Source organism: Solwaraspora sp. WMMA2065 (genome assembly GCF_030345075.1).
Lineage (GTDB): Bacteria > Actinomycetota > Actinomycetes > Mycobacteriales > Micromonosporaceae > Micromonospora_E.
In genome coordinates, this window is sequence record NZ_CP128361.1 from 746,890 (window position 1) to 862,232 (window position 115,343).

Consider the following 115,343-nt stretch of genomic DNA (forward strand, 5'->3'; position numbering starts at 1 on the left):
GTCGCGTACCGACAGCACCGGGTCTCCGGTGGCCGGGGCGTCGCCCGTCGGGTCGCCGCTCATCCGCCCTGCCCTCTCGACTCGATGACGGAGCGCTGCCGTGGGTCGAGCGCGTCGCGCAGCCCGTCGCCGACCACGTTGAACGCCAACACGGTCAGCAGGATCGCCAGGCCGGGGAAGATGCCCATCCACGGGGCCAGGCTGACGAAGTCGCGGCCCTCGGCGAGCATCCGGCCCCAGGCCGGGTCGGGGCGCTGCACCCCGAGGCCGAGGAACGACAGTGCCGCCTCGGCCAGGATGGCGAAGGCCAGGCTCAGCGAGGTCTGCACGATCACCGGCGCGGCGATGTTCGGCAGCACGTGCCGGACGAGGATTCGCAGATCACCGGCACCGACGGCGCGGGCCGCCAGAACGTACAGCTGGGTGGTGGCGACCATGGTCGCGGCCCGCACGATCCGGGCGAAGATCGGGGTGTAGACGATGCCGATCGCGATCATCGCGTTGGTGATGCCGGGCCCGAGGATCGCCAGAACGGCGATGGCGAGCAGGATCGCCGGGAACGCGAACAGGACGTCCATGGTGCGCATCAGCACCGCGTCGGCCGCGCCCGCGTAGTAGCCGGCGACCAGGCCGATCGCCAACCCGGCGGCGAGCGAGATGCCGACCGCGACCATCCCCACCTGCAGCGACACCCGGGCACCGACCAGCACCCGGCTGAGCACGTCGCGGCCCAGGTTGTCGGTGCCGAACGGATGGGCGGGCGACGGTGCGGCCAACCGGCCGGGCACGTCGATGGCGTTCGGGTCGTACGGGGCCAGCCACGGACCGAACGCGGCGACCACGGCCAGCCCGGTGAGCACCAGCAGCCCGGCCAGTGCCAGCCGGTTGCCCAGCAGCAGGGTGAACAGTCGGCGGGTCACCGGTGGCGCACCCGGGGGTCGAGGTAGCTGTAGAGCAGGTCCACCAGGAAGTTGACGACGAGGAACATCAGCGCGACGGCCAGCACCGCGCCCTGCAACAGGCTGTAGTCGCGGCGCACCACCGCGTCGTACGCCAGCCGGCCCAGCCCCGGCCACTCGAAGATCACCTCGACGATGACGACGCCGCCGAGCAGGAAGCCGAGCTGCAGGCCGACTGCGGTGACGATCGGGATCCAGGCGTTGGGCAGCACGTGCCGGCGGACCGTCTGCCAGCGGGACAGCCCCTTGGCCCGGGCGGTACGCGCGTAGTCCTGGTGCAGCGCCTCCAGCACCGCCGAGCGGACGAACCGGGTCAGCACCGAGCCGGAGATCAGCCCGACGGTCAGCGCCGGCAGCACCAGGTGCCGCAGCGCCCGCACCGGATCGTCCAACGGCGACACGTAGCCCGACGCCGGCAGCCAGCCCAGCACCAGGGCGAAGAGCAGGATGTACATGATCCCGCTCCAGAAATCCGGCACCGAGACCCAGAGCTGGCTGAACGCGGTGGCGAGCCGGTCGATCAGCGATCCGGAGCGCATCGCCGAGACGATCCCCAGCGGCAGGGCGATCGCCAGCGCGACGGTCAGCGCGGCACCGGCGAGCAGGCTGGTCGGGCCGAGCCGGGCCAGCAGCAGCAGGGTCACCGGCTCACCGCTGCGGAAGCTGACCCCCAGGTCACCGGTGAGCGCCCGGCCCAGCCACCGGAAGTACTGGACGACGATCGGCTGGTCCAGCCCGGCCCGGGCCCGCATCGCCTGGTACAGGCTTTCGTCGAAGCGGGTGCCCAGGGCCAGCCGGATCGGGTCGCCGGGCACCAGATGCACGATGAGGAACACCGCGACGCTCACCCCGAGCATCGCGATCACCGCCTGCAGTGCCCGCCACAGCAGGAAGCGCGCCATCGCGCCGGCTCAGCCGCCGAGCCGTACGGTGCGCAGCCGGGTCTTGCCGTCGGGGTGCATCTCGACCCCGGACACCTGCGGCACCCAGGCCAGCGAGGCCTGTGGACTGTAGAGGTAGCCGTAGCTGACGTCGTCGATGATGAACCGGGCGGCCTGGTCGTACAGCGGCTTGCGGTCCGCGTCGGCGACGGTGGCCCGTGCCTGGTCGAGCAGCTGGTCCACCTGCGGGTTGGCGTACCCGTGGAAGTTGAACGAGCCGGTCGAGTGGTGCTGGCCGTAGTAGGCGTACTCGCCGTCGAGGTTGTTCAACCAGCCCAGGACGTAGCAGTCGTAGCTGCCGGCGCCCTGCTCGTCGAGCCAGCTGGCGAAGTCCAGGGTGCGGATCTCGACGTCGACGCCGACGTCGCCCCACTGGCTGGCGAGCACCTCGGCGGCCGCAAGAGTGTGTGGGAACTCGTTGGTGAGCATCAGGTCCATGCTCAGGTCGGTCACGCCGGCCTCGGCGAGCAGCTCGCGGGCCTGGTCCGGGTCGTAGCTGAACGGGGCGTAGTCGGTGGCCCAGAAGTTGCCCGGCGGCATCGCCGACTGCACCGGTGTGGCGGCGTCGAAGTACGCGGCCTGGGCGACCTGCTCCCGGTCGATGGCGAAGGACAGCGCCCGCCGCACGTCGATGTCGTCGAACGGCGCCCGGTCGAAGTTGCAGGTGAAGTACCAGTAGTCGTTGCTGGCCAGTTGGCCCAGCTCGACCGCCGGGTCGTCGCGCAGGGTGGCGACCTCCTGCGGCGGCACGTTGTTTGTCAGGTGCACCGCGCCGGTGCGCAGGTTGGTCAGCGCGGTCGTCGGCTCGGAGATGAACCGGAACTCGACCCGGTCGACGTGCGGTCCGTCGCCCCAGTAGTCCTGGTTGGCCTCCAGGATGATCCGGTCGCCGGGGGTGTAGCTGACGAACCGGAACGGCCCGGTGCCGATCGCGTTGGTGGTCAGCCCGTCACCGTCGATCAGCTCGGGTGCGACGATCGCCATCCCCTTGAACCCGCCGACGTTGGCCAGCAGGTTCGGCGTCGGCTGGGTGAGGACGAATTCGACGGTACGGTCGTCGACCGCGCGTACCTCGTCGACGGTTTCGAAGCGCCACGCGTTCGCGGCGGTCTCCGCGTCGGTGATCCGGTCGAAGCTGGCCACCACGTCGTCGGCGACGAACTCGCGTCCGTTGTGCCAGGTGACGCCCTCACGCAGGTGGAAGGTCCAGGTCAGCAGGTCGTCGCTGACCTCCCACTCGGTGGCCAGGGCGGGTTGGAAGCTGAGGTCGGGGGCCGGCTCGACGAGGGTGTCGTAGACGTTTTCCAGCACCAGGAACGTCGGTGAGGCGGTGGAGACGTGCACGTCCAGACTGTCGGGTTCACTGGAGATCGCCACGACCAGGGTGCCGGCTCCGTCGTCGGTCTCCAGGGATTCGCCGGTCGTGCAGGCGGCCAGCGTGAGCGCCGTGACGGCGGCGAGGCTCGTCGCGCGCACGGCAGACCGGGCGGTACGCGCGGATCGCCGCCGGTACGGGAACGCTGGGGAGGGATTCACCGTCTGTCTCCTACCTCGTTGTCGCCGTTACGGGCTTGACGGGCCGGGTTGCGTCGACGGGATGGTGCACGTCGGGGCTGGTGCACATCGCCAACTGCGTGGTGCCGCCTGATGATGCCGCGACTGGCTGCGGATCGGTGCACCGACCCTAGTCGATCGCTGCAGGGGTCACAACTCGATGACCGCAGGTGACTGCGTCCGCAGGTGACCGTGTCCGCAGGTGACCGTGGCCACGCCGGGCGGGCCGGTGGTAACAGGTAACGATAGGGTCGTCGGTCGTGGGAAGACTGTGGCAGGGCGTCACCGCGACCGTGGGCCGGCTGGCCGGTCAACGCGTACCGGCGCAACGGAGCCCGACACCGGCAAAGCTGGCCCGGCGCCGGCAGGTGGCCGCGTTGCAGCGCCGACAGCTGTCGTACGCACCCGAGCTGGACGGGCACGCCGATCCCGGCGAGATCGTCTGGACCTGGGTGTCGTACGAGGAGGACCCCCGGCAGGGCAAGGACCGCCCGGTCCTGGTGGTGGGCCGGCGCAGCCGTACCCTGTTCGGGCTGATGCTGTCCAGCCAGTCCGACCGCGACGGGCAGCGGCACTGGCTGTCGCTGGGCACCTGGGGTGACGACGGCCGGCCGAGTTGGATCCGGCTCGACCGGGTGCTCACCATGCGGGAGGACAGCATCCGGCGTGAGGGTGCCATCCTCGACCGGGGCCGGTTCGACCGGGTGTGCCAGGCGTTGCGGGCCGGTTACGGCTGGTCCTGACCGGGTCACCGCCCGCCGGTGGCCGGCGACGACGAAGATTGCCGTCGGGGACAGTTCGCCGACACGTCACGACAGCGTGCCCTGCCCGCCACCGGGCGGTTGCCATGCTGGCCGGATGGTGATGGTGACGGCATCATGAGGATCGTTCGGCTGGCGAATTTCATCACCGGCAGCTCCGGTGGGTTACGGACCGCGCTGCGGGAACTCGGCACCGGCTACCTGGCCGCCGGCCACGAGCCGGTGCTGGTGGTGCCGGGTGCGGCCGATGCGGACGAGGACACGGCACAGGGCCGGGTGATCACCGTCGCTGGTCCTGTGGTGCCCGGCACCGGCGGCTACCGGGTGCTGCTGGGCCGCTCCCGGGTACGCCGGTTGCTCGCCGAGCTCGCCCCGGATCGCCTGGAGGTCTCCGACCGCACCACGCTGCGGTGGACCGGGCAGTGGGCGCGGCGGCACGGCGTACCCGCGTTGATGGTCTCCCACGAGACGCTCGACGGCCTGTTGCGGTTGCCGTTCGGTGCCCGATCCGCCGGCCCGGCGAAGCAGACCGAGCGGATCGCCGATCGGCTCAACGCGGCGACCGCCGCCGCGTACGACCGGGTGGTGTGCACCACCGACTGGGCCGCGCGCGAGTTCGCCCGCATCGGGGCGGACAACCTGGTCCGGGTGCCGCTCGGTGTGGATCTCGACCAGTTCCATCCCCGTCGCTACGACGAGACGGTACGCGAGCAGTACACGCCCGACGGGGAACTGCTGGTGCTGCACTGCGCCCGGCTGTCCGCCGAGAAGTGCCCCGAGCGGGTCCTCGCGGCGCTGGCCGCGCTGCGCGACCGGGGCGTACCCGCCGTCGGGGTGATAGTCGGCACCGGCCCTCGTCAGGCGGGTCTGCGCGCACACGCCGTCGAGGCCGGGCTGACCGTGCACTTCGCCAACTACGTCGGCGACCGCGACGAGGTCGCCCGGCTGCTGGCCAGCGCCGACGTGGTGATCGCACCCGGGCCGGTGGAGACCTTCGGCCTGGCGGCCCTGGAGTCACTGGCCAGTGGCACCCCGGTGGTGGTCGCCGCGGAGAGCGCGCTACCGGAGGTGATCGGTGACGCCGGGCTGGCGGTGGCCGGCGGCGGGCAGGAGTACGCGGACGCGATCTGCGAACTGGCCGGCCGACCGGCGGCGGCGCGACGCCCGGCGGCCCGTCGCCGGGCGGAGGGCTTTCCCTGGTCGGCGGCGGTTGACGGCTTTCTCCGCGCGCACCGAGGCGGCGCTGGCGCTGACCAGTTCGCCGGCGCTGCTCGCTCCCGGTCCGAGTCCGGCACCGCGTGCGACAGCGCCGGGCGTGGGCATCGATCTGCCCGCGCCCGGCGCTGATCTGCCGGCGGATCAGGTGGTCAGCACCTGACCCAGTCCAGGTTGAACAGGGTGTCGACGTTGCCCTCGGTCGTGATCATCGACATGCTGGCCTGGCCGCTGGAGGTGCCTGCGTCCACTCGCAGCTCGGTGTTGATGTTCAGCACCCGCTGTTGCCCACAGGGGACGTACACCAGCACCGGTGCGTGATCCGCGGTGGCCCAGAAGCCGTTGTATGGTCCGCCGAACGTGGCGTCGGTACGGCTGTTGTCGGACGAGCCCTGCCAGTAGTAGTTCGTCCGCTGTCGGCCGGTCGCCCCACTGGGGATCCGGGCCCGACCTCGGTAGTCCGCGGTGGCGACCGCGAAGGTCCAGCCCGCCGGCACCTTGACGAGCACGCCGAGCTGGCAGTTCTTCCGGCTGTCCGTCGGGTCGGCCCCGTCACCGACGGTAGCGAGGAAATCGTAGTAGCGGATCCGGAAGCCGGTGTTGTCGGAGTTGGCGACGACCCTGGCCGTGCCGGGCGCGCAGCCTGAACCACTGGCGGCCACCACCTCCACGGTGATGTCGCTGTCCGGCACGGCACTCGGCGTCGCCGGGGAGGCATGGGCCGGAGCGGTCAGGGTCAGCGCGAGAACCATGCCGAGTGCGGCGAACATTCCGTGTCTCGCGCCGGTGAGGCTTCTTTTCATTCCGTTCCCCTCGGGGCTCAGGTTATGACGGCTGGGGCACACACGACTTTGCAGAACAACCGGGCCGTGGATCTTTGTCTGCTGGACCCGTGGATCATGGTGGATTGGGTCCAGAGTGTTTCGGCCAGGCGTCCTGCGAAAGGATGATAGCGATGAGCGTCGATTCATGCAAGCATCTTCCAACGTCGATATGTTGATATTGATTCCGCCCAGGTCGCACGTGGTGGGCCCGTTTGGGTGGGATCAACTAGTCAGTCATTGGAGGCAAATTGATCGACCTCTAGGCATGTTATGGGTGGTTTGCCTGCCTTGCGTGGTCGCTGCCTACTCCGTCTGTTCGGTTGGCGGGTTGGCGGCGAGATGGCGTACGATCAATTTCTGGAACCACTCCGAGCAATTGAATTTACGTTGACAACGATCAATGCTGTACGTAGATTGTTGCGCACGCATCGTCGCATCACCCTACGGAGGAGGTTTCATGCGCAAACTGCTGACGCGTGGCGGCGTGGTGCTTGCATTGCTCGCCTCATCTTTGATCTCGGGTGCACCCGCGTCCGCCAAGGGGATCCTGGATGACCCACCGGACGACCACGTCGTGATCGATCTCGTCGCGATGGCGGGTTCCGGTTGTCGACCAGGTACCGCCGACGTCGCCGTCTCGCCGGACAACACCGCCTTCACCACCATCTACAGCGACTACCTGGTACAGGCGGGTCCGGGTATCTCGGTCACCGACGGTCGCCGGAACTGCCAGCTCAACGTGCTGGTGCACGCGCCGGCGGGCTACACCTTCGCGATCGTGAAGGTGGACTACCGTGGCTACGGGCTGCTCAGCCCAGGTGCCATCGCCACGCAGCGGGCCAACTACTACTTCCAGGGAATGACTCAGGGCACCTTCAGCAGCCATCCGATTCCGGCTCCGCTGGACGACAACTGGATGGTGAGCGACGAGGTGCCGATCGCCTCCGTGGTCTGGCATCCGTGTGGCGAGATCCGCAACCTCAACATCAACACCGAGTTGCGCCTGAGCAAGGGATCGTCGACGGACGTCAGCTTCCTGACCATGGACTCGACGGACGGCAGCATCGAGACGATGTACCACCTGGCCTGGCAGCCCTGCCCGTGAACTGACTGACCCCTACCGGAGGACAGAGGGTGGCCGGCACGACCGGCCACCCTCGGCCGGGCGTGTCGGCGCCGGCCTACCCGGCGACGACCGTTGGTGTCCGGCGCGGCACATGGACGCCGGATCCCAGCCGGGCGGCTACCCGGGTCAGGGCCCGGTCACCGGGTCGGGCCGTGATGTGAAAGTGCGAGGAGGTCACCGGCGACAGGTCACCACCCCAGGCCACGGTGCCCTCGCAGTCGGCGAGAATGTCCCGCACGACCGCCTCCTGATGCGGCCACAGTGGCTCGCTACCGCCCAGTGGATAGGCGGTCGGGTGCAGGGCGATCGCGGTGCCGGAGAGATAGTTGGACTCGAAGGCGATGTGTTCCGCGCGGTCGGCAACGTAACCGGCGACGCCGCCGCCTTCGCCGGTGTCGACCGGGCCGATCTCGTAGTGCCAGCGGCGGGCGACGTGCAGCAGCACCACGGCGGTGGGGCCGTGACGCAACGCCACCGAGGCGGTGGAACCCTCGATCCGGTGGACACCGATGGTGGCCGGATCGATCCGCCAGCCGGTTGCGGATACCTCGTGGATTCCGTTCCGCGCCTCGGCCGCACCGGTCGCGCGGGCGGCGCCAGTGGGCGTCAGGGCGAGCACACCGGTGCCGACAGCGCCGCCGAGCAGGATACGTCTGGTGATCATCTCGGGCTCCTCACTCACTGGCCAGCTACGAGCGCGGCGACACCCGGATCGGCTCCGTCCCGCCAGACGTCGTGGTCCAGCCCCCAGCCGGGCGCGAACTCGTACTCCCGGATCTGGTTGAACGACCAGTTCGCCGGCAGCGGGAAGCCGAGATTGCCGGAGTAGCCCCAGGACATCCCGGAAACCAGCGACCACCGGGCGCCGACCTCCTGCGAGACGCGGCTGCAGACGTTGCGCGAGCCGTAGACTCCGAACTGGTAGTGGCCGCCCAACTCGGCGAGCGCCGCCTTCACCCCTTGGAAGTACGGCTTGACTCCGCTGTCGATGTCGACGTCCAGAGCGTCGAAGTCGACGGCGAAGTAGATGCAGGTACCGGCGGGAATCCGGTGCGCTACGGCCTTTTGATGGGCGATCCGCCCCTGGTCGTACCCCTTCGGGTAGGTGAAGTTGACCAGCTGGGTGCCGTTGTACTGGAAGATCGGGAAGAACCGTAGCCCGGCGTCCAGGATGGTCTGCGGCTCGCCGGGCTTGAGTGCCTTGTCCAGAAAGTACGGGTCCGACGGTGGCAGATGCTCGTCGAGGTACCGCCCGACGATCCGGTAGCCGGCCGCGACGAGCTGTGCGCCACGGGCCGCGGTGATCTCGGTGATGCAGTCGCAGCCGGTGGCGGGCCGGCCGGTGTCGCCGCAGGAGACGAGCAGCTGGGCCCAGGTGGTGTAGTCGTTGGTGCCGCTCTCGGGGATCTGCGAGAAACGCTGGAAGGCGCGCAGCCACGCCAGGTGGGTGGCGGTCTCCACGTCGGTGTCGATGTCCTGCGGCTGGTACGCCAGCGGCAGCTGCGGGTCGCCCGGCAGCATGGTCGGTGAGTTGGCGTAGCAGGCCGACCGGAACAGGTGCCGCAGGTCGCCGGTGAGTGGGCCGGAGCCGACGCCACGCAGCCCGGCCTGGGTGCCCGGCCCGAAGTTGCCGTTGATCGAGCCCAGCGGGATGCCGACCTCGTACTGGATGGCCATCATCAGCCCTTGCTGCACGTCCCGGGAGTAGAACCCGTCGCAGGGCACCAGGCTCATCGCCGGGATGCCGACGCCGGCCACGTAGCGTGAGTTCAACCGCTGCTGGATGCCCCGGATGACGCTGTCACCCTGCGGCACCAGACGGAACTGGTCCATCCGCAGCATCGCCCGCGCGACGTGCGGCCACATCGCCCGACGGGCCGACAGACTGGCGTACGCGAGCCCGGCGTCGGTGTAGAGCTGACTGAACGAGCCCTCCGAATCGGTGGTCCAGACTCCTTGATCGGTGGCGGCCCAGTAGCCCTTGCACCACAGCGCGGCGTTGTAGATGCGGACCAGGTTGGTGTTGGTCTCCTCGGCCGGCAGCCGGTTGCGGGTGCGGACCGCGGCGAAAGTGCCGGGCCCGAAGTTCTGCACCGTCGGCGAGATACCGAGCTCGTACTGCAGCCCCTGGGTCAGCGACAGCACGGTCGGCCAGCCGGTGCGACCGTCCTCCGGGCAACTGAGGTATCCCGGCGCGCCGGCATAGGTGGCGTTGACCCACTGCTGGGCCGCGAGTACGTGGCTGTCCGCCAAGCTGGTCCGTGGCGTGCCGGAATCGACCATTTCAGACATCCCCCGTGTTGTCGTCCGATGGAGAGGACGATACGGCGCACCGACCGGGTTGTAAATTGTCTGTCGTCGATCAACATGTCGGCCGGACGTGAGCTGAGGGGAAGGTCCCCGGGTCCTGCTGCGGGTACCGTCCCAGCGTGCCCAGGACACGCCTCGACCTCGACCGGATTCACGCCGCACGCCGGGTGATCGACCCCGTGTTCCTCGATACGCCGATGTACCGGTGCGACGCGTTGGGACGCCGGCTCGGCTGGCGAGCCGTCAGCCGCACTCGGCGTCGCCGCCGTGCTCGAGGACCGCGACCGCTTTGCTGGGCGGCGCGTCGTGGCGGTCGTCTGCGGCGGCAACGTCGATCTGGGCGCCTATCACCGCTGGGTCTACCGGTGACCGACCCAGACCGGTCCGGGCATGGCGAGGCCCGGAGAGCTGTCCTGTCTCCGGGCCTCTGGGCTGCCGCCCATTTGCTGCCGTCAGCACATTTAAAAGGGACAGATCACTCTTCATGACGCCGGGTTTTGCCCTTAAACTACCGCGCCGCGTTGGAGGCGCGAGCTGGATTCGAACCAGCATCCAGCTGTCCCTGTCCGTCCCTTCTCGACCTGACGACCGGCGGCGAATGCTGAGCGTGGAGCGAGAGCCTGAATGTGTGGCGGCTGCCTCTGCCAGTTGGGCCACCCCGGTGTGGATGGTGCCGGGGGCGGGACTCGAACCCGCACTGGGACCGCTTCGTCAGATTCGTCGTCAGCTTCAGCTTGGTGCTCCTCCGCCGTCAGCCGGCGCTAACCCGGCTGACGGCCACCCCCGGGGCTTCAGCCCGGGGGAGACTGTGATGCTACCCGGCAGCAGGTGTTCTGCGACTACCCGAACAGGTAGCCGAAGACCGCGTCGCCGATGCGCTGGTCGGTGACCTCGGCGCCGTTGGCCTCCTCGCGGGCGAACTTGACCGCGGTCTGCAGCGCAGCGATCCGGTCCAGCAACTCGTTGACCCGCCGGGCCGGCAGCGCACCGGAGAACTTCACCGTCGTCCAGTAGCCGACCGGTACGTCCTCGTAGTAGACCTCGACCTGCGCCGGGTGTTTGTCGGTCGCCTCGGCCTTGACATGGTTGCGGGGCACTTTCTTCGTCTTGACCGTACGCACCGGTTCGGTACGCCAGGAGTCGGTTGATTCGTCGCGGTTCCACGACTCGGCTGCGTCCAGCACGGGCAGTTTCTTGACGAAGGTGTGCAGGTCGACCAACTGTTTCTCCAAGAACAGCAGGTACGACACCGGCGCGGCGGTGACCAGGGTCCGGCCGTCAACCACCACGTCGGCGGTGGCCCGGGTGTTCGCCCAGTCCTTGGTGGCGGTCACGTCGAACAGCCGGGTCAGCGTCTTTGCCACGTCCCGCAGCACCTGCTCGGCGTGCACCTGCACCCGGGTCGACTCGGGCGGGAACTGTTCACCCTCCTCGTCCTTCGGCTGGTAGGTGCGGGAGATGCCGGACAACAGCGGCTGCTTCTGCACCACGTGGTGCGCCTCGGTCAACTCCGCGAAGGACTTGCTCTTGACGCCCTTCTCCACCGCGATGATCTGGTTCAGCTTGGTCACGGCGATCATGCTCGCAGACCATGTCAACCCGATCGACCGGATTTCACCCCGTCCGTCCAGGCCGGCTGAACCGATGATTGTATCGATCATCTTCACGTGCCAGAATTCGCCTCAGCCGCACCGGGAGCCAACGCGAGCGGCTCGTTCAGACCGAGGGGACAGCCGGGTGACCACCGTCCGGCGCCGGGCACTCCTCTCCAGCCCACCACGTCCACCGGCCTCGACCGTGCGGCCGCACCGTCCGCGGCGGATTCGGCCGGCAACCGGTCCAGGTCGACACTCCGGCCCGTGGTGGTAGCCCTGCGGATCTGTAGGAGAATGCGATGTCATCCGTCCCGAAACGCACCGTACACCGTAAATTGCTGGCCGTCGGTGGCGCTACCGCGCTGGTCGCCGCAGCCTTGATCATCCCGACCACCGCTGCCCACGCCGCAGTTGTCTGCAACGTCACCTACCAGGCCAACACCTGGAACGAAGGCTCCGGCGCCGGCGGATTCACCGCCAACATCACCATCAGCAATCGGCAGGATCCGGTCAACGGCTGGAGCCTGCGCTTCACCCTGCCGTCCGGTCAGACCCTGACTCAGGGCTGGTCGGCGAACTGGAGCGGCAGCTCTGGCGCGATTACCGCGACGAACGCCTCGTGGAACGGCAACCTGGGCACGGGGTCGTCCACCTCGATCGGCTTCAACGGGCGGTGGACCGGCAGCTACTCCAGCCCTACCGCGTTCACCCTGAACGGGGTGGCGTGCAACGGTGGCACCACGCCGACGACCGCCCCGCCCACCACGGCGCCGCCGACGACCGCCCCGCCTACCACCGCGCCGCCGCCGACGACGGCGCCCCCGACGTCTCCGCCGCCGGGTGGGCCGCGGGTGGACAACCCGTACGTGGGCGCGGATGTGTACGTGAACCCGATCTGGAGTGCGAACGCGGCGGCTGAGGCGGGTGGTAGCCGGATCGCGGACGAGCCGACGGGTGTGTGGCTGGACCGCACGAGCGCGATCTACGGCAACAACAGCCCGACGACGGGTGACATGGGTCTGGCCGACCATCTGGACGAGGCGGTGCGGCAGGACGCGGCGAACGGTAGCCGTCCGCTGGTCTTCCAGGTGGTGATCTACAACCTGCCGGGTCGCGACTGTGCGGCGTTGGCGTCCAACGGTGAGTTGGGTCCGACGGAGATTGGCGCGTACCGGACGGAGTACATCGATCCGATCGCGGAGATCGTGGGTCGGGCGGCGTACCGGAATCTGCGGATCGTGGCGGTGATCGAGATCGATTCGCTGCCGAACCTGATCACGAACGTGGGCAGCCGGCCGACGGCGACGCCTGAGTGTGACGTGATGCTGGCGAACGGCAACTACGTGACGGGTGTCGGTTACGCGATCTCGCAGCTGGGTGACGTGCCGAACGTGTACAACTACATCGACGCCGGGCACCACGGCTGGATCGGCTGGGAGGACAACTTCGGTCCGACGGCGCAGATCATCGCGCAGGCGGCGAACGCGTCGGGTGCGTCGCCGTCGGATGTGCACGGGTTCATCACGAACACGGCGAACTACTCGGCGTTGCGGGAGCCGTACATCACGGTGGACAGCAACACTCGCCAGTCGTCGTGGATCGACTGGAACAACTACAACGACGAGCTGTCGTTCGCGCAGGCGTTCCGGCAGCGGTTGGTGCAGGCTGGGTTCCCGTCGGGTGTCGGCATGCTGATCGACACGTCGCGTAACGGTTGGGGTGGTTCGGCGCGGCCGACCGGTCCGAGCAACGCCACCGATGTGGACACCCGCGTCGACGAGTCGCGGATCGACCGGCGGTTCCAGAAGGGCAACTGGTGCAACCAGTCGGGTGCCGGTCTGGGCGAGCGTCCGACCGCGGCGCCCGCTTCGGGTATCGACGCGTACGTGTGGATCAAGCCGCCGGGTGAGTCGGACGGGTCGAGCCGGGAGATCCCGAACGACGAGGGTAAGGGTTTCGACCGGATGTGTGACCCGACGTACACGGGTAACCCGCGGAACAACAACAACATGAGTGGTGCCCTGCCGAACGCGCCGGTTTCCGGGCACTGGTTCTCGGCTCAGTTCCAGGAGCTGATGGCGAACGCGTACCCGCCGCTGTGACCTGACCTGACCTGACGACCCGGGCGCCGGCCGCCGTCAGCACGACGGCGGCCGCGTCCGACCAAAGCCGAGCCCCGGCCCGCGACCGTTCCCGCCCTGACGGCGACCCCGACCTGCCCCGCCCGCACTGCCGCTGACGGGTCCGGTCGCTGGCGTGGCCCAGGCCAGCGAACTCGTCCTAGGACGCTTTACAGGTAGTGCGCCGGCTCACCCGGCCCGATCCCGCCCCACCGGTCGGACGGGCACGGGCACCGGCGCGGCGGCCGTTCGCGGGTACGCAGGAGCCGGGCGGCCTGGGCCGCCCGGCTCCTGGTCTCCCGCTACCTGCTGGTCAGGGCTGGCTACGCGGGCTGTCCGGGCCCAAAGTGTCGATGAACTCGTGCGGTCCGGTCACCTCGGACGCGGCGCGGGCCTGCTGCGCCCGGGCGGACATCTGCTCGGCCACGGTCCCGGCCGGCACTCCGGCCCGCCCGGCGGCGTCGACGACCTTGCCGTACGCCTGCTCGGCGAGGACCAGCGCACGCCGGTAGTCGTGCCGGGCGAGCGCGTGCTCCGCCGCACCGATCAACCGGTCGGCGGCACGCAGGTCACGGTGGGCCCGGCCGGGGTGCGGACCGTCCAACACCGACTCGGCGAGCCGGTTCGCCGCCTCGTTGTACGCGGCGGTCAGGAACCGGTCGCTGTTGTCCCGGTCGAACTGGCTGAAGTCCCAGTTCAGGTCGATGTAGCTCATCATCGAGTTGACCTGGTCGCCGGACCAGGCGAAGAAGAAGTCGTCCTCCGGGCCGTAGTCGACGCCGGTCTCGCTGTCGTAGCCGTCATGCGGATGACTCATTCCCAGGTGGTGTCCCACCTCGTGGATCAGCGTGGTGGTGAGCCCGTACCCGGCGTCGACGATCTCCGGGGAGACGAATGCGAAGACGTACGACTGCGTACCGTCGGTGTAGTCGTCGTCGGCGAAGCCCAGCGCCGGCACCGGGGTGCCGGCCGGCAACGCGTAGCTGAACACCGGCAGCTCGTAGTCGACCCGGTCCTGATCGTCGAGCACCCGGTCGAGTTCGAAACTGTTCTGCAGGTAGAAGTTGGCGAACGGCGGGTAGCCAAGCTCCGGGTAGCAGGACTCGTCGTCGATCATCACCGCGTAGTAGCAGCGCTCGGCGTCACCTTCGAACGGGAGGTTCTGTCCGTCGTAGTCCAGCACGTTGCGCCACCGCAGTTCCCGCAACTCCAGCTGCAGTAGCTCCTCGTCGATATAGCGGACGGACGCGTCGACGCCCTCCCAGCCCTCGTAGACGTTGCTGTCGATGTTGATCGACTTCGGCGGTTCGGCGCTCGGCAGCTCCGCCGGATAGAGCGGCGACGTGGTGAACAGCAGGTTGATCGCCACGTAGCGGGTAGTCAGGGCGAGGTCGCCGGTGAGCGCGTCGGGGGAGCGGTAGCCGTCGGCGGCGTACTCCCAGACCGGCGGCATCCGGTAGTCCTCGACGCCGTTGCCGTCGAGGTCGGGATCATCGACGTTCCAGTTCTCGGTCCACGATTCCGGCCCGGCCGACAGGTCGTGGAACCACACCCGCCGGGTGGAACCGAGGCCGTTCTCCTCGTCGTCGGCGGTGGTACCGCCCCACGCGGAGATCTTCCGGCTGTCCCGTTCGGCGCCGAAGTTGTGCCCGGTGTCCGGGTCAGGTTCATCGGTCTTGGTGTAGACGTGGAACTTGAAGTCCGACCGGCCGAACCAGTTGATGAAGAAGATGGTGTTGCGTCGGGTGTCGACGCCGGCCGGTGGGTTGAGGGCCAACCACCGCTCCACGCTCGGCGCGTCGATGTGGTGGTTGTCGGTGATGGTGGCGACGTTGCCCTGCTGCTCGTTGTAGAGCTCCTGGTAGACGGTGAGCGGCGCGGGCGTGGCCAGCCGCTCCAGCTCGGCGAAGAACCGGTCCTCGTACCGCTTGTTCGCGTACCGGACGCGGTAGTCGTAGGTGTAGGTCAGACCGAGCTTCTCGACCTGGTCGTACCACAGCCGGGAGCGGACCACCGGCTCGTAGCGCTGCGGCAGTTCATCGAGGTACGCCGACCGGTCCACCTGCGTCCGGCTGTAGCCGAGGAAGACCACATTGACCGGGACCTTCTCGGTGAGCGCCGGCGCTCCGCCCGGATTGAGGTGCGCGAAGTGCGGCGGTGCCGCCTGACTGGCGGGTGCCGCCGCGACGATCATCAGCAGTGCCGCTGCCGCCGCTATCAGGGTTGCCGCTGCGGACCTCGTCGTTGTCCTTGTCGACATCCAGTTTCCCTCCGTTGACGACAGGTGGCCGCCGGTCCGGCCGTCCACCCGTGGCAGGGGCGGTCGCCCTCCGCTGTGGACACGGTGCCATTGATCATCGGCGCTGTAAATCCGCCGCCGGTAAAACCTGGCGGACCCGCCGGGGGTGTGTGCCCAGTCGGTTGAACCGGGTATCTGTCCGAGCCGTATCCCGGGTTGACGGCGGGTGGTCCGCCGAGCACGGCGATTCGGGAGGCCACGTGGGGGAGCGGGAGCTGGGGCTGCGGCGGGTCACGATGATCACCGGCGGGCTGGCCGTGGCGAGCATCGCCGGCACGCTCGGCGTCGCCGTGGTGGCGCACGCCGATCACACGGCGGACCAGGAGGGGAACGCTCCGGCGGGTAGCGTGCAGGGCGAAACTGCGCCGCAGCCGGCCGGTGCCGACGGGCAACCCGATCCGGGTGAGGCGGGTACCGATCCGGCGGCGACGGCCGGCGACGGACAACCTGCCCCGGACGGCGCGACCGAACCGGACCAGCCGGTCGACCGGGCCCCGCCGACGGCCGAGTTTCCGCCGGTGACCGGCGGTGGTGGCCAACCCGGCCAGGCCACCTCCGGCGGGTCGTGAGGCGATGCCGCTGCTAGAAACCCTCCCGGTCGGGCCAGACTGTGCACAGTGGCAGGTGTGGGGAACCCTCGCCAGGGTGGTGGTGAGCGACCCTGCGGCGGTGCCGGCGGCCCGAACGATCGTCGAGGACGTGCTGGCCGCCGTCGACGCCGCCTGCAGCCGGTTCCGCGCCGACTCCGAACTGGTCCGGGCATGCCGCAGCGGAGGAACGCCGGTGCGGATCAGCCCGCTGCTCGCCGGCCTGGTGTCGGTGGCGCTGCGGGCGGCCCGCGAGACCGACGGCGACGTCGACCCGACCGTCGGGTCGGCGCTGTGCCGGCTGGGCTACGACGAAGATCTGCGCTGGGTGACCCTGCACGGACGGCCCGCCGTGCCGCAGACCGTCCCGCCGGCCGCGGACTGGCGTCAGATCCGGCTTGACGGGACCGATCTGGCCGTACCGGACGGGGTGCAACTGGACCTGGGCGCGACCGCGAAGGCCTGGGCGGCCGACCGCTGTGCCCGGGACGTCGCGCGCCGGTGCCGGGTCGGTGTGCTGGTCGCCCTCGGCGGCGACATCGCCACCGCAGGGTCGGCCCCGGAGGGACGCTGGCGGATCCGGGTGCAGGACCGTCCATCGGATCCGGTGTGCGTGATCGGTCTGCCGGCCGGCGGCGCGGTGGCCACCTCGAGCACGGTGAGCCGGCAGTGGACCGCCGGAGACGCAACGATGCACCACATCGTCGACCCCCGCACCGGTACGCCGGCGGGCCGGGTGTGGCGCAGCGTCTCCGTGGCGGCGTACAGCTGCCTGCGGGCGAACACGTTGAGCACCGCAGCGCTGGTGCGGGGTGCGACCGCCGATCGGTGGCTGGCAGGTCTCGGCGCGCCGGCCCGGCTGGTGGCTGTGGACGGCACGGTGCGGACCGTCGGAGGCTGGTCCGCGGAGGAGGAGACACAGTGACGGAGGCAGGGTGGTTCGTCGCGCGCGGCACCGGGGTGACGGCGCTCGTCCTGTTGTCGGCGGTCGTGGTGCTGGGGGTGGGCAGCAGGTCGGGCCGACCGGTGTTCGGCCTGCCCCGGTTCGCAGTGAGCCTGGTCCACCGCAATGCGGCGCTGCTGGCGGTCGGGCTGCTGACGGTCCACGTGGTCACGTTGCTTTTCGATCCGTACGCCAAGCTCCGGGTGTACGACCTGTTCGTGCCGTTCGGCGCCGAGTACCGGCCGCTGTACATGGGGCTGGGCACGCTCGCCGGTGACGTGATGCTGGTGCTGGTGGTGACCAGTCTGCTGCGTCGGCGGATCGGCGTGCGGTTGTGGCGGGCGCTGCACTGGCTGGCGTACGCCGCCTGGCCGGCGGCGCTCGGCCACTCGGTCGGAACCGGCACGGACAGCGGCCAGACCTGGATGGTGGCGGTCAACGCCGGGTGTCTGGCGGCCGTGCTGGGCGCGCTCGGTTGGCGTCTGCTGCTGTGGGTGCGGCCCCGGTCGCGGCGGCGGGCCACCGACGACGCTCCCCGACCCGGGGGGCAGGCCCCCGGGGGATCGCACCGGCGGTCGGGACTGACGACCGACGAGGCAGCCGTCCGTCCGCCGACCGACTGGCTGCACGCCGACCCGCCGGGCGACCGCGCGTCTGCCGGCTACCGACCTGCCGTTCCCGTCGGCTACCGACCTGCCGGTCCTGCCGGCTACCAACCTGCCGAGTATCAGCCGACCGGGCCGATGTGGGACCGTCCGCCTGCGGTAGTAGGTCAGGCAGAGCACCCGGTCGATTCCTACGTCGGCGGCCGGGCCGCCGCCTCCGTACCGTCCAGCCTGCTGGACATGTACCGCAAGCCGGGATCGGTCTTCCAGCCGGCGGACCCGCCGGGCTGGCTGCCCGACGCTGGCGCCGACGGCGACCTCGTCGCCCGGCGACCGCCCGAAGCCGGTGCCATCCCGCCGTACGGTGACTCCGAGGGCTATCGGATTGCGGGCCAGCGTTCCGGCACTCAGGGCGGGGTGAGAGCCCGCGCTGGGAGGGCCGTCAGGCCCGAGTAGTGCGCGAGGAGACGCCCTTCTCGAAGTCGCGGCACCTGGCCCATGATCGCCTCCATGCGGGCCAGGTGCCGATCGCCGAACACCTCGTGCCGAAACTTCGTCACGAAGACCAGAACGGACATGCATCGCGAGAACTCAATGTCTGCCGGTACGGACGCCTTCGTGTTCAGCCATAGACCAACACGGTACGGTGTATCTCGTGCAGCTCCGTCCTTCAGCTTCAGGGCGGACAGGATGCCAGCGTGAAGCTGCTCCACACACGGCCTTCACCGGGTGGCGCCGTTAGGAGTGACGACAGGTGAACGATCCGCACGGTGCACGGTTGCAGATCGACTGGGCTCGCTGTGACGGTCGGGGTCTCTGCATCGAGCTGCTGCCCGAGCTGCTGACCCGTGACGACTGGGGCTTTCCGATTTCCCGGGACGGCAGCCGGGAGCCGGCGGTGCCTGCGGAGCTGCGCCGGCACGCCGACCGTGCCGTGGCGAACTGTCCGGAGCTCGCGTTGCGGTTGACCTCCGCCCAGCCGGCGCGTCGGCGACGCTGACCGCGTGCCGCTGTCGCCGAGCTGACCCACACGTACCGCCGCCGTCCACCCCTGGCTGACGGGCGTCTAGCATGGGCAGGTCCCGCCGGTCGCGGCGTGGCGAGGAAGCCAAGGACACGATCCATGACCAACGACGACGACGTCCGGGAGCCCTGGCTGCGCCCGGTTCTCAGCCTCGCGGAACACGCTGCGGGCGTTCGGCGCGGCGAGCTGTTCGACCGTGCCGGCTGTGTCATCGTGCCGGGCCGGCGGCTCGGGCAGCTGGTGGGTGGACGTCCACCGGGTGTCACCACCCGGCAGTGGAGTGTGGCCACTCGGGCGCGGTTCGATCTCGTGGTCTGTGGTGCCGACGACTACCGTCCGGTCTTCGTGGCCGACTTCGTCGACCCCGCCGACCGGACCGCCGAGCAGCGTCGCGACGAACGAATGACCGACGCCGTGTGCGAAGCGGTGGGCCTGGCGGTGCTGCGGGTCGAGTCGGCGGCGCTGAGGGCGACCGGTCCGGGCCGGCGGGTGGTGGAGTACGTGCTCGACGCACGGACGTTCCAGCAGAGCACGGCCGGGTTGCGGCCCGGTGAGATCGTTGGGGACATCAGCTACCGGGACATCGTCGGCCGGCTGCCGGACGGTCGGACCGGCCAGGTCAACGATCTGGGTGCGGTGGCACGCGTCCGGGCAGTGGAGGCCTTCGTCAGCCGGCAGCTGTCCGATCCGCTCCTGCGTAGCCTGCATGTCGAGTGGAAGGACGGGGGCGCGGAGGGCTGGGCCTGGCTGACTGCCGGCGAGGGTGGGTTGCTGTTCGAAAGGGTACGGATCTGGCCGCACCGGCTGCACTGCGGGATAGCGCCCGGACGATTCGCTGAAGACCTGGCGGCGGCGGCCGTGGGGGAGCGGTTGACGACACTGGAGATCGGCGAGCCGCAGTTGCGTAAGCGCCACGAGCTGGCCGGCGAGTTGCATGCCTTGCTGTCACGCCGTGCCGAGATGAGTGGTGAGTTCGCGTTCGATCATGTGTCGTTCGACTGATCGCGTGCCTCCCAGCCATCCGACCAGGAGGGCGGTGGCGCCGGCGGATGTCCGCCCTGCCGCCGGACGAAATCGTCCGGCGCCGCCGCCGGCGCCGATAACCTAGCTGCCCGAGTGACGCGTGGGCACCTCTGCCGGGAATGTACCCGACGGGTGGTCAGCCCTTGTGGTAGGCGGCGATCACGTTTGCCGGGATGCGACCGCGTTCGGAGACCGGGTAGCCGTTCCTGGCCGCCCATTCGCGGATGGCGCGGTTCTGCTCGCGGTCGGAGCGGGCCGGCGCGGCCGAGAAGCTCCCGCGACCCCCTCGACCGCCAGCGCTGCTGCGGCTCACCCGGGTGCCGGCGGCGATGTACGTGTCTAGGGCTTTGCGCAGCTTGCCGGCGTTCTTCTCGGACAGATCTATGGTGTAAGTGACACCGTCCAGCGAGAACTCGACCGTCCGGTCGGCCTCGCTGCCGTCGAGGTCGTCGGTCAGCAGAGTAATGACTTTCTTGGCCACAGATGCTCACTCCTCGGGATACGGCCGTGTTCGGAATTGAGTCTGACGCATTGGCCATCGATTCCGCAACACTTCGGCCATTGTCAGTGGTCAGGCGGCCGGCGTTCGCTGGTCCGGATCTCGTTCCGGACACCATTTGGCGCTGGCCAGGGGGCGGTCGGTCGAGGAAAACCGGCATCCGGGTGCGGCGGTCAATGCTTGTCCCGGGCGGGGGTCACTGATCATCCGGTCTGCGGGCACTGGCCGGCCACAGCCACGTGGGATGGCCCACAATCCATTACCGAACCGGCGGCGGCTCTCTAGGATTGAGGAGCAGTGACGATCGCCTGGTTCAGGCGACGACCGCAGGAGCGGTGAGCGTCCGGTTCGGACGCTCGGTAGCTGCCGTTTGATGGACGTGGGTGCCGGCTGCGGTGATCACCGCAGCCGGCGCTCATGTGCATTCCCTGCCGTCGAAGTGCGCGGGCAGCGGTCGGCCCCGCCGAGTGAATTCAGCGGGGCCGTGACGGTCGACCGACTCGGGGTGGGTCAGCGGAGCCAGGCGTTGCGCCGTACCAGCGGCAGGTTCCGCCACCAGTTGGCCAGGCCGTACCGGAGGCCAGCGCCGGTCGTGGCCAGGCCGAGCAGCACCAGGGCGTAGACCAGGTGGTCGTCCAGGAACGGGTTGGTGGCGATCGGCAGCGACGCCAGCCACATAAGGGCCAGCAACAACGAGCCGGATGCTGCGGCGACCCACATTCCGACGCCCAGGATCAGCGCCACGCCGATGCCGAGCAGGCCGACCATGAACAACCAGTCGGCCCAGGCCTGACCGGCCATGCCGCTGAAGAACTCGCTGAACGGGCCCTCCACGTTGCTGAGGTACCCGGTGGTCGGGGATCCGCCGTTGATCCAGGCGCGCTCGCTGGGGGTCGCCTTGCCGAGGCCGGCGAGCTTGTCGAGGAAAGCCCAGAGAAAGACGAATCCGAGGGCCAGTCTGGTCACTGCCCAGACCACCTCGCCGAACCGGGCCTCGGCGGGCGTGGTGGCGAATCCTCTGTCGGTCGTGGCTGGTGCCGGGTGTGTGGTGCGTGCCATCTCGATCCCCTCCCTGTCGTTGATCGGTGTCGGTGTCCGGCGCTCTCTCCGACACATCGATTGTCAGGGGATTTCCCGGCAGGGCGGCAGGGCCGGAAGTCCCGCCGGCCGGTGCCGGAGGTCGGCCTGTCCGGCGGCTGTCCGGCGGGGCTATCCGACAGCGGCCGACCGGCGTGAGTGATCCCGGGCGTGTTCGAGTAGCTTCACCAGGACTTCCTTGCCGGACTGCCGGTGCCGGGCGTCGCAGAGCACCACCGGCACCTCCGGATCGAGGTTCAGCGCCAACTGGACCTCGCCGAGCGCGTACTGCCGGGCACCGTCGAAGCAGTTGACCGCGACGATGAACGGGGTGCCCCGCTGCTCGAAGTAGTCGATGGACGGGAAACAGTCGGCCAGCCGCCGGGTGTCAGCGAGAACCACCGCACCGAGCGCGCCCATCGCGAGTTCGTCCCAGACGAAGAGGAATCGCTCCTGGCCGGGGGTGCCGAACAGGTAGAGCACCAGATCTTCGCTGATGGTGATTCGGCCGAAGTCCATCGCCACCGTGGTGGTGGACTTCTCCTCCACGCCGGAGACGTCGTCCACCGCGACCCCGACCTCGGTGAGCAGTTCCTCGGTGCGCAGTGGCCGGGTTTCGCTGACTGAGCCGACCAGGGTCGTCTTGCCCACCCCGAAACCGCCGGCGATGAGCACCTTCACCGCGGTCGGTGCGATCGGCCTGGTGCCGGCCGGATCAGAGCGCTCGTAGTCCATTGATAACCGCCTCGAATACGCTGTCGTCAGTCGGGTTCGACGCCGAACGGGGTTCCTGTACCTCGACCAGTGCGTGTTCGAGCAGGTCGCCGAGGAGGACCCGGACGGTGCCGAGGGGCAGATCCAGGTAGGCCGCGACTTCGGCCACCGACAGCGGCTCGCGGCAGCGGTCCAGGATCGACAGGTGCTCCGGGCCGAGACCGGCTTCCGTGGGTGGGGTCCGTGGCCTGGCCAGCACCAACGAGATGAGGTCGAACCGGCCGCGGCGTGGCCGGGTGCGTCCGCCGGTCATGGCGTACGGACGGACCACCGGCCCGGCGTGGTCGTCGATCCACCGGTCCTCACCGGATTCGTCGGACTGGCTCATCGTCGCCGGGTCACTTCTCTGTGTGGTTCTCGGCCGGGCGGCTGCGGGAGGCCAGGTACTTGCCGGCCCTGGTCACCAGCATCGCCATCTCGTAGGCAATCAGCCCCACGTCGGTCTCCTCGCTGGCCAGTACGGCGAGGCAGGCACCGTGCCCGGCCGCCGTGACGAACAGGAACGAGGACTCCATCTCAATGATGGTCTGTCGTACCGGCCCACCGCGGAACCGTTTGCCGGCCCCGCGGGCGAGGCTCTGAATTCCGGCGGCCAGCGCCGCGAGGTGCTCGCCGTCGTCGCGTCCCAGGCCGGCCGAGGAGGCCATCAACAGGCCGTCCACGGAAAGCACGATCGCATGCTCGGCCTGCTTGACCCGACCGACCAGATCGTCGAGCAACCAGGTGAGGTCCGCGATCGAAGCGGTCTGCTGCATCAGTGGTTCTCCTGTTCGTGCCAGCCCTAGCGCTGAGGCTCACGCCGATGGTGGTTTCCGGTCGTCGCCGACCGGGGCGGTGGCCGGTGACTGTCGTTGCGGCGCTGCCGCGGAATCCTCGGGTGGCGGCGCGTCAGGCAGTTGCGCCGCGTCCGATCGACCCTGCCTCGTCCCGCTCTGGTATGCGCTCATCATCCGCAGTACCTGCTCGGCCGGGCGGGCCGGGGGATCGGCCGGTTCGCTCTCCGGGTGCCCGTCCAGCTGCGACCTGTCGGGCGGGTTCGCGCCCGGCCCACCGGCGGATCCGGCGGCTGCGGAGCGTACCCGGACGGGTAGCCCGGACGGGGTGTAGGTCGATGTGTGTGACCCGGCTGGCGGGGCGGCCCGGACCTGGTCAGGATCGGACTGCACCGACCCGGCCGGACCACCCGCCGCTGTCGGTGCGGTCGGCGCGTCGCCGCCCGGTTGCGGTACGGGCTCGGATCGGGCGGTGGCGGCCACCTGGGCGACCGCCCGTACCGTGGAACGCCGCTCGGCGGCCCGACCCGGGCCGGCTGCGGCCGCCAGGGGCAGCGTCTCGACGGCGTCGGTCGCAGCAGAAACAGCCGGGACAGCCGCTGGGAGCCGGTCGCTGGAGCACAGATCCGGGTCGGTGGCTTCGTCGCCCGGCACCACCAGCTCCCGTGGAATCAGCACGACAGCGGTCGATCCGCCGTACGGCGACTCCTTCAGATGCACCCGGATGCCGGTGCGCTCGGTCAGCCGGCTGACCACGTACAGGCCGAGCCGGACGGTGCTGGACAACCGGAATTCCGGATGCTCGGTGATCCGTTCGTTCGCGGCGGCCCGCTCGTCGTCGCTCATGCCCAGCCCGCGGTCCTCGATCTCCACCACGTAGCCGTTGGCGACGAACTGCCCCTTGACCTGGACGGTGGTGTGCGGCGGGGAGAACGACAACGCGTTCTCGATGAGTTCGGCGAGCAGATGGATCACGTCGGCGACGGCCCGGCCGGCCAACGAGACCTGCCCGATCGGAGCGACGGTCACCCGGGTGTAGTCCTCGACCTCGGCGATGGCACCCCGGACCACGTCCACCATCGGCACGTCGCGGCGCCAGGTCCGGCCGGGTGTCGAGCCGGATAGCACGATCAGATTCTCCGCGTTGCGCCGCATCCGGGTGGCCAGGTGGTCGACCCGGAAGAGCTCCTCGAGCTTGTCCGCGTCCTCCTCCCGGCGTTCCATCGAGTCGAGCAGGGTGAGCTGCCGGTGGACCAGCGCCTGGGTCCGGCGGGCCAGGCTGAGGAACACGTCGCGGACGCTGCGCCGCAGCTCGGCCTGTTCCACGGCGGTGCGCACCGCGGTTTCCTGCACCTGGTTGAAGGCGCGGCCCACCTGCCCGATCTCGTCGTTGCCGAACTCCAGCGGCGGTGCCTCGGCCGCCACGTCGACCTCCTCGCCCCGGCCGAGCCGGTCGACCACGCCCGGCAGCCGCTCCTCGGCCAGCCGGTGCGCCGCGTCCCGGAGCCGTTCGAGCTGGGCGACGATCGCCCGTGCGGTGGTGATCGACATGATGATCGACGCGACGACCGCGAGCATGCCGAGACCGGCCGCGAGCAGCAGCCGGAGCAGCACCAGCAGTGCCACCGGCACGGCCCGGTCGACGAGGTCGTCGCCGCCGGCCAGCACGATCGCGTGCAGATCGGACATGGTCGTGTCGGCCGCGGGCCGCCACTGCGCCTCGGTCAACGGTGCCGACGAGGAGGACGGCCCGCTCGCGATGATCCGCTGCTGAGCGTTGCGGAAACGTTCGTAGCTGGCGCTGTCGACCAGTTCCGCGTACCGGGCCCGGTCCGGTTCCGGCAGTTCCACCACAGTGGCGTCGACGAGGAATTCCTGTGCGCCGACCAACTGTACGAACCAGGTGTGCTCGGCTGTGGTGAACCGTTCGGCGACGATCACACCGGCGATCAGCGCATCCTGCTGGGCGACCAGTTCCTGGCTCCGGTTGAGATCGGTCAGGGTCGCCGTGTCGTCGGCGATGTCGCGTTCGTCGAGGTTGCCCAGTGCACCGAACAGTTGGAAGAACGCGGCGATCGTGTTGGTGTAGGCCCCGTGTGCGCTGCCCCGGTCGACTTCCCGTGCCTCGACGGCGTCGCGGGTGGCGCGTAGCTCGGTCAGCCACCGTACCGTGTCGGCGACTTGTTGTTCCAGTCCGGCGCCGGCCGCGAGGTCCGCCCACCAGTGCTGGGCGGATGCCTGAAATTCGTTCGCGAGCAGTTCGTTTGCCTCGCGGAGCTCGACCAGTTCGCTACGGCGTTCGTCGGTTGGCCCGGCCAGGTATTCCATCGCCAGCCGTCGCTCGGACTGCAGTCCGAGCAGCAACGGCTCGCTCGGCTGGTAGATCTGGCTGTCATAGGTCTGCACCCACAACAAATTCAGGCCGTCGCGCAGGGTCACCCACGCGGCGAATGCCCACAGCGCGCTGAGTGACAGCAGCAGCGCGACAATCTTGGTACGCAGGTGAAATCCGCGTGACACCATTACACCGTCCCCGGCCTGACCTGCGAATATCTCGTCATCTGCCTGCTACTCCTGGCCGTACATACGCGGACTGTGCCGCGCCTGTTCATGAGCGCATCGGCACGGCGCACGCTAGCAGCGTCGCGGTCCGTGGCTCAAGCGTGCCTGTTGACGCCGGTGACGCGTGCCCGGTGCGCGAGTTTGCCGGCGGCCACGATCTCCGCCGCGACCACTGTGACCGGTTGGTAGAGGTCTTTGTCGTGCCAGAGCGCCGGCCCCTGGTCGGCGGTGGACGGTACGAGATGGGCGGCGCCCCGGCGGGCGGCCCGCAGCATCCGGTCACTGGGTGGGTCGGTGGTGTCGAGCAGGATCCGTACCGCGTACGCGGTCTCCTCGGCGGTGCCGTGCCAACGCCCCCAGGAGCCGTCTGGCCGTTGGGTGCGCAGCACCCAGTCCACCGCCCGCAGCACGGCGGCAGCCGGCCGGGCTCCGGTGCCGGCGGCGGACAACGCCAACGCGCAGGCGGCGGTCGCGTAGTACGGCGAGGCGTGCCAGCGGTCCTGCCAGGAGCCGTCGGGTTGCTGCTGGTCGCAGAGCCAGGCGCTGATAGACCGGTGGAGTACGTCCAGGTCGGCGGCGCGACGTCCACCCCCGACCGCCTGAAGGCTGTCGAGGGCGTGTGCGTTGGTGGTCACCGAAGTTCCGTCCTCCCCCGGCCAGGTGGCGATGTGGTCGCCGGCCCAGAAGCCGAGCAGCACCGCCGGATCGGCCGGCTGTCCGAGCAGCGCGAGACAGTGCAGGACCACGGCGGTGGTGTCGGCGTCCGGCGGCAGGCCCGCACCGGTCGCTGCTCCGGCCGGGGTGAGCGCCGCACGCAGCGATCCCGGCAGTTCGGGCGGAACCAGCACGGCGACGTCGGCGCGCAGCAGGGTGGTCAGAACCCAGGCCCGTTCGAAGACGGCGACCGGCGTGGCACACGGCACCGGACCGTGGTGTTGGTGTACCACCGCTTCCAGATAGCGGCGCGCGGGCATCGGGTCGACCTCGGTGTGGACCGGATCGATGGTGGCGAGCCAGGCCGCGGTGGCGGCCGGCGAACCGCCGACCGTGCCGGCCTGTCCGCCTGTCCCGGACCCCGCGAGCGGGTGGGCCGGCACGGGGGCCACCGCTGGACGGCCCAGCGGCGCCACCTGGTTGGCGAAGGTCTCGTACGCGTGCAGCAGCTTCGTCGGCACCGGCCGGCCACCGGCGGACAGCCGGCGCACCGCGTCCAGCCGGTCGGAGTCGAGTTCACCTCGCAGCCGTAGTGGGGGGTCGCTCGCGGGCAGGCCGGGGCGGTGCCGTAACCGTTGGTTGATCCGGCCGACCAGCGCTGCCACGATCAGATCAGCGGCGGGGGTGTCGGGCAGTGTCCCGCCGGCCGCCGCTGCGAGGATCCGGTGCGCGGCGGTCAGCCCCCGCGTCGTCGCGTCGGTCAGTGGCGTCGCGTCGGTCAGTGGCGTGGCGCTGGACCGGACCGGCGGTACGGCCCTGACGCCGAGCAGCGCCTCGACGGCGCTCAACGTCGGGACCAGCGCGTAGCCGCCCGGACCGCCCCAGCTGCCGTCCGGCTGCTGGCTGGCCAGCAGATAGCGCACCCGGGCCCGGTGCCCGGTTAGCCAGGGGGCGAGACTGACCAGTCGGGCGGTCTCGTAGACGGAGACATCGGTGCGGCCCCAGGGCTGACCGGGCAGCCGGTCCACGATCTCCTGCGCGGCCCGGTCCCAGTTGTCCGTGACCGGTCCGACGTACCGTCGGGCACGGACCGGGACCGGGTCGGCCGTGGCGCGTCCGCCACCGGGCGCGGCCCGGCTTCCGGTGACCATCACAGCTCTCCCCAGAAGTCGGTGACCCGGTAGAAGCCGCTGGTGTACCCCAGCTGCCGGGACAGGTAGGCGGCCTGGTTGGGGCAGCGGATCTCCAACGGCCGCAGCAGGTCGCGGCACCGGTCCACCAGATGTCCGATCTGGTCCTCCACGACACCCCGGTCGGCGGTCAGCAGCAGCGCGTTGAGGTCACCCCAGGTGGTGTCCCGCTTGATCGAGGCGAGGTCGTTGACCAGCCGGAGCACCCGCTGCACCTCCCGGCTGACGGTGATCAGCTCGGTCAGGTGCGCCAGCGTCGGCCCGTCGCCCAGACGCAGCCAGTGCGTCACGTTGACGAAGGTCGACCCGAAGTTGTCTGCGTTGTCGAGGTAGTCGGCGAAGGTCGGGCCGGCTTGCGCCGGGGTGGCGCGGCGGGCCGCCTTCCACCGCCATTCCCGGTGCATGGCGGTGAGCGTCCGGTCCAGCTCGGCCCTCCAGCGGTCCCGTCGGTCGGCGAAGGCGGGTGCCTGGTCGAGTTCGGCGACGATGTCGGCGAGGAATCGGCCGAGTTCGTCGTCGGGCCCGGCTGCGGCGCCGTACGCCACGGCGCGGCACCGGTCGACGAGGGCGACGATCTCGTCGTCGGTCGTGGCCTGGTAGTCGATCAACCAGTCGGCGGCGAACACCCACAGCGCGGCCCGGTTGGCCAGCCGTAGCTGCTCCGGGGTGCACCAGGGCGCGGCGAACGCGGTGGCCAGCGAGATCGCGGCGCTGACCGCCGGGTCGAACGGGCGGGCCGGGAACAGACCGGGGTAGGCCCGGGTGTGTTCGGCCAGGTCACGCTGACCGTGGATCGCGATCGCGCAGATCCGGCCGTTCTCGGCCGCGCTCTGCAGGTTCGCTGCGGCCGATGAGGACACCGTGTGCATCAGACCGTCCGGGAGAGGGCGGCCGGTTCGATCCGGACCCGTACCGGTGCGTCGGTCCGTACCGACGCACCGGCCTGCGGCGTGGGCAGCCGGCCGTCCGTCACCCGCACCCGGAACCGGCTGAGGATCGTGGCGACGATCAGCGACGCCTCCAGGTAGAACAGGTGCTGGCCGAGGCACTGGTGTGGTCCGCCGCCGAACGGGAAGTGGGCGTACCGCTGCCGACGCCGGGCCGACGCCGGGGCCGACGGACCGGCGTCGGTGTCTTGCGTACCGTCGGGGTCGAACCGGTCGGGGTCGAACCGGTCCGGGTCCGGCCAGACCGTGGGCAGTCGGTGGGTCAGGTACGGGCTCACCATCAGCTGCGCGCCGGCCTTGATGCGGACGCCGTCGATGACGTCGTCGGCGAGCGCGGTACGCGGGATCAGCCAGGCGACCGGGTACAGCCGCAGCAGTTCGTCCAGCACCATGCGGGTGTAGCGCAGCCGCGGCAGGTGCTCGCGGCGGACCGGTCCGGCGCCGACCACCTCGTCGATCTCCCGCTGCAGCCGGTCGGCGACCGCCGGGTGCCGGTGCAGCAGCGGCCAGAGCCAGGTCAGTACGCCGTACGTGGTCTCGGTGCTGGTGGCGAACATGGCCACCGTGTCGTTGCGGATCTGCGCCTCGTCGAAGCCCCGGCCGTCGCGGTCGCGACCGCGGACCAGGGTCCCGACGACATCGTCTGTGTCGTCGCCGTCGGCCCGGGCCTGCCGAACCACCGGCAGCACGATGTCGTCGATGGTCCGGACGGCCTGACGGAACGCGCGGTCGCGGGGCAGTGGGACCGCGTTGGGCACGAACGGCAGGAGCAGCCTCGGCAGTACGGCGGTGGCGATGGTGTCCTGGGCCGCGGTGATCCGCAGCGCCTGGTCGGTGGTGAACCGGTCGGCGAACATCACCCGGACGATGGCGCGGCAGACCAGCCGGGCCAGTTCGTCGCCGATGTCGACGGTGTGTCCGTGGCGGGCCGCGTCGGCCAGTGGCCCGGTCGCGTCCGCGATCGCCGTGGCCAGGTCGTCGGTGAGGGCGTCCAGCCGGCGGGCGGTGAACAGCGGCTGCAGCGTACGGCGGCTGTCCGACCAGACCGGACCTTCGCTCAGGATGCCGTCGCCGAACAACCGCAGGATGGGCCGCCAGAGCAGGCCACGGCCGTCGCGCAGGTAGTTGGCCGCGTTGTCCCGCAGCACGTGCGCCACCTGGGCGGGATCACTGACCAGATAGAGCCGGGCCGGTCCGGCGGACAGCCGGACGATGCTGCCGTCGGCGTCGGCGGCGAGCCCGACGAGGGTCTGCAGCGGGTCGCGGACCAGCCCGGGCAGGACGCGTAGCGCCGCGACCGGACGCATCGGGGCGGGAGAGGCACCCGGTCGGGGTGTCGGACCCGTCATGCGATCACCTGCACACGATCTCCGTTCCGTCACCTGACCGCAGGGTCCACCGGGTCGACTGGTGACTGATTGGAAGCAAAGGACGACGTTCGGCTGATCATGCCATGGTGATCACAGGCAATCTAGATTCATAGATGTTAAGTTCTCCTTTGGTTCGCGCGCCTTTGCGCACAACCAGGCGTACGGTCGTCTGCGCCGGCAGTCGGCGTGGCCCGGTGTGGTATGAGTGCACGGTGACCCAGACCCAGCACGGTGCCGGTGCCGGTGCCGACGACCCGAAGCCGGACCCCCGACGGGTGTCCGGCTGGTCCACCCTGGTGGAGTTGATCGCGCTCTGCGGGCTCGTGGTGACCCAGCCGCTGCTCGACGTGATCGGTCGCAGCCCGGATTTCTTCTTTTTCCACGGTGCCGGACCGGCCGCCGTACTCGCTCTGGTCGCGGTGATCGTGCTGGTTCCACCGGTACTGTTGTGGGGTCTCGGCTGGTTGATCGGGCTGGCCGGGCCGGCGGTGCGGCGATGGACTCATCTGATCGTGCTCGGCGGTCTGACCGTGTTGCTCATGGTGCAGATTGCAAAGGCGTTGATCGATGTGCGTGGCCCGCTGCTGGTGTTGCTCGCCGCTGTCGCCGCCACGGTGCTGCTGGCCGGGTACGTCCGGTCGACGGTCGCCCGGCAGGTGCTGCGGGTCGCCGCGGTCGGTCCGCTGGCGTTCGTGTCGCTGTTCGTCTTCGCCTCGCCGTCGTCGGCGGTGCTGCTCGGCCGAGAGACATCCGGCGCGCCGGTGCGCAGCATCGGTCCGCATCCGCCGGTCGTCGTGATCATTCTCGACGAGTTCCCGCTGGTGTCACTGCTCGACGAGCGGGGTGAGATCGACGCTGGGCTGGTGCCGAACTTCGCCCAGCTGGCCGCCGGCTCGACCTGGTACCGCAACGCGACAACGGTGAGCGGCAAGACCGTCAACGCGGTGCCGGCGATGCTGACCGGACGGTACCCGACCGGGGAATTGACCCCGCACTACTCGCAGCACCCGGACAACCTGTTCACCCTGCTCGGACCGGCCTACCAGGTCGAGGCCTGGGAGAACGTCACCCAGCTGTGCCCGCCGCAGCACTGTCGGGGACGTCCCGGGCAGGACCGGGGCAGTCTGCCGGTGATGCTGCGGGAAACCGCGGCACTGTACGGCCAGTTGATCTCCCCGGACGATTCGCTGGACGACCCGGCGGCGAGTTTCCGCGAACCGACGGTGGCCGACGACATCCGGGCCAACGACAAGTCCCCGGACGCCGGCCCCGGGTTCCGGATGAGCAGGTTGAAGGAGAACCAGCCGGCCAGGTTCACCGAGTTCCTCGGTTCGCTGCGACCCCGGGACACCCCGACGCTGCACTTCCTGCACCTGCTGATGCCCCACTCGCCGTGGACCTATCTGCCGAGCGGGATGCGGTACGACGGTCCGGGCGGGCTGCCGTACGACGGACCCTGGTGGGCCCGGCTCACCCATCAGCGGCACCTGCAGCAGGTCGGCTACACGGATCTGCTGGTCGGTGAGGCGTTGCGCACGCTGCGGGCGAACGGACTCTACGACGACGCGCTGATCGTGGTGACCTCCGACCACGGCGGCAGCTTCAGCGAGGGGGTCGCCGGCCGGGAGATGGACGACCAGTTCGCCGCCGCCGCCGAGCTCGCCTGGGTGCCGCTGTTCGTCAAGGAGCCCGGCCAACAGGCCGGGCGAATCGATGATCGCAACTGGGAGCAGGTCGATCTGCTGCCGACCGTCGCCGACCACGCCGGGGTGCAGGTGCCGTGGCGTACCGATGGCATCTCCGCACTGCGCGGCGAGCGGGAGACCACCGACAAGCGGTTCGACCCGCGACCGGGCGAGCCGGTGACGATCGACGGCCCGGTCCACTTCGCCGCCGTACGGGCGGGTTCCAGCGCCCGGCCGGTGTTCCCGCCGCTGCCAGCGGCGGACCTGATCGGCGTGGCGGTCGACGATCTGACTGTGGTCGACACGGGCCCGCCAGCGACCGTGACGAATCTGTCCGAGTACCAGGACGTCCGGGCGGAGCGTGGCAAGATCCCGGCGTTGGTGCACGGCACCCTGCCGGAGTCGGTGCCGGTCGGCGCATCGGTCGCGGTCGCGTTGAACGGGCAGGTCGGCACCGTGGTCCAGGCGGCCCGCGACGGTGCCGGTCAGCTCCGGTTCGTCGGGCTGATCCCGGACGAGCGACTGTTCGTCGCCGGTGCCAACCGGTTGGAGCTGTTCCTGGTGGTTGACGCCGAGCACGCCGGCGACGGCCCGACCGCAACCGCGCCGACTCTACGGCGCCTGCCCACCACCGGCTGATCCGAGACGCCCACCCACCTGCGGCCGGTCCACTCCGCCGATCGTGTCCGATCAGGCTTAGCGGAGCGGGCCGCCGGGTATGTGTCTGCCGGGTGTCGATACCCGACCGAAGGAGGCGACCATGGTCGGCAGAATGATCAAGCGCTGGGCGGTCGTCGCGGTCGCCGTGCCGCTGGCGGCAGCCGGGGCGCGCAAGCTCAGCTCGGTGGTGGAGTCCCGCAGGGGCCCGTCGTCGCGTGCCTCGAAGCTGCTACGGCAGGCGGGGGACGCGCTGCACCGGAACAAGCGGCGTCGCTGAAGGCGGTACGCCGCGACAGGTTGCCCGGTCCGGAGCACAACGGTCGGGGTCCGTTGCCACCGGACCGGGCAACCGCCTCTCAGGTCAGGACGGGCAGTTGCCGGCCGCCCGGCGCTTCTCGATCGCGTCGGCGGCGCCCGAGGCGTACTCGACGAGCACGCCGCCGCCCGGGTCGAACCGCCAGGTGTCCTGCACCAGCCGCAGTGAGCTGTTGCCCACGGTGTCGTCGCGGCGCCAGGTCAGGTCGACGCTCGTCTCGTCGACCGGTGTCACCTCCTGCAGCTGGAACTCGACGCCGTCCTGCACCGGGCACGCCTCGTTGGTCTCGACGAACACGTCCTCCGGCACCGACTGCTGGGCCTCGGCGGTCCACAGCTGCCAGGCACCCGACCAGTCGCCGCCGGCGATCAGGTCGAACTCCTGCTGAGCGACGTCGAGCGCTTCGGCGACGTTGACCTGGATCGGCTCGCGGGTCTCGGTCGGCGAGTCGACGCCCGGGACCGACGGGGTGCCTGGGGACCCCGTCGGGGGTGGGGTGCAGCCGGCGACGAGTGTCAGGGCGGCCACCCCGACGAGTACGCTCGCGGTAGAGCGGCGCATGACCGTTCCTCCTCTCGGTGCGCCTCCGGCAGGGGACGGCTTTGGGAGCGCTACCAGAGGTCAATCTGGCAGCTTAGGCCCAGCATCAACTTTTGTCGATCACCTGCGGGCGGTCGGATCGGTGCCGTGTATCAGGTGTGTGAAACCTTGTGAACAAAGTTGCGCCGGTGGCCTCGGCCTTTTGGCTGCTCTGCCTCGCCACACGCCGAGATAGTCTCGGTGAACGGGTTTCACCTCTTGTTCACTAACGTTCAGCCTGATAGAACACGGGGGGTGGCGCGCCGTACTTCGCGGCCCGCTTCGCCGCTTGACCCGCTACCTGAACGCACAGCTACCTGATTGCAAGGTCACCCTCGCCGTTCACGACGGAGGACTTCTCCCATGGCTGGTACCTCTCCGCAGGGCGGATCCGCCCCGCCCGCCCTCTCCCGCCGGTCGGTGCTCCAGCTCGGGGGCATCGGCGCGTTCCTGTTCGCCACCGGCGCCTGTGCCTCCGGCTCGGGCACCGACGGCTCCGACGACGCCTCCCCGGGCACCTCCGCCGACACCCTGCGTATCGCCGTCTCCAGCTACCTGAGCAGCTGGGACCAGGACTTCGTCGGCTTCGACCCGGTCGCGCTCATGCTGTACAAGAACGTCTTCCCGTACATGATCGACTACGGGGTCACCGAGGTCGACGGCTCCCGGATCCTCGACACCGAGAACGTCATGGCGACCTTCGCCGAGTCGTTCGAGCCGAACGAGGACCAGACCGTCTGGACCCTCAAGCTGCGTCAGGGCGTCACCTTCGCCAGCGGCAACGAGATGACCGCCGCCGACGTCAAGTGGTCCAAGGACCGGGCGTTCGCCGCCCAGGCCAACGTCGCCGGCATCTACCGGACCATCGGCCTGACCGAGCCGGACCAGGTCACCGTGGTCGACGACTACACGGTGCAGTTCACCCAGGCGTTCCCCAGCGCGTTGACCCGGCAGATCCAGGCGATCTCGCTGTACGTCTTCGACTCCGAGGAAGCGAAGAAGCACGCCACCGACGCCGACCCGTGGGCCACCGAGTGGTTCGCCAACAACGCCCCGACCGGCGGCTACTTCAACGTCGAGCGGGCCGTGCAGGGCCAGGAGATCGTGCTCGCCGCCAACGAGGGCTACCCGGGCCCCGACCCGGCGCAGACCAAGACCGTCCGGATCTCGGTGGTCCCGGCCGCCGCCAACCAGCGACTCCAGCTGGAGGCCGGCGACATCGACGTGGCGCTGGGCATCGGCCAGCGTGACATCGCCGACCTGAAGAACACCGACGGCGTCAAGGTCATCTCCGCGGCCAGCAACGAGCAGGTCGCCATCCAGATGTCGGTGACCACCGCGCCGTTCGACAACGTCGACGTCCGCAAGGCCCTCGCCCACGCGGTGCCGTACGACCAGATCATCAACAATGTGTACGGCGGCGACGCCCGCCCGACGAAGAGCCTGGTGCCGCTGGACATGCCCGGCTACGACGAGCGCGGCTACCCGTACGGCTACGACCCGGACGCCGCCCGCGCCGCGCTCGCCGCCGCCGGGGTCGACCAGATCAGCTCCGAGCTGGTCTACGCCACCGACAACGACACCCAGCAGCAGATCGCGGTTTTGGTGCAGAGCGAGGCCCGCAAGGTCGGCATCGAACTGGAACTGGTCCCGCTGGACCCGGCCACCCTCGCCGAGCGGCGGCAGCAGAAGAACATCCCGCTGCAGATCACCGCCGGTCAGCTGTGGGTCAACGACGTCGAGTACATGCTGGCCACCAGCTTCGTCGAGGGCGCCAACCTGAACTACTCCAACTACGTCAACCAGGAGCTGGAGGAGATCTACGAGCGGTCGCACACCGTCGTGGACCCGGCCGAGCGCAACGAACTCTGGCTGCGGGTGCAGGAGATCCTGGCCGCCGACGTGCCCTGGGTGATCTTCTGCCAGCCCAACTTCAACCTGCCGGTACGCGAGGACGTCGCCGGCTGGGTCCAGCCCATGGACGGACTGGCCCGGCTGCGCTACCTCCACGCCTCGGCCTGACCCACTCCGGCACCCACCCCTCATGCGCATCGCCCGCTTCGTCGCCCGCCGGCTGCTGCAGCTCGTACCGGTGCTGCTCGGCGTGATCGTCGCGACCTTCGTCCTGGTACGGGTGCTCCCCGGGGATCCGATCCGGACCATCCTCGGCCCGAACTCCACCGAGGTCGAGGCCGCCGCCGCCCGGGCCCGCTACGGACTGGACCAGCCACTGTGGAAACAGTTCCTGGACTACCTGGGCGGACTGCTCACCGGTGACCTCGGCACGTCGATCCAGAGCGGCAACGCGGTCGCCGGCGAGCTGGCCCTACGGGTCGGCCCCACCCTGCAACTGGTGGTGCTGGCGGTCGCCGTGGCGGTGCTCATCGCCGTGGTCGGCGGCATCTGGTCGGCGCGCCGCGCCGACCGGGCCGCCGACCACGGCATCCGGGTACTGGCCCTGATCGGCAACTCGGTGCCGGAGTTCTGGCTCGGCCTGGTGCTGGTCCTGGTCGGCTACAGCATGCTCGGCTGGTTCCCGGCCCCCAGCGGCCGGGTCGACCCGGACACCAACCTCACTCCGATCACCGGCGCAGAGCTGATCGACGCCGCGCTGACCGCAAACGGACCGGCGTTCACCTCCGCGCTGGCCCACCTGGCGCTGCCGGTGGCCACCCTGGCGATCGTGGTGGTCGCCCCGCTGCTGCGCAGCGTGCGCGCCTCCGCGCTGGAGGTGCTGCACTCCGAGGCGTACACCGCCGCCGCCGCGCACGGGCTGCGCGACCGGCTGCTGCGCCGCGGCTACCTGGTGCGCTCCGCGCTGGTCCGGCTGCCGTCGCTGGCCGCCCTGGTCTTCGGCACCGCGGTCGGGTCGACCGTGCTGATCGAGTACGTCTACTCCTGGCAGGGCTTCGGCCAGTGGGCGCTGCGCGGGCTGCTCTACCGCGACTTCCCGGTCGTGCAGGCCTCCGTGCTGCTCATCGCCGTCTGCTACGTCCTCGTCTTCCTGATCGCCGACGTGGTGCACGCGATCCTCGACCCGAGAGTGAAGATCTGATGGTTGACCTGCGCGCGGCCGGCGGACCGGCGGACAGCGCCGACGACGCCACCCCGGTGGTGGCTGCCGGCACCGCCCGGGGCGGCCGGTTCGCCACCGTACTGATCTCCGTCGGCGCGACGATCCTCGCGGTGGTGGCGCTGGCCGCGATCGCCGCGCCGCTGCTGTCGTCCTGGGGCCCGCAGGAGATCGACCCGGCCGGCACCCTGCTGCCGCCCGGCGGCAGCCACCCGCTCGGCACCGACATCAACGGAATGGACGTGTGGAGCCGGCTGCTGCACGCCGGCCGGCTCGACCTGGGCATCGCGGTCGCCGCGGTCGCCCTCGCCGTGCTCGCCGGCACCACCCTCGGCCTGGTCGCCGGCTACTTCGGCGGCTGGATCGACGACGTGCTGATGCGACTGCTCGACATCTTCCAGGCGTTCCCCACCTTCATCCTGGCCCTCGCGGTGGCCGCCCTGCTCGGCGGCGGCACGGTCAACCTGATCCTGACCATCGCCCTGGTCAACGCGCCCGGTTACGCCCGGCTGGTGCGGGCCGAAGTCCGCTCGGTACGGGAGCTGCCGTTCATCGACGCCGCGGTCACCTCCGGGGCGTCGCACCTCGGGGTGCTGTGGCGGCACGTGCTGCCGAACAGTCTCACCCCGGTGCGGGTGATCGCCCCGCTCGGCTGCGGCTGGGCGATGCTCACCCTGGCCGGGCTGTCCTTCCTCGGGCTGGGCATCTCGGTGCCGACCGCCGAATGGGGGTCGATGATCAGTCTCGGTTCGCCGGACGTGGTCGCCGGCCGCTGGTGGACCTCGGTGCCGCCCGGCCTGTTCCTGCTGATCAGCGTGTTCGGCTTCAGTCTGCTCGGCGAAGGGCTGCAGGAACGCGCGGAAGCGAAACGGCGGTGACCGCGATGGACCCGACGACGACGATCACCCGCGACCTGCTCGCCATCGAGAACCTGTCGGTGCTGATCCGCCGGCCCGGTCGGCAGGTCGCCGCGCTCAGCGGGGTCAGCCTGCACGTCGACCGGGGTGAGGTGGTCGGCCTGGTCGGCGAGAGCGGCGGCGGCAAGTCCATGGTGGCCCGCTCGATCGTCGGCCTGCTGCCCGGCGGCGCGCAGGCCACCGGCCGGGTCCGCTTCCACGGCGGCGACGTCACCGGCGACCTCACCAGTGACCTCACCAGTGACGCCACCGGTGACGCCACCGGTGACCCCGCTGGCGGGCCGAGTGACGGTGCCGGCAACACCGGCGGACCGGTCGACGTACTGCGGCTCGACCCGGAGCAGCTGCGCCGCCACCGTGGCCACGGCGCGGCGATCTGCTTCCAGAACCCGCGCGGCGCGCTCAGCCCCACCCGTACCGTCGGTCGGCAGTTGACCGACCGGCTCACCACCCATCAGGGGATGACCGGGCAGCAGGCCCGTCAGGTGGCCAGGGAACTGTTCGCGGCGGTCGGTATCCGCAGCCCGCAGCGGCGGCTCGACGCGTACCCGCACGAACTGTCCGGCGGGATGGCGCAGCGGGTGATGATCTCGCTGGCCACCGGCTGCGCGCCCGGCCTGCTGATCGCCGACGAACCCACCACCGGCCTGGACGTCACCCTGGCCCGGGAGATCCTCCGCCAGTTCCGCCAGGCCGCCGACGCCGACCGGCGTGGGGTGCTGCTCATCTCGCACGACCTGGCCTCGATCGCCGAGGTCTGCGACCGGGTGGTGGTGCTCTACGCCGGCACCGTCGTGGAGAGCGGGCCGGCGGCGCAGGTGCTGCGGGCCCCGGCCCACCCGTACACCCGGGCGTTGCTCGCCTCGGTGCCCGACGTGGACGGCCGCCCGGTGCGGGCCACCGCCGGCGGGATGCCGCTGCTGACCGCCCCGCCCGACGACTGCCCGTTCGTCTCCCGGTGCGCGCACGCCACTGACCGCTGCGCCGCGCAGCGTCCGCCGACCGGCGCCGTGCCGGCCGCCACGTCGGTCACGGCCGCGTCGGACCGCGCTGCCGGCGGGACGGCCGGCTGGACGCTGGCTTGCTTCCACCCGCAGACCGGGCCGTTGGTCACCGACCCGGCCGTCGTCGACACGTCGGTGGGCACCGCGTCGCCTGGCACCGCACCGCGGGTCGACGCCGAGCGGGCCGGCGCAGCCGAGCGGACCGTGCTGCGTATCGACGACGCGCACGTGGTCTACCGCAGCCGGTTCGGCCGCGGCGGGCACCACGCGCTGCGCGGCGTCGACCTGACCGTGGCCGCCGGCGAAACCCTCGGCGTCGTCGGAGAGAGCGGCTGCGGTAAATCGACCCTGGCCAAGCTGATCCTCGGGCTGGTCGAGCCGGCAACCGGCACCGTCGAGATCGGCGGCGCCCGGATGGCCGAGCTGCGCGGCCGGGCGCTGCGCACCCTGCGGACCCGCGCCCAGATGGTGTTCCAGGATCCGTTCGGCGCGCTCAGCCCACGCCGCACCGTCGCGGACGCCATCGCCGAACCGCTGCGCGCCCTCGGCGTACCGGCGCCGCAGCGGGCCGAACGGGTCGGTGCCGCACTGGACCGGATGGAGCTGGACCGGTCGATCCTCGCCCGCCGCCCGCATGAACTCTCCGGCGGGCAGGCACAGCGGGTCGGCATCGCCCGCGCCCTGGTCGGCGACCCCGACCTGATCGTCTTCGACGAGCCGACGTCGGCGCTGGACGTCACCGTGCAGGCGCAGATCCTCGAAGTGATCCGCGACGTCGCCGCCGACCGGGACCGGGGCAGCGTGTTCATCTCCCACGACCTGGCCACGGTACGCGGCTTCGCCGACCGGGTGATCGTGCTCTACCTGGGCCGGATCGTCGAGGAGGGGCCGGTCGACGAGGTCTTCACCAGCCCGGCGCACCCGTACACCCGGGCGTTGCTGTCCAGCGCGCCGAGCCTCGGCGCCGGGTTCGGCGGCGGCCGCGTCGACCTGCTCAAGGACCTCGACGAGACCGACGCCGCCGCCGGCTGCCCGCTCGCCGCCCGCTGCCCGTTCGTCACCGGCCGGTGCCGTACCGAGGAACAGCAACTGCAGCCGTACGGGCGCAGCCGGGCAGCCTGCTGGCGGGCCCCGGAGATCCCCGACCTGCTGACCGAATCCGAAAGGTGACCTGAGACGATGCCCGCACCGCACATCCGGCTCGCCGTCGACATCGGCGGCACCTTCGTCGACGCGATGGAGCTGGACACCCGCACCAACCAGGTCCGGTTCCGCAAGGCGTCGACCACGCCGGCCCGCCCCTGGGAAGGGGTGCTGGACGCGGTGACCGCGCTCGGCACCGACCTGTCCGAGGTGGAGCTGTTCATCCACGGCACCACGCTCGGGCTCAACGCGGTGCTGGAGCGCCGGGGCGGGGCCACCGGCATCATCACCAACGAGGGCTTCCGGGACGTCTTCCTGCTCGGCCGGGGCAACGTGCCCGCCGACCACATGTACGACTTCCAGTACGAACGGCCGGAGAGCCTGGTCAAACGGCGGTACACCGCCGGGGTGACCGGCCGGCTCGACTACCGGGGTCGGGTGGTGACCGAACTCGACCCGGACAGTGTCCGGGCCGCCGCCCGCACCCTGGTCGAGGAGCACGGCGTCGGGTCGATCGCGGTCTGCTTCCTGCACTCGTTTGTCGACCCGAGCCACGAACGCGCCGCCGCCGCACTCATCCGCGAGGCGTACCCGCAGGTCAGCGTCTCGGTGTCGACGGACATCGTGCGCGAGCACCGCGAGTACGAGCGGACCAGCACCACCGTGCTGGAGGCGTACATCCGGCCGATCTTCGAACGCTACGTCGACGAGCTGGAGTCCGGGCTGGCCGCCCGGGGCTTCGCCGGCCGGTTCCTGATCATGCGGTCCGGCGGCGGGTCGATGACCTCGACGACGGCCAAGACGTCGCCGACGCACACCGTGCTGTCCGGCCCGGCCGGCGGCATCGTCGGCGCCGCCTACCTGGCCGGGGCGCTGGGCCGGGACAACCTGCTCACCTTCGACATCGGCGGGACGTCGCTGGACGCCTGCGTGATCGAGGCGGGCAGCCCGGTCGCCGCGTACGAGGCGCAGCTGGAGCACTTCCCGCTGCTGATCCCGACGTACGACATCCGCACCATCGGTGCCGGCGGTGGCTCCATCGCCTGGCTGGACCGGGGCCTGCTGAAGGTGGGCCCGCAGAGTGCCGGTGCCGACCCGGGGCCGGTCTGCTACGGCCGGGGCGGGCAGCGGCCGACCGTCACCGACGCCTCGGTGGTGCTCGGCTACGTCGACCCGGACCGGTTCCTGGCCGGCACGATGGGGTTGCAGGCCAAGGCGGCGCAGGCGGCGCTCGACGAGCAGATCGCCACCCCGCTGGGGCTGAGCCCGACCGCCGCTGCGGCCGGCGTCTACGACGTGCTGCTGGCCCGCACCGTCGGCGCGGTCCGGCAGATCACCGTGGAACGCGGCCACGACCCCCGGGTCTTCTCGCTGCTCGCCTTCGGCGGTGCCGGCCCGTTGCTGGCCCCGCTGCTGGCCCGCGAGATGGGCATCCGGGAGGTGGTGGTGCCGTTCGCCCCGTCCGGCTTCTCCGCCTGGGGGATGCTGTCGGCCGACATCGTCGACGACTTCTCCCGGACGGTGCTGGCCACCCTGGACGCCGACGCGCCGGAGGGCAGCGTCGACCTGGCCGCGCTGGAGGCGATGTTCGTCGAGGTCGAGGCCGAGGCGGTCGGCTCCCTGGTGGAGCAGGGCGTCGACGCCGGCTCGGCGGTGCTGGAACGCCAGTTGGAGCTGCGCTACCTCGGTCAGGAACACACCCTGATCGTCACCGTCGGCGCCGAGCTGGACCGCGACGCGATCCGGGATGCGTTCGAGCAGCTGCATCGCACCCGGTACGGCCACGCGATGAGCAACCGGCTGCAGATCCTCAACCTGCGGGTGCGCGGTATCGGCCGGACCACCCGCCCGGAGCTGGTCCGCCCGCCGGCCGGCGACGGCGACCCGACGCGGGCGCTGCTCGGCCGCCGCGACGCCTTCGACTTCGGCACCCGCGAGGTGGCGTCGTTCGCCGTCTACGACCGGGCGAAGCTGGCGCCGGGGGACCGGTTCGCCGGGCCGGCCCTGGTCGACGAGGGCACCTCCACCACGGTGGTGCCCAGCGGGCAGCGCGTCGAGGTCGACCCGCACGGCTACCTGCTGGTGACCCTGGAGGAGGCGAAGTGAGCACGCTGGACGGAGCCACCGCCGAGGTGGTGCGCAGCTACCTGATCTCCGCCGCCGAGGAGATGCGGGCCACGTTGATCCGCACCTCGTTCAACCCGGTGATCTACGAGGTGCACGACTTCGGCATGTCGATGTACGACGGCGACCTGCGGCTGATCGCCGAGGCGACCGGGTTGACGTTTTTCCTCGGCGCCAACGACTTCTCCCTCGCCAAGGGGGTCGAGTACGTCGGCCGGGAGAACCTGCACCGTGGCGACATCGTGCTGCTGAACTACCCGTACTGGAACGCGGCGCATGCCTCGGACGCCACCCTGTTCGCCCCGGTGTTCATGCCGGACCCGGCCGACGCCGATCCGGACGCCGACGGCGACCTGGTCGGGTTCCTGTGCGTGCGGGCGCACTGGATGGACCTGGGTGCCAAGGACCCGGGTTATGTGCTCGACTCCACCGACATACACCAGGAAGGGCTGATCTTCCCCGGCACGAAGGTGGTGTCCCGGGGCGAGCCGGTGCACGAGATCCACGAGCTGATCCGCTTCAACTCGCGGATGCCGGCCGAGGTGCTCGGCGACCTGCACGCGCAGATCGCCGCGCTGCGCACCGGCGAGCGGCGGTTGCTGGAGATCCTGGCGAAGTTCGGCCGGCCCACGGTGGCCGCCGCCGTCGATGCGATCATCGCCGACGGCGAGGCCCGCAGCCGGGCCGCCCTGGCCGCCCTGCCGCAGGGCTCGTGGACCGCCACCGACTGGGTCGACGACGACGGCATCACCGAGGAACCGGTGAAGATGCAGGTCACCGTCACCATCGCCGACGGCACCTTCACCGTCGACTTCGCCGGCTCGTCACCGGCGGTGCCCGGCCCGATCAACATGCCGTACGGGGCCACCGAGGCGATCTGCAAGGTCATCCTGAAGTCGTTGACCTCACCGGACCAGCCGTCGAACGCCGGCACCATCGCGCCGCTGCGGGTCAGGGCCGAGCCGGGCAGCCTGTTCCACGCCGTCTACCCGCAGCCGACGTTCACCCTGTGGACCGGCATCGTCGCCGTCGAGCTGATCCTCAAGGCACTCGCCCAGGGCATGCCGGACCGGTTGCCGGCCTCGTCCGGCGGGGACGTGCCCGGGTTCATGATGGTCGGTATCCACCCGGACACCGGCCAGCTCTTCGCGGTCAGCAACAACGACCCGGTCGGCTGGGGCGGCACCCGGGAGCACGACGGGATGAACGCCGCCACCCACGTCTCCGGCAGCACCGGGCGGATGACCCCGATCGAGGTCCTCGAGGCCCGGACCGGGATGTTCTTCGAACGGTTCGAGATGCGCACCGACTCCGGCGGCGCCGGCCGGCACCGGGGCGGCGTGGGGCTGCGGCGCGACATCCGGTTCGTCACCCCGGGTGAGTTCCTGTCGGTGATCAAGAAGACGAAGTCGGCGCCGTGGGCGCTCGACGGTGGCGCGCGGCCCGACCCGAACCAGGTGATCGTGCACCCGGGCACCGACCGGGAACGGCGGGTCAGCACGAAACGGACACCGGTGGTGCCCGGTGACCGGGTCACCCTGCTCACCGCCGGTGGCGGCGGGCACGGCGACCCGCGCGACCGTGACCCGGACGCGGTCCGCGAAGACGTCGCCGAAGGCTACGTGTCGCCGGCCGCCGCCCGCGAGGTGTACGGGGTCGAGGTCGATGACTGATACTTCCAGGGTGGACGGTGCGGCGACCGAGGTGGTGCGGAGCTACCTGGTGGCCGCCGCCGAGGAGATGCGCTCCGCGCTGGTACGCACCGCGTTCAACCCGGTCATCTACGAGGTGTACGACTTCGGCATCTCCATCTACGACGCCGGGCTGCGGCTGGTCGCCGAGTCGACCGGGCTGAGTCGGTTCCTCGGCGCCAACGACTACTCGATCCGCAAGGGCGTCGAGTACGTCGGCCGGGAGAACCTGCACCCCGGCGACGTCGTGCTGCTCAACTACCCGTACTGGAACGCGGCGCACGCCTACGACGCCACCCTGTTCGCCCCGGTCTTCCTGCCGGAGCCGGCCGGTGCCGGCGGTGGCGGGCCGGCCGGGGACGGCCCGCTGATCGGGTTCCTGTGCGTGCGGGCGCACTGGATGGACCTCGGTGCCAAGGACCCGGGCTACGTGCTCGACTCCACCGACATGCATCAGGAAGGCGTCATCTTCCCCGGCACCAAGGTGTTCCGCCGGGGCGAGCCGGTGCCCGAGATCATCGAGCTGATCCGCTTCAACTCGCGGATGCCCGAACTGGTCATCGGCGACCTGCACGCCCAGGTCGCGGCGCTGCGCACCGGTGAGCGCCGGCTGATCGAGCTGGTCGAACGGTTCGGCCCGGCCACCGTCACCACGGTCGTCGACACCGCGATCGCCGCCGCCGAAGCGTCCACCGCCGACGCGCTCGCCGCGTTGCCGCAGGGTTCCTGGACCGCCGTGGACTGGCTCGACGACGACGGCATCACCGACGAGCCGATCAAGATGCAGGTCACCGTCACCATCGCCGACGGCACCTGCACCGTCGATTTCACCGGGTCGTCACCGGCCGTCGCCGGACCGGTGAACCTGCCGTACGGGTCGACCATCGCCACCGCCCGGGTCGCGTTCAAGGCGCTCACCACACCGACCGAGCAGACCAACGCCGGGCACTTCACCGCGCTGCGGGTGGTCGCCGAACCGGGCAGCCTGTTCCACGCCGTCTACCCGGCCGCCACGTTCACCCAGTGGACCGGCACGGTGGCGATGGAGCTGATCTACCGGGCGCTGGCCCAGGGCATGCCGGACCGGCTGGCCGCGTCGTCCGGTGGCGACGTGCCCGGGTTCATGATGGTCGGCACCCACCCGGACACCGGGCAGCTGTACGCGGTCAGCAACAACGACCCGGTCGGCTGGGGTGCCTCGCCCGACCACGACGGCATCGGCCCGGCCAACCACCTGTGCCAGACCCAGGCCCGCAACACCCCGGTCGAGGTGCTCGAAGCCCGGACCGGGATGTTCTTCGAACGGCTGGAGATCCGCACCGACTCCGGCGGCGCCGGCCGGCACCGGGGCGGACCCGGGCTGCGCCGCGACATCCGGTTCACCACCGCCGGCGAGTTCCTGTCCGTGGTGAAGAAGACCAGGTCGGCGCCGTGGGCGCTGGACGGTGGTGGGCAGCCGGACCCGATCCAGGTGGTCGTCCACCCCGGCAGCGACCGGGAACGACGGGTCAGCACGAAACGCACGCCGGTCGCCCCCGGTGACCGGGTCACCCTGCTCACCGCCGGTGGCGGCGGGCACGGCGACCCGCGCGACCGCGACCCCGAGGCGGTTCGCGCCGACGTCGCCGAAGGCTACGTGTCACCGGCGGCCGCCCGCGACGTCTACGGCGTCCCCGCACCCGCACCCCGCAGAAAGGCCCGCGATGACCAACCCCGCTGACCGGACGCCGACATGAGCGCCGCCACCCACCCCGGACCGGTCGACACCGTCCTGACCAACTGCACCGTCGTGGACGCCCGCGTCCTCGACGGCGTCGGTCCGGTCACCGACGCCGCCGTCTGGGTGCGCGGCGACCGGATCGCCGCCGTCGGACGGGCCGCCGAGGTGACCGCCACCGCCCGCGCCGAGGCCGACGTCACCGAGATCGACCTCGGCGGCGCGTATCTGACACCCGGGCTGACCAACATGCACACCCACCTGTCGCTGTCCCTGCCCGGTGCCGGCGGGCAGAGCGTCAAGGACCTGACCCCGCACGAACTGGCCCTCTACATGGCCGACGGGGCCCGGCGCACCCTGCTCTGCGGGGTGACCACGGTGCGCTGCGTGGCAGAAAAGGACCACGCCGACTTCGCGCTGCGCCGGGCGATCACCTCCGGCCGGGTCACCGGGCCACGGATCTTCACCGCCGGCCGGGCGCTGGTCTGCACCGGCGGACACGGCCACGAGAGCACCGACACCCTGGAATGCGACGGGGCCGACGGGTTCCGGCGCGGCGTACGCAGCCAGATCAGGGCCGGTGCCGACCTGATCAAGGTGATGATCTCCGGCGGGATCGCCGGCGAACACGAGTCGATCCACACCCGGCAGCTGTTCCCCGACGAGATGGCCGCCGTCATCGACACCGCGCACGCCTGGGGGCGCAAGGTCACCGCGCACGCCGGCCCGGCACCGGTCATCGGCGAGGCCGTCGAGCTGGGGCTGGACTGCGTCGAACACGGCTACCAGCTCACCGAGGAGGTGGCGGCGCGGATGGCGCAGCGGGGAACCGCGCTGGTGCCGACCCTGCTGGTCACCCGGTGCAAGGAGTTCTTCGACGAACTCGGCGTACCGCAGTGGATGCAGTGCCGTTCGCTCGGTGCCGGACCCCGGCACTTGGAGAGCTACGCGATGGCCCTGGCCGCCGGGGTGGAGGTGCTGCTCGGCAGCGACATGCCGCCGTTCTGGCAATTCGAGGGCACCAACGCCTCGGTGCGGGAGCTGGAGTACCTGTCGGAGAGCGGCATCGGCCCGGCTCGCGCCCTGTACGCGGGCACCCTCGGCCCGGTCCGCTGGCTCGGCGCCGAGGCCGACCTCGGCACCGTCGAGACCGGCAAGTACGCCGACCTGGTGGCGCTGGACGCCGACCCGACCGCCGACACGTCGGCGTTCCGGGGGGTGCGCTGGGTGATGTCCGGCGGCCGGGTGGTCCGCGACGACCGCGCCGGCTGGACCGCCTGGTGAACGACGTGAGGAGCAGAATGTCCGAGCAGGAGACCGCCGAGATCGCGGCGGCGATCGGCGACATGTACGACGCGTTCCTCGCCGGCGACCGGGTCCGCTTCGACCGGCACCTGCACGCCGACGTGACCACCTGGGAGACCCACCTGCCCGGCCCGCTGCGCACCCGCGACCAGCTGGACGCCTACCGGGAGCGACGCGACGCAGCCGGGGCCCGGCCGGTGCTGGACCGGCTGGCCCCCGAGGACCTGCGGATCGACGTGTGGGGCGACGCCGCGGTGGCCCGCTACGTGCTGGTCGCGGTGCCGGCCGGCGGCGGGCCGGCCGAACACAGCCGGGTCACCGACGTCCTGCGCCGCACCGGCGACGGCTGGCGGATCGTGCACCACCACTCCGAACTGGTCCGCCACCCGGCGGGACCGGCCCGCGAACCCGCCCTCGAACCGGCCGGCGGCCCGGCATGAGACGGCTGATCGCCACCGGGTACGGCGAACCCGACCAGGTGCTCACCGTCGCCGACCTGCCCGACGACCCACCACCCGGCCCCGGCCAGGTCCGGATCGCCGTCGCCATGGTCGGGCTGAACTTCCTCGACGTGATGCTCTGCCGGGGCGAGTACCCGGTCCGCCCGGCGCCGCCGTTCACCCCCGGCGTGGAACTGGCCGGCCGGGTCGTGGCCACCGGCGCCGGCGTCGAAGCGCTCGCCGACACCGACGTGGTGGCCTGCCCGGCGCTGCCGCACGGCGCGCTCGGCGAGACCGTCACCATCGACGCGGCGCTCGCCGTACCGCGTCCGGCGGGCATCGACCCGGTCGTCGCCGCCGCCGTCCCGGTCACCTACCAGACCGCCTGGTTCGCGCTGGACCGCGCCGCGGTCCGGCCCGGTGAGACGGTGCTGGTGCACGCTGGGGCCGGCGGCGTCGGCATCGCCGCCACGCAGCTGGCCGCCGCCCGGGGTGCCCGGGTGATCTGCACCGCCGGCGGGCCGGCGAAGACCGCGCTGTGCCGCGACAACGGCGCCGACGTCGCCGTCGACTACCTGGCCGGCGACTTCGTCGAGGCGGTCCGCGACGCCACCGGCGGCGCCGGCGCGGACGTGATCGTCGACCCGGTCGGCGGGGACGTGTTCACCCGGTCACTGGACTGCCTGGCGTTCGAGGGCCGGCTCGTCGCGGTCGGCGCGGCCGGCGGCAACCCGCCACCGGTGGACCCGATGCGGCTGATCGCCGGCAACCACACCCTGGTCGGGCTCTCCTGGGGCTCGACGTACCCGTGGACCCGGCCGGACGCGGTCGCCCAGGCGTACCAGCGGATCTTCGAACTGATCGCGGCCGGCACGGTCCGGCCCCCGGTGAACCGGGTCGTCGACCTGGCCGGCACCCCGGCCGCGCTCGCCGACCTGGCCGACCGGCGCACCACCGGAAAGATCATCGTCCGGATCGACCCGAGGGAGCAACCATGAGTGATCAGACTGCCGGCACCGACGGCGGCGACATCACCGCCGGCGGTGACATGGAGGTCTACGACCTGCGGGTCAGCGTGGACCGGATCACCGGCCGGTCGGTCTGCGGGATGGCCGTCGGCGACCACTTCGACCTGACCGACAGCGCCCACCTGAAGATCCCGGAAGGGAAACACTTCTGCGTGTACGCGCTCGCGTCGGTGCTGCCGTTCCTGGCCGCCAAGCAGCGCGACATGCCGCCGGGGGACTGGCTGGAACGCGACACCCTGTTCGCCTGCCCGGACCCGGAGGAGGGCCTGGTCATGCGGGTCGAACGGACCTGCAAGCGGCGAATGAACTCGGCCGACCTGACCTGAATCATCGGAGGTTCGCGTGGCTGTGGAAATCGGACTCGGCCTGCAGAGCGACAAACGCGCCGGCGACTACGCCCGGCTGGCCCGCGCCGCCGAGGCGTACGGCTTCGACGTGCTGAGCGTCTTCGGTGACCTGATGTACCAGCCGCCGATCTTCCCGCTGCTGGAGATGGCCGCCGCCACCGGACGGGTCCGGCTCGGCACCGCCTGCCTCAACCCGTACTCGATGGCGCCGTACGAGATCGCCGGCCAGCTCGCCGCCCTCGACCTGGCCTCGCACGGGCGGGCCTACCTGGGGCTGGCCCGCGGCACCTGGCTGGGCGCGGTCGGCATCGAGCAGCCGCGTCCGTTGACCGTGCTCGCCGAGGCCGCCGAGGTGATCCGTCGGTTGCTGCGCGGCGACACCGCCGGTTTCGACGGCAGGGTGTTCCGGCTGGCCCCGGAGACCGCCCTGCGGTACGCCGTACAGCGTCCGGACCCGCCGCTGCTGCTCGGCGCCTGGGGGCCACGCGGTGCCGCGCTCGCCGGCCGGATCGCCGACGAGATCAAAGTCGGCGGCAGCGCCAACCCGGACATGGTCCCGGTGATCCGCGACCGGCTGCGTCCCGGCGCCGACGCCGCCGGCCGGTCCGTCGACGACGTCGGCATCGTGTTCGGCGCGGTGACCGTGGTGGACACCGACGGCGCGGCGGCGCGGGCGAAGGCCCGCACCGAGGTGGCGATGTACCTGGCGGTGGTCGCCGACCTGGACCCGACCGTCACCGTGCCGGACGACCTGCTGGCGCAGGTCAAGTCGCTGGTGGCAGCCGGCCGCGACGTCGACGCCGGCCGGCTGGTGCCCGACGACCTGCTGGACCGGTTCGCCTTCTCCGGCACCCCCGGGCAGGTCGCCGCCCAGGCGCAGGCGCTGATCGACGCCGGGGTGCGTCGGGTCGAGTTCGGCACCCCGCACGGGCTCACCGACGACCGTGGCGTCGAGCTGCTCGGCAACGCGGTGCTGCCGCTGCTACGTAGGGAGGCTTCCCGATGACAGTCGACGGTGTACTCGTCGTCGCCGGCCCAGTGCTGACCGTCGACCCGGAACTGCTGCGGGGCCTGGTCGTCGCCGAGGCGGCCGGCCTCGGCGTGGTCGGTGACTTCGTGGTCGCCGCCGACGCCGACGAGGTCCGCGGCCTGCTCGACGGGGTCGGCAGCGTCGGCGGGCGCGCGGTGGTGCTGCTGCCCGGCCCGGATCCGGCGGTACGGGCGCTGCTGACCGCCGACGGCCGCTGGGCGGGACGCACCGTCCACTACGACCCGCAGGTGACCGACCCGCAGCCGACCGGTCCTGGCTCGGTCCACCTGTCCGGCCGGGGCGTGTGGGGGCTGGCCTGGGCGATCCGGCACGCCGTGCACCGGCTGCGCCGCCCGGCGCGGCGGGTCGCGTACGGGCAGGACCCGGAGCAGTGGGGCGAGCTGCGGCTACCGGCCGATCCGTCTGATCTGTCCGCCGGGCCGTTGCCGGTGGCGGTGCTGCTGCACGGCGGCTTCTGGCGGTCGATCTGGGCGGCGGACCTGATGGACGCGCTCGCCGTCGACCTGGCCGACCGGGGTTACGCGGCGTGGAACCTGGAGTACCGCCGGCCGGACCGGCACGGCTGGCCGGCGACCACCGCCGACGTGGCGACCGGGCTGGCGGTGCTGGCCAACCTGCCGGAGCTGACCGGTGGCGCGGTGCCGGACGGTCTGCTGGACCTGGACCGGGTCGCGGTGTTCGGCCACTCGGCCGGCGGGCAGTTGGCGGTGCGGCTGGCCGCCGACGGCGGCCCGGTGCCGGTGGCGTTGGCGGTCTCCCTGGCCGGGGTGCTGGACCTGGCCGAAGGGGACCGGCGGCAGGTCGGCACCGGCGCGGTCGCCGCCGCGCTCGGCGGTGACCGCGACACCGTGCCGCAGGTGTACGCCGCCTCGGATCCGATGGCCCGGCTGCCGATCGGGGTGCCGCAGCTGATCGTCCAGGGTGCCGGCGACGACCTCGACCTGATCGACTTCAACCGCCGGTACGTGGCGGCGGCGCGGGCCGCCGGGGAGGACCCGGGCTGGCTGGAGCAGCCAGGTGACCACTTCTCGGTGATCGACCCGGCCGCCCCGATCTGGCAGGCGACGATGACGCAGGTGGAACGGGTCCTGGGCCGGTGACGGGCCGGATCCGGTCAGCCGTCCCGAAATTATTACGTGTCAGTGAACATGTTGCCCACTAGTGGGCAGTGCGGCGGTCAGAACAGCCGCGGGGTGACCACCGACACCACGGTGGTCACCTGGTCGGTGTCGTTGTACAGCCGGTGCGGGGTGCTGGACCGCAGATGCAGGCTGTCGCCCGGGTAGAGCCGGTGCTCCACCCCGTCGACCTCGTACAGCAGCTCGCCGCTGACCACGTAGGCGAACTCCTCGCCGAAGTGCCCGTACGCCTCCTCGCGGCGCCCGCCCGGCGCGATGTGCACCAGCATCGGCTCCAGCACCAGGTTGGGGCCACGGTCGGAGAGCATCCGGTAGGTCTGCTGACCGGAGACGTACTCGGTGGCACCGTTGTCGGCCCGGGTGAGGGTGAAGTGCACCGGCAGGCTGCCCTGCGGGTCCTCGGCGGTTTCGGTCGGCTCCGCGCTGAAGAACTCGGCGACCGGCCGGTCCAGCGCGGCGGCGACGCTGTTGAGCGCGGTCAGCCCGATCGACGAGACACCCCGCTCGACCTGGGACAGGAACCCGATCGACAGGTTGGCGCGGCTGGCCAGACCGCGCAGGGTTAGCCCCTGCTCCTTGCGGAACTGGCGCATCCGGGCGCCGACCAGATCCTGGCGTGCGTCGCCGTCGGCGACGACGCGATCAGACCTGCGCACCGGACCTCCCGTGACCCCCGCGCGGACCGCCCGCCGGGCCGCGCCGATTCTTGTTCGATGGTATCGAACTAGCCGCCCCGACCGGAACCCCGACCACCTGCTCGCGGCGTGACGCAGTGGTGCTGCGGAGGGTGGCCGTCTCCGTGCTTACGGTTCGTATGGCGGCGAGTGTCGGAAGGGTGTGTCGTGTCCGCTTTGTGGTCACAGCTTGTGACTGCCATTTACACCGATCGTTCGGATCGCCTACAGTTCGGACACTGACTGGCGTCGATCACGGGGGTGCCGGATGGCAGGCGTGCGCATCGGCGGATCGCGGCGATACTGGGCCGCGACAGTGGCCGCATCGGTAGCCCTGACCGGGCTGGCGGTGCCGGCACGCGCGGCCGCTGCTCCCACCAGCTCTCCGCCACAGGCCTGTGTGGATGAGCAGGCAGACGCCGCCTCGGCGACGCGAATGGTCGAGATCTGTGGCCGACGCGTCGAGCTTCTCTCCGAGCGTACGGAGTGGACACAGACCTTCGTCAACGTCGACGGTTCGCGGACCTTGGAGCAGACCATCGAGCCGGCCCGGGTCCGTAAGGGAAACGCGTGGGTGCCGGTCGACACCACCCTCAAGATGACGGCCAACGGCGTGGCGCCACGGGCAACGGTGCTGCCGATGGTCTTCTCCGGAGGCGGCGATGCCCCCCTTGCCCGGCTCCGGGACGGCGAGCGAGAGCTGGCGATGACCTGGCCATTCCGGCTGCCGAAACCCGAGCTGGAGGGCGCGACCGCAATCTACCGAGACGTACTACCTGACGTCGATCTACAGGTGACTGCGCAGCCCTTGGGCTTCTCCGAGGTGCTGGTCGTGCATTCCCGCGAAGCGGCGGCGAACCCGGACCTGGCGTCGCTGCGGTTCGGATTGGAGACCAAGGGTGTCACGGTGGGCGCGACCGCCTCGGGTGGGCTGGCCGCCCGTGACGACAAAGGCACCGTCGTGTTCGCCGCGCCTGCACCTCTGATGTGGGACTCCACTGAGTCCGCGGCGGCCGCAACCGACACGGCACCGGAGAGGGCCACCCGGGAGAAGGACACGCGCGAGTCCGCACCGCAGCGCAAACCGGACTTGGCAGAGCAGCAGCGGCAGCTGGATGAGTCGTCGACCGCCGAGGTCGCGCCCGACCAGCCCGCCATCTCCGAGGCGGCCCATCGGGCGGTGATGCCGGTCCGCGTCGACGAGGACTCGATGACCATCCTTCCGGACAAGGCGATGCTGGCTGATCCACGGACGAAGCTGCCGATCTACATCGACCCGTCCTGGACCGGCGGGATCGTCAGCAACGCGTGGACGACGGTGTGGAGCAAGTACAAGGCGAGCTCGTTCTGGCAGAACTCGTCGGCGTTGTACAACGGATCGACGTACGGGTCGGCCGGTGCGGGCCGTACCCAGGACTGCTCCGGCTGCAGCGACTACATCATCCGGTCGTTCTTCCGGATGAACACCTCCAAGGTGTCCGGGAAGCACATCGTCAAGGCCGAGTTCCGGATCGAGCAGCGGCACGCGTGGACGTGTAGTCCGAAGAGCAACGCGAAACTGTGGCTGACCGGGGCGATCTCCTCGAGCACGACGTGGAACAACCAGCCCACCTGGAACAGCAGCTACACGGCACAGACATCGGGAAACCGCAAGTACGGGGCGGCGCACGGCTGCCTGGGCACCGGCACCATCGAGTTCAACGTGACGTCGATGGTGGCGAAGGCCGCGTCCAGCAAATGGTCGAACCTGACCGTCGGTCTGCGGGCCGTCGACGAGGGCACCAAGAACCAGTGGAAGCGCTTCAACCACTCGTCGCCGAAGCTGGCCATCACCTACAACACCAGTCCGAACGCGCTGACGGACCGCAAGTCTGACGGCAAGGCCTGCGCCACTGGGACGGCGCGACCGTACGTGCTGACGACCACGCCGATCCTTGCCGCCAGGCACTCCGACCCGGACAGCGACCAGCAGTCGCTGACGACCGACTTCTACTGGTGGCCCGTCGGCGGCGCCCGTAGCGAGACGAACAAGGTCTCCCAATCGGCGGGGAACCCATCGACGGTCTCTCGGGCGGTCCCGTCGGGCAGGTTGACCGACGGTGTCAGCTATGTCTGGCAGGCCAGGACCTGGGACGGATCACGGCACGGCGCTTGGTCCGGCACCTGCGAGTTCACTGTCGACGCGACACCGCCACCGCCACCGGCGAACGTCGGCTCCACGAACTACCCCGACGACGGAGTGCCACGCGGCGGAGTCGGTCTCCCCGGCACGTTCTCCGTGGCCGCACCGACCGTCCGGCCCTACGAGGTCAAGGAGTACGCCTACAGCCTCGACTCGGGTGTGCTGACCGCCGCGAAGACGGTGCCGGCGCGGACGACGGACTACGGCGCGTCGATCACCCTGGCGCCGTTGCGCGACGGCGTGAACCTGCTATACGTGTGGTCGAAGGACCACGCTGGTCGGTTCTCTACCCCGGTCATCTACGACTTCAGCGTCCGGTCCGGCTCCGGTCCGGCTGCCGAGTGGACGTTCGAGGGAACCGGGACAACCGCCACTGACGTCTCCGGCCACGGCAACAACCTGACCATCGGCGCGTCGGCGACCCGGGTCGCCGGCCGGTCCGGCGTAGGCACGGCACTGTCGCTACCGGGCACCGCGGCGGCCACCCGGGCTGGCGGGCTCAGCACGCCGCACCCCGACACCGGTGTCTCGACACAGGTCCGCACCGACGTGAGCTTCACCATCGCCGCCTGGGTCAGGATCGACTCCACCACCGGAACTGGCCTGCAGACCGTAGTCAGCGCGAACGGCTCCCGGGTGTCTGCCTATCACCTCGGCTACGCCGGGGGCAACCAACGCTGGCGATTTACGATGGCCGGAGCCGATGTCGACAACCCCGCGCTGTACAGCGTGCTGTCCAACGCCGCACCTACCGCTGGCCGGTGGACCCACCTTGCCGGGGTGTACGACGTCTCGACAAAACAGATGACGCTCTACGTCAACGGTGTCCTCCAGACGGCAACTGCGACCCTCGTCGGGGGGTTCAACGCTACGACAGATGTCGCCGTTGGCAAACGCAAGTGGAACGGCAGCGACGACAGCTTCTTCACCGGTCTCGTCGACAACGTGCGCTTCTACAACTTCATGGAGACCCCGGCGAACCTCGCGGAGCTCGCAGTACCGCTGCCGCCCGTCGTCACCTTCCCCAACGGCAACGAGGTCAGCGCTGGCGGCCAGCTCACCGTCCAGTTCGATGCGGGTGGGGACGCGAATATCACCGCGTTCCGGTACAGCGTCGACGGCGACGGGCTGGACAGCACCGTGAACGCGACAACCGCAGGCGGCACTGCGACCGTGACCGTCAACGTTGGCAGCCAGATGGGTGAGCGAGTCATCTACGCGGTCGCGCTAGACCACGGCAACCGGATTAGCAACCCCAGTCAGGACACCTTTATCGTGGCGTCCGCCGCGAGTCTGTCCGGCACGGTGCGGAACGCGTCCGTCCTCCCGCAGGCCGGGGTGGTCATCGAGCTGCAACCTGGTGGTCACCAGGCTACCTCGGGGGCGGATGGAACCTACACGATCTCCGGGTTCGCGCCTGGCCTGTACACCGTAACCGCTACCTTCGGCGGCCGGTGCGGTGAGCTATTCAGCGAGCCGCTGGAGATCAACGGCCCAGGCACGATCTTCGACATCTTCCTCTGGACGTTCAGCGACGACCTGGGCCACACCTGCACCGAACAGGCCACTGCGTTCACTGGGGCGTCCAGCACGATGGCCTTGACCGGTGACGACGCCGTCGCTGCGGTTCCCTTGCCCTTCGCGTTCCCGTTCTACGGCGGTGCCTACCGAAGCGCATGGGTGGACACGAACGGCTTGCTCTCCTTCACCGACCCGGGCGGCTCCCACCCGTACACCGGTCAGCAGCCGGCGCCGGCGACACCAGCCGCAGCGGTGGCACCATTCTGGGACGACTTGGTCGTCGACGCCTCAGCGAGCGTGCGTACCGCGACCACCGGCAGCGGTACGGGCCAGCGGTTCATCGTCGAATGGCGCAATGTGCACCGTAAGGGCAACACCGCGCAGCGGCTGTCCTTCGAGGTGCTCCTCGCCCCCGATGGCACCGTCACCACCAACTACGACCAGCTCGACAACGCCGCCGAGCGGGGTGCGCACGCGGTCGTCGGGATCGAGGCATCCGACGGCCAGGACCGGCTGCGCTACTCAGCCGCCGAGCCGGTGCTGGCGAGTGCCAAGGCGATCACGTTCACCCGGCCGGACGCTGTCGGCGAGCTGGAGCTGCACACCCTGACTGGCACACTGACCAACGCCTCGGGCGCACCGGTGGTCGGTGCCACGGTGACCCTGGATCCGACCGGTTTGAGTACGACGACCGGCACCGGCGGCGCGTACAGCTTCACCGGACTCGTAGCGGACAGCTACACCGTGGCGGTGCGGATGCCGGGGCGGTGCGGTGCCGTGGCCAGCCAGCAGGTAGAGCTGTTCGCCGACCTGGTCCGTAATCTGCAGCTGGGTCCGGACTACGGCGGGATGGGATACGCGTGTAGCACTGGGAGCTCCGGTTTCGTCGCCGCATCGACGGTGCTCGGGTTGACCGGTGACGACGCGGCGACCATGGTCACCCTGCCGTTCCCGGTACGGTTTCACGGCGAGACGTACACTAGTGGGCGGGTGCACACGAATGGCCTGGTGAGCTTCGGCAGCGTGTCCGGTGAGCCGGACACCTGGGTAAACCCGACGATGCCAACCGCCGCCGCCCCGAATGCCGTCGTCGCGCCGTTCTGGGACGACCTGGAGGTCGATGCGTCAGCCAGCATCCGCACCCAGACCCTGGGCAGCTCACCGAACCGGTCGTACGTCATCGAGTGGCGCAACGTCGGGTTCCGGCCAACCAACGCGCAGCGAGTCACGTTCGAGGTGATCTTCCACGAGGATGGTCGGATCGCTTTCCACTACGCAGCGATGTCGACCCCGGTCCAGCAGGGTGCGGGTGCAACCGTCGGCCTGGAGAACGCATCCGGCACCGTGGCGGCGCTGTTCTCCTTCCACGAGGCTGCGCTGACTGCCAACAGCTCGATCACCTACACCCCGGCCCCCAATGGGACGGTCGAGGGCGTGTTGACCACGGCGGTTACCGGTGACCCGGTAGCCGGCGCGACGGTGACGTTGAACCCGGGTAACCGCAGCGCCACCACTACCGCCGACGGAAGCTACCAGTTCACCGCGGTCCCGGTGGGCGAGTACCGGGTCGCGGCGTCCACGGGTGACAACCGGTGTGCCGGCCAGTACGCCCGCGAGACGATCAACCATCCAGGCGGCACCTCCGACGTGGATCTGTCGGTGATGGTGGACGGCGATGAGTTCGGCTATAAGTGCACCACCGGTGCACAGACCTTCATCCCCGGTGACGTCGTCGAGGGATGGCAGGGCGACGAGACGGTATGGCAGAAGAACCCGCCATTCCCGGTCAAGCTTTACGGCGAGTCGTACACGTCGGCGTGGATCAGCGCCAATGGCCTGATCAGCTTCAAGGACCCAGCGTACATCGGCTGGATCGGCTCCTGGCCGGGCCCGATCCCGTCACCGGCGGCAGAGGGCTCACCGAACGCGGCGGTCTATGTGCTGTGGGACGACTGGGTGGTCGACTCCCAGGCCCGGATCGCGACCAGAATCAGCGGCACCGCCCCGAACCGGCAATGGGTCGTGGAGTGGCGCAACGTTCATATCTACGGTGACACCAACACCCGGGCCACCTTCGAGGCCATCTTCTCCGAGAACGGTCAGATCAGGCTCGCCTACGCCGACATCGACCCTGCGAAGTCGATCGAACGTGGCGGTGAGGGCACCGTCGGGATCGAGAACGGCGACGGATCCATCGGCTTCCAGTACCTGTTCCGTGAGCAGTGGCTAGCCTCCGGTCAGGGCGTGACGTTCACCCCTAACCCTCCCGGCCTGGGCAGCGTCACCGGCACCGTCACCTGTGCGGGAGCACCGGTAACCGGAGCGACCGTTGCGGTCGCCGACAAGACGACCACGACCGCCGCTAACGGCACCTACCAGGTCACTGCGGTTCCGGCCGGCACCTGGGCTGTGATTGTCACCGTGCCGAGCGGCACCTGCCGGGGCTCGGACGCGCGCCAGGTGACGGTCGGGACCAACACCCAGGTAACCGCCGCCTTCGGCCTAGCCGCTACCGCGACCGGCGGCGGCTACCAACTGACTGAACTACCCGTAACCTACACCGCCGCCAACGGCACCGTGCTGTCGCTGACTGGTGACGACGCCTACACCTCGGTCGCCCTTCCATTCCCAGCGACCCTCTACGGTCAGAGTTACTCCACCGGCTGGGTCGACACCAACGGCCTGATCAGCTTCGTCAACCCGGGGACGCCGTCACCGAACGCCTGGCCCATCCCGTCGCCCGCCGACGCCGAACAACCCAACGCCGCGCTGTACCCGTTCTGGCACGACTGGGTCGTCGACAGCAACGCCAGTGTCCGCACCGCTGTGCGTGGCACCGCACCGAACCGCCAGTTCGTCGTCGAGTGGCGCAACGTCCACTCGTACGAGGATCCCCGTACCCGGGTTACCTTCCAGGCCATCATCGACGAAGCCGGGGGCTACAGCTTCGCCTACATCGACAACGACGGCACCTTCCTCGAACGTGGTGGCGGTGCCACGATCGGCATCGAGAACGCCAGCGGAACCGCCGCGATCCAGTACACCTACCGGCAACCCGTGCTCCCGCCCGGACTCGGCCTGCGGTTCACCGCTCCCGCCCCCTGACCCGGCTGAACCGGACGTTCCAGCAAGGCATGCCCGGGCGGCGACGCATCGTCCGCCCGGGCATGCACCAACCACACCAGCCGACTTTCCGCAGCTGACGCCGGTCGCGGGTAGCCCCCTGCCGTCGCTCCGCTAGCCCTCTCGGAGGTATTACCGTGCGGTCGAGCCCTCCTATCCATCGGTTGTCAGGTCTGGGCCGACGCGGCCTTCGGTGGCTGCTGGTTGCGCCTCTCACCCTGACGATGATCGCGACTTTGCTCGTCGTCCCACCTTTGTCGGCGAGCGCGGCGGCGTGGTTCACGCCACCATCCGCCGCTGAGGTCAAGCCGGTACCTGTACGGCCAGTACCGGTCGGTGTGCCGCGAGGTCAGCTAGCAGAGCCGCCGGCCACCGCGCAGCCTGCGCCGCAGTGGCCCGCCGCCGGGTCCGCCGAAGTGGACCTGACGGCGAGCGCCCGTGCGGCCGGCCCGGTAAAGGCCGGTACCCTGCCGGTGCTGGTGAGTCAGACGGCCACCTCGGTGCGCTCCGTTGCGACGCCGACCCGGGTCCGGGTCGGCGTGCTCGACCAGCGGGCCGCAGAGCGGGCAAAGGTCAAAGGGATGCTGCTCAGGGTCGGCCGCGCCGACGGCGTTACCAGCCAGGGAACGGTAAACCTCAGCGTCGACTACCGTGCCTTCGCCACCGGGTACGGCGCCGACTGGGCGAGCCGGCTCCGGCTGATCTCGTTGCCAGCCTGTGCCCTGCAGACCCCGGACCGCCCGGAGTGCGCCGGGAGCGTCCTGCCAACCCGCAACGATCTCGCCCAGCGTACGGTCACCGCGACGGTACCCGTGGAACCCCAGGTGGTGGCGGACCGAGGCATCCCCGACGCGGCTTGGCGGGGAGCCCTTCTTGCCCTCGCAGCCGGAACCTCTGGGGCAGCGGGCGACTACGGCGCAACCAGCCTGTCGCCGTCGGCGACGTGGTCGGCGGGGAGCAGCTCCGGTGACTTCACCTGGTCCTACCCGATGCGCAACCCGCCGGGCCTCAATGGCCCGACCCCCGAGATGAAGCTGAACTACTCCGCGCAGAGCGTAGATGGGCGGCACGCGGCCTCCAACAACCAGCCGTCCTGGGTAGGGGAAGGCTTCGAGTTCGTCCCAGGTGACTTCATCGAGCGCCGGTATCGGTCCTGTGGGCAGGACATGGACGGCCCTGACAACAACAACGCCACCAAGACCGGCGACCTGTGCTGGGAGACCCAGAACGCGACCATGTCGCTGGGCGGCGCCGGTGGCGAGCTGATCCACAACGCCACGGACGGCTACTGGCACCTGCGCCGGGACGACGGTACGCGGGCCGAGCGCATCGTCGGCGGAGCGAACTACGGAAACGGCGACAACGACGGTGAGTACTGGAAGGTCACCACGACCGACGGCACCCAGTACTTCTTCGGCCGGCACAAGCTGGCTGGCTGGACCACCGACAAGCCGGTGACCAATTCGACCTGGACGGTGCCGGTCTTCGGCAACGACCCCGGGGAGCCGTGCAGGGGTTCGACCTTCGCTAGCTCCGACTGCATGCAAGCGTGGCGGTGGAACCTCGACTACGTCATAGACCCGCACGGCAACACGATGTCGCTGTGGTACACCAAGGAGAGCAACGGGTACGCCCGCAACAATGCCGCGTCCGATGTTGCCACCTATACCAGGGGCGGTTACCTGACCCGGATCGACTACGGCACCGACAACCGGACCGAGGTTGGTGGGGTCCGCACCGACTCGCTCTACCGTGGCGTGGCTGCACCGATGCGGGTCAACTTCGCCGTAGCCGACCGGTGCCTCGCCGACTGCACCAACCACGACGGCGTCCACTGGCCGGACACCCCGTGGGACCAGGAGTGCACCGGATCGTCCTGCCTGATCGGGGCGCCGACGTTCTGGTCGAAGAAGCGGCTGTCGGCGGTGACCACCCAGGTCCGGGACGGAAGCGCCTACCGCAACGTGGAGCGGTGGACCCTCACCCACACCTTCCCAGACCCCGGCGACGGTACCCGTGCCGGACTGTTCCTGAAAAACATCTCCCACGAGGGCCTGGTCGGCATCGTCGCGAACGTACCGGACATCGAGTTCACCGGAACCCAGCTCAGCAACCGGGTCGACACTAACGACCACTCGGCGGCGATGAACTGGTGGCGGCTGGCGATGATCCGCAGCGAGACCGGCGGCACAGTGAACATCAACTACTCGGCGCCGGACTGCGTCGCCGGGACCCGGATGCCGAGCGCAGCGCACAGCAACACCCTACGCTGCTATCCAGTCCGTTGGACGCCGGAGGGCTACCCCGGTCCGGTGACCGACTGGTTTCACAAATACGTGGTGACCACCATCTACGAGACCGACCACACCGGGGGCATGCCGCCCGCCGGTAGTCCTCGAACCAGCTACTCGTACAGCTATCTGGGGAATCCGGCCTGGCGCTACGCCGACGACGACGGACTGATCGGCAAGAAGGACAAGAGCTGGTCGGTCTGGCGGGGCTACGAGCGGGTCGGCGTGACGGTCGGCGACCCCGGTGAGCAGACCTACGTTGAGACGAAGTACTTCCGGGGCATGCACGGCGACAAACAACCGAGCGGGACCCGGAATGTCTCGGTGACCGGTACCGGGGTGCCAACGGTCAACGACGAGGACTCGTACGCCGGCCTCGTCAGGGAAAAAACTGTCTACAATGGTCCCGGTGGCGCGGTGGTCTCCCGAGAGGTCAGCGAACCGTGGCAGTCCGCCCCGACAGCCTCGCGGACCATCAACGGCGACCTGGTCGAGGCGCGGTTTGTGGACGTTTCCGGTCAGCACAACCGGGTGACGTTGGACGCCGGCCGGGGTGAGCGGGTCACTTCGCAGTACACCACCTTCAACGCTGATGGCTTGCCGATCCAGGTCGACGAACGAGGCGATACCGCCAAGACCGGCGACGAGCAGTGCGTGAAGATCGCCTATGCCAACAACACGACGAACTGGCTGATCGGCCTACCCCACACCCGCAGCACGTTCGCGGTGCGCTGTGCCGACGCCACCAATCCGGCGACTCTGACCGCTGACCAGGTCGTCTCGGTCGATCGGATTTCGTACGACGGAAACGCGCACGGGACGGCGCCGACCCGCGGCGAGGTTACCCGGAACGAACAGATCTCAGGCTGGACGGCGGGTTCGTCCTCGTTCGCGACGGTGTCTCGGGCCGCCTTTGACGCGTACGGCCGGGTCGTTGAGACCTGGGACGCGATGAACCTCCGATCCACCACCGGGTACACGCCGGCAACTGGGGGTCCGTTGACCCGAACCGTCGTGACCAACCCGCTGGGCCACACCGTGACCAGCGATCTGGAACCGGGCTGGGGGCTGGCCACCAGGGTTACCGACCCAAATGCCAAAATCACCGACCTGTCGTATGACGGGTTGGGCCGGCTCAAGGCGGTCTGGAATCCGGGACGAGACAAGGCAACCGATCCGGCTAACGTGACCTACGACTACCTGATCAGGGCGAACGCTCCATCAGTGATCACCACCCGCGCACTCAACCCGGCCGGGAACTACGTCACCGCCTACGCACTCTACGACGGTCTGCTGCGTAAGCGGCAGACCCAGGCAGCCTCTCCGTCAGGGGGGCGGTTGTTGACCGACACGTTCTACGACACGGCCGGTCGGGAGGTGAGGTCGTACGGCGTCTACCACACCACCGGCACACCGGGTACCACCCTGGTCACCGCGACCGACGCGGCGTTCGTGCCCAATCAGATGCGTACCGAATACGACGGAGCTGGCAGGGCTACCGCGTCGATCTTCCAGCCGTACGGTGCGGAGCGGTACCGGACCCGTACCTACTATGCGGGTGATCGGGTGGACACCACGCCGCCTGCCGGCGGTACGGTCACCTCTAAGGTGGGCGACGCTCTGGGCCGCACCGTGGAGTTGCGGCAGTACCACGGCACCACCCCGACCGGACCGTACGACTCGACCACCTATCGGTACAACGCAAAAGGGCAGCAGGACCGGATTACCGACCCGGCAGGCAACCAGTGGACCTTCGGCTACGACATCCGTGGGCGGCAGGAGGCCGTGCACGATCCGGACAAGGGCCTTACCACACTGACCTACGACAACGCTGACCGGGTCACGTCAGCCACGAACGCCCTGAACCAGAAGCTGGTGCATGTCTACGATCCGCTGGGCCGCAAACTCGCCACGTTTGAGAATGAGCTAGGTGGGACGCTGCGGGCCCAGTGGGTTTACGACACCTTGGCGAAGGGGCAGCTGACGCAGAGCACCCGGATGGTCGGCTCAGCGCCGTATCAGGTGAGAGTCACCGGATACACCGACGGTTACCAACCGACCGGTACCCAGGTGATCGTTCCCGCGTCTGAGACCGGTCTGGCCGGCACCTACAACATTAACTCTACCTACAATGTCGATGGCAGTATGGCCTCGCAGTTCCAATCCGAGACCGGGGACCTGCCGGCCGAGACACTGCGCTACCACTACGACCCGGTCTCGGGACTACCGAAGCAGCTCACCACGCTCTACGGCACCGCCCCCGCGTCGAGCTATGTGGCGGACACCGACTACAATGCTTTGGGCAAAGTCGACCAGTACGAGATGTATACCGGGCTCTACTCGGAGACCGGATCCCGTCTGTTCCGGTCATTTACCTACGAGTTGGAGAGCGGACGGCTTACCGGCAACCGCACCGACCGGGATTCGGTCGCGCCACACATAATCAGCGACGTGCGGTACGACTACGACAAGGTCGGCAACATCGTAAGTATGTCGGACCTGGCGGCAGCCGGTGGAGCGGACCATCAGTGCTTCCAGCACGACTACCGGGGGCAGTTGCGACAGGCGTGGACGCCGGGCAACGGTGACTGCGACGCCGCTCCTGCGGCTGCGAACCTTGGCGGCCCCGCCAAGTATTGGTTGGCGTGGGACATCGATGCCGCCGGCCGTCGTCTGCAGCAGGTCGACCGCAGTGATCCAGCCACAGAGCGTGTCACCTCCTACACCTACGGGTTTCCGGTCGGTAGCGGCTCCCGGCCGCACGCGCTGAACGGCACCAGTACCGAGGTCAATGGCGTGGTCACGAACACCGCCTCGTACACCTACGACGCCGCCGGCAACACCCTGACCCGACCGACGGCGACCGCCGGTACCCAGACTTTGACCTGGGACCCGGAGGGCTTGCTGGCAACCAGCACCGACAGCACCGGGACCACCAGCTACATCTACGACGCCGACGGGAACCGGCTGATTCGCAAGGACCCGACCGGCAAGACTCTCTACCTGCCTGGGCAGGAGCTGCGGTACCGCTCCTCGGACGGAGCCCTGACCTGCACGCGGTACTACAGCTTCAACGGACAACAGGTCGCTTCGCGGACCGCAGCAGGGTTGGTCTGGCTGGCCAGCGACCACCAGGGGACCGCGCAGGTGTCGGTCAACGAGGGCAATCAACAATTCACCGTCCGCCGGCAGACCCCGTACGGCACCCCGCGAGGCGGCTCACCGGCCTGGCCGAACAGCAAGGGCTTTGTCGGTGGAACAGCGGACAACACCGGGCTGGTCCACCTTGGCGCCCGCGAGTACGACCCGGTGATCGGCCGGTTCGTTAGCGTCGACCCGGTGTTCAATGAGGACGCGCCGGAGCAGATGAACGGGTACGCCTACTCGGCGAACAGTCCGGTCACCCATTCGGACCCCACTGGCCGGGAACCGGGCGGCAGTTGGATGTACGTCGGTAGCAACCGATGGACCAGCACCAACGGCGGTTACCGATATCATTATCGGGCCGACTATTACCTGTTCTGCCGGTACGGCGGATCACAGTGCCTGGGCGGTGTCGGCAACACGCCCTACTGGATCCCCATGCAGTACGCCGGCCAGCCCGGGGTCTGGCTGGTTGCCCGGGTGGTGCTCCACGTCTGGCGGGTGGCTCTCAACATCATGGGCCCGGTGGCCGGCCCGGCCAGCCAGCCGAAGCCACGGGTGCAGATCCCAACCACGCCTTCCTGCCCGCCGGCTCCGATGCCGCAGGAGCCCAAGGGCGAACTGGACGGACCGAAGTGCGAGTTCTTTGACTTCAAGTGTCTGTTTAGTGGTGGCGAGGGCGCGAAGAAGTGGTGGCGAGGCAATCGCGACTGGGTCACAGGCACCGTCGGCACGATCGGTGTCGGCGTCTGCATCGTTGCCACAGCCGGGGTCTGCGCGGTGGCCGGTGCGGTCGGTCTCGGGGTCGCGCTCACGGGCCGGGCACTCGACGTTGCCTCGTCGGAGAGCGGCTGGACTCAGGATAATGTCGAACGAATGTTCACCGGCATGGCAATTGACTATGCCTCGTCGAAGATCCCTGGGGTGCGGCTGTTCAAGACGACTAGGTCCGGGGCCACGGTTTATGTGCCGCAGCGTAGCTTCCGTAACCCCACACGGGACTACAGCCTGACCTGGCAACAGCAGTTCAAGCCGGGCGGGACATGGGACCGTCCAGCGGCGAGGGCCGCAGGTGTCCGAGCAGCCGGACAAGGGGCTTGGTGGATGGCATCGGCACCTGGTCCCATCGCACCCTGGCAACAGGGCATCCCGATCACCGATCCGCTGCAGTGGTGAAGCGGTACTGGCGGCGACGTCGGCGGGCCGTCCCGTCCGTCTGCCGGGCTATCATGGGCTGTCGATGGGAGAGGTCGTGATGGCCAAGAAGAGGGTCCGTACCGCTGCTGAGGTCGCTGGTGCCCGCCGGGACTGGCGGAAGACCGCCCTGATGGCGGTGGCCTTTCTGCTGGTGGGGATGGCGTTGCTCGGTGGTTCGCTTGCCTACCGTTGGCATGTTTCGGCTGAGGCGGACCGGCTGGGTGGTGTGGGCGTTCCGGTCACCGCGTACATCACCGACCGGGCCGGTGGTGGGGGTCGCGGTAGCGGGATCGACCGGATCGAGGTTCACTACCTGTACGACGGGGCGCAGTACGACGCGTGGATCCCGTGTGCTGGTGTGACCGGGTGTCACAGCACGCCGGAGCGGGAGATGACGGTCTTGGTGGACCCGGCCGATCCGCAGAGGTTCCTGGCGGAGAACGGGCATACTGACGGCTCGTTGTCGTTCCTGATGTCATGGACCATGATCCCGTTCAGCCTGCTCATGATCATCGTCGGTGCCGCTCTGCTCATCGTCGTCATAAAGACGAAGGCAGACAGGAGATGACCCGCGTTGCCGGTTCGAGGAGAGGAAACATATGGCAGGAGATCTGAAGCGGACAGGCTGGCGACAGCGAGGCGGCCGTGACCCGAAGGTGTACGCACTCTCGGTCGCTGGGGCGGTGCTGGTGTTTCTTGGCCTCGTTCCGCTTGACTCGCTGATACTGGTCGCCGTCGGTGTCGGACTGGCGGTGGCCGGTTGGCTGGTTGCCCGTCGCTCGGGCTGACGTCGACGGTCGGGCCGGTCGGGGTGCCATGCCGCACCCGACCGGCCACCCGGCATGGCTCCTTGAAATCAGGTAGGATCTAGACTGCGCGGCGTCGTTCATGGACTGTAACTTCGGGACCTGGTGCCATGTGCTGCGTCCGATGCGGCGAGATCGTTGGTGGTTAGCGGAAGCCGAAGCAGTGCTCGGCGTTGCGGTAGTTGTCAAGTCAAGTTGAGACAGTTTGTGCCTGCTGGGTTGGCTGGTTGATCCAGGCGTGCTCGGGTAGCCGTGGTGCGCGCGGCCGGCGGGTGAACCGGTCAGGGTGAGCGGTGTGGGCGGCGTCGAGGGCGCGTTGGCGGTGCTCACGGACCTGCTCGGCGGTGCCGTAGTGCACCGACGCCGGGGTGTGCCAGCCGATCCCGGAATGCCGATGCCCATGATTGTAGGCGGTGAAGAATCCGTCGCTGAAGGCTCTCGCGTCGGCGAGGGACCCGAACCTGGCCGGGAAGTCCGGCACATACTTTATCGTCTTGAACTGCGCCTCGGAGTACGGGTTGTCATTCGATTAACCGGCTAATTGGCCTGTTGCTCCGCGTTTGGCCGGTTAAGGTTTCGGGTCAGTGTCCTCGTCTGGTGATCTGGCGTAGCTGTTCTTCATGGCGGCGGACGCGGCCGGCGATGGCTTCGACGGCGGTTCGCAGGGCTGTGATGTCGCCGGCGAGGCCGCTGAGGGTTCCCGCTTGCGCGGCGCTGTGGCGGTGTTCCTCGATGAGGGCGCGTAGTGACGGGTTGCGGTAGAGCGTCGTGCGGCCGAGACCGGTGCGTGCGGCGACCTGTGTGAAGGTGATCGGCTGCTGGTCAGCGATGAGTTCGGCGCAGGCCTGTTCAACCTTCGTGATCGCGGTGTTCATCCGGCTTGTGCCTGTTCGATGAGGGTGTCCAGCCGGGCGATGAGTTTGTGGTGGCGTGCGGCCTCGGTGATCCAGCCGCGTTGCTCGGCGTCCTGGGCGAGGGCGTCCGCGTCGACGCGTTGAGCGGTGAGGATGGCGAGTGAGCTGGCGTCGGCCTGGAAGCTCGGGCAGTGTTCGCAGATGTTGGCGTAGGTGCAGGCGCCTTGGGCGGGTGCCCGTAGGCAGAACCCGCCGGCCAGCCGGGACTTGATCAGGGGTGTCGTCTTCCAGTCCGCGCCGCGGGTGATGTCTGTCAGCGGCAGGCTCGTCGTCGGGTTCCTGGGGATGCCGGCACGTTCCTTCGCCAGGGTGAGCGCGCGTTCGTATTCGTCGCGGATCGTGGTGTCGAACAGCCGCCCGTAGCGCAGGCTCATCTCGGCGGAGACGTGGCCGAGTAGCGCCATCAGTGCCTGCAGTGACACCCCGGCGTTGACCAGGGCGGTGGCGTAGGTGTGGCGGAGCTGGTGGGGTGTCGTGTGTCCGAGGCCGGCGGCGTCGGCGGCCCGTTCCAACTCCTCGCGGACGGTGTTCTGGGACAGGCGTCTCCCGTGGTGGGTGAACAGGAACTGCGCTCGGCGTCGGTATCGCGGGTGGGGTAAGGGCTGGCCTGGGGAGCGGATGGCGATGATGTGGTCGATCAGGTCGAGGACGTCGTCGTCGAGGGGACCATGCGTTCGGACTCGAGCTTGCCGAGCGGGACCTTCAGCCAGGCGCCTTGCCCGGGGACCTCGTGCACGCAGTCGATTTCGAGGTCGAGGAGTTCCCCGATGCGCAGGCCGCAGGCGCGTTGCAGCCGCAGCGCGCAGGCGGCCAGCGCGTTGCCGGTGCTGGGCTTCCGGAGTTGCTCGGTGAGTCGCCGGTCGGCGTCGACGGGCAGGTAGCGGGGCAGGACTTTGGGCAGCTTGGGGATGTCGTCACGGAACACCAGCCGTCGGGTCGGGGCGTCGGGCCAGCCCCATTCGGTGATGTCGGTGAGGAATCCTGCCAGCGCCAGGACGCGGCGGGAGCGTTCCGCGACGGTGATGACCTCGTTGGTTTTGGTGTTGATCGCATCGACCTGCGCCGACAGGTAGGGTTCGATGTGGCGGCATCGTTGCAGGTCCGCGATCGAGTGCAGAGCCGGGTCGATGCGGGCGAGGAAGACCCCGAAGTGCATCAGCCGGGTGGCCAGGGACGAGACCGTCTTCGGCACGCACGTGGCGCGTTTGCGTTCGAGGTAGGCGACCAGTGCCGCGCGGATCGGTGGGGTCACCCCGCGCAGCCGATCCGCGAAGGCGATCCCGGATGCGGTGGCTGACGGGGCGGACAGGACCTGGAGATGGAACAACACCCGACGGGTGTTGCTGATGGCGGCACCGTAGTGCCGCCATCCGTTGCCGGTTCGTTCCTCCGTTCGACGCAGGCGTAGGTGAAGGCGTCGATGTCCCGGTCGGTGAGGCGGTTCAGCGGCCGGCCGGTCTGGATCAGGAGCCGGGCAGGTACCTGCGAAGCGGTGGCGAGCCGGACCCGTTCGGCGAAACCCAGCTGCTCAGCGGTGCTGAGGAACAGCGCCAGGTCGGTGCCGACCTGGCAGCCCTGCACTTCTCGCCAGCTGCTGGAGAACTTGCGCTCCAGCAGGTAGTCGTAGCCGGGCCGCAGACCGCCGTGCAGGATCAGGAACGTGATCAAGGGCCGGGTCGAACCGTTGGCCGACAACCGCACCGGCAACGGCTCATCCGCCCACGCGGCCGGGTCAGGCCACCGGGCGAAGAACGAGCGCGCCGCCGTCCAGTACGCGGTGTTCCCGCGACCCGTCCGGGCCAGATAGTCCAGGTAGGACGCGTGAAGGTCATGACTGGGCACGGATACGCTCCCGGGCAGCGTCGAACTCGGCCTTGACATGCGCCGGCGCGAGATGAGTGTAACGGGCGCTGCTGTCCACGTGGGTGTGCCCGAGCAGGGCCTGCATGACCGCCAGATCGACTCCGGCCTCGGCGAGCGCGGTGCCGAACGTGTGCCGCAACGCGTGCGGGTGCCCGCCGCCGATCCCCGACAACCCACGGTGATAGCGGAAAATCGTCCGCAGCCCGGCCGCCGTCAACGGCTGCCCACGGTTGGGGCCCTTCGCCACGACGAACACGTTGGCGCTACTCGTTTCCGGGCGCTCGGCCAGCAGGTAGACCTGGATCACCGAGGCCACATCACCATCGAGCGGGACCCGGCGTTCCCGGTTGCCCTTGCCCACGACCTGCAGCCACCTCCCGCCGATGTCAACGTCGGCGACGGTCAGAGCGAGGACCTCGCACGAACGCAGGCCGCAGTACAACATCAGGCCGGCGATCGCCCGGTCTCGCCAGGTCCGGAAGCTGGCCAACAGATCGGCCGCCTGAGGCTGGGACAACGGCCGTGGCAGCCGACGAGGCTCGCGTAGCCGCAACGCCGACCTGCTCTTCGGACGCCGCGCCGTGTGCGCCAGCAGCCCGTTGCGTTCCCCCGCAACCGGCCGGCGGGCCTCCCGCCCCTTCGGCACCGGGCTGACCGCCGCCGGGTCCCGCATCGACCGCATCGCGAACAAACCCGAGATCGCAGCGAGCCTGCGGTTGATGGTCGTCGCCGCGTACCTGTCGACGCGGCCTCCCCGCAGCCGGATCACGTTCGGGCCCGGCCGCCCGGGAATCCGCGCCTCACGGCACGCCCGTAGGAACCCCAGCAGCACGTCCGTGGTCACCGCGTCCAACGCGACGTTCTCGCTCACCAGCCACCGGCAGAAGGCAAGCAGGTCGAAGCCGTAGGCCCGGACCGTCCTCGGCGAGTAGTTGCGGTCGCTCAGGTACGCCAGATACTCATCGACCAGCGCAAAGCCAGCCGACGCCGATCCAGCGAGCATCCAACCGTCGCCACACCGCACGAGCCGCAACGACTCATCGATCCCACCCATAAGGAACAGATGTATCGGCAACGAACATCCCGGACAAGGACCCGAGATGTCTCGGCGTGTCACCTGACCTGCGGAAACACAGCCATTAGCCGGTTAAGAGGCACGTGCGGGGTCGGGAGTGCGACCGGAGGACACCGAGGTCGACGAGCATCTCCGATACCGGCTTCGACGCCATGGCGCCGCCACGGTCGGCGTGGATGGTGTGCGGCTCGATCCCGTTACGGGCGATCGCGTCGGCGAGGAAGTCCCGGGCGACGACGGCGTCCTCGGCTGCCGCGACGAGCCAGCCGGTCACGTAGTGGGAGTAGATGTCGATGACGACGTAGCACCGGTACCAGACGCCTTTGACGGCTCTTCGAAGTTGAGCGGGGTTCGCGGTTGACGGCGACCCTGGCGTAGAGGGCTCGCAGCCCTTCAGTGATCATCTGAGTGTCTAGATCGGATTGTCACGAGCGGAGAGCTGCGAGCATGGTCAACGATACGACCCGGCTGCTGGGCCTGGGCGGCCTGGTGGTGGATCGGGTCAGGTTGGATCCCGACGGTGTCCCGGTGGTGGCTCTGTCTACCGCCGATGAGCAGGCACGATGCTGCCCGGACTGCGGTGCGCGGGCCCGGCGGGTCAAGGACTGGGTGACGACCCGGCCGCAGGACCTGCCCGTGGCGGGCCGGGCGACGCGGCTACGGTGGCGTAAACGCCGCTGGCATTGTGACCAGGGCGGATGTCGACGCCGGACGTTCACCGAGCAGGTGGCGCAGGTCCCAGCCCGGCACCGGGTGACCGCCCGGTTGCGGAAGGCGGCCGGGGCGGCGGTCGCGGACGGCGCCCGCACGGTCGTGCAGTCGGCCCGTGATCACGACCTGTCCTGGCCGGTGGTCGCGGCGGCGTTCACCGCCCACGCGGGCGTGGTGCTGCCCGACGAACCGGAACCGGTGGAGGTCCTCGGGATCGACGAGACCCGCCGGGGCCGGCCGAAGTGGGTCTTCGACCAGGTCAGCCAGGCGTGGCAGAGCAGTGTGGACCGCTGGCACGTCGGGATGTGTGACCTGTCCGGCGGTCAGGGACTCCTGGGCCAGGTCGAGGGCCGCACCGCCCAGGTGGTCGTCGACTGGCTCGGCCAACGCGGCCAGGCGTGGCGCGACCAGGTCCGGTACGTCGCGCTCGACATGTGCACGATCTTCAAGTCCGCGATCCGTGGAGCGCTGCCGCACGCCGTCCTCGTCGTCGATCACTTCCACGTCGTGCACCTCGCCCACCAGGCCCTCAACGAGGTCCGCCGCCGGGTCACCGTGCAGGTCCGGGGCCGCCGGGGTCGCGCCGGTGACCGCGAATGGGACCTGCGTAACCGGCTGACCCGCTCCGCGAGGCGGATGCGCGCTGAACGCGTCGACACGCTCTGCGACGAGATCGCCGGGCTACCCGCCGGCATCAGCGTGCCGGTCCTCGCCGCGTGGAACGCCAAGGAGGACCTCCTCGACCTGCTGGCCCTGGCCCGCACCCACCCGGACCGGGAACACGTCGCCCGGCTGCTGCACCTCTTCTACCAGCGCTGCGCCGACAGCGATCTACCCGAGCTCGCCCGCCTCGCGACCACGATCGAGATCTGGTGGCCCCAGATCCTCGCGTTCCTGCACACCGGCATCACCAACGCCGGCTCCGAAGGCACCAACCGGGTCATCAAGACCGTCGCCCGCGACGCCTACGGCTTCCGCAACCCGATCAACCAACGCCTACGAACCCGCTGCGCGACCACCCGAAAAAGCCGCGGCCACCTCAACCCCGCCTAACTTCGAAGAGCCGGCTTGATAGGAGCCTGCGAACGCTCGATTGAGGCATGCCCCCTCGTCCGGCTCCGCAGTGTGTGCGGGGTGACGTGTTTCTCCTTGATCGACGCGCAGGTGTCTGCGGCGGTAGCGGCGTGTCTTGCGACGAGGCGCTCGACGGCGTCTCGGGAGAGCCGGCCGGGCGGTCCGGTTCGAACAGCCGGCGCAGGTGTTTGACGTGAGTCTGGATGACGTTGGTCGACGTGACCGGTGGCGGTTGGTCCGGCCAGAGCGCGTCGGCCAGCTCCGAGCGGGGCAGCGGATGCCCGCCGGCGAGCGCGAGTAGACCGAGCACCGCCCGGCGGGCGGTCGGGCCGGGGTCGAGTGCCTGCTGCTCACGCCACACCCGTACCGGGCCCAGCACCTGCACCCGCAAGAAAACTCCACCTCGTGACCGCTGTGCCACCGCCCGATGCCGGACGGTGATCGACGTTCCCACATATCGACCGAGCGGAGTATAGGTGCTGGTGAGTCGCCGTCAGCGGGCGGCAGATGTGGGGTGGGCACCGGCGAGCGCTCTCAGGTAGCCGTCGGTGTAGCCGGCGAGGTTCGGGTGGAACGCGTCGTCGAGGTGGAGGATGTCGTTCCGCCACGGGTCGGAGCCGCAGAGCCGGTGCGTGGCGAACAGGGCGTCCACCGGGACGAATACCCCGTACGGCGTCGCCGTCACGTCGATGGTCGCGTTGAGCTGCACCGCGACGGCGAGGATGTCGCCGTACACCTGCTTCAGCTTGCCCGGCAATGTCGTCTTGATGTACGCGACGGCCTTGTCCAGAGCTTCTTCGCAGATGCTGTCGTGCAGCGCCTCGATGCAGTTCTCCAAGGTGGAGGTGAAGCCGAGGTTGTCGCCGCCGACGGTGATGGTCACCAGCTTCGTGTCCGGCCCGAGGAAGCCGAACTGATGCGCGATCACGTCGTCGGCGGTGGCGGGCACGGCTCGGCATGGTGACGCCTCCTCGATGGTGAAGATGCTCCGGCCGGGGCGGCCAGCATCTCCAAAGTGGAGATGAGCATGCGCCGTCGATAGCCGGCAGTCAATCAAAGCGTCGGAAACCCTACTGTCGGCTGAGCCGCTGATCACCCGTCGTTGGTCGTAGACCGAACCGGTCGGCGAAGCCGGACAGGTCGTCCCGCTGCTCGGCCAGGGTGTCGGCGCCGCTGCCGACCACGATCCGGGTCACCCCCTGCGCCGCGTACGCCTCGACCCGTTGCGCCGAAAGCTCAGTCGACCCCCACCGGGTGTACTCCAGCGCGTCAGGGTCACGGCCGGCCTCCGCCGCGACGGACCTCGCCAACTCCCACTGTGCCGCCCGCTCGTCCGGGGTCAACAGCCCGCCGGGGAAGTAGCCGTCGCCACGTAGCCCGACCCGCCGGGCCGCCGCCCGGCTCGAACCACCCACATGAATCGGCAACGCGGTGGCGCCGTGCGGCTTCGGAAAGCTGCACACCCGCTCGAAGTCGAAGAACTCGCCGTGGAACGACACACCGTCGGCGTCACCGCTCCACAGCAGCCGTAGCACGTCGATCGCCTCGTCGGCACGTCGGCCACGGGAACGGAAGTCGACGCCCACCGCCGTCGCCTCACCGGGCAGGCCGCCCAGTCCGACGGTCAGCAGCCGCATCCGGCCCTTCGACAGGACGTCGATCGTCGCCAGCCGCTTGGCGAGCACTACCGGATGGTGGTACGGCAGCAGCAGCACCCCGGTGCCGAGCAGCAGCCGGTCGGTTGCCGCCGCCACGAAGGCCAGCAGGTCCAACGGGTCCGCGTACGGCAGTGTGGGCGGCATCTCGACCGCCCCGACCGTCGCACCTGGATACAGCACCACGTGTTCCGGCACGTACAAGCCTTCGAACCCGCATGCCTCGGCGTGCTGGGCGTACCCGATGAGCCGGTCCGGGTCGGTGCCGTGCAGCGGGGTGCTGTAACTGACCGCGAACCTCACCGCCGCCGCCGATCCGCCCGCGCTCGGTCGAGCTGGCACCGCAGCTGTTCCCGGACACCTGCCAGCCGCGCCAGTCCGGCATCGACCTCGGCCAGCTTGCGCCGCAGCACCGAGATCGAGTCGGGGCAGATGTCGCCGGACGGGTTGCCGGCCCGCAGGCAGGTCACGAACGGGCGGATGTCCTCCAGACCGAAACCGACGGCGAGCAACGACCGGATCTCGCCGACCACCCGCAGCTCCGTATAGTCGTAGTCGCGGTAGCCGTTGGCGCATCGCCGGGGCCGGACCAGCCCCTGCGCCTCGTAGTAGCGCAGCGTCCGGGCGCTTGTCCCGGCCTGCCGCGCCAGCTCACCGATCAACATGTGCCCTCCCCGGCCAGCCTCGGACCCACCGTGACGCTAAACGTTGACGTCGGTGTCAGGGCAACGAGCCGGCGGACCTGGCGACGGTCAGCCGAGGGCGGCAGCCATCCGGCGTACCGCCTCGGTGATCGTCTCCGGCGCGGCGGCCAGGTTCAACCGGGCGTGTCCGACCCCGCCCGCGCCGAAGTCCAGCCCGCCGCTGAGCGCCACCCGCCCCCGGTCGAGGAACACCGCCGCCGGGTCGTCGCCGAGCCCCAACGTCCGGCAGTCCAACCAGGCCAGAAAGGTCGCCTCGCCCGGCGTGTACCGCACCTGCGGCAACCGGTCCGCCAGCAGTTCGGCCAGCAGCCGCCGGTTCGAGTCGACCGCCGATCGTACGGTGTCCAGCCAGTCGCCGCCGTCGCGGAACGCCGCCGTGTGCGCGATCACCCCGAGATGGTTGACCCCGTGGCCGACCTCCTCCGGCAGCCGGGCCAGGTCGGCTGCGGCCGCTGGTCCGGCGACCGCGAGGGCGGCCTTCAACCCGGCCAGGTTCCAGCCCTTCGAGCCGGAGATCAGCGTCAGGCTGTCGTCGGCGCCGGGCACCGACAGGTACGGCACGAACGGCACGCCGGACGTGGTCATCGGGGCGTGGATCTCGTCGACCACCACCCGTACGCCGTGGCGGCCGGCCAGCTCCGCGACGGCGGCCAGCTCGTCGGCGGTGTGCACCGTCCCGGTCGGGTTGTGCGGACTGCACAGCAGGTACGCCGCGCTGCGCCCGCCCGCGCGGGCGGCGGTGAACGCCTCGGCCAGCGCGTCAAGGTCCAGCCGGCCGTCCGGACCGAGCGGGGCCTCCCGCACCGGCCGGTCCAGGTTGCGCAGGAACCCGTAGAACGGCGGGTACACCGGCGGGTTGATCACCACCGTGTCGCCCGGCCCGGTCACCAGCTTCAGCATCTCGACCGCGCCGAGCATCACGTCCGGCACGATCGCAGTGCGCGCCGGGTCCAGACCGTCCCATCCCCACCGTTCGGCCGCGAACCCGGCTACCGCCTCGGCGTAACCGGCGCCGGTGGCGTACCCGAGATCGCCGGCACGCACCGCCGCGTCGATCGCCTCGACGACCGGCCCGGCCGGGTCGACGTCCATCTCCGCCACCCACACCGGCAGCACGTCAGCCGGGTAGAGCCGCCATTTGATGCTGGTCCGCTGCCGGGCCCGGTCCAGCGGCACCCACGGTCCCTGCAGTGGTGAAGTCGTCACGTTCGCCTCCGATCCTCGCATCGCTCGGGTGTCACCGGTCAGCCGATCAGTCCGAGTGCCCGGAGGATCTCGGTGCGGTCGACGTCGGGTAGCGCGCCGAACCGCCCGTGCAGGTACGCCCTTTCGAGGTTCTGCGACCGGCGTACGCGTTCGCCGGCGAACTCGGCGAGCGCGCCGAGGCGGGTCGCGCCGTCAGCTGCCTTTTCGGTCAGCCAGACCTCGTCCCGGTTCAGGTGATTGAGCAGGCTGGTGTCGTGCGACGTGAAGATCAGCTGTGCTCCCGAGGGGTTCGTCGCGGGGTCGGTGAACAGCCGGATGAGGTGCATGGACAGTGTCGGGTGCAGGCTTGCGTCCAGCTCGTCGAACAGCAGCAGGGAACCTGCTTTCAGCGCGGTCAGCACCGGGCCGATGAGTTGAAACCAGGTACGGGTGCCCTCCGACTCGGCACCGAAATTCAAGGGGACCGCTTTGCTTTCCGCGCGATGCACCAACCGGACCCGTCGTCGACGGCCCGGCGGTGTCAGATCCTGATCAGCAGCTGCACCGTCATCGATCAGCACGTCCTCGATGCCGAGGTCGGCCATCCGCAGCAGCGCCAACGCCTGGGCCCGGTCCGGACGCAGGTCCTCGAACCACGCGGGTTGCAGCTGATCGGGGCCGGTCTCCTCGAACCAGTACCTGGTCGAGAGGCTTGCCGCCCGCCTCACGAACGGGCGGCGCCGAGCCATTTGCCCCAGTGTCTGGACGTTCAACAGTGCGTGGGCGGGGCCGGAGACGAGGGGCTCGCGGAACCGCCGGGCAGCTGACAAGGCGAGGGTACGGGCGGTCAGCAGCTCACGGGTGCCCGACAGGTGGCCGAGGCCCCGTTGCAGCGTCAGCTCGTCGCCCTCGCGTTCGAAGATCCGACGCCGCTTACGCTCCGGATAGTGGAACAGCCCTTCGTAGCGGATCGCGTTGGTATCGAGCTCGACGATGTACTCGAAGCGGACCCCGCCGAGGATCAGCTCGACGGTGAACTCCGACGGGCGTCGGGGACCGTCGCCGAACGCGAACGGCTCGACCGGGATCCCGTCGTCCCAGAACCGCAGCGAGTCGGCGACCGCGTCGCGTAGCCAGCTGAGCGCGGCGACCACGTTCGATTTGCCGGAGGCGTTGGGACCGTAGATTGCGGCGACCGGCAGCAGGCTCTCGTCGATGCTGTCGATCCGCTGCACCGCCGGCCGGTCCCGGTCGACGGCGACCATCGACAGCTCAACCGGTCCGAGGATCGAGCGGAAGTTCGCCGCCTCGAAACGGATCAGCACAGCACCTGCCTCCTAGCGCATGACCCCGCAACCATACCGCAGTATCCGGCAAAAACTGACAGAATCGCGGCTCTGTCGATGTCCAGTCGACTGACAAGCAAGGTCAGTCGGCGGCGGTGACCGGACGCCAGCCCAGCGGGGTGGAGAGCACCATCGTGCTGGACGGCTGACCGTACGGGGCGAGCCGGTCGATCACGTCCTCGAAGGCGTCCATCGACGCCGCCGCCACCTTCAACATCGAGCAGGCGTCCCCGGTGATCCGGTGGATCTCCAGGATCTCCGGCCAGGTCGGCACCTGCGGGTCGCGCAGGATGCAGTGCGACCCGTAGCAGGACATCCGGATCAGCGCGATCACCGTCCAGCCGGCCCGGGTCAGGTCGACGTGCGCGTGGTAGCCGCTGACCACCCCGGACTCCTCCAACCGGCGGACCCGCTCGGCGACCGCCGGCGGCGACAGATGCACCCGGCGGGACAGCTCGCTGAAGGAAAGTCGGGCATCGGCCTGCAACTCACGCAGCAGCGCCCAATCCATCTCGTCCACGGACACTTTCCCTTCGTTAACCGACCACCCAAATCTAGCCACGGACCTGCAGGTCGCGGCCGCGTACCGCCGTTGATCCGGTATTCAGCCGCGGACCGCAAGTCGGCAATCATGGGCGACACAGCCAAGGGAGGGCAGCCGACGTGAACAGCACCGACGTGGCCAGCCCGCCGGCCGTGCGGCCGGTGGACGCCGCCGAACGCGACGCCCGCGCCGCCGCCAACGCCGGCGAGCCGACCCTGGAGTTCGGCGACCGGGTGCCGTACGACGCCTACGTGCACGCAAGCACCCTGCACAGCCTGCAGCGCACCCTCAGTGACGACCCCGGCGAGATGTCGTTCCTGATGGTCAGCCAGATCATGGAGCTGTACTTCGGGCTGACCCGCCACGAGCTGCGCGACGCCCAACGGCTGATCCGCGCCGACCGGGTGTGGGAGGCGCTGGCCCCGCTGCGCCGCGCCGCCCTGCACCTGGAAGGGCTCAACGCCTCCTGGCAGACGCTGCGCTGGATGACCCCGGCCGACTTCAACCGGTTCCGTAACCTGCTCGGTGAGGGCTCCGGTTTCCAGTCGGCGATGTACCGGCAACTGGAGTTCATCCTCGGCATCCGGACCCCGTCGCTGATCCGCCCGTTCCGCCGCCAACCCGAGGTGTACGCCGAGCTGGAGCAGGCCCTGCACGCGCCGAGCCTGTGGGACGACGTGATCGCCCTGCTGGCCCGCGCCGGCCACGACATCCCGGCCGACCTGCTGGGCCGCGACGTCGCCACCGAACACGAACCGCACCCGTCGGTCGAGGCCGCCTGGGTCGAGGTCTACCGGGTCAACGGCCCGGACAACCATCTGCGGCAGCTCGGCGAGGCGCTGACCGAGGTCGCCGAACAGTTCGGTGACTGGCGGTACAAACATCTCAAGGCGGTGCAGCGCACCATGGGCGCCAAGGTCGGCAGCGGCGGCTCCGCCGGGCTGGCCTGGCTGCAGCGCAGCATGAACCGGGTGGTGTTCCCCGAGATCTGGTCCGCCCGGACCAGCATGTGAGAGGCTGCCGCATGTTCAATGAGGACGACGCCCGTCGCCGCGACGCCGCCGACCCCGGGCACCGCGACCTGTTCCACATCCCGCCGGCCACCGGCGGCGACCACCCCGACGTCGCCTACTTTGCCGGCAACTCCCTCGGCCTGCAACCGAAGGCCACCCGCGCCGAGCTGCTCGACGACCTCGACGACTGGGCCCGGCTCGGCGTCGAAGGCCACCTGGAAGCCGGCCGGCCGTGGCTGCCGTACCACGAACTGCTCACCGACACCGCCGCGCGACTGGTCGGCGCCCTGCCCAGCGAGGCCGTGGTGATGAACTCGCTGACGGTCAACCTGCACCTGCTGATGGTGTCGTTCTACCGGCCGGCCGGCGACCGCACCCGGATCGTCATCGAGGACTCGGCGTTCCCGTCGGACAGCTACGCGGTGCGCAGCCAGGCCGCCTTCCACGGCCTCGACCCCGACCGTACGGTGGTCCGACTGCGACCCCGCCCCGGCGAGGACACGCTGCGCACCGAAGACGTCGTCGACTACCTGCGCACCGAGGGCGACCGGGTGGCGTTGGTGCTGCTCGGCGGGGTCAACTACCTGACCGGCGAACTGCTCGACATCCCGACGATCACCACCGCCGGCCGGGCCGCCGGCGCGATCGTCGGCTGGGACCTGGCGCACGCCGCCGGCAACGTGCCGCTGCGGCTGCACGACTGGGGCGTCGACTTCGCCGCCTGGTGCTCCTACAAGTACCTCAACTCCGGTCCGGGCGCCCTAGCCGGGGCGTACGTGCACGAACGTCACCACGGCGATCCGACGCTGGCCCGCTTCGAAGGCTGGTGGAGCACCGAGCCGGCGACCCGCTTCGAGATGACCCCGGTGTCGCGGCCACCGGCCAGCGCCGACGCCTGGCAGATCTCCAACCCGCCGATCTTCGCGATGGGTCCGGTCCGTACCTCGTTGCAGATCTTCGACAAGGTCGGCATGCCGGCGCTGCGCGACCGCAGCGAACGGCTCACCGGCTACCTCGAACAGCTGCTCGACGAGATCGTGCCCGGCCGGCCGATCAGCGTCGTCACGCCCCGGGATCCGGCCCGGCGCGGCTGCCAACTGTCCCTGCGCATCGGTGGCGGGTCGGGTGCCACCGGCGGGTCGGGGGCGCACGCGCTGACCGCCCGGCTGCGCCACGAGCACGGGGTGATCGCCGACGCCCGCGAACCGGACATAGTCCGGCTCGCCCCGGTGCCGCTGTACTCGACGTACCACGACTGCTGGCGGGCTGCCCGGGCGCTCGCCGCGACCCTCCCAGCGAAAGGCGGCGACGATGTCTGAACGTGCACCCGTCGCGGTGGTCGGCGCCGGCCTGGCCGGCAGCCTGCTCGCCTGCTTCCTGGCCCGCCGCGGCCTGCCGGTCACCCTCTACGAGCGGCGGTCGGACCCGCGACGCGGCACCGCCGAACGCGGCCGGTCGATCAACCTGGCACTGTCCGAACGCGGCCTGGACGCGCTGCGCCGCATCGGCCTGGCCGACCAGGTGCTCGCTGACGCGCTGCCGATGCCCGGCCGGATGATCCACCCGGTCGACGGAGACCTGGACTTCCAGCCGTACAGCGCCGACGGGCAGCGGGCGATCAACTCGATCAGCCGGGGCGCGCTGAACAACGCGCTGCTCGACGCGGCCGAGGCCGCGCCCGGCGTCACCGTCGTCTTCGACCACCGGCTCGTCGGGCTCGACCCGGACACCGGTGAGGTGACCTTCGACACGCCGCAGGGCAAGGTCCGTGCGCACGCGCAGGTCGTGCTCGGCGCCGACGGCGCCGGTTCGGCGGTACGCGGCCAGCTGCTCGCCCACGGCCTGGTCGACGAGAGCCTCGACTTCCTCGACTACGGCTACAAGGAGCTGACCATCCCGGCGGTCGGCGGCGACTACGCACTCGACCCGGGTGCGCTGCACATCTGGCCGCGCGGCACGTCGATGATGATCGCCCTGCCGAACCCGGACCGGTCGTTCACCTGCACCCTGTTCTGGCCGACCGGCGGCACGTCGAGCTTCGCCTCGCTGAGCAGCCCGGCGGCGATCGAGCGACACTTCCGTACCCACTACCCGGACGTGCCGCCGCTGGCCCCGAACCTGGTCGACGACTACCAGCACAACCCGGTCGGCCTGCTCGGTACGGTGCGCTGCGACCCGTGGCAGGTCGGCGGCCGGGTGGCGCTGGTCGGCGACGCCGCCCACGCGGTCGTGCCGTTCTACGGCCAGGGCGCCAACTGCGCCTTCGAGGACGTCGTCGAGCTGGACCGCTGCCTCGACGACACCGGCGGCGACTGGGCGGCGGCGCTGCCGCTGTACCAGTCCCGCCGCCAGGACAACGCCGAAGCGATCGCCCAGATGGCCCTGGCGAACTTCGTCGAGATGCGCGACAAGGTCGCCTCCGCGACGTTCCAGACCTTCCGCAAGGTCGAACACGCCCTGGAACGGGCGTTGCCGGGGCGCTACGTGTCCCGGTACGAGATGGTCTCCTTCACCACCATCCCGTACGCCGAGGTCAGGCGTCGGGTCCGGCGGCAGCACCAGGTGCTGGCGGCGGCGGTGGCCGGGACGGCGGCGCTGTTGGTAGGGGCACTCGGCGCCGCCGTCACCCGGTCCCTCCGGAAGGGACACGGTTCTGCCCGGAAGGGACGCCCATGACCCTGTGGCACCCCGACCTGTACGCCGGTCGTCCGGCCGTCAACGGTCCCGGCCTGCTGCGCAACTTCGTCGACGGCCGGTTCGTCGATGCCGGGAAGCGGTTTGCGAAGGTGTCGCCGGTGTCCGGGGAGACGGTGTTCGAGGTGGCGGAGGCCGATTCTGCGACGGTCGACGCGGCGGTGGCGGCGGCGCGGTCGGCGTTGCGCGGACCCTGGGGTGACATGGCTGAGCGGGACCGGGCGGCGGTGTTGCGGGCGGTGGCCGACGAGTTGGACCGCCGGTTCGATGATCTGGTCGCCGCTGAGGTGGCGGATACCGGTAAGCCGGTCGGTCAGGCCCGGACGTTGGACATTCCGCGTGGGGCGGCGAACTTCCGGGCGTTCGCGGAGATCGCTGCGACGGCGCCGACCGAGTCGTTCACCACGGTCACCCCGTCCGGTGGTCGGGCGTTGAACTACGCGGTACGTAAACCGGTCGGTGTCGTCGCGGTGATCGTGCCGTGGAATCTGCCGCTGCTGCTGCTGACGTGGAAGGTGGCTCCGGCGCTGGCCTGCGGCAACGCTGTCGTCGTCAAGCCGTCGGAGGAGACGCCGGCGTCGGCGACGTTGTTGGCGGAGGTGATGGCGGCGGCCGGCGTACCCGACGGGGTGTTCAACCTGGTGCACGGCTTCGGGCCGGGCGCGGCGGGGGAGTGGCTGACCCGGCATCCGGGGGTGGATGCGATCACCTTCACCGGTGAGTCGGCGACGGGGTCGGCGATCATGCGGGCGGCGGCTGACGGGGTGAAGGCGGTGTCGTTCGAGTTGGGCGGCAAGAACGCCGGCCTGGTCTTCGCCGACGCCGACCTGGACGCGGCGGTGGCCGGCTCGGTGCGGTCGTCGTTCACCAACGGCGGTCAGGTGTGCCTGTGCACCGAGCGGCTGTACGTGCAGCGGCCGGTGTTCGACGAGTTCGTGGACCGGCTGGCGGCCGCCGCCCGCGACGCCCGGTACGGCTGGCCCGCCGACGAGACGATCTCGACGATGCCGCTGATCTCGCGGGCGCATCGGGAGAAGGTGCTCGGTTTCTACGACCTGGCCCGCGTCGAAGGTGCCGACGTACGAGCTGGTGGTGGCGTGCCGGCCTTCGGTGATGCCCGCGACGGCGGCGCGTACGTGCAGCCGACGGTGTTGACCGGGTTGGGGCAGTCGGCGCGGCTGGTGTGTGAGGAGGTGTTCGGCCCGGTCTGTCACATCGCCCCGTTCGACACCGAGGAGGAGGCGTTCGCGCTGGCCAACGACTCCGACTACGGGCTGGCCGCGACGGTGTGGACCCGTGATGTGGGGCGGGCGCACCGGGCCGGCGCCAGACTGGACGCCGGCATCGTCTGGGTCAACACCTGGTTCCTGCGGGACCTGCGTACCCCGTTCGGCGGGGTCAAGGCCTCCGGCGTCGGCCGCGAAGGTGGCGTGCACTCGCTGGACTTCTACTCCGAACTGACAAACGTCTGCGTGGACCTGACATGAGCGTGACTGTGGACATCGAGGCCGCCGTCGCGGCGCTGGCCGGGGCGTACGACACCGGGGCGCCGTGCCCGCCGCTGCGCGACCGGCTGCTGCCCGCCGGCGACGTCGCCGCCGCATACGCGGTGCAGCGGGAGTTGGTGGCCGGCTGGACAGGCGCGGGCCGCCGCCGGGTCGGCGCGAAGATCGGGTTGACGTCGCCGGCGGTGCAGGCCGCGTTCGGCGTCTACCAGCCCGACTTCGGGGTGCTCTTCGCCGACATGACGGTCTGCGACGGCGACGAGGTCGACCTGGGCGGGCTGATCCAGCCCAGGGTGGAGGCCGAGGTGGCGTTCGTGCTGTCGGCGGATCTGCCGGACGGGCCGGCGACCGTGCTCGACGTGCTGCGGGCCACCGACTTCCTGCTACCGGCGGTCGAGATCGTCGACTCCCGGATCACCGACTGGGACATCTCCATCGTGGACACGGTGGCGGACAACGCCTCGTCGGGGCTGTTCGTCCTCGGTGACCGGCCGGTGCCGCCCGCCTCGGTGGACCTGCGCGAGTGCGGCATGGTCCTGGAATCCGCCGGTGAACCGGTGTCGGTCGGCGCCGGGGCGGCCTGCCTCGGTAACCCGGTGCACGCCGTCGCCTGGCTGGCGTCGACCATGGCCGCCGCCGGGGATCCGCTGCGGGCCGGCGACGTCGTGCTCTCCGGTGCGCTCGGCCCGATGGTGCCGGTCACCCCGGGGGCGGCGTACGAGGCGCGGATCGCCGGGCTCGGCTCGGTACGGACCAGATTCAGCGCGAAACCGGCCGACCGGTCGGCCGACGGCGAGTCAGGGGAGGGGTCGTGATGGGTGTCGGGGTGGCGGTGATCGGGTCGGGCAACATCGGTACCGATCTGATGATCAAGGTGCTGCGGTTGTCGGAGTCGCTGGACATGGTGGCGATGGTGGGTATCGATCCGGAATCCGACGGGCTGGCCCGCGCTGGCCGGTTGGGTGTGGCGACCACGAGTGATGGGGTCGACGGCCTGGTGGCGATGCCCGAGTTCGCCGACGTGCGGCTCGTGTTCGACGCCACGTCGGCGGGTGCGCACCGGCGTAACGACGAGATCCTGCGGGCGCACGGGCGGACGGTGGTGGATCTGACCCCGGCTGCGGTCGGCCCGTACGTGGTGCCGCCGGTCAACCTGGACGCGCACCTGGCCGAGCGCAACGTCAACATGGTCACCTGTGGTGGGCAGGCGACGGTGCCGGTCGTCGCCGCTGTCGCGGCGGTGGCCCCGGTGGCGTATGCGGAGATCGTCGCGTCGATCGCGTCCCGTTCGGCCGGTCCGGGCACCCGGGCGAACATCGACGAGTTCACCCGGACGACGGCCCGCGCCCTGGAGGTCGTCGGCGGTGCCGGTAGGGGTAAGGCGGTCATCGTGCTGAACCCGGCGGATCCGCCGCTGCTGATGCGTGACACCGTCTACTGCCTGGTCCCGGCCGGCGTCGACACCGGCCGGGTGGCCGCCTCGGTGGCGGCCATGGTCGGGTCGGTCGCCGGGTACGTGCCCGGCTACCGGCTCAAACAGCGGGTGCAGTTCGATCCGGTCGACACTTTCGTGCCGGCGCTGGGCAGCCATTTCACCGGCATCCAGGTGTCGGTGTTCCTGGAGGTCTCCGGTGCCGGGCACTACCTGCCCGCCTATGCCGGCAACCTGGACATCATGACCTCGGCCGCGTTGCGTACCGCGGAACGTCTGGTCGCTGTCCGAGCGGAGGCGCGGTCATGACCCGGCTGTACGTGCAGGACGTGACGTTGCGCGACGGCATGCACGCCATCGGGCACCGGTACGGCGTCGACCAGGTGCGGCAGATCGCCGCCGCGTTGGACGCGGCCGGCGTCGACGCGATCGAGGTCGCCCACGGTGACGGCCTGGCCGGCTCGTCGGTGACGTACGGGCACGGTGCGGCGTCGGACGCCGACTGGATCACCGCCGCCGCCGAGTCGATCAGCCGGGCGACGTTGACCACGCTGCTGCTGCCCGGGATCGGCACCGTCGACGACCTGAAAGCCGCCCGGGACCTCGGCGTCACCAGTGTGCGGATCGCCACCCACTGCACCGAGGCCGACGTCGCCGCCCAGCACATCTCATGGGCCCGCGACCAGGGTATGGACGTGGCCGGCTTTCTGATGATGTCGCACATGAACACCCCGGACGGGCTCGCGCAGCAGGCCAAGCTGATGGAGTCGTACGGGGCGCACTGTGTCTACGTCACCGACTCCGGCGGTCGGCTGCTGATGGACGACGTCGCCGCCCGGGTCGACGCCTACCAGCAGGTGCTGGACCCGGGCACGCAGATCGGTATCCACGCCCACCACAACCTGTCGTTGGGGGTGGCGAACAGTGTGGTCGCCGTCGAGCATGGCACCACCCGGGTCGACGCCTCCCTGGCCGGGATGGGTGCCGGGGCCGGCAACGCGCCCCTGGAGGTGTTCACCGCCGTCGCGGACCTGCACGGCTGGGCGCATGGCTGCGACACGTTCGCGTTGATGGACGCCGCCGAGGACCTGGTCCGGCCGCTGCAGGACCGGCCGGTCCGTGTCGACCGGGAAACCCTGTCGCTCGGCTACGCCGGCGTCTACTCCAGCTTCCTGCGCCACGCCGAACGCGCCGCCGACCGCTACGGCCTGGACGTGCGGTCCATCCTGGTCGAACTCGGCCGCCGCAGGATGGTCGGCGGCCAGGAAGACATGATCACCGACGTCGCCCTCGACCTCGCCGACGCCGCCAACACCGCCCACGGAGGCACCCAGTGACCAGCACGGACGTCGACCTCGCCGGGTTGGCCGCCCAGCTCGACGAGGCGGCCGTCACCGGCACCCCGATTCCGCAGCTCGCCGAGGCGCTCGGCATTGACGTCGACGCCGCGTACCGGGTGCAGCGGGCGCTGATCGCCCGCCGCACCGGCCGGGGCGAACGCCTCGCCGGCGCCAAGATGGGCCTGACCAGCAAGGCGAAAATGGCGCAGGTCGGCGTCGACTCCCCGATCCTCGGCCAACTCACCGACACCACGCAGGTGCCCGACGGCGGCAACGTCGACATCTCCGGACTGATCCACCCCCGGGTCGAACCGGAGATCGCCTTCCTCCTCGACAGGCCACCGACACCCGGGATGCCGTTCACCGACGCGGTCCGGGCCGTCGCCCCCGCCCTGGAGGTCATCGACTCCCGCTACGCCAACTTCACCTTCTCCCTGCCCGACGTGATCGCCGACAACACCTCGGCAGCCCTGTACGCCGTCGGGCCCTGGCAGCCGGTCCCGGACGGCGTCGACAACCTCGGCGTACTCCTCGACGTCGACGGACGCACGGTGCAGACCGGATCGACGGCGGCCATCCTCGGCGACCCCCGCCGCGCGCTGACCGCCGGGATCGCCCTCGCCGACCGGCACGGCCCGGCCCTGCGGGCCGGCTGGATCTTCCTGGCCGGCGCCGCCACCGCCGCCGTCCCCCTCCCACCCGGCGCCCACGTCCGCGCCACCGTGCAAAGCCTCGGCACCGCCGCCTTCACCACCACCGGAGGTACGCGATGACCGCGCACCTGGTCGCCGGCAAGGCCACCCCACGCGGCAAGTTTCCACACGTCAAGGTCGCCGGCGGATTCATCTTCGTCTCCGGTACGTCGAGCCGCCGCCCCGACAACACCATCGCCGGTGCCACGGTGGACGAGTTCGGCACCACGCAACTCGACATCCGGGAGCAGACCCGCGCGGTGATCGCCAACATCGCCGACCTGCTCGCCGCCGCCGGTGCCGGCCTGACCGATCTGGTCTCGGTCACCACGTACCTGGTCAACATGAACGACTTCGGCGGCTACAACCAGGTCTGGGCGCAACACTTCGACCACACCGGACCCACCCGGACCACCGTCGCCGTCCACCAACTACCCCACCCACATTTGCTCATCGAGATCCAGGCCATCGCCGTAGCACCGGCTGACGCCCCCACCCGGAAGGAGTGACACCCGTGAGCGACATCGCCGAACCGGTCAACTTCCCCCACTGGGTCAGTGAGAACGAGCACCTGCTCAAGCCGCCGGTCAACAACAAGCAGCTGTTCCCCACCGGCGACGATTTCATCGTGCAGGTCGTCGGCGGGCCCAACCAGCGCACCGATTTCCACGTCGACCCGTACGAGGAGTTCTTCTACCAGGTCAAAGGCAACATGCACGTCAACCTGATGACCGACGACGGGCCGCAGACCGTGCACATCCGGGAAGGCCAGATGTGGGTGCTGCCCGGCTACGTGCCGCACTCGCCGCAACGCCCGGAGGCCGGCTCGATCGGGGTCGTCATCGAACGGGTCCGCGAGGAGGGCACCCTGGAGAAGTTCCAGTGGTACTGCCTCGACTGCGGAAACCTGGTGCACGAGGTGGAGTTGCAGGTGCGCGACATCGTCGCCGACCTGCCGCCGGTCTTCACCGCCTTCTACGGTGACGAGTCCGCGCGTACCTGCGACAAGTGCGGCGCGCTGCACCCGGGCAAGGGCTGAGCCTCACCGTGACCGACGCCGGGCAGACCATCGACGTCCACACCCACCTGGTGCCCAGGGGCTGGCCGGATCTCGCCGCCGCCTGTGGGGGGACCGGCTGGCCGTGGCTGCGGGTCGACTCCGAACGCGCCGCGATGATCATGGTGGGTCAGACGGAGTTCCGGCCGGTCGGCCCGCAGACCTGGGACCCGGCCACCCGGCTGGCCGACATGGACGTCGACGGGGTGGACGTCCAGGTCGTCTCGCCGACGCCGGTGTTCTTCGCCTACGACCGGCCGGCAGACCAGGCGGTCAAGGTGGCCCGGATCTTCAACGACCTGACCCTGGAGGTCACCGCCGCCGGAGGTGGCCGGCTGGTGCCGTTCTGCCAGGTGCCGTTGCAGGACCCCGACGCCGCCTGCGCCGAGCTGGACCGCTGCCTGGCCGCCGGCCACGCCGGGGTGGAGATCGGCAACCACGTCGGCGACCGTGACCTCGACGACGCCGGCATCGTCGCCTTCCTGCGACACTGCGCCGACGTCGGCGCGCCGGTGTTCGTCCACCCGTGGGACATGCCGGACGGGCCACGACTGGACCGGTGGATGGCCCGCTGGCTGTCCGGCATGCCCGCCGAGACCCACCTGTCGATCCTGGCGCTGATCCTCGGCGGCGGCTTCGACCAGCTGCCCCGTACGCTGCGGATCTGCTTCGCCCACGGCGGCGGCAGCTTCCCGTTCTGGCTGGGCCGCGCCGACAACGCCTGGCACCGCCGGGGCGCCGTGGTACGCGGCCGGTCGGCGCACCCGCCGAGCCACTACCTGGACCGGTTCTACGTCGATTCGGTGGTGTTCGACCCGGCGGCGCTGCGGCTGCTGGTCGACACGATGGGTGCCGACCGAGTGCTGCTGGGCAGCGACTACCCGTACCCGCTGGGGGAACGGCCGGTCGGCGCGGTGATCGACAAGGCGGACTTCCTCACCGCTGACCAGCGGGCTGCCCTGAGCGGCGGCAACGCCTACCGGTTCCTTACCGGCTGACCGGCGGCGACCTGCCGGAGCAGGGTGGCGAGTTCGCGGAGCAGCTGCGGTGGGCAGCCGGCGAACGGGCTCGCCTCCAGCGTCGCCGCGATGATCTCCTGGCGTACCTGTCGGCCCTTGTCGGTGAGGGCGAGCACCCGGCCCCGCCGATCGGTGGGGTCGACGCTGCGCTCGACCAGTCCGCGCTCGATCAGCTGGTTGGCGATGAAGCTGAGGTTGGGGGCGTTGCAGTACAGGCGCTCGGCGAGCGCCTTCATCGACGGTGCCGGTCCGGCCGGGTCGATCGCCCACAGCGCCTGCGCGGTCGCGTTGGTCAGCCCGTGGGCGGTCAGGGCGGGTTCGAGCCGGTCGCTGGTCGTCATGAAGATCTCGTGGTTGGCGCGGATGGCGTCGACGAGGTCCCGGTGGTCCACCGGCCGACGGTACCACTTGCGCTTCGAGTCTCGAACTATTACGGTCTGAAACGCTTCGAGTCTCGAAGCATATCGTCGGAGCCGAGGAGCCCACAGCATGTCCCAACTGGCCGAACCGCTCGAACTGCCCAGCGGGCAGGTCCTGCCGAACCGGATCGCCAAGGCCGCCATGGAGGAGTTCCTGGCCGTCGCCGGCCAGCTGCCCGGCACCGAGCTCGCCACGCTCTACCAGCGCTGGGGTGCCGGCGGAGCGGGGCTGCTGATCACCGGGCACGTCATGGTCGACGAGCGGGCCCTCGCCGACCCCTCCGACGTCGTGCTCGCGGACCGTACCCCGCTGGAACCGTTCCGGCGCTGGGCGGCGGCGGCGACCGCTGGCGGTGCCCGCGCCTGGATGCAGATCAACCACCCAGGCCGGGTCGTCCACGCGGACATGCCGGGGCTGGCCTGGTCGGCGTCGGACATACCGGTCAGCATCGGTCGGCTGTCCCGCTTCTTCGCCCAGCCCACCGCGATGACGCCGGAGCAGATCGACGAGGTCGTCAACCGGTTCGGTCGCACGGCACAACGAGCGGTCGAGGCCGGATTCGACGGGGTGGAGATCCACGCTGCCCACGGCTACCTGATCAGCCAGTTCCTCTCCCCGCTGACCAACCGGCGAACCGACCGCTGGGGAGGTGAACTGCGCAACCGGGCCCGGCTGCTGGTCGACGTGGTCACCGAGGTCCGGCGTCGACTGCCCGACGGCGCGGCGGTCGCGGTCAAGCTCAACACCGCCGACTTCCAGCGCGGCGGCTTTGACCCGGACGACGCCAGGCAGGTGGTCGGCATGCTCGCCGACACCGGCGTCGACCTGGTCGAACTCTCCGGAGGGTCGGTGGAGAGCCTGGCCACCAACGGCTACCCGGCGGACGGACACACCCTCGCCCGGGAGGCTTACTTCCTCGACGCCGCCGCGACGATCATCCCGCAGGCCCCGGTGCCGGTGATGCTCACCGGCGGCGTGCGACGCCGCGCCGTCGCCGAGCGGGTACGCACCCAGGGCGCGGCTGTCGTCGGAGTGGCGACGGCACTCGCCGTGGACCCGGAGCTACCGCGGCGCTGGCTGCGCGGCGAGGAAGCAGCGGCCACGGCCCCGGGCCCGCGCTGGAAGAACAAGCACCTGGCCTCGGCGGCCACCCAGGCCGTCGTGCACTGCCGGCTCCGCCAGGTCGGGCGAGGAGCCGCCGACCCCGGCCGGGCAGACCCGGTCGTCTCCCTCATGCAGGAGCAGCTCCAGCGACGCCGGTCGCTGCGGCGCTACCGCCGCTGGTTGGCGGAGCCGGTCAGCGTACGGACGTGGTCCTGGCCAGGGTGACGAAGGCGGACCAGGCGGCGGGGGCGAAGGTCAGGGTGCCGCCGTCGCGGTCCTTGGTGTCGCGGACGTGGACCCGGCCGGGCACGTTGTCGGCGACCTCGACGCAGTTGCCCCCAGCGGGGTTGCTGCGGGTCGACTTGCGCCAGCGAGGGGTGGTGCTCAGCTCCATGTCTGCACCGCTTTCAGGATCATGTCGTGGGATTCCTCGACAGGCAGAGCATAGCTGCGGACACCTTCCCAGGACCGCTCCAATATCTGCACGTCGGCCGGGTTGCTGATCACGTCGCCGCCGAAATGGGAATCGACGTAGCCGAACACGTGATCGTCCACGGTCGCCATCGCGAACGAGCCGTTAAGCCCGTGGTAGGCGTCGGCGCTGCCCGGCACCACGTGCACCCAGATGTTGGGGCGCGCCGCCGCCTCGGCGAGACTGCGCAGCTGCTCGGCCGTCTGCTCCGGCGTGCCGACCTGACGGTGCAGCACGCTGCGGTCGAGGACGGCGATGAACTCGGCCGGGTCGTCGGCGCGGGTGAGCACCTGCTGGCGGGTGAGCCGGTTCGCCAGCCGGGTCGGCACGTCGTCGACCGGGCCGACGCGCAACAGTCGTTCGGCGTACTCCCGGGTCTGCAACAGACCCGGGACGACCGCGAGCTCGAACGACCGCAGCAGGGTGGCCCGCTCCTCCATTTCGGCCCACGGGCGCAGGAAACCGGCGAAGGACATTCCGCGCGCCTCGGCGGAGGCGCGCTGCACGCGGTCGCCGCTGCCCAGCACGTCGTCGAGGATCTTCGCGTTCTGCTGCACCGGGACCAGGCGGCCGTTCTCGTAACTGCCGATCGACGACGCGCTGAGCTGGATCAACGCGCCGAGCTGCTGCTGGGAAAGCCCGCGCTCGGTGCGCAGGGTGCGAATCAGGCGGTGCACCTCGTGCATTGTCGGATCCCCGATCTGCTGATGGTGGGGCGGTGCGTCGAATGCCACCCCTACCTCTATCAGTACGACGGATCGGAGTCCATGATGGATATCGGATAAATTCCGGATAGTTTGTGTGATCGATATCGGGTGCTGTCGGGTCTTGTGTCTTATCGGGTCGGCTGTGCGTCGAGCCGGGCGATCCGGCGGGGCCCGGCGGTGCGCCGGTAGCTGGCGTCGAGCAGCTCGCCGATCTCGGCCCAGTCGGTGTCGTCGGTCAGATCCACCCCGACCCAGCCGGAGGCGGCCAGGTACGCCGGGGCGTAGCAGCGCGGCTCGGCCAGCAGCGCCGCCCGCTCGTCCGGGTCCACCAGCACCAGTACGGAGTGATCATGCTGCTGGTAGACGCCGCCGACCTTCACCGAGCCGCCGTAGTAGGCGAACACCTTCGTGGTGTAGAAGGCTGGATGGCCGTGTGAGATCTTCTCGGCGGCGTCGGGGAAGGCCAGCGCGAGCCGGCGTACCTCGGCGAGCAGCGGGTCGGCGTCGTCGAACATGATCGGGTGCGGCATGACGGTAGGTAATCACACCCGGCTGACACTTCGGTCCCGTTCACCGAGCCGGCCGGGCGCGCTGATGCAGGCGGGTCGGTCGGTCCGGGCGGGCCGCGACCGGGATCTCCAGGACGGTGACGGCTTCCCCGTCGCCGTCGACCAGGTGATCCTCCGCCGTGGGACCGGCGACTGTCAGATCTTGGCGGGGCAGCCAGGCGAACAGCTCGAGCCCGGCGCGGACCACGCCGGTCGCCGGTGCGACAACGGCCCGGACCACGGTACGGGCGGGCAGGTCGAGCCGCTCGCCGGGCCCCTCGGTCGCCACCGCCGCCCGGAACACCGCCTCCGGCCAGCCGCGGAGCCAGGTCAGCAGCACCGTCGGCGGCCGCAGACACAGCGTTGCCAGCTCGGCGGGATCGGCGACCGTCAGATGGCGTACCCGCAGCCGGCGGGCACCGACCTGCGCGACCTGCGGCAGCACCGACGCCGTACCGGCGAGGTGGTCCTCGGCGTCGGCGACCGTCGCCGTACGGGCGGCGATGTCGTCGCGCAGCACCGCCACGGTCTCGGCCAGGGCCTGCCGCAGCTCGGCGTCGGGGGCGTCCAGCAGGTCGGCGATCCGGCGCAGCGACAGTCCGAGGCGTTGCAGGCCACGGATGCGTTCCAGCCGGGTCAGTTCGGCCGCGCCGTACCAGCGGTAGCCGGTGAGCTGGTCGGTCGCTGCCGGCGGCAGCAGCCCGACCTTGTCGTAGTGCCTCAGGGTCCGCTCGGAGACCCCGACCATGCGCGCCACCTCACCGATCCGCCACACGCCGGTGTCCTCCTGCCCCGCAGTGTTGACTCTGCCCCTGCGGCAGGGTTTTAGCGTGCCGCCATGGATGCCGTTGAACGCGATTCCGCCGCCCGGCTGACAGGCGTACTGCTGCTGGGGTCGTTGCTTGCCATGCTCGCCGGTGTCGGCGTTGTCGTGCCATCCGGGTTGACCCTGAACCCGGCCGACCCGGCCGCCGTGCTGACGGCGGTGCACGCCCGGGTCGAGCTGCACCTGATCGAGTTGGCCCTCGACGTGATCGGCTGGCTCGCCCTGCTCGCCGCCGGTCTGGTGCTGGCCGCGCGTCCCGACCGTCCCCGCGCACACCTGTCCGTGCTGGCCGGCGGACTGCTGACCGGCGCCGGCCTGGCCGGGCTGCTGCACGACGCCGGAAACCTGGCGGTCACCCAGCTCGCCGCCGACCCCAACCAACCGGCTGCCGTGGCGGTGGCGGAAGGGCTGCTGCTCACCGCGAAGTGGACGGTCAACCTGGCCGGGCTGCTCTGGGTGGCTGCGACCGTGGCGGCCGCGTCCGGCATCGCGTTGCCGACCGGGCTGCGCTGTGCCGGGGTGGCCGTCGCAGTGTCCGGTGCCGCCGGCGTGGTCCTGCCCTGGACCACCGGGACCGACGGCCCGTCGGCAGCTGCGGAACAGCTCGGCTATGCCCTGCATCTACCGGTGATGCTCTGGTGGGGCGTGCTCGGCTGGCGGCAATGTCGATGCGGGCGGGTGCGCCGTACGGCGACAATGCCGGTGTGAACGACAAGGTATTGGTCAGAATGAGCAAACGGATGTCACTGGCGCTGCGCCACGCGCCCGACCGGTTCGCGCTCGAACTGGACCCGGCCGGCTGGATTCCGGTGACGGACCTGCTCGACGCGCTGCGGATCACCCGGCTGGAGCTGGACACCGTCGTCAAGCGGGACAGCAAGCAACGGTTCGCGCTGCGCCGCGACCCCGACGGCACCGAGCAGATTCGGGCGAACCAGGGGCATTCGGTCCCGATCGACCTGGGGCTGGTCGCGCTGCCTCCGCCGGAGCGGCTCTACCACGGCACCACCGCCGCCGCGCTCGACTCGATTCGGGCCACCGGGCTGCACCGGGCCCGGCGGCACCACGTGCACCTGTCGGCGGACACCGACACGGCCCGCCGGGTCGGTGCCCGGCGGGCCGGTGGCGTCGTGTTCCTCACCGTCGACGCGGCGGCGATGGCCCGAGACGGTCACCTCTTCTATCGCAGCGCCAACGGGGTGTGGCTGACCGACGCGGTGCCGCCCCGCTACTTGGATATCTGATCAGCGACGCGTGCCTCGATGGTCGCCATCAGGTCGGCCGGAAGCAGACCGGCGGACGCCGCCGCGAGACATTCGCGCAGCTCGGTGCGGTTCTTCACCCCGAGCACAACGGTGTCGACGCCGGGCATCGACAGCGTGTACCGGTGGGCCAGCGAGGCGGCCGACTCGCCCAGTTCGCCGGCCAGCTCGCGCAGCGGCGCGGCCCGCCGGAAGTCGACCATGGTCGGATGCTCCGGCGGCAGGTCCCGGTCGACGGCGTCGGTGAACGCGCCGGCCGCGACCGCCCGGATGCCCATCACTCCGACGCCGTGCCGGCCGGCGGCCGTCAGGATGTCGCGTGGCCGGGAGCCCCCGCTGCCGGGCATCAGCAGATCGCCGGGGGAGTCCAGCAGGTTCGTCACACACTGGGCGACCGCCGGGGACGGCTGATCGCCGAGCACCCGGATGATCACGTCCGGCTCCTCGACGGCGGTGATCCCCCAGGCGCCGATCCGGCCGCGCCGGACCAGATCCTCGAACGCCGGCCGGACGGCTTCGGTGAACAGGTCGGCGGAGGTCGCCCCGGTGGTGCCCGGCGCGGCCTGTGCCACGATCGGGTTGTGCAGCAGTAGCGCGTCGACGAACGACAGTCGCATCCGCTGCAGGCTGTCGTCGAGGGACTTCTCCAGCAGGGCCGCGACGTCACCGGCGGCCGGGTTGCCCAGCCCGCATTTGGTGACGACCCGTACGCCGGCCGGCAGGTTGCCGTCGAACGCCGCGCCGACCACCCGCTCCGCCTCGCCGTCGCCGTAGCCGGGCGCGACGTCGAGCAGGTCGATACCGGCGTCGACCGCCTCCCGTACGGTCGCCACCGCCTCGTCCCGGTCGGTGACGCCCCAGACCTGGCCCAGCCCGCCCCCACCGAGGGTGAGGACGCTGACCGGTCCGACGCTGCCGAGAGGTCGCTGTTCCATCGTCATGTGCTCCTTCCGATGATCCTGTTGCGACTCAGGATTGCACCTGGAGCGCGCTCGAGGTCAACCGTGGACCGGCTCGGTCACCTACGAGGTGATCGGTGTGCCAGCCGTCGGCCAGGTTGCCGGGAGGGTTGGCCGAGACGAGTCATCTCCGTCTGTTCGAGATTTCCCAGACATTGACTAGTATCACAGAGATGGCGTCGTAGACATCGAAACAAAGCAATGATTAACGGTCAGAAAGGGGCAAACGCATGAATGGATTCGACAGGCGAATGGGTGGACCGATCAGCCGGTCGCTCCGTCGGCTGACGGTTGTCGCTCTGGCTGTCACCGTGGGGCTCTTCGTGCTCCCGGCGACAGCAGCGCAGGCTGCCACGTGGCGGTCGGCGACATCCACCGGATGGGGGCCGAGCCCGGCCGCCGGCCAGCAGAACGCGGCGAACAACGCCCGCGCGGCGCTCACCTCGCTCGCCGCAAACCTCGGCGAGACCTGCAGCAATGTCACGGTCTCTACGCCGCGACACCTCTACACCGCGCCCGACGGCTCGGCGTACGTTTACGAGGCGACAGCCACCGGCTACTGCGTACCGGCCCCGCCGCCACCGTCGTACACCGTTGCCCGCTCGGCTACCCGGCAGGGCAGCGGTGCCACCTCGACCAGCGCGATCCAGAACGGGGCCCAGGCTGCCCGCGCCGACATTCTCGCCGTCGGCGTGGCCTGCGCGAACTGGGCGACGAATGCCAGCAATGTGTTCACCGCGCCGGACGGATCCTGGCACGTCTACAACGTCACGGTCAGCGCTCTCTGCACGAACTGACAAGCCTCGGCATTCGGCAGGCTCGGGTGCGACATACGCGCAACGCACTTGGACAGTCGTCAGCCCATCGCCGTCGACGTGGCCGCCTGTCCGTAGATCAGCGCGCCCGCCCGTAGGATCCGGGGCTGTGGACCCGGCGCTCGGCACACTCACCGGGCAGCAGCGGTCGTTGTTGGACCGCTGGCTGCCCGGCGTGAGCGTCGAGCGGGACCACAGCTGGGGCCTGGTGGCGACCACCGTCCTGGAGGTGACGCATGCCGGGTCGCGGTTCATCGTCAAGGCCGGCGGCGACCGTGACCATCACCTCGCCCGCGAACTGCACGCCCACCGGCACTGGCTGCGCCCGTGGACCAGGATCGGCCGCGCTCCGGCGTTGGCGTACGGCAGTGCCGAGGCGAAGCTGCTGGTCACCCGGTTCCTGCCGGGTGAGCTGGCGCTCGGCAGCGGGCACGCCGACGACCCGGACGTCCACCGGCAGGCCGGCGAACTGCTGGCGATGCTGCACGCCCAGATTGCCGTCACCGACGATGACCACGAGCGGCGGGAGAACGACAAGTCGCTGTCCTGGCTTGCCAGCCCGCACCGGATCGACGACGACACGGTACGGCGGTTGCGCGCCGAGATCGCCAGCTGGCCGACGCCGTCGGCGACCCTGGTGCCCACCCACGGCGACTGGCATCCGCGCAACTGGCTCGTCGACGGTGGCGTGGTCAGTGTGATCGACTTCGGCCGCGCGGCGCTGCGTCCCGCGTACACCGACCTCGCCCGGCTGGCCGTCAACGACTTCCGCCGTACGCCGGGCCTCGAAGCGGCGTTCCTCGACGGCTACGGCCCCGATCCGCGTACGGCCGACGCATGGCACCGCACCCAGGTCCGGGAGGCGATCGGCACCGCCGCGTGGGCCTACCGGGTGGGCGACGAGCGGTTCGAAGCCCAGGGCCACCGCATGATCGCCGACGCGACGGGCGACCGACCCGACCGTCGGGCATGAGCAAAACGCCGCTTCAGGTACAATTTTCTGTACCTGTGCGGAGGTGATCATGCGGACGGTGAACTTCACCCAGCTGAGGCAGAATCTGGCTGCCGAGCTCGACAGCGTCGTCAACGACGCCGAGGAGGTCGTGGTGACCCGGTCGGGTCATGAGCCGGTCGTCATCGTGCCGCTCGCCGAGTACGAGTCGATGAAGGAGACCGAGTACCTGCTCCGTAACCCGAGCAACGCCGCAGCCCTGCGGCGATCGATCGCAGAGCTGGAAAACGGCGACGCGCAGGAGCAGCAGCTCGTCGATCCAACCGCCGGACGGGACGTTGCGTGAGACTGGTTTTCACCGCGACAGCATGGGCCCAGTACCTCAGCCATACGGATCGAAAGTTGATCAAACGCATCAACGACCTCATCGCCGACGTGATGCGTAACGGTTACGAGGGCATCGGCAAGTCGGAGCCCCTTCGTGGCGAGCTGTCCGGATTCTGGTCCCGCCGGATCGATCGCGAACACCGACTCGTGTACCGGATCACCAAGGAGGACGTCGAGATCGTCGCCTGCCGGTACCACTACGAGCGTTGACCTCCTCCAGTCCCGGCGTCAGCCGGGGAGGTGGTCGGCCCAGGTAGGCACGGATGGCGGCGTCGACATCGCCGCGGCTGTGCGATCGGTCACCGTTGTCCAGGAGGTCGCGGATCCGTTTGCCATTGTCCATCGCCCAGTCCTCTCCAGCCGGTGCGCGACCCGAGGCGCTGGCCGAGGCCCGGTGGGCGTTGACCAGACTGGAGTCACCCGCCGGCCGGGCGCCGTTTCCCGCCGATCTCACCCCGGCGTACGGCGTGTTCTACCAGGGCTGGACGAACTGGCTGCGCGGCGGCGTACTCAGCCTGCAACCGCCGGGCGGTCGGGACCGGGGCGAGCTGGCCCGGTTCACCGAGGCCGCGGCGGACCTCGGCGCGGCCTTCGACACCACCCTGGACACGACCGGGTCGCCGTACCTGCCGGCGTACCACGGGCAGGCCTGGCCGGTGGACTCCACGGTGGCGGTGGCGTCGCTGCGGCTGCACGACAGCCTGTTGCCGGACCGCTTCGACGGTACGGTGGCGCGGTGGCTGGCCGGCGTACGGCAGCGTCTCGACCCGGCCACCGGCCTGCTGCCGCACCGCGTCGACCCGGTGACCGGGGCACCGGCCGAGGTGGCCCGCGGCACCTCGCAGAGCCTGATCCACCGGTTCCGGCCGGAGATCGACGCGGCGTTCGCTTGGGAGCAGTACCTGACCTTCCGGGACGGGTTCGTGGCCGCGCCGCTGCGGCTCGGCCCGGCGGTGCTGGAGTACCGGGCCGGCACCAGCGGCCCGGCCGACGTCGACTCGGGGCCGCTGCCGCTGGGGGTGAGCCTGTCGGCCACCGTGGTCACCCTCGGCGCGGCCCAGGTGCACGGCGACGCGGCGTTGGCCGGCGCGCTGGCCAGCTACGGCGATTTCGCCGGCCTACCGGTCGACACCCCGAACACCCGGCGGTACGCGTTCGGGCTGATGCCGATCGGTGACGCGTTCCTCGCCTGGTCGAAGTCCGCGCGGCCGTGGGTCGCCGCCGCCGTTGATCCGCCGCCGGCCGGTGTCTCCTGGACGTGGCGGCTGCCGCTGCTGGCGCTGTTGTCCCTCGTGGCGGTGCTGCCGTGGCTGCCCGCACTGGTCCGCCGCCGGCCCGCGAGCAGGAAGCCGGTGAGCCGGTGAGCCGTTTAGTCGGCCGACAATGGCGTACGCCCCGAGGGGTCACCTCGGGGCGTACGCTCGGGGCGGCTCACCGTCGACGGGTCATCTACCGGCGAGCCGGGTCACGGGTCAGCTGGTCTCCAGCGCTCCCGCCGATCGGCCGCACACCTGGCGCAGTGCCCAGTCCTCGACCCGTACGTCACCGGCGGTGACCTGGGTCTGGCGGGTCTGCGGCATGTAGCCGTCCTTTGCCACGATCATCGTGACCGGGTTGTGCCGGTGGTCGAGCCAGTGGGCGTAGCCGCCGTCGGCGTCGGTGGTCAACGGCAGCTCCATCGTCCACGTGCTCAGCTGCACCGTCGCCCCGGTGATCGGGGTCAGGTCGCCGTCACAGCCCACGGCGGAGACCGTACCGGTGATCTTGCCCCAGGTGTCCGGCGGGGTGACGGTCATCGTCACCGGCACCGTGTCCACCGCGTACGGCGTGTCCTCGAAGACGGTGACGCCGGTGGTGTAGGTGCCCGGCTGGGCCACCTCGGCGGTCAGGGTCAGCGTCACCGTGAGGCTTTCGCCGGGGGCGATCGTGGCGGTGCCCGGGTCCACCGTCAACCATTCGGTGTCCGTCATCGACCCGCACTGGTCGAAGCCGGGCAGCAGTTCCACTGTGCTGGTCGGTTGGAATCCGGAGATCGCCGATCCGCCGACCCGGTAGAGCCCGCAGGCGCTGCCCGGCCGGAAGCTGGGGCTGTTCGCCGTCGGCAGGGGCGACCACGCGTCGGTCGCCGGGTCGTAGGCGTACCCCTCGTTGGTGATCGCCTGGGTGCCGGTGCCGCCACCGGAGATCAGCAGCTGGTTGTCGGCGGTGTGGTACGCCGAACCCCACAGGTTCACCGGCAGGTCCGCCACCTGCGTCCAGGAGTCGCTGGCCGGGTCGTAGGAATAGCTGGCGGTCACCGGCTGGCTGTTGGACAGTCCACCGGCACAGACGATCCCGCCGCTGACCGCGCCGCAGGACTGCCAGGCGATCGGCACCGGGTAGCTCGCGACGGTGTCCCAGGCGTCGGCCCGGGGGTCGTAGCGGAACACCTGGTCGCTGTACGGGGCGCAGCTGGTCGTGGTGCAGCCGCCGACCACGTACAACTCGCCGTCGAGCACCGCCGATCCGGCGGCGGCCGACGCGGCCGGCACGTCGGCACCCGTGCTCCACCCGCCGGTGGCCGGGTCGAAGATCAGCGTGTCGGTGTTCAACGTGCTCCACCCGCTGACCAGGTAGACCTTGTCGCCGATGACGCCTTCGGCGGCCTGGCTGCGGGCACCGTACGGCATGTCGTCGAGCCGGGACCAGGCCTGGGTGACCGGGTCGTAGACGTACACCTGCGCCAGCGACGACAATCCGCTGGACCCGCCGAACGAGTACAACTTGCCGTCGACGGTGACCGCGCTGTTGTCCATCACCGTCCGGGGCAGCCCCGGCAGGCCGAGCCATGGCTCAGCCGCAGGGGTCGCCGCCGGTGCGGCACCCGGCCCGAACGCCGTCGCCGACGCGGCCCCGGCGAGCTGCTCGATCGGCGCGTCCAGCGGAATCCGGCGGGTCGGTGCCCCGGCGGCCGCCGCGATCTGACGCGACGCCGCCCGCGAACCGTCGGCACGCTGGATCTCGAACTCACCGGCTCGTTCGCTCAGCTCCACCTCGGCCGGCGCGCCGCCGGTGTTGGTGACCGTGACCTCGGCGGTCGTCGCTCCGCCGAGCTGCACGGTCGCCTCGACCGGCGAGCCGGTCACCGTCAGTCGTCCGGCCGCCAGCTTGTAGTTGTGCCGGGTGACCCAGTCCTCGGTGACCTCTGCCCATCGGGCCAGCTCCGCGTACTGGTTCACCGAAGCGGTGATCCGGTGCCGGCCGGCGGGGGAGAACAGGGCGTAGAAGCCGTCGTCGAGGTCCGGGTCCTGCGGCGTCGCGACGGTACGGGTGCCGACGGAGCCGTCGACCGGCGTCACCTCGGCGTCGGCCAGCCCGGCGCCGGTGTTGGCGTCCCGGACGAAGCCGACGGCCAGCCCACCTTCGACCTTCACACACTCGAACTCGGTCTCGGTGATCCAGTCCACCGCGTTGCTGAAGACCCGGGCGCTGTCGTCGTGCCAGGTCTGCGGCCCGGTGTTGTAGCTGGCCGCGTGCATCGACAGCAGCACGTGCCGGTTGTTCGTCCGCTGCTGCACCCCGATGCCGACTCCGACGGTACCGACCTCCGAGGTGACGGCGTTGGCGATCACCATCCGCCCCTCGCCGCCGTACGCGTCGAAGAAGCCGTAGTACTTGGAGTAGTTGTCCGTCTCGTCGAAGGCGATCCGCCCGCCGAGCGGGAACCCTTCCACCACCGGGTGTTCCTGCATCACCTGGTACGACAGGTCACCCTCGGTATCGTAGACGATGCCGCTGCTGCGGGCCCCCGGGTTACCGGTGTACTGGCTGAGCATGTAGATGCCGTTACCGCCCACGTTGGACCAGGTGTCCAGGAACAGCACACCCACGCCGGCCGCGTCGGTGTCGGCCAGGAACCGCAGGAACGTCTCCTCGCCGGGGTTGCTGGGCCGGTTGACGATGATCGCGTCGTAGCCGGACACGTCGGTGTCCCAGCCGACCTCGGTGGTCGGGACGCCCTGGTCGTCGAGGAAGGTGCCGATCTTTCCGGCTTCGTCGCCGAGGATCCCGATCCCGGCGGAGAAGGCGTAGCCGGGCGCGGACGCGCACCGCTGCACCGGCGCGGCCACGTCCATGGTTCGGTTGCCGCCGTGCACCTGCACCGGCTGCTCGACGGTGCCGTAGCCGTCGTACTGCGGCTCCACCACCAGGGTGTACGTCGCGTGGGTCGGCAGGACCAGCCGGTACCGGCCGTTGAACGGGTTGGTGAAGGTGCTGACCTCGGTGCCGGCCACGCTGACCTTGGCGTACAGCGGCCAGCCGTGCCCGGAACCGTCCCGGACCAGCCCGCTCAGTGCCATCGTCGGCAGCGCGGTCAGCGAGACGTCCTCGATCGTCGTCCCGCCCAGGGTGACGGTCACCTCGGTGCTCCGTTCGGCGTAGCCGAACGCGGTGACCGTCACCGGGTAGGTCCCGACGGTCAACCGGACCGAGTAGGAGCCGTCCGCCGCGGTGACCCGCTCCCGGACCGTCTCGCCGCCGATGGTCACCGTCGCGCCCTCGACCGGCGCGCCGGTCGCCGCGTCGGTGACCACACCGGACAGGGTCCCGGTGTCGCCGGCCGGAGCCGCTTCCAGCAGCGCCAGCGCGTCGAGGCGGCCTTCGCCGTACACGTTGTTGTCCGCTCCGGTGCCGCCGCACTGCGGGTCGGCGGTGTCGATCGCGGTACGGTCGAACAGCTCCCGGGTCGCGTCGGTGTCACCGATCAGTGCTGGGGCTGCGGACCACAGCAGTGCCGCCGTGCCGGCGACGTGCGGGGCGGCCATCGAGGTCCCGTTCTCGCTGTAGTAGCTGTCGCCTGGTCCGGACGAGCGGACCGCGACCCCGGGTGCGGAGATGTTCGGCTTGAACTCGCCGTCCTGGCCCGGACCGCGGCCGGAGAAGTAGGCGATCTCGTTGTCGACGTCGTACGCGCCGACCGAGTAGTTCACGGAGCGGCTACCGGGCGACCCACTGGACTGGCAGCCCTGCGCGCCGCTGTTGCCGTTGGACCAGATGCCGAGGATGCCGGCGGCGTCCCAGGCCAGCGACACGTCCTCCATGAAGGGGTCCAGCGAGGGCTGCGTACTGCCCCACGAGTTGTTGATGATGTGTGGACGTTTCCCGGCGTCAGGGTTCTGCCCGTCGAGGTCGGTCGGTGCCAGCAGCCACTGGCCGGAGGCGACCAGCGCCGCGTCGGTCGGGCAGCAGCCGTTCGCCGCGATCCAGTTCGCATCGGGCGCGACGCCGATCCGGTTGCCGGTGCCGCCGTCGCCGACCATCGTGCCCATCGTGTGGGTGCCGTGCGAGCCCCGGTCGCACGGGGCCGCGCCGCACCTGCTGTCCGCGTCGAACCAGTTGTAGTTGTGGTCGTACGTGCCGTCGCCCAGGTTGCCCCGGTACTGGGCGACCAGCGCCGGGTGGTCGAACTGGACACCGGTGTCCAGATTGGCGACGGTGATGCCGGCGCCCCTGGTGCCGAACTGCTCCCACACGTCGTCGGCGTTGATGTTGGCGATGCCCCACTCGACGTCCTCGGCCTGGGTGCCACGCACGCCCGCACCGTCGGCGTCGTCGCGGACCGGCTCGTCCGGGGTCGGCTCGATCAGCTGGTACTCGACCGGCTGGTAGAGGCCTTCGACGTCGGGCCGGGCCGCCAGCTCCTGGGCCAGCATCGACGAGCCGTCCAGTACGTAGATCGCGTTGCTGGCCCAGAATGCCTGGTAGGTAACGCCCTCGGTGTCGAGCAGGTGTCGGACACTGGTCTGGCTGGTGGCGGCGGTGGTTCGCAGCGCCTCGGCGACCGCCTCGCCGCGCGCCGTCCAGTCGTCGATCTGCCGTGCCTGCGCCAGGTCGGCCCGTTCGGCGAACCGGATCCACAGGTCGGTGGCGCCGTCGGACTGCAGCGACCGCTCCAGCTCGGGCTGGATCTTGTCGGCGACGCCGCGCGCCGGGTCACCGCCCGGATCCGGGCCGGGCCGGGGTGCCGCCGCCGCCGGATTCGGTGCGGCCAACGCCACACCGGCCAGCAGCACCAGCGACAACGCTCGTGCGATGGGTCTCATTGGGGGTTCCTTCCGTGGGATCGGCCACGCGGGTGGGCACGCCGTGCCCTCACAGGGGTTGGTACGGGTCACGGCGTTCCGCGCTGCAGGTCGCGCAGGTACCGGTGCCACCGTCGGGTGCCGCGTCCGCGCCCGCCTCGGGTCCGCCGGGTACGGGTCGCTCGGATTCGGGGTCGGATTCGGGCGCGGGTTCATCCGTTGACCGCCCTGGTGGCTCGTGCATGCAAGTCATGCTGCTGAGCCGGCGGATCGTTAGCTATCCAGCAGATACGTCAAAGAATCGACCGGTCGCGGTCGATGTGCCCGATCCGGTTTCAACCGGGTTGCCGGGCCGTTTCAGTCGTCCGCCGTGAGGACGCCGGCCTCCACGGCGGCGACCGCCAGCGCGGTACGGCTGGACACCCGCAGCTTGCGCATCGCCGATCGCAGCTGCTGATCCACTGTGGCCGACGACTTGGCGAGGATCCGGCCGATCTCCCGGTTGGTGTGCCCGGCCACCACCAACCGGACCACGTCCAGCTCGCGCGGGGACAGCCGGTCGCCGTACCCTTTGCGGCCGCCCCGCCACCGGCGCGGCACCTCCCCGCCGTGTTCGCGCAGCCGTCGCGCCACCCGGTCGGCGGCACCGCGCGCGCCGAGGTCGGCCAGACCGTCGTACACCTCGACCAGCAGAGCCCGTCCCGGCTCGGCCCGCTCGGCGGCCAGCAACGCCAAAGCCTGCCGCTCCCGGGCGAGTAGGGCGTCGTACGGGCGCGGCAGCGCCGCCCACGCGCGGGCGGCCCGGTCGAAGCCGGCCGCCGCCCGGTCATGGTCACCGGCTGCGTCGGCCAGCGCGGCCCGGCACACCGCCAGCGCGGCCGCCGGGCCCGGCGCGGCCCTCCCGCGTAGCCCGCCGGCGAATCGACGCACGAGTTCGGCCGCCTCGTCCGGCCGGCCGGCGGCGAGCAGCGCCGCCACCCGCGCCGGGGCGATGTCGGTGGCCCACACCCATACCCGCTTGGCGGCGACCGCCCCGATCGGACCATCGGTGACCCGTACCGCCCGATCGGCCTGCCCGTCGTCGAGCCACAGCCGGGCCAGCATGGCGGCCGGCTCCACCGTGTCGTCGACCGCGCCGCGCCGGGCCGCCTCGTCCAGCACCACCTGGAACTGCTGCTCGGCGTGGCGTAGCTGACCGGTGGCTGCGGCCAGCCGTCCGGCCAGCCGCAGACTCGCCAGATAGACGCCCGGCCGGTCGCGGTCCACCTCGGCCAGTTGGGCGGCCCGGTCGGCCAGGCCGTCCCACCGGCCGGTGAACCAGTCCAGGTTGGCCTGTTCCACCAGGACGTTGTAACGCAGCCGGACCAGATCCTCGGCGTCGGCGAGAGTCAGCGCCACCGACAGGTGCCGCCCGGCGTCGGCGTACCGGCCCCAGATCAGCGCCCCGGTGCCGACGTTGGCGTGGATCCGGGCGATGTCACGTCGTTCGGCCGGCGCCGCGCCATCGGTCGGCAGCCCGGCCACCACCTCCCAGGCCTGCGGCTCGCCGAGCATCAGCAGCGCCGCCGCCCGGTTGCCGGCCAGCGACATCCGGTCGGCGGCGGACGGGATCCGCGGGATCAGCTCGGCGGCCCGGTGCAGCCACCGCAGATGGGTGGCGGCCGGCCACGGGCCGGCGTACGCCCAGCCGAGGTAGGTCATCGCACGGGCCGCCTCCACCGGGTCGGCCAGGTGCTCCACCGCCCGGCCGAGTTCGGTGAGCGCGGCCTGTGCCTCACCGCCGATGATCAGCAGCCGGCCCAGCGGGTTGCGGATGTCGGCCTGCTGCCGTGCGGTCAGCTCGGTCGACTCCAGTACGGCCCGGAGGGTGGCGACCACCCGGTGGTAGATGTCGTCGACCGGTTCGCGGCGGCCGAGCGCGGCGACGGCGGCGGTACGGGCGATCCGGGCCCGGTCCGGTGCCGCCAGTTCCGCCACGGTCAGCAGCTCGTCGAGGGTGACTGCGGCGGTGGTGTGGTCGCCGGAGGCGATCATCCGATCGGCGGCGGCCTCTGCGTACCGGGCCCAGCGCGCCACGTCACCGGCCTCGCGGAAGTGTCGGGCCAGCTGGGCGACCGGCGGCGGATTCAGACCCTCGACCGCCTGTCCGGCCAGCAGATGCAGCGTACGCCGTTCGGGGTGCGCGATGGCCTCGTAGACGGCGGTGGCGGCGAGGACGTGCCGGAACCGCCACCGGCCGCCGCCGGGGTGGTCACGTTCGTCGCTGTCCAGCAGGCCGGCGGTGGCCGCCTCGGCCAGTCCGGCCCGGCAGGCCCGGGTCAGCAGGCCGGCGGTGGCCGCCAGGGTGGCCTCGTCGGCGGGTTCGCCGAGGACGGCGGCGGCGCGCAGCACCCGCTGTGCGGCCTGGGTCAGCCGCCCGACCCGTTCCCGGGTCGAGTCCCGTACCGACGCCGGCACCTGCAGCTCACTCAGGCTCAACCGCACCCAGCGTCCGTCCCGGAACACCACGTCGGCCCGGTCACACAGCAGGCGTACCGACTCCTCGACCATCAGCGGCACGCCGCTGGTGCGCTGGTGCAGGAAGGTGGCGAACTCAGTCGACATGGGATTGCCGTCCAGCATCGACGAGACCATCGCCGCCGTGTCGGCGACGTCCAGCGGCGCCAGGGTGATCCGCAGCCGGGCGCCGCCTCCGGACGCCGGCCGGGACAGCCGCAGCAGCAGCGAGTGGTCGTCGACCTCCTCGGGGCGGTAGGTGACCAGCAGGCTCGGCCCGCCAGGTGCCGCGCGGGCGGCGAGGAACACCAGGAACTCCTGGGTGACCTCGTCGGCCCAGTGCGCGTCCTCGACGACGAGCAGGTCGATGTCGAGCGCGCGGATCAGCTCGTCCAATGCCCGGAACAGCCGGTGCCGGGCGGCGGTTGCGTCGTCCACCGGGTCCAGTGGCGGCGGCAGCTCGGCCGACCATTCCGGCAGGAGTGGGCGCAGCGCCCCGGCCAACGCGCTCAGCCGTATCCCGGTCAGCCGTGGCCGGACATCGCGCAGCGCGTCCACGATGGGCGCGAGGGTGAGCGATTCGCGTAGCGGTGGGCAGACCGCCAGCAGAGTGCCGGGGCGTGGACCGGTCTCAGTGGTCGACGTCTCCCGGACCAGGCGGCTCTTGCCGATCCCCGCCTCACCCTCCAGCAGGACCACCGCCGGGGGACGGGTGAGCGCCGTGGCCACCGCCGCCACCTCACCGGACCGTCCCACCAGCCGTGGCGCCGCTATCGGCACCGCTGTGCCCGCCGCCGCAGCGTGCCCGCTCACCCGCATCGTCGGAGCGTATCCCGCAGTTCGGGGCAGTCGGCAGGCCGTCGCCGTCGCATCCACCGGTCCTCGCGTCCCCGCCTTGTCGTGATCCGGACCGTACTGAGTCTGGTGGCCACGGGTGTCGCCCGACTAGTGTCGAAATGGATTCGAAGTTCTCCCGGCATTCGGGCGACCGCTATTCGAGTCTGTCCGGTCTGTTTGCTCAGCGCGCCCTCTCCGACATGCGACGGGTGAGTGATCGCCGTGGGCTGACCGCAATCTCCACATCCGTCGAGACAGGAGTACGGCACATGATCAGCGATGCCATGCTGCAGCAGGCAAGCGCCATTTTGGCGCAGGTCGCCGACGGCGTGAACGTCGTCGTCGTTCCGCAGTCGATGTCCGTCGGCACGGCCGAGAACCCGGCCATCTGTCTGAAGTCGGCGATCCAGGTGAACTGGGTGAAGAAGCAGATGGCCGCACCGGAGGTCCGCAAGTACGTCGAGGACGATGTGGCCTGGGACGGGATCATCGGCACCGTCGCGCTCGACACGCTGGTGATCCAGGAAGCGGTCTTCGACGGTACCATGGCCTACCGTTCAGCGGTGATCTGGCACGAGCACGGGCATGTCCTGCACGGTAAGACCGAAAACGGAAACGTCTACCTGTACGAGGTCACGAGTCTGACCAATGGCGTAGATGTGCTGGACGACGAGGAAATTCGGAACGTTCTGGAAGCGAGGTCCGGAGCGTATCGGGCGGCGGTGGAACCGGGCGTCGCGGCGCTGCGTCAGTTCCTGCAGCAGAATTGGCAGATCACGCTGTAGGAGGGTCGGCGATCCGGGTGCCGGACCGGCGCGGCAAGGCACTCGACGCCCGGATCGACCGCGGCCCACGCGGCTGCCGTGGGACCGGAGTCCACCGCGTGGGCCGAGTGCCAGCAGGTGCGGGTCACTACGGGTCACTACAGGTCACTGCGACGTGCGGGTCAGTCCGATTCGGGTCGCAGCACGATCCGGGCGAGCAGTTCCTCGCCGTCACGGAGTCCGCGGACGCCGACCTCGGCATCGACGTCGAGACCGGACAGCTTGACCTCGTCGCCGTCGTCGATCACCCGGCACTCGTCGGCGCAGGTCCAGTCGAGGACGAAGCCGTCCACCGACTCGACGCTGATCGTGCTGCCGTCGATGGAGTCGACCGTGCCGCGCTGCACGACGAGCGTGCGCGGCCCGCCGTCGGTCTGTACGGTCATCTCGCCGTGCAGACCGGCACCGCCCGCCCCGAGGCCGCGTAGCCAGCCGACGCGTGGGCCGGGTCGCCCCCACGGGCCACGGCGGCCGTCCCACCAGCCGGGCCGGTCGTCGCTGGAGAGACCGAAGTCGCTGTAGTCGACGGTGTCGACCGCAGCGACCGGGAGTGGATCCGCAGCGGTGCGGGAGCCGTCGGACGAGCCGCCGGACCCGCAGCCGGTGAGGGCCAGGATCGCGACCGCCCCCGCCGCAGCACCGGTGAATGCCTTCGTACCAACTGAACTTCTCATGTGGTCAGCATCGGCCACCGACACGAAGCCACCGTCAGGTCGATGTTCGGATCAGGTAAGGCGCCGTCGGTCCGACGGAGGCAGCCGAGCTACCGGGCCGTCCTGCGCGGCAACCGTACCGTGAACACGGCACCGCCGCCGGGGGAGTGACCGGCACTGATCCGCCCGCCGAGACGGTGGGTCAGCCCGGCGGCCAAAGCCAGCCCGATCCCGGTGCCGACCGACCGTTCGCCCCGGTACCGGCGGTGCAGCGCACCGCGTTCGAAGATCACCGCGAGGTCGCCGTCGGTGAACCCCGGTCCGTCGTCGTGCACCTGCACCGCGACGAAGTCCGGTTGCCCGGCGGCGGATCCAGCCTGCCCGGTCGCCGGTTCCGGCGGTACGCCGAGCCGTACGGTGCCGCCGGCCGGCACCACCCGCAGCGCGTTGTCCAGCAGGATGTCGACGACCTGCCGGAGCCGCCCCGGGTCGGTGTGGACGGCCACCGGCGTCGCCGGTGGGGTCAGGTCGACCGTCACCCCGTTGCCGGTGAACCGGGGCCGCCAGGCGTCGACGGCGTCGGTGAGCAGCGCGCCGAGGTCGACGTCGACCAGTTCCAGGGCGAAGTCGGAGGCCTCCAGCCGGGCCAGCGCCAGCAGGTCGCCGACCAAGCGGTCCAGCCGCTGCGCCTCACCGAGCATGATCTGCCCGGTACGCACGGCTCCGTCGGGGTCCACCACCCCGTCAGCGATCGCCTCGGCGTACCCGCGCAGGATGGTCAGCGGGGTGCGCAGCTCGTGCGAGATGGACAGCAGGAAATCCCGTTGCCGGGCCTCGCTGACGGCGAGCGCGGCGGTGAGGTCGTTGAGCGCGCGGGCCAACTGCTCGGCCTCGACGGGCGGATCCAGCGGTACCCGGATGGTGCGGTCCCCAGCGCGCAGCCGCTGCGCCGCGTGTGCGGCGGCCCGGATCGGCCGGGACAGCCGGGCGGCGAGCAGCACCCCGGCGATCAGGCCGGCGGTGAGCCCGGCGGCCAACGCCAGCCACAGGTTGCTCCAGACCAGCCGGCCGACTCCTGGTCGTACCGGCTGGAGCAGCACCACCGCCGTGCCGTCGCCGGTGGGCCGTCCTTCGATCAGGGTCGGCTGGCCGTCGACGCGGGCCGGCCGGCGGCTGGTCACCGGCGCACCGGCGGCGAGCCGGCGGACCACCTGGCCGGGCAGCTGCCGAGGCACCGTCTCGCCTGGCCGGACGAGCAGCACTTCGATGCCCTGGTCGGTGAGTTCGCCGGTCAGCCGGCCGGCGAGAGCCGTCCGCGTGCCGGTCGGGGCGTCGGTGACGGCCGCCGCGACCAGGTCGGCCTTGGCAGCCAGCGAGGCGCGGACGCCGCGTTCCGTGCCCCGGACCCCGAGCGGGATGGCGACCGCCGCGGTGACCAGCACCGACAGCAGGGCGACCGCGCAGGCGACCCCGACGGTACGGGCGGTGATTGTGCCGGTGAGCTGGCGCCAGCCGGACCGCTGCCAGGTCTGTTCCGGCTCAACCATCGGCGGTGTAGCCGACGCCGCGTACCGTGCGGATCACGGTGGCGGCGGTGCCGAGCTTGGCCCGGACCTGGGCGACGTGCACGTCGACGGTGCGGGTGCCGGCTTGGGCGGCGTAACCCCAGACGGCGGAGAGCAGCTCCTCCCGGGTGTAGACCCGTCCGGGCCGTCGCATCAGGTGGTCCAGCAGGTCGAACTCGGTGGAGGTGAGGACGACCGGGTGGGAGTCGGCGGTGACGGTGCGCCGGGCCGGATCGAGGGTGACGCCACCGACGGTACGGACCGGTCGACCGCCGGGCGGGCCGAGGCTGCGGCGGCGGATGGCCCGCACCCGGGCGACCAGTTCGCGAGGGCTGAACGGTTTGGTGACGTAGTCGTCGGCGCCCAGCTCGAGGCCGACGACCCGGTCGATCTCGTCGTCGCGGGCGGTGAGGAAGATGACCGGGGTCCAGTCGTCGTCGGCGCGCAGCCGCTGGCAGATCTCGGTGCCGGTGATGCCGGGCAGCGCGATGTCCAGCACGGCCAGCACCGGGCGCAGCCGTCGGGCGGCGGCCAGCCCGCTGTCACCGTCGGCGCACACGTGTACGCCGAACCCGTCGCGGGTGAGGTAGAGCCGGATCAGGTCGGCGATCGGCTGTTCGTCCTCGACGACGAGCACCAGTCCCCGGTCTGGTTGCGGTGCTGCGGTCACCCGCCCATCTTGACGTGACCGGTAAACGACCGCATCAGTTTCCGGTACGGATCAGGTAAAAGTCGCTGCTGGCGGGTGATTCCCGGATTGTGAGCCGGACCGGATGCCGCATCAAATCAGATCACGGTCAATAACTGTACGGGCACGTGGTGTGTTCATTAGGCTGGCTAGATATCGCTCCTTGTGAATGGAGGTGGACCGGTGTCTGTCCGCACTGGATCCGACAACGGCCGCGGCTTGGTCCGCCGTGGCATCGCCCTGCTCGCCACCGGGCTACTGACCGCCACCGCCGCCGTGGTAGGAGCCGCCGCGCCGGCTCAGGCGGCCGTCGCTGACCGCTGGGGTTTCGCCTACCTGCACACGCCGACCCCGGCACCCGGCACCATCCTCGACACCACCCGGCAGTGGGGCAGCTGGAAGGCCACCGCACCCGCGCTCTGGGCGACCGTCGACCAGGTCGGTGTCGGGCGCTACCAGGTGCGGTTCCCGCTGGCTGCCTCACCCAACGGTGTCGTTCACGTCACCACGGTCGACAACGCACCACGATGGTGCCAGGTGGTCTCGAACGCCCCCGCCGGACCTGACCACATGGTGATCGTGCAGTGCTACCGGCCCGGTGGCGTACCGGACAACGCCCGGTTCGTCGTCGACTACACCTCCGCCTCCGGGATGCTGCCGCCGGGGTCGGACGCGTTCGGCTACGTCAGGGCGAACCCGGTCGGGGCGATGCTGTCGTCCTACAACTCGATGGGTGCCGGCAACACGGTCACCCAGCTCGGCACCGGCTTCTACGAGGTGAAGCTCAACGGACTCGGCACCGCCCTGCTGGACGGCAACCTGCAGGCCACCGCCGAGCACCCGTTCGGTCCTCGGCGGTGCAAGATCGCCCAGTGGTCCCCCAGCGGCGGCGCGATCCTGGCGTACGTGTTCTGCTTCGACCCAGCCGGGTCGTTCATCGACAGCTACTTCAACCTGACCTACCACCGGGAGCGGCCGATCTTCGGCTCGGTGCCGCCGACCCGGTTCGCCTACCTGCTGAGTTCGCCCTTCGGCGGGTCGACCAACTTCAACTCCGCCGGTGGGGCCAACAGCATCGCGGTCTCCGGCGTCGGGCAGTACCTGGTGACACTGCCGTCGGTGGGTGTCCCGGCGAGCACCGTGCAGGTCACCGCGCTCGGCACCAGCCCGGACTACTGCAACCTGCAGACACCGTGGGTGCTGTCCGCCAACACGGCGCTGGTTCGCAACGTGATCTGCTTCAACGCCGGAGGTTCGCAGGCACCGAACAACTTCTTCCTCACCTATTCGTCGAGCACCTGACCGGTGAGGGGTCGGGACGGCAACCGTCCCGACCCCTCGCGTACAGACCGACCGGTCAGGCTAGACCCGCCCGGCGCAGCGCGTCGGCGAGCGCACCCTCGGGCTGGCCCCCGCCGCGCTGCCCGCCCCGACCGTCCCTGCCGCCGCGGCCATCCCGGTCACCGCGGCCGCCCTTGCCGTCGCGACTCTGCTGCCGGGGCTGCCCGCCCCGGCCGGGGCCGCCCCGGCCACCGTCCGCACCGTTTCGTTGCCCCGGCGCTCGCCCGGCACCCGGCTCGTCGTCCAGCCGCAGCGTCAACGAGATACGTTTGCGGGCGACGTCCACGTCGAGCACCTTCACCCGGACGATGTCACCGGGCTTGGCCACGTCGCGGGGATCCTTGACGAAGGTCTTCGACATCGCCGACACGTGCACCAGACCGTCCTGATGCACCCCGACGTCCACGAACGCGCCGAACGCGGCCACATTGGTCACCGCGCCCTCCAGGACCATGCCGGGCCGCAGGTCGGCGAGGGTCTCCACGCCGTCGGCGAAGGTGGCGGTACGGAACGCCGGACGCGGGTCGCGGCCCGGCTTCTCCAACTCGGCGAGGATGTCGGTGACCGTCGGCAGACCGAACACGGCGTCAACGAACTTCTCCGGCCTGATCCGGCGCAACGACTTCGTGTCGCCGATCAACGTCCGCAGGTCGCTGCCGGTCTCGGTGAGGATCCGACGGACCACCGGGTAGGCTTCCGGGTGCACACTGGACGAATCGAGCGGGTCGTCGCCGTCGCGGATGCGCAGGAAGCCGGCACACTGTTCGAACGCCTTCGGCCCCAGCCGGGCCACGGTCCGCAGCGCCTCCCGGGACCGGAACGGCCCGTGCGCGTCGCGGTGCAGCACGATGTTCTCGGCCAGCCCGGCACCGATGCCGGAGACCCGGGTCAGCAGCGGTGCCGACGCGGTGTTCACGTCCACCCCGACCCCGTTGACGCAGTCCTCGACCACCGCGTCGAGTGACCGGGACAGCTTCGTCTCGGAGATGTCATGCTGGTACTGCCCGACGCCGATCGACCGAGGGTCGATCTTGACCAGCTCGGCGAGCGGGTCCTGCAGCCGGCGGGCGATGGAGACCGCGCCCCGCAACGACACGTCGAGGTCCGGCAGCTCCTGGGAGGCGTACGCCGAAGCCGAGTAGACCGACGCGCCGGCCTCGGAGACCATCACCTTGGTCAGCTGCAATTCGGGGTGCCGAGCCATCAGGTCGGCGACCAGCTTGTCGGTCTCCCGCGACGCGGTGCCGTTGCCGATCGCCACCAGGTCCACCCGGTGCGCGGCGGCCAACTTTGCCAGCGTGTCGATGGAGGCGTCCCACTGCCGGCGCGGCTCGTGCGGGTATACCGTCTCGGTGGCCACCACCTTGCCGGTGGCGTCGACGACGGCCACCTTCACCCCGGTGCGTACGCCCGGGTCCAGACCCATCGTGGCCCGGCTGCCGGCCGGCGCGGCCAGCAGCAGGTCCCGCAGGTTGGCCGCGAACACCCGGACCGCCTCGTCCTCGGCCGCCTGCCACAGCCGCATCCGCAGGTCAGCGCCGAGGTGGATCAGGATCCGGGTACGCCACGCCCAGCGGACCGTGTCGGCCAGCCACTTGTCCGCGGGCCGACCCTGGTCGCTGACGCCGAAGCGGCCGGCGATGATCGGCTCGTAGCTGCTCGGCCCGGCGACCGCGTCGGCCGGCACCTCCTCCGGCTCCATGGTCAGGTCGAGGACCTGCTCCTTCTCACCCCGGAACATGGCCAGCACCCGGTGCGACGGCAGCTTGGTGAACGGTTCGGCGAAGTCGAAGTAGTCGGCGAACTTGGCCCCCTCGGTCTGGCGTCCCTCGCGTACCCGGGCGGTGAGCCGGCCCCGCGACCACATCCGCTCCCGCAGCCCACCAATCAGGTCGGCGTCCTCGGCGAAGCGTTCCACGAGGATCGCCCGCGCGCCGTCGAGCGCCGCCGCCGCGTCGGCCACACCCTTGTCGGCGTCGACGTAGCCGGCGGCCGCGGTCCGCGGGTCCTGACCCGGATCGCCGAGCAGCAGATCCGCGAGCGGCTCCAGGCCTGCCTCGCGGGCAATCTGCGCCTTGGTCCGCCGTTTCGGCTTGTACGGCAGGTAGATGTCCTCCAGCCGGGCCTTCGAGTCGGCCGCCATGATCTGCGCGGTCAGCGCCTCGTCGAGCTTGCCCTGGCTGCGGATCGACTCCAGGATCGCGTCGCGGCGCTCGTCCAGCTCGCGCAGGTAGCGCAGCCGCTCCTCGAGGGTACGCAGCTGGGCGTCGTCGAGCATCCCGGTGGCTTCCTTGCGGTACCGGGCGATGAACGGCACCGTCGCGCCGCCATCGAGCAGTTCGACGGCGGACGCCACCTGCCCGGCCCGTACTCCCAGTTCTTCGGCGATCCGCTGATCAATCCCTGTGGTCACGTCGCGTGCCCCGCTCCAACTCCCCGGCTGCCGGGCGGGGGTGCTCCCGTCCGGCCCGATGCCTGTGGCCCGGCACCCGTCGTGCGGCCGGTGCCGGGGACCACGGTGGGTGGTCCGGGAAGCATTCTGCCGGCTATCGACCGTCGGTGTCGCGCCACCACGCGACCCGGTCCGCGGCGCAGGTCACCAGGCGATCGACGTGTCCCGCTGCGGCCACAGCCGTACCGCCAGCCGGGACCGTGGCACCGGGTGGTTGATCGCGTCGACCACCGCCGTCAGCTGCGGATCGAGCCGGCTCGCGATAGCCGTCAGTTGTCGACGCACCGTCGCCCCGTACATAGTCACGAACCAGCCTTCGGTGCCGGTGGCACGGACGATCTGGGCCAGCGCGGCGGTCCGGGCGTCCACCGCGACGACCCGGCCGAGGGCGTGGCCGAGCCGGACCCGGGGGCCGACCGCGCGGACCGGATCCATCGCCGGGAACCGGGTCGTCATGCGGCGGGTCACCGGATGGCGGACCTGTTCGGTGCGCAGCACGCCGAGGGTCTCCAGATCCTCGGCGACCACCCCGGGCAGCCCTGGTCGCATCAGGGCGATCCAGTCCGGCACCGGTTGGCGCTGTTCCAGCCGCAGTTCGGCCAGCAGCGGGTCGGCGACCGGGTCACCGAGCGGCTGCCCGTCGACCGGCACCAGCAGGCCGTCGCGGACCTCGGCACGACCGGCGAGGATCAGCGTGGCGATCGCGGTGCCGGCGAGCCCGGCACCGAGCAGATCCCGGCCGACCATCGGCCGGCCGGTGCTGTCGTCGAGCGCAACCAGGAAGAACTCCTCGGTCAGCGTCAACTCCGTCGGAGTTCGAGCACGGCGCATCGAGTCGTCCCCTGCGGCGGTTTCTGGTGCGCGAGCCGAGCAGGGCCGCGGGCGCGGCCCGGCAAGGATGGTTGACCTTGCTGAAGCGGAACCTTACGACGCCGGACCAATCAGCTCAAGCCATTCCTTTGTTGGAGACCGGTGAATGGTCCTTCGACAGCGCCGAAATGCCACCCCGGACCAGGTACGGCACCGGCACCGGGTTAGCGTCTGCTGGTGGACCCGGCACCAGCAGTCCGGTCGGCCACCGAGCCGGCCGGGGACCTCCGCGCCCGCCGCCTGTTCGGCCGACGGGCCGCCGCCGCCAGCGATCTGGCGGCGAGTCCGTTCCGGGCCGACCGCGACCGGATCGTCTCCTCACCGTTCTTTGCCCGGCTGGGCGGCGTGACCCAGGTGATCAGCCCGGGCGGCTCCGGCCTGCTGGTGCACAACCGGCTCACCCACAGCCTCAAGGTGGCCCAGGTGGGCCGGGCCGTCGCCGAGCGACTGGCCGCCGACGAGCGGTACCGGACCCTGCTCGACGAGCTCGGCGGCTGCGACCCGGACGTGGTCGAGGCGGCAGCGCTCGCCCACGACCTGGGCCACCCGCCGTTCGGGCACCTTGGTGAACGGGTGTTGGACCGGGTGACCCGGCACCGGCTCGGTCTGCCGGACGGTTTCGAGGGAAACGCGCAGTCCTACCGGATCGTGACCAGCACCGAGATCCGGGGCGAGGCGGCCGTCGGTCTGGACCTGACCGCAGCGGTGCGGGCCGCCATGCTCAAGTACCCGTGGACCCGGCGCACCTATCCGCAGCCGCATCCGAGCCTGCTGCGCCCGGCGCCCCGTGGCGCCGCGGTCGCGCCCGACGATCCGGCGGTCGGGTCGGTCAAGTTCGGCGCCTACACCACCGAGGCGGCCGACCTGCGGCAGGCCCGGGCGCCGTTCGCCGGGGTGCTCGATCCGTGGCAACAGACCGTCGAAGCCTCGATAATGGACACCGCCGACGACATCGCGTACGCCATCCACGACGTGGAGGACTTCCACCGGGTCGGCGTACTGCAGCAGGGCCCGGTCGCCGGTGAACTCGTCACCTGGCAGCGCTCCGCCGCCGAGCTGCGGGAGCTCACCGACGCGGAGATCGCCGCCAGCGCGCACCGCCCCGGCCGGTCCATCGAGCGGCTCCGCCGCCAGCTGCACCGCAAGGACAGTTGGATCGCCTCCGACGAGGCGTTCGCCGCCGCCGTCGAACACGTCCGTCAGGAGCTGGTGGACGGCCTGCTGATGGTGCCGTTCGACGGGTCGATCGAAGCGGAGGGAAGCATCAGCACGTTCTCCGCGCGGTGGACCCGGCGACTGGTCGGCGCGATCGGCGTCACTGCCAACCCGCCGGTACGCTCCGGCCACGTGCTGCTGGCGACCGCCCAGTGGCACGAGGTGCAGGTGCTCAAGTTCGTGCACCACCGGTTCGTCCTCGCCCGGCCGGACCTGGCGCTGCATCAGCGCGGTCAGGCCGATCTGCTGGCCACCCTGGTCGACGCGCTGCACGCCTGGGTGACCGACCCGGACGAGCAGGGGCGGCTGCCCCGCCGACTGCACGACCTGGTCGAGCTGGCCGAGGCGGAGCTGGCGGCGACCACCGGCACCGGTGCCGTCCCCGGGGTGAGCGGCGCCCCGGGCGGCAGCCTGGTCGCCGCCGCTCAGGGTCGGGCGATCGTCGACTACGTTGCCTCACTCACCGACGGCCAGGCGGTCGCGTTGCTGGGCGCGTTGACCGGCCGGTCCGGGCAGCTGTGGACCGACGCGTTCGTGCTGTGAGCAAGCGTTCGTGCGGTGACCGGCCCGTTCGGGTGGTGAGTGCCGGTCCTGGCGGCGGTCAGTCCCGCCAGCCGTAGTCCAGCCCCACCAGGCTGGTGCCGACGGTGACCCGGGCCAGTACGCCGACCAGCGCCGCCCGCCGCTGGTCGCGACTGACCACGTCGGCGGCGTCGGCGTTCAGCTGTACGTACCGCTGCCACACTTGCTGTTCGATCTCCTCGGCGTTGATCAGGGAACGGTCACATTCCGTGTCGGGGCAGGCATAGTGGCGGGTGCCGTCGTCGGTGCTGGCCGGAATCAACAGGCGGTCACCGCACCACAGCAGACCGCGCAGGATGTAGAGGTCGGAACCGGTCGTGTCACGGCGTGCAGGGTTGACCATGATGCCCATGTCTCATCGCCTCCTGCCAGTGTGTACGGACCGGAGAGCTGTCCGGTTCGCCGGATCGCCGCAGCAATGGGCGGGCTGTCGCGCATCGGGCGGGCCACCGACGGCGTCAGGAGCGGCGGCCGCCTCCCGGCCGGAGGTTCTGCAGCCGCACCTGACCCCGGGCGACCAGTTGTCCGTCACCGTCGGTGATATGAACCTGCCACAGCTGTTGGCTGTAGCCGCGGTGGACCGCAGTACCGACG

97 protein-coding genes and 2 pseudogenes (2 of these 99 only partly in view) are annotated in these 115,343 nt (G+C 70.4%); 50 read left to right on the forward strand and 49 right to left on the reverse strand.

What is annotated here, in order from left to right:
- The 4 genes in view from O7610_RS03445 to O7610_RS03460 are tightly spaced (at most 9 nt apart) and all read right to left on the reverse strand, a layout consistent with a single transcriptional unit that may run on beyond the window.
- On the reverse strand, positions 1 to 63 hold the start of the coding sequence (locus tag O7610_RS03445; protein ID WP_281554307.1) for an ABC transporter ATP-binding protein. The gene continues 960 nt to the left of window position 1, outside the view; the window shows 63 of its 1,023 coding nt (coding positions 1–63); the start codon lies at positions 61 to 63; its stop codon lies off the left edge, out of view.
- Positions 60 to 920 carry an ABC transporter permease gene (locus tag O7610_RS03450; protein WP_281554308.1) on the reverse strand — a complete coding sequence of 287 codons (861 nt, stop codon included), beginning with the start codon at positions 918 to 920 and terminating at the stop codon, positions 60 to 62. Before O7610_RS03450 ends, O7610_RS03445 begins: the two co-directional genes overlap by 4 nt.
- A complete protein-coding gene (locus O7610_RS03455; RefSeq protein ID WP_281554309.1) occupies positions 917 to 1,861 on the reverse strand; it encodes an ABC transporter permease in 945 nt (314 codons plus the stop codon). Before O7610_RS03455 ends, O7610_RS03450 begins: the two co-directional genes overlap by 4 nt.
- A 9-nt stretch (positions 1,862 to 1,870) precedes the next feature.
- On the reverse strand, positions 1,871 to 3,376 hold the full coding sequence (locus tag O7610_RS03460; protein ID WP_475050338.1) for an ABC transporter substrate-binding protein: 1,506 nt from the start codon (positions 3,374 to 3,376) through the stop codon (positions 1,871 to 1,873).
- A gap of 371 nt (positions 3,377 to 3,747) precedes the next feature.
- On the opposite strand from O7610_RS03460, the gene O7610_RS03465 reads away from it, so the two are divergent.
- Positions 3,748 to 4,197, forward strand: a complete 450-nt coding sequence (locus tag O7610_RS03465; protein WP_475050335.1) for a type II toxin-antitoxin system PemK/MazF family toxin — start codon at positions 3,748 to 3,750, stop codon at positions 4,195 to 4,197.
- A gap of 135 nt (positions 4,198 to 4,332) precedes the next feature.
- Complete coding sequence (locus tag O7610_RS03470; protein ID WP_281554312.1) at positions 4,333 to 5,562, forward strand: glycosyltransferase; 1,230 nt, start codon at positions 4,333 to 4,335, stop codon at positions 5,560 to 5,562.
- A 20-nt stretch (positions 5,563 to 5,582) separates the two neighbouring features.
- Here the strand turns inward: O7610_RS03470 and O7610_RS03475 are convergent, their stop codons facing one another.
- Positions 5,583 to 6,233 (reverse strand): DUF4360 domain-containing protein, encoded by a 651-nt coding sequence (locus O7610_RS03475; RefSeq protein ID WP_281554313.1) that lies wholly within the window; start codon positions 6,231 to 6,233, stop codon positions 5,583 to 5,585.
- Between the two features lie 478 nt (positions 6,234 to 6,711).
- Here O7610_RS03475 and O7610_RS03480 point away from each other — a divergent pair, with 478 nt between their 5' ends.
- The gene (locus tag O7610_RS03480; protein ID WP_281554314.1) at positions 6,712 to 7,359 is read left to right on the forward strand and encodes a DUF4360 domain-containing protein; all 648 of its coding nucleotides are present in this window, start codon (positions 6,712 to 6,714) and stop codon (positions 7,357 to 7,359) included.
- Between the two features lie 76 nt (positions 7,360 to 7,435).
- On the opposite strand, the gene O7610_RS03485 is transcribed toward O7610_RS03480, so the two are convergent.
- From O7610_RS03485 to O7610_RS03495, 3 genes are all read right to left on the reverse strand, one after another.
- Positions 7,436 to 8,044, reverse strand: coding sequence for a hypothetical protein (locus tag O7610_RS03485; RefSeq protein WP_289212614.1), 609 nt, complete (start codon positions 8,042 to 8,044; stop codon positions 7,436 to 7,438).
- A gap of 14 nt (positions 8,045 to 8,058) precedes the next feature.
- Positions 8,059 to 9,672 (reverse strand): glycoside hydrolase domain-containing protein, encoded by a 1,614-nt coding sequence (locus tag O7610_RS03490; RefSeq protein ID WP_289212615.1) that lies wholly within the window; start codon positions 9,670 to 9,672, stop codon positions 8,059 to 8,061.
- An 857-nt stretch (positions 9,673 to 10,529) separates the two neighbouring features.
- Complete coding sequence (locus O7610_RS03495; RefSeq protein WP_281554317.1) at positions 10,530 to 11,261, reverse strand: DUF7873 family protein; 732 nt, start codon at positions 11,259 to 11,261, stop codon at positions 10,530 to 10,532.
- 323 nt (positions 11,262 to 11,584) lie between these two features.
- On the opposite strand from O7610_RS03495, the gene O7610_RS03500 reads away from it, so the two are divergent.
- Complete coding sequence (locus O7610_RS03500; protein ID WP_281554318.1) at positions 11,585 to 13,387, forward strand: glycoside hydrolase family 6 protein; 1,803 nt, start codon at positions 11,585 to 11,587, stop codon at positions 13,385 to 13,387.
- A gap of 331 nt (positions 13,388 to 13,718) precedes the next feature.
- Here the strand turns inward: O7610_RS03500 and O7610_RS03505 are convergent, their stop codons facing one another.
- Complete coding sequence (locus tag O7610_RS03505) at positions 13,719 to 15,665, reverse strand: zinc metalloprotease (RefSeq protein WP_281554319.1); 1,947 nt, start codon at positions 15,663 to 15,665, stop codon at positions 13,719 to 13,721.
- Positions 15,666 to 15,904: 239 nt separating this feature from the next.
- On the opposite strand from O7610_RS03505, the gene O7610_RS03510 reads away from it, so the two are divergent.
- From O7610_RS03510 to O7610_RS03530, 5 genes are all read left to right on the forward strand, one after another.
- On the forward strand, positions 15,905 to 16,273 hold the full coding sequence (locus O7610_RS03510) for a hypothetical protein (RefSeq protein WP_281554320.1): 369 nt from the start codon (positions 15,905 to 15,907) through the stop codon (positions 16,271 to 16,273).
- A 4-nt stretch (positions 16,274 to 16,277) separates the two neighbouring features.
- A complete protein-coding gene (locus tag O7610_RS03515) occupies positions 16,278 to 17,216 on the forward strand; it encodes an FAD:protein FMN transferase (protein ID WP_281554321.1) in 939 nt (312 codons plus the stop codon).
- On the forward strand, positions 17,213 to 18,295 hold the full coding sequence (locus O7610_RS03520; protein WP_281554322.1) for a ferric reductase-like transmembrane domain-containing protein: 1,083 nt from the start codon (positions 17,213 to 17,215) through the stop codon (positions 18,293 to 18,295). The genes O7610_RS03515 and O7610_RS03520 overlap by 4 nt, the downstream gene beginning before the upstream one ends.
- Before the next feature lie 298 nt (positions 18,296 to 18,593).
- The gene (locus tag O7610_RS03525) at positions 18,594 to 18,839 is read left to right on the forward strand and encodes a ferredoxin (RefSeq protein ID WP_278168406.1); all 246 of its coding nucleotides are present in this window, start codon (positions 18,594 to 18,596) and stop codon (positions 18,837 to 18,839) included.
- 123 nt (positions 18,840 to 18,962) lie between these two features.
- Positions 18,963 to 19,865, forward strand: coding sequence for a DUF2726 domain-containing protein (locus O7610_RS03530; RefSeq protein ID WP_289212616.1), 903 nt, complete (start codon positions 18,963 to 18,965; stop codon positions 19,863 to 19,865).
- Positions 19,866 to 20,022: 157 nt separating this feature from the next.
- On the opposite strand, the gene O7610_RS03535 is transcribed toward O7610_RS03530, so the two are convergent.
- The 9 genes from O7610_RS03535 to O7610_RS03575 form a co-directional block, all read right to left on the reverse strand.
- Complete coding sequence (locus tag O7610_RS03535) at positions 20,023 to 20,367, reverse strand: histone-like nucleoid-structuring protein Lsr2 (protein WP_281554324.1); 345 nt, start codon at positions 20,365 to 20,367, stop codon at positions 20,023 to 20,025.
- A gap of 528 nt (positions 20,368 to 20,895) precedes the next feature.
- Positions 20,896 to 21,444: a DoxX family protein gene (locus tag O7610_RS03540; RefSeq protein WP_281554325.1), complete on the reverse strand. Its 549-nt coding sequence runs from the start codon at positions 21,442 to 21,444 to the stop codon at positions 20,896 to 20,898.
- A 150-nt stretch (positions 21,445 to 21,594) separates the two neighbouring features.
- Complete coding sequence (locus tag O7610_RS03545) at positions 21,595 to 22,197, reverse strand: GTP-binding protein (protein WP_281554326.1); 603 nt, start codon at positions 22,195 to 22,197, stop codon at positions 21,595 to 21,597.
- Positions 22,178 to 22,564, reverse strand: coding sequence for a DUF742 domain-containing protein (locus O7610_RS03550; RefSeq protein WP_281554327.1), 387 nt, complete (start codon positions 22,562 to 22,564; stop codon positions 22,178 to 22,180). The genes O7610_RS03545 and O7610_RS03550 overlap by 20 nt, the downstream gene beginning before the upstream one ends.
- A 10-nt stretch (positions 22,565 to 22,574) precedes the next feature.
- On the reverse strand, positions 22,575 to 22,991 hold the full coding sequence (locus tag O7610_RS03555; protein WP_281554328.1) for a roadblock/LC7 domain-containing protein: 417 nt from the start codon (positions 22,989 to 22,991) through the stop codon (positions 22,575 to 22,577).
- 39 nt (positions 22,992 to 23,030) lie between these two features.
- Entirely contained in the window at positions 23,031 to 25,532 is a 2,502-nt protein-coding gene (locus O7610_RS03560; RefSeq protein WP_281554329.1) for a sensor histidine kinase, read from the reverse strand.
- A 134-nt stretch (positions 25,533 to 25,666) separates the two neighbouring features.
- Positions 25,667 to 27,376, reverse strand: a complete 1,710-nt coding sequence (locus tag O7610_RS03565) for a prenyltransferase/squalene oxidase repeat-containing protein (RefSeq protein WP_281554330.1) — start codon at positions 27,374 to 27,376, stop codon at positions 25,667 to 25,669.
- Entirely contained in the window at positions 27,376 to 28,284 is a 909-nt protein-coding gene (locus O7610_RS03570) for a terpene synthase family protein (protein ID WP_281554331.1), read from the reverse strand. Before O7610_RS03570 ends, O7610_RS03565 begins: the two co-directional genes overlap by 1 nt.
- On the reverse strand, positions 28,284 to 29,711 hold the full coding sequence (locus O7610_RS03575; RefSeq protein ID WP_289212618.1) for a cytochrome P450: 1,428 nt from the start codon (positions 29,709 to 29,711) through the stop codon (positions 28,284 to 28,286). The genes O7610_RS03570 and O7610_RS03575 overlap by 1 nt, the downstream gene beginning before the upstream one ends.
- Positions 29,712 to 29,845: 134 nt before the next feature.
- Here O7610_RS03575 and O7610_RS03580 point away from each other — a divergent pair, with 134 nt between their 5' ends.
- Together O7610_RS03580 and O7610_RS03585 are read left to right on the forward strand one after the other, a co-directional pair.
- Positions 29,846 to 32,056 carry a sulfatase-like hydrolase/transferase gene (locus tag O7610_RS03580; RefSeq protein WP_502959075.1) on the forward strand — a complete coding sequence of 737 codons (2,211 nt, stop codon included), beginning with the start codon at positions 29,846 to 29,848 and terminating at the stop codon, positions 32,054 to 32,056.
- A 121-nt stretch (positions 32,057 to 32,177) separates the two neighbouring features.
- Entirely contained in the window at positions 32,178 to 32,354 is a 177-nt protein-coding gene (locus tag O7610_RS03585) for a hypothetical protein (protein ID WP_289212620.1), read from the forward strand.
- Positions 32,355 to 32,438: 84 nt separating this feature from the next.
- Here O7610_RS03585 and O7610_RS03590 read toward each other — a convergent pair whose 3' ends face one another.
- Positions 32,439 to 32,954 carry a hypothetical protein gene (locus tag O7610_RS03590; protein ID WP_289212621.1) on the reverse strand — a complete coding sequence of 172 codons (516 nt, stop codon included), beginning with the start codon at positions 32,952 to 32,954 and terminating at the stop codon, positions 32,439 to 32,441.
- Between the two features lie 381 nt (positions 32,955 to 33,335).
- On the opposite strand from O7610_RS03590, the gene O7610_RS03595 reads away from it, so the two are divergent.
- Genes O7610_RS03595 through O7610_RS03655 form a run of 13 tightly spaced genes read left to right on the forward strand, consistent with a single transcriptional unit; the run spans position 33,336 to position 49,912 of the window.
- A complete protein-coding gene (locus O7610_RS03595; RefSeq protein ID WP_289212622.1) occupies positions 33,336 to 34,994 on the forward strand; it encodes an ABC transporter substrate-binding protein in 1,659 nt (552 codons plus the stop codon).
- 22 nt (positions 34,995 to 35,016) lie between these two features.
- Positions 35,017 to 36,027, forward strand: a complete 1,011-nt coding sequence (locus O7610_RS03600; protein ID WP_289212623.1) for an ABC transporter permease — start codon at positions 35,017 to 35,019, stop codon at positions 36,025 to 36,027.
- Complete coding sequence (locus O7610_RS03605; RefSeq protein WP_281554336.1) at positions 36,027 to 36,923, forward strand: ABC transporter permease; 897 nt, start codon at positions 36,027 to 36,029, stop codon at positions 36,921 to 36,923. The genes O7610_RS03600 and O7610_RS03605 overlap by 1 nt, the downstream gene beginning before the upstream one ends.
- 5 nt (positions 36,924 to 36,928) lie before the next feature.
- Positions 36,929 to 39,136, forward strand: coding sequence for an ABC transporter ATP-binding protein (locus O7610_RS03610; protein ID WP_289212624.1), 2,208 nt, complete (start codon positions 36,929 to 36,931; stop codon positions 39,134 to 39,136).
- Between the two features lie 9 nt (positions 39,137 to 39,145).
- Entirely contained in the window at positions 39,146 to 41,215 is a 2,070-nt protein-coding gene (locus tag O7610_RS03615; protein ID WP_289212625.1) for a hydantoinase/oxoprolinase family protein, read from the forward strand.
- Positions 41,212 to 42,906: a hydantoinase B/oxoprolinase family protein gene (locus O7610_RS03620; RefSeq protein ID WP_289212626.1), complete on the forward strand. Its 1,695-nt coding sequence runs from the start codon at positions 41,212 to 41,214 to the stop codon at positions 42,904 to 42,906. Before O7610_RS03615 ends, O7610_RS03620 begins: the two co-directional genes overlap by 4 nt.
- Entirely contained in the window at positions 42,899 to 44,644 is a 1,746-nt protein-coding gene (locus O7610_RS03625; RefSeq protein WP_289212627.1) for a hydantoinase B/oxoprolinase family protein, read from the forward strand. The genes O7610_RS03620 and O7610_RS03625 overlap by 8 nt, the downstream gene beginning before the upstream one ends.
- A 12-nt stretch (positions 44,645 to 44,656) precedes the next feature.
- Positions 44,657 to 45,925: an amidohydrolase family protein gene (locus O7610_RS03630; RefSeq protein ID WP_289212628.1), complete on the forward strand. Its 1,269-nt coding sequence runs from the start codon at positions 44,657 to 44,659 to the stop codon at positions 45,923 to 45,925.
- A gap of 17 nt (positions 45,926 to 45,942) precedes the next feature.
- Positions 45,943 to 46,386, forward strand: a complete 444-nt coding sequence (locus O7610_RS03635) for a YybH family protein (protein WP_289212629.1) — start codon at positions 45,943 to 45,945, stop codon at positions 46,384 to 46,386.
- Positions 46,383 to 47,384 (forward strand): NADPH:quinone oxidoreductase family protein, encoded by a 1,002-nt coding sequence (locus O7610_RS03640; protein WP_289212630.1) that lies wholly within the window; start codon positions 46,383 to 46,385, stop codon positions 47,382 to 47,384. Before O7610_RS03635 ends, O7610_RS03640 begins: the two co-directional genes overlap by 4 nt.
- Complete coding sequence (locus O7610_RS03645; RefSeq protein ID WP_281554344.1) at positions 47,381 to 47,740, forward strand: TIGR04076 family protein; 360 nt, start codon at positions 47,381 to 47,383, stop codon at positions 47,738 to 47,740. The genes O7610_RS03640 and O7610_RS03645 overlap by 4 nt, the downstream gene beginning before the upstream one ends.
- Positions 47,741 to 47,756: 16 nt before the next feature.
- A complete protein-coding gene (locus tag O7610_RS03650; RefSeq protein ID WP_289212631.1) occupies positions 47,757 to 48,767 on the forward strand; it encodes an LLM class flavin-dependent oxidoreductase in 1,011 nt (336 codons plus the stop codon).
- Entirely contained in the window at positions 48,764 to 49,912 is a 1,149-nt protein-coding gene (locus O7610_RS03655; RefSeq protein ID WP_289212632.1) for an alpha/beta hydrolase, read from the forward strand. The genes O7610_RS03650 and O7610_RS03655 overlap by 4 nt, the downstream gene beginning before the upstream one ends.
- 77 nt (positions 49,913 to 49,989) lie before the next feature.
- Here O7610_RS03655 and O7610_RS03660 read toward each other — a convergent pair whose 3' ends face one another.
- The gene (locus O7610_RS03660; protein ID WP_233605752.1) at positions 49,990 to 50,607 is read right to left on the reverse strand and encodes a helix-turn-helix domain-containing protein; all 618 of its coding nucleotides are present in this window, start codon (positions 50,605 to 50,607) and stop codon (positions 49,990 to 49,992) included.
- Between the two features lie 418 nt (positions 50,608 to 51,025).
- Between O7610_RS03660 and O7610_RS03665 the strand changes: the two genes are divergently transcribed.
- The 3 genes from O7610_RS03665 to O7610_RS03675 all read left to right on the forward strand — a co-directional run bounded on the left by O7610_RS03665 (position 51,026) and on the right by O7610_RS03675 (position 64,651).
- The gene (locus O7610_RS03665) at positions 51,026 to 57,433 is read left to right on the forward strand and encodes an NIDO-like domain-containing protein (protein WP_289212633.1); all 6,408 of its coding nucleotides are present in this window, start codon (positions 51,026 to 51,028) and stop codon (positions 57,431 to 57,433) included.
- Positions 57,434 to 57,930: 497 nt separating this feature from the next.
- Positions 57,931 to 64,062, forward strand: coding sequence for an RHS repeat-associated core domain-containing protein (locus tag O7610_RS03670; RefSeq protein ID WP_289212634.1), 6,132 nt, complete (start codon positions 57,931 to 57,933; stop codon positions 64,060 to 64,062).
- A gap of 64 nt (positions 64,063 to 64,126) precedes the next feature.
- The gene (locus O7610_RS03675; protein WP_289212635.1) at positions 64,127 to 64,651 is read left to right on the forward strand and encodes a hypothetical protein; all 525 of its coding nucleotides are present in this window, start codon (positions 64,127 to 64,129) and stop codon (positions 64,649 to 64,651) included.
- A gap of 428 nt (positions 64,652 to 65,079) precedes the next feature.
- Here the strand turns inward: O7610_RS03675 and O7610_RS03680 are convergent.
- The 7 genes and pseudogenes from O7610_RS03680 to O7610_RS03710 all read right to left on the reverse strand — a co-directional run.
- Positions 65,080 to 65,418 (reverse strand): annotated as a pseudogene (locus O7610_RS03680) (integrase core domain-containing protein); the annotation flags it as partial.
- Positions 65,419 to 65,470: 52 nt separating this feature from the next.
- Positions 65,471 to 65,764: a DUF6262 family protein gene (locus tag O7610_RS03685; RefSeq protein WP_289212636.1), complete on the reverse strand. Its 294-nt coding sequence runs from the start codon at positions 65,762 to 65,764 to the stop codon at positions 65,471 to 65,473.
- A complete protein-coding gene (locus O7610_RS03690) occupies positions 65,761 to 66,543 on the reverse strand; it encodes a tyrosine-type recombinase/integrase (protein WP_353850367.1) in 783 nt (260 codons plus the stop codon). The genes O7610_RS03685 and O7610_RS03690 overlap by 4 nt, the downstream gene beginning before the upstream one ends.
- Complete coding sequence (locus tag O7610_RS03695) at positions 66,441 to 67,055, reverse strand: site-specific integrase (protein WP_289212637.1); 615 nt, start codon at positions 67,053 to 67,055, stop codon at positions 66,441 to 66,443. Before O7610_RS03695 ends, O7610_RS03690 begins: the two co-directional genes overlap by 103 nt.
- Complete coding sequence (locus tag O7610_RS03700; RefSeq protein ID WP_289212638.1) at positions 67,052 to 67,645, reverse strand: hypothetical protein; 594 nt, start codon at positions 67,643 to 67,645, stop codon at positions 67,052 to 67,054. The genes O7610_RS03695 and O7610_RS03700 overlap by 4 nt, the downstream gene beginning before the upstream one ends.
- Positions 67,632 to 68,669, reverse strand: coding sequence for a tyrosine-type recombinase/integrase (locus tag O7610_RS03705; RefSeq protein ID WP_289212639.1), 1,038 nt, complete (start codon positions 68,667 to 68,669; stop codon positions 67,632 to 67,634). Before O7610_RS03705 ends, O7610_RS03700 begins: the two co-directional genes overlap by 14 nt.
- Before the next feature lie 154 nt (positions 68,670 to 68,823).
- Positions 68,824 to 69,138: pseudogene (locus O7610_RS03710) on the reverse strand (integrase catalytic domain-containing protein); the annotation flags it as partial.
- Between the two features lie 50 nt (positions 69,139 to 69,188).
- On the opposite strand from O7610_RS03710, the gene O7610_RS03715 reads away from it, so the two are divergent.
- Positions 69,189 to 70,505: an ISL3 family transposase gene (locus tag O7610_RS03715; protein WP_289212640.1), complete on the forward strand. Its 1,317-nt coding sequence runs from the start codon at positions 69,189 to 69,191 to the stop codon at positions 70,503 to 70,505.
- Here O7610_RS03715 and O7610_RS30540 read toward each other — a convergent pair.
- From O7610_RS30540 to O7610_RS03745, 7 genes are all read right to left on the reverse strand, one after another.
- Positions 70,492 to 70,980, reverse strand: coding sequence for an AfsR/SARP family transcriptional regulator (locus O7610_RS30540; protein WP_353850327.1), 489 nt, complete (start codon positions 70,978 to 70,980; stop codon positions 70,492 to 70,494). The two genes, O7610_RS03715 and O7610_RS30540, sit on opposite strands and share 14 nt — an antisense overlap.
- Before the next feature lie 39 nt (positions 70,981 to 71,019).
- Positions 71,020 to 71,475, reverse strand: a complete 456-nt coding sequence (locus O7610_RS03720) for an SGNH/GDSL hydrolase family protein (protein WP_289212641.1) — start codon at positions 71,473 to 71,475, stop codon at positions 71,020 to 71,022.
- 121 nt (positions 71,476 to 71,596) lie between these two features.
- Positions 71,597 to 72,484, reverse strand: a complete 888-nt coding sequence (locus tag O7610_RS03725; protein ID WP_289212642.1) for a TIGR03619 family F420-dependent LLM class oxidoreductase — start codon at positions 72,482 to 72,484, stop codon at positions 71,597 to 71,599.
- On the reverse strand, positions 72,481 to 72,846 hold the full coding sequence (locus O7610_RS03730; RefSeq protein WP_281554352.1) for a MerR family transcriptional regulator: 366 nt from the start codon (positions 72,844 to 72,846) through the stop codon (positions 72,481 to 72,483). The genes O7610_RS03725 and O7610_RS03730 overlap by 4 nt, the downstream gene beginning before the upstream one ends.
- Positions 72,847 to 72,933: 87 nt before the next feature.
- Positions 72,934 to 74,112 carry a MalY/PatB family protein gene (locus O7610_RS03735; protein ID WP_289212643.1) on the reverse strand — a complete coding sequence of 393 codons (1,179 nt, stop codon included), beginning with the start codon at positions 74,110 to 74,112 and terminating at the stop codon, positions 72,934 to 72,936.
- A gap of 17 nt (positions 74,113 to 74,129) precedes the next feature.
- Positions 74,130 to 75,395 carry an AAA family ATPase gene (locus O7610_RS03740; RefSeq protein ID WP_289212644.1) on the reverse strand — a complete coding sequence of 422 codons (1,266 nt, stop codon included), beginning with the start codon at positions 75,393 to 75,395 and terminating at the stop codon, positions 74,130 to 74,132.
- A 103-nt stretch (positions 75,396 to 75,498) separates the two neighbouring features.
- On the reverse strand, positions 75,499 to 75,936 hold the full coding sequence (locus tag O7610_RS03745) for an Lrp/AsnC family transcriptional regulator (protein ID WP_123600997.1): 438 nt from the start codon (positions 75,934 to 75,936) through the stop codon (positions 75,499 to 75,501).
- Between the two features lie 143 nt (positions 75,937 to 76,079).
- Between O7610_RS03745 and O7610_RS03750 the strand changes: the two genes are divergently transcribed.
- From O7610_RS03750 to O7610_RS03800, 11 genes are read left to right on the forward strand one after another with little or no spacing between them, the layout of a single operon-like run.
- Positions 76,080 to 76,973 carry a tryptophan 2,3-dioxygenase gene (locus O7610_RS03750; protein WP_289212645.1) on the forward strand — a complete coding sequence of 298 codons (894 nt, stop codon included), beginning with the start codon at positions 76,080 to 76,082 and terminating at the stop codon, positions 76,971 to 76,973.
- Positions 76,974 to 76,984: 11 nt separating this feature from the next.
- Entirely contained in the window at positions 76,985 to 78,292 is a 1,308-nt protein-coding gene (kynU, locus tag O7610_RS03755; protein WP_289212646.1) for a kynureninase, read from the forward strand.
- Positions 78,285 to 79,649 carry an FAD-dependent oxidoreductase gene (locus O7610_RS03760; protein WP_289212647.1) on the forward strand — a complete coding sequence of 455 codons (1,365 nt, stop codon included), beginning with the start codon at positions 78,285 to 78,287 and terminating at the stop codon, positions 79,647 to 79,649. Before kynU ends, O7610_RS03760 begins: the two co-directional genes overlap by 8 nt.
- A complete protein-coding gene (locus tag O7610_RS03765; RefSeq protein WP_289212648.1) occupies positions 79,646 to 81,154 on the forward strand; it encodes a 2-hydroxymuconic semialdehyde dehydrogenase in 1,509 nt (502 codons plus the stop codon). The genes O7610_RS03760 and O7610_RS03765 overlap by 4 nt, the downstream gene beginning before the upstream one ends.
- Before the next feature lie 2 nt (positions 81,155 to 81,156).
- Positions 81,157 to 81,987, forward strand: coding sequence for a 2-keto-4-pentenoate hydratase (locus O7610_RS03770; RefSeq protein ID WP_289213562.1), 831 nt, complete (start codon positions 81,157 to 81,159; stop codon positions 81,985 to 81,987).
- Positions 81,987 to 82,913 (forward strand): acetaldehyde dehydrogenase (acetylating), encoded by a 927-nt coding sequence (locus O7610_RS03775; RefSeq protein ID WP_289212649.1) that lies wholly within the window; start codon positions 81,987 to 81,989, stop codon positions 82,911 to 82,913. Before O7610_RS03770 ends, O7610_RS03775 begins: the two co-directional genes overlap by 1 nt.
- Positions 82,910 to 83,941, forward strand: coding sequence for a 4-hydroxy-2-oxovalerate aldolase (gene dmpG, locus O7610_RS03780; protein ID WP_289212650.1), 1,032 nt, complete (start codon positions 82,910 to 82,912; stop codon positions 83,939 to 83,941). The genes O7610_RS03775 and dmpG overlap by 4 nt, the downstream gene beginning before the upstream one ends.
- Entirely contained in the window at positions 83,938 to 84,717 is a 780-nt protein-coding gene (locus tag O7610_RS03785; RefSeq protein ID WP_289212651.1) for a 2-keto-4-pentenoate hydratase, read from the forward strand. Before dmpG ends, O7610_RS03785 begins: the two co-directional genes overlap by 4 nt.
- Positions 84,714 to 85,145, forward strand: coding sequence for a RidA family protein (locus O7610_RS03790; RefSeq protein ID WP_289212652.1), 432 nt, complete (start codon positions 84,714 to 84,716; stop codon positions 85,143 to 85,145). The genes O7610_RS03785 and O7610_RS03790 overlap by 4 nt, the downstream gene beginning before the upstream one ends.
- A 5-nt stretch (positions 85,146 to 85,150) precedes the next feature.
- On the forward strand, positions 85,151 to 85,675 hold the full coding sequence (locus tag O7610_RS03795) for a 3-hydroxyanthranilate 3,4-dioxygenase (protein ID WP_289206742.1): 525 nt from the start codon (positions 85,151 to 85,153) through the stop codon (positions 85,673 to 85,675).
- On the forward strand, positions 85,645 to 86,691 hold the full coding sequence (locus tag O7610_RS03800) for an amidohydrolase family protein (protein ID WP_289212653.1): 1,047 nt from the start codon (positions 85,645 to 85,647) through the stop codon (positions 86,689 to 86,691). The genes O7610_RS03795 and O7610_RS03800 overlap by 31 nt, the downstream gene beginning before the upstream one ends.
- Here O7610_RS03800 and O7610_RS03805 read toward each other — a convergent pair.
- On the reverse strand, positions 86,670 to 87,104 hold the full coding sequence (locus O7610_RS03805; RefSeq protein ID WP_289212654.1) for a MarR family winged helix-turn-helix transcriptional regulator: 435 nt from the start codon (positions 87,102 to 87,104) through the stop codon (positions 86,670 to 86,672). The two genes, O7610_RS03800 and O7610_RS03805, sit on opposite strands and share 22 nt — an antisense overlap.
- A 97-nt stretch (positions 87,105 to 87,201) precedes the next feature.
- On the opposite strand from O7610_RS03805, the gene O7610_RS03810 reads away from it, so the two are divergent.
- The gene (locus O7610_RS03810) at positions 87,202 to 88,461 is read left to right on the forward strand and encodes an oxidoreductase (RefSeq protein ID WP_289212655.1); all 1,260 of its coding nucleotides are present in this window, start codon (positions 87,202 to 87,204) and stop codon (positions 88,459 to 88,461) included.
- Here O7610_RS03810 and O7610_RS03815 read toward each other — a convergent pair.
- The 4 genes from O7610_RS03815 to O7610_RS03830 all read right to left on the reverse strand — a co-directional run bounded on the left by O7610_RS03815 (position 88,430) and on the right by O7610_RS03830 (position 90,738).
- Positions 88,430 to 88,630, reverse strand: coding sequence for a DUF397 domain-containing protein (locus tag O7610_RS03815; RefSeq protein ID WP_289212656.1), 201 nt, complete (start codon positions 88,628 to 88,630; stop codon positions 88,430 to 88,432). The genes O7610_RS03810 and O7610_RS03815 overlap by 32 nt on opposite strands.
- Entirely contained in the window at positions 88,621 to 89,385 is a 765-nt protein-coding gene (locus O7610_RS03820; protein WP_289212657.1) for a helix-turn-helix domain-containing protein, read from the reverse strand. The genes O7610_RS03815 and O7610_RS03820 overlap by 10 nt, the downstream gene beginning before the upstream one ends.
- A gap of 158 nt (positions 89,386 to 89,543) precedes the next feature.
- Complete coding sequence (locus O7610_RS03825) at positions 89,544 to 89,945, reverse strand: MmcQ/YjbR family DNA-binding protein (protein WP_289212658.1); 402 nt, start codon at positions 89,943 to 89,945, stop codon at positions 89,544 to 89,546.
- Positions 89,946 to 89,985: 40 nt separating this feature from the next.
- Entirely contained in the window at positions 89,986 to 90,738 is a 753-nt protein-coding gene (locus tag O7610_RS03830; protein WP_289206735.1) for a MerR family transcriptional regulator, read from the reverse strand.
- A 63-nt stretch (positions 90,739 to 90,801) separates the two neighbouring features.
- Here O7610_RS03830 and O7610_RS03835 point away from each other — a divergent pair, with 63 nt between their 5' ends.
- Positions 90,802 to 91,497 carry a hypothetical protein gene (locus tag O7610_RS03835; RefSeq protein WP_289212659.1) on the forward strand — a complete coding sequence of 232 codons (696 nt, stop codon included), beginning with the start codon at positions 90,802 to 90,804 and terminating at the stop codon, positions 91,495 to 91,497.
- A gap of 20 nt (positions 91,498 to 91,517) precedes the next feature.
- Positions 91,518 to 92,033: an RNA 2'-phosphotransferase gene (locus O7610_RS03840; protein WP_475050070.1), complete on the forward strand. Its 516-nt coding sequence runs from the start codon at positions 91,518 to 91,520 to the stop codon at positions 92,031 to 92,033.
- Here the strand turns inward: O7610_RS03840 and O7610_RS03845 are convergent.
- Entirely contained in the window at positions 92,018 to 92,986 is a 969-nt protein-coding gene (locus tag O7610_RS03845) for an aldo/keto reductase (protein ID WP_289212661.1), read from the reverse strand. The two genes, O7610_RS03840 and O7610_RS03845, sit on opposite strands and share 16 nt — an antisense overlap.
- A 347-nt stretch (positions 92,987 to 93,333) precedes the next feature.
- Here O7610_RS03845 and O7610_RS03850 point away from each other — a divergent pair, with 347 nt between their 5' ends.
- The 5 genes from O7610_RS03850 (at position 93,334) to O7610_RS03870 (ending at position 96,528) form a co-directional block, all read left to right on the forward strand.
- Complete coding sequence (locus O7610_RS03850) at positions 93,334 to 93,807, forward strand: hypothetical protein (protein ID WP_278168465.1); 474 nt, start codon at positions 93,334 to 93,336, stop codon at positions 93,805 to 93,807.
- Positions 93,808 to 93,934: 127 nt separating this feature from the next.
- A complete protein-coding gene (locus tag O7610_RS03855) occupies positions 93,935 to 94,798 on the forward strand; it encodes a phosphotransferase (protein WP_281554373.1) in 864 nt (287 codons plus the stop codon).
- Positions 94,799 to 94,847: 49 nt separating this feature from the next.
- Positions 94,848 to 95,123 carry a type II toxin-antitoxin system Phd/YefM family antitoxin gene (locus O7610_RS03860; protein WP_289212662.1) on the forward strand — a complete coding sequence of 92 codons (276 nt, stop codon included), beginning with the start codon at positions 94,848 to 94,850 and terminating at the stop codon, positions 95,121 to 95,123.
- Entirely contained in the window at positions 95,120 to 95,374 is a 255-nt protein-coding gene (locus tag O7610_RS03865; protein WP_281554376.1) for a Txe/YoeB family addiction module toxin, read from the forward strand. Before O7610_RS03860 ends, O7610_RS03865 begins: the two co-directional genes overlap by 4 nt.
- A 125-nt stretch (positions 95,375 to 95,499) precedes the next feature.
- Entirely contained in the window at positions 95,500 to 96,528 is a 1,029-nt protein-coding gene (locus O7610_RS03870; RefSeq protein ID WP_289212663.1) for a hypothetical protein, read from the forward strand.
- Positions 96,529 to 96,636: 108 nt separating this feature from the next.
- On the opposite strand, the gene O7610_RS03875 is transcribed toward O7610_RS03870, so the two are convergent.
- Together O7610_RS03875 and O7610_RS03880 are read right to left on the reverse strand one after the other, a co-directional pair.
- Positions 96,637 to 101,247, reverse strand: a complete 4,611-nt coding sequence (locus O7610_RS03875; protein ID WP_289212664.1) for a S8 family serine peptidase — start codon at positions 101,245 to 101,247, stop codon at positions 96,637 to 96,639.
- A 336-nt stretch (positions 101,248 to 101,583) separates the two neighbouring features.
- Positions 101,584 to 104,541 (reverse strand): helix-turn-helix transcriptional regulator, encoded by a 2,958-nt coding sequence (locus O7610_RS03880; protein ID WP_289212665.1) that lies wholly within the window; start codon positions 104,539 to 104,541, stop codon positions 101,584 to 101,586.
- Positions 104,542 to 104,678: 137 nt separating this feature from the next.
- Between O7610_RS03880 and O7610_RS03885 the strand changes: the two genes are divergently transcribed.
- Positions 104,679 to 105,344: a hypothetical protein gene (locus O7610_RS03885; RefSeq protein WP_281554380.1), complete on the forward strand. Its 666-nt coding sequence runs from the start codon at positions 104,679 to 104,681 to the stop codon at positions 105,342 to 105,344.
- 161 nt (positions 105,345 to 105,505) lie between these two features.
- On the opposite strand, the gene O7610_RS03890 is transcribed toward O7610_RS03885, so the two are convergent.
- From O7610_RS03890 to O7610_RS03900, 3 genes are all read right to left on the reverse strand, one after another.
- Positions 105,506 to 106,057 carry a hypothetical protein gene (locus O7610_RS03890; RefSeq protein WP_289212666.1) on the reverse strand — a complete coding sequence of 184 codons (552 nt, stop codon included), beginning with the start codon at positions 106,055 to 106,057 and terminating at the stop codon, positions 105,506 to 105,508.
- 89 nt (positions 106,058 to 106,146) lie between these two features.
- Positions 106,147 to 107,583 (reverse strand): sensor histidine kinase, encoded by a 1,437-nt coding sequence (locus tag O7610_RS03895; RefSeq protein WP_289212667.1) that lies wholly within the window; start codon positions 107,581 to 107,583, stop codon positions 106,147 to 106,149.
- The gene (locus O7610_RS03900) at positions 107,576 to 108,271 is read right to left on the reverse strand and encodes a response regulator transcription factor (RefSeq protein WP_281554383.1); all 696 of its coding nucleotides are present in this window, start codon (positions 108,269 to 108,271) and stop codon (positions 107,576 to 107,578) included. The genes O7610_RS03895 and O7610_RS03900 overlap by 8 nt, the downstream gene beginning before the upstream one ends.
- Positions 108,272 to 108,472: 201 nt before the next feature.
- Here O7610_RS03900 and O7610_RS03905 point away from each other — a divergent pair, with 201 nt between their 5' ends.
- The gene (locus O7610_RS03905) at positions 108,473 to 109,591 is read left to right on the forward strand and encodes a hypothetical protein (RefSeq protein ID WP_289212668.1); all 1,119 of its coding nucleotides are present in this window, start codon (positions 108,473 to 108,475) and stop codon (positions 109,589 to 109,591) included.
- Positions 109,592 to 109,646: 55 nt separating this feature from the next.
- Here the strand turns inward: O7610_RS03905 and O7610_RS03910 are convergent, their stop codons facing one another.
- Together O7610_RS03910 and O7610_RS03915 are read right to left on the reverse strand one after the other, a co-directional pair.
- Positions 109,647 to 112,043 carry a Tex family protein gene (locus tag O7610_RS03910; protein ID WP_281554385.1) on the reverse strand — a complete coding sequence of 799 codons (2,397 nt, stop codon included), beginning with the start codon at positions 112,041 to 112,043 and terminating at the stop codon, positions 109,647 to 109,649.
- Positions 112,044 to 112,226: 183 nt separating this feature from the next.
- A complete protein-coding gene (locus O7610_RS03915; RefSeq protein WP_281554386.1) occupies positions 112,227 to 112,913 on the reverse strand; it encodes a GOLPH3/VPS74 family protein in 687 nt (228 codons plus the stop codon).
- A gap of 216 nt (positions 112,914 to 113,129) precedes the next feature.
- Here O7610_RS03915 and O7610_RS03920 point away from each other — a divergent pair, with 216 nt between their 5' ends.
- On the forward strand, positions 113,130 to 114,710 hold the full coding sequence (locus tag O7610_RS03920) for a deoxyguanosinetriphosphate triphosphohydrolase family protein (protein ID WP_289212669.1): 1,581 nt from the start codon (positions 113,130 to 113,132) through the stop codon (positions 114,708 to 114,710).
- 58 nt (positions 114,711 to 114,768) lie between these two features.
- On the opposite strand, the gene O7610_RS03925 is transcribed toward O7610_RS03920, so the two are convergent.
- Both O7610_RS03925 and O7610_RS03930 read right to left on the reverse strand, forming a co-directional pair.
- On the reverse strand, positions 114,769 to 115,101 hold the full coding sequence (locus O7610_RS03925; protein ID WP_281554388.1) for a recombinase zinc ribbon domain-containing protein: 333 nt from the start codon (positions 115,099 to 115,101) through the stop codon (positions 114,769 to 114,771).
- 106 nt (positions 115,102 to 115,207) lie between these two features.
- Positions 115,208 to 115,343, reverse strand: partial view of a PaaI family thioesterase gene (locus O7610_RS03930; RefSeq protein WP_281554389.1) — the final stretch only. Its footprint extends 263 nt past the window's final position; 136 of the gene's 399 nt are visible here — the last part of the coding sequence; its start codon lies beyond the right edge, outside the window; the stop codon is at positions 115,208 to 115,210.

What these genes read in the sequence shown, in the direction of transcription:
- O7610_RS03590 (WP_289212621.1), bottom strand. Translation starts at nt 32,954, where the DNA reads ATGCGCCGCTCTACCGCGAGCGTACTCGTCGGGGTGGCCGCCCTGACA.
- O7610_RS03480 (WP_281554314.1), top strand. Translation starts at nt 6,712, where the DNA reads ATGCGCAAACTGCTGACGCGTGGCGGCGTGGTGCTTGCATTGCTCGCC.
- O7610_RS03915 (WP_281554386.1), bottom strand. Translation starts at nt 112,913, where the DNA reads ATGCGCCGTGCTCGAACTCCGACGGAGTTGACGCTGACCGAGGAGTTC.
- O7610_RS03500 (WP_281554318.1), top strand. Translation starts at nt 11,585, where the DNA reads ATGTCATCCGTCCCGAAACGCACCGTACACCGTAAATTGCTGGCCGTC.
- O7610_RS03625 (WP_289212627.1), top strand. Translation starts at nt 42,899, where the DNA reads ATGACTGATACTTCCAGGGTGGACGGTGCGGCGACCGAGGTGGTGCGG.
- O7610_RS03505 (WP_281554319.1), bottom strand. Translation starts at nt 15,665, where the DNA reads ATGTCGACAAGGACAACGACGAGGTCCGCAGCGGCAACCCTGATAGCG.
- O7610_RS03485 (WP_289212614.1), bottom strand. Translation starts at nt 8,044, where the DNA reads ATGATCACCAGACGTATCCTGCTCGGCGGCGCTGTCGGCACCGGTGTG.
- O7610_RS03810 (WP_289212655.1), top strand. Translation starts at nt 87,202, where the DNA reads ATGTCCCAACTGGCCGAACCGCTCGAACTGCCCAGCGGGCAGGTCCTG.
- O7610_RS03635 (WP_289212629.1), top strand. Translation starts at nt 45,943, where the DNA reads ATGTCCGAGCAGGAGACCGCCGAGATCGCGGCGGCGATCGGCGACATG.
- O7610_RS03595 (WP_289212622.1), top strand. Translation starts at nt 33,336, where the DNA reads ATGGCTGGTACCTCTCCGCAGGGCGGATCCGCCCCGCCCGCCCTCTCC.
- O7610_RS03565 (WP_281554330.1), bottom strand. Translation starts at nt 27,376, where the DNA reads ATGGTCACCGGAAGCCGGGCCGCGCCCGGTGGCGGACGCGCCACGGCC.
- O7610_RS03685 (WP_289212636.1), bottom strand. Translation starts at nt 65,764, where the DNA reads ATGAACACCGCGATCACGAAGGTTGAACAGGCCTGCGCCGAACTCATC.
- O7610_RS03455 (WP_281554309.1), bottom strand. Translation starts at nt 1,861, where the DNA reads ATGGCGCGCTTCCTGCTGTGGCGGGCACTGCAGGCGGTGATCGCGATG.
- O7610_RS03585 (WP_289212620.1), top strand. Translation starts at nt 32,178, where the DNA reads ATGGTCGGCAGAATGATCAAGCGCTGGGCGGTCGTCGCGGTCGCCGTG.
- O7610_RS03530 (WP_289212616.1), top strand. Translation starts at nt 18,963, where the DNA reads ATGACCAACGACGACGACGTCCGGGAGCCCTGGCTGCGCCCGGTTCTC.
- O7610_RS03790 (WP_289212652.1), top strand. Translation starts at nt 84,714, where the DNA reads ATGACCGCGCACCTGGTCGCCGGCAAGGCCACCCCACGCGGCAAGTTT.
- O7610_RS03875 (WP_289212664.1), bottom strand. Translation starts at nt 101,247, where the DNA reads ATGAGACCCATCGCACGAGCGTTGTCGCTGGTGCTGCTGGCCGGTGTG.
- O7610_RS03775 (WP_289212649.1), top strand. Translation starts at nt 81,987, where the DNA reads ATGGGTGTCGGGGTGGCGGTGATCGGGTCGGGCAACATCGGTACCGAT.
- O7610_RS03605 (WP_281554336.1), top strand. Translation starts at nt 36,027, where the DNA reads ATGGTTGACCTGCGCGCGGCCGGCGGACCGGCGGACAGCGCCGACGAC.
- O7610_RS03490 (WP_289212615.1), bottom strand. Translation starts at nt 9,672, where the DNA reads ATGTCTGAAATGGTCGATTCCGGCACGCCACGGACCAGCTTGGCGGAC.
- O7610_RS03515 (WP_281554321.1), top strand. Translation starts at nt 16,278, where the DNA reads ATGCCGCTGCTAGAAACCCTCCCGGTCGGGCCAGACTGTGCACAGTGG.
- O7610_RS03470 (WP_281554312.1), top strand. Translation starts at nt 4,333, where the DNA reads ATGAGGATCGTTCGGCTGGCGAATTTCATCACCGGCAGCTCCGGTGGG.
- O7610_RS03475 (WP_281554313.1), bottom strand. Translation starts at nt 6,233, where the DNA reads ATGAAAAGAAGCCTCACCGGCGCGAGACACGGAATGTTCGCCGCACTC.
- O7610_RS03575 (WP_289212618.1), bottom strand. Translation starts at nt 29,711, where the DNA reads ATGACGGGTCCGACACCCCGACCGGGTGCCTCTCCCGCCCCGATGCGT.
- O7610_RS03600 (WP_289212623.1), top strand. Translation starts at nt 35,017, where the DNA reads ATGCGCATCGCCCGCTTCGTCGCCCGCCGGCTGCTGCAGCTCGTACCG.
- O7610_RS03760 (WP_289212647.1), top strand. Translation starts at nt 78,285, where the DNA reads ATGTCTGAACGTGCACCCGTCGCGGTGGTCGGCGCCGGCCTGGCCGGC.
- O7610_RS03705 (WP_289212639.1), bottom strand. Translation starts at nt 68,669, where the DNA reads ATGCTCGCTGGATCGGCGTCGGCTGGCTTTGCGCTGGTCGATGAGTAT.
- O7610_RS03860 (WP_289212662.1), top strand. Translation starts at nt 94,848, where the DNA reads ATGCGGACGGTGAACTTCACCCAGCTGAGGCAGAATCTGGCTGCCGAG.
- O7610_RS03840 (WP_475050070.1), top strand. Translation starts at nt 91,518, where the DNA reads ATGAGCAAACGGATGTCACTGGCGCTGCGCCACGCGCCCGACCGGTTC.
- O7610_RS03815 (WP_289212656.1), bottom strand. Translation starts at nt 88,630, where the DNA reads ATGGAGCTGAGCACCACCCCTCGCTGGCGCAAGTCGACCCGCAGCAAC.
- O7610_RS03545 (WP_281554326.1), bottom strand. Translation starts at nt 22,197, where the DNA reads ATGGACTACGAGCGCTCTGATCCGGCCGGCACCAGGCCGATCGCACCG.
- O7610_RS03825 (WP_289212658.1), bottom strand. Translation starts at nt 89,945, where the DNA reads ATGCCGCACCCGATCATGTTCGACGACGCCGACCCGCTGCTCGCCGAG.
- O7610_RS03560 (WP_281554329.1), bottom strand. Translation starts at nt 25,532, where the DNA reads ATGGTGTCACGCGGATTTCACCTGCGTACCAAGATTGTCGCGCTGCTG.
- O7610_RS03730 (WP_281554352.1), bottom strand. Translation starts at nt 72,846, where the DNA reads ATGTTGATCGGTGAGCTGGCGCGGCAGGCCGGGACAAGCGCCCGGACG.
- O7610_RS03895 (WP_289212667.1), bottom strand. Translation starts at nt 107,583, where the DNA reads ATGGTTGAGCCGGAACAGACCTGGCAGCGGTCCGGCTGGCGCCAGCTC.
- O7610_RS03890 (WP_289212666.1), bottom strand. Translation starts at nt 106,057, where the DNA reads ATGAGAAGTTCAGTTGGTACGAAGGCATTCACCGGTGCTGCGGCGGGG.
- O7610_RS03610 (WP_289212624.1), top strand. Translation starts at nt 36,929, where the DNA reads ATGGACCCGACGACGACGATCACCCGCGACCTGCTCGCCATCGAGAAC.
- O7610_RS03845 (WP_289212661.1), bottom strand. Translation starts at nt 92,986, where the DNA reads ATGGAACAGCGACCTCTCGGCAGCGTCGGACCGGTCAGCGTCCTCACC.
- kynU (WP_289212646.1), top strand. Translation starts at nt 76,985, where the DNA reads ATGTTCAATGAGGACGACGCCCGTCGCCGCGACGCCGCCGACCCCGGG.
- O7610_RS03835 (WP_289212659.1), top strand. Translation starts at nt 90,802, where the DNA reads ATGGATGCCGTTGAACGCGATTCCGCCGCCCGGCTGACAGGCGTACTG.
- O7610_RS03640 (WP_289212630.1), top strand. Translation starts at nt 46,383, where the DNA reads ATGAGACGGCTGATCGCCACCGGGTACGGCGAACCCGACCAGGTGCTC.
- O7610_RS03925 (WP_281554388.1), bottom strand. Translation starts at nt 115,101, where the DNA reads ATGGGCATCATGGTCAACCCTGCACGCCGTGACACGACCGGTTCCGAC.
- O7610_RS03735 (WP_289212643.1), bottom strand. Translation starts at nt 74,112, where the DNA reads ATGCGAGGATCGGAGGCGAACGTGACGACTTCACCACTGCAGGGACCG.
- O7610_RS03715 (WP_289212640.1), top strand. Translation starts at nt 69,189, where the DNA reads ATGGTCAACGATACGACCCGGCTGCTGGGCCTGGGCGGCCTGGTGGTG.
- O7610_RS03645 (WP_281554344.1), top strand. Translation starts at nt 47,381, where the DNA reads ATGAGTGATCAGACTGCCGGCACCGACGGCGGCGACATCACCGCCGGC.
- O7610_RS03880 (WP_289212665.1), bottom strand. Translation starts at nt 104,541, where the DNA reads ATGCGGGTGAGCGGGCACGCTGCGGCGGCGGGCACAGCGGTGCCGATA.
- O7610_RS03550 (WP_281554327.1), bottom strand. Translation starts at nt 22,564, where the DNA reads ATGAGCCAGTCCGACGAATCCGGTGAGGACCGGTGGATCGACGACCAC.
- O7610_RS03570 (WP_281554331.1), bottom strand. Translation starts at nt 28,284, where the DNA reads ATGCACACGGTGTCCTCATCGGCCGCAGCGAACCTGCAGAGCGCGGCC.
- O7610_RS03630 (WP_289212628.1), top strand. Translation starts at nt 44,657, where the DNA reads ATGAGCGCCGCCACCCACCCCGGACCGGTCGACACCGTCCTGACCAAC.
- O7610_RS03615 (WP_289212625.1), top strand. Translation starts at nt 39,146, where the DNA reads ATGCCCGCACCGCACATCCGGCTCGCCGTCGACATCGGCGGCACCTTC.
- O7610_RS03765 (WP_289212648.1), top strand. Translation starts at nt 79,646, where the DNA reads ATGACCCTGTGGCACCCCGACCTGTACGCCGGTCGTCCGGCCGTCAAC.
- O7610_RS03580 (WP_502959075.1), top strand. Translation starts at nt 29,846, where the DNA reads ATGTTAAGTTCTCCTTTGGTTCGCGCGCCTTTGCGCACAACCAGGCGT.
- O7610_RS03555 (WP_281554328.1), bottom strand. Translation starts at nt 22,991, where the DNA reads ATGCAGCAGACCGCTTCGATCGCGGACCTCACCTGGTTGCTCGACGAT.
- O7610_RS03885 (WP_281554380.1), top strand. Translation starts at nt 104,679, where the DNA reads ATGGATTCGAAGTTCTCCCGGCATTCGGGCGACCGCTATTCGAGTCTG.
- dmpG (WP_289212650.1), top strand. Translation starts at nt 82,910, where the DNA reads ATGACCCGGCTGTACGTGCAGGACGTGACGTTGCGCGACGGCATGCAC.
- O7610_RS03675 (WP_289212635.1), top strand. Translation starts at nt 64,127, where the DNA reads ATGGGAGAGGTCGTGATGGCCAAGAAGAGGGTCCGTACCGCTGCTGAG.
- O7610_RS03655 (WP_289212632.1), top strand. Translation starts at nt 48,764, where the DNA reads ATGACAGTCGACGGTGTACTCGTCGTCGCCGGCCCAGTGCTGACCGTC.
- O7610_RS03540 (WP_281554325.1), bottom strand. Translation starts at nt 21,444, where the DNA reads ATGGCACGCACCACACACCCGGCACCAGCCACGACCGACAGAGGATTC.